Source organism: Pseudarthrobacter phenanthrenivorans (assembly GCF_036455295.1).
GTDB classification, from domain to species: domain Bacteria; phylum Actinomycetota; class Actinomycetes; order Actinomycetales; family Micrococcaceae; genus Arthrobacter; species Arthrobacter phenanthrenivorans_C.
In genome coordinates, this window is the sequence record NZ_JAYXNX010000007.1 from 1 (window position 1) to 115,343 (window position 115,343).

At 65.0% G+C, this 115,343-nt stretch carries 90 protein-coding genes, 2 tRNA genes and 1 pseudogene (1 of these 93 running past the window's edge); 33 read left to right on the forward strand and 60 right to left on the reverse strand.

Annotated features, from left to right (window positions below; translation table 11 throughout):
- On the forward strand, window positions 1-264 hold a 264-nt coding region (locus tag VXJ37_RS10670), incomplete at its 5' end, for an LGFP repeat-containing protein (protein WP_369605609.1).
- A 69-nt stretch (window positions 265-333) separates the two neighbouring features.
- Here VXJ37_RS10670 and rfbA read toward each other — a convergent pair.
- Complete coding sequence (rfbA, locus tag VXJ37_RS10675) at window positions 334-1,203, reverse strand: glucose-1-phosphate thymidylyltransferase RfbA (RefSeq protein ID WP_331323020.1); 870 nt, start codon at window positions 1,201-1,203, stop codon at window positions 334-336.
- Between the two features lie 2 nt (window positions 1,204-1,205).
- On the reverse strand, window positions 1,206-2,471 hold the full coding sequence (locus tag VXJ37_RS10680) for a hypothetical protein (RefSeq protein ID WP_331323021.1): 1,266 nt from the start codon (window positions 2,469-2,471) through the stop codon (window positions 1,206-1,208).
- 237 nt (window positions 2,472-2,708) lie between these two features.
- Between VXJ37_RS10680 and rfbB the strand changes: the two genes are divergently transcribed.
- The 4 genes from rfbB to VXJ37_RS10700 are packed head-to-tail and all read left to right on the forward strand — an operon-like array spanning window position 2,709 to window position 6,272.
- Window positions 2,709-3,707 carry a dTDP-glucose 4,6-dehydratase gene (rfbB, locus tag VXJ37_RS10685; RefSeq protein ID WP_331323022.1) on the forward strand — a complete coding sequence of 333 codons (999 nt, stop codon included), beginning with the start codon at window positions 2,709-2,711 and terminating at the stop codon, window positions 3,705-3,707.
- Window positions 3,708-3,710: 3 nt separating this feature from the next.
- Complete coding sequence (locus tag VXJ37_RS10690; protein ID WP_331323023.1) at window positions 3,711-5,138, forward strand: bifunctional dTDP-4-dehydrorhamnose 3,5-epimerase family protein/NAD(P)-dependent oxidoreductase; 1,428 nt, start codon at window positions 3,711-3,713, stop codon at window positions 5,136-5,138.
- Between the two features lie 45 nt (window positions 5,139-5,183).
- Window positions 5,184-5,849: a glycosyltransferase family 2 protein gene (locus VXJ37_RS10695; protein ID WP_307306832.1), complete on the forward strand. Its 666-nt coding sequence runs from the start codon at window positions 5,184-5,186 to the stop codon at window positions 5,847-5,849.
- A 12-nt stretch (window positions 5,850-5,861) separates the two neighbouring features.
- Window positions 5,862-6,272: a DUF2304 domain-containing protein gene (locus VXJ37_RS10700; RefSeq protein ID WP_331323025.1), complete on the forward strand. Its 411-nt coding sequence runs from the start codon at window positions 5,862-5,864 to the stop codon at window positions 6,270-6,272.
- A 285-nt stretch (window positions 6,273-6,557) separates the two neighbouring features.
- Here the strand turns inward: VXJ37_RS10700 and galE are convergent, their stop codons facing one another.
- Entirely contained in the window at window positions 6,558-7,589 is a 1,032-nt protein-coding gene (galE, locus tag VXJ37_RS10705) for a UDP-glucose 4-epimerase GalE (RefSeq protein ID WP_331323026.1), read from the reverse strand.
- 109 nt (window positions 7,590-7,698) lie between these two features.
- On the opposite strand from galE, the gene VXJ37_RS10710 reads away from it, so the two are divergent.
- On the forward strand, window positions 7,699-8,442 hold the full coding sequence (locus VXJ37_RS10710; protein ID WP_331323027.1) for a glycosyltransferase: 744 nt from the start codon (window positions 7,699-7,701) through the stop codon (window positions 8,440-8,442).
- 178 nt (window positions 8,443-8,620) lie between these two features.
- Here VXJ37_RS10710 and VXJ37_RS10715 read toward each other — a convergent pair whose 3' ends face one another.
- Window positions 8,621-9,505, reverse strand: coding sequence for a glycosyltransferase family 2 protein (locus VXJ37_RS10715; protein WP_331323028.1), 885 nt, complete (start codon window positions 9,503-9,505; stop codon window positions 8,621-8,623).
- 128 nt (window positions 9,506-9,633) lie between these two features.
- Here VXJ37_RS10715 and VXJ37_RS10720 point away from each other — a divergent pair, with 128 nt between their 5' ends.
- A complete protein-coding gene (locus VXJ37_RS10720) occupies window positions 9,634-10,554 on the forward strand; it encodes a glycosyltransferase (RefSeq protein ID WP_331323029.1) in 921 nt (306 codons plus the stop codon).
- Window positions 10,555-10,683: 129 nt separating this feature from the next.
- Here the strand turns inward: VXJ37_RS10720 and VXJ37_RS10725 are convergent, their stop codons facing one another.
- Window positions 10,684-11,610, reverse strand: coding sequence for a glycosyltransferase family 2 protein (locus VXJ37_RS10725; protein ID WP_331323030.1), 927 nt, complete (start codon window positions 11,608-11,610; stop codon window positions 10,684-10,686).
- 173 nt (window positions 11,611-11,783) lie between these two features.
- Between VXJ37_RS10725 and VXJ37_RS10730 the strand changes: the two genes are divergently transcribed.
- Entirely contained in the window at window positions 11,784-12,959 is a 1,176-nt protein-coding gene (locus VXJ37_RS10730; protein ID WP_331323031.1) for a hypothetical protein, read from the forward strand.
- 269 nt (window positions 12,960-13,228) lie between these two features.
- Here the strand turns inward: VXJ37_RS10730 and VXJ37_RS10735 are convergent, their stop codons facing one another.
- From VXJ37_RS10735 to VXJ37_RS10765, 7 genes and pseudogenes are all read right to left on the reverse strand, one after another.
- Window positions 13,229-15,130, reverse strand: coding sequence for a DUF6541 family protein (locus tag VXJ37_RS10735; protein WP_331323032.1), 1,902 nt, complete (start codon window positions 15,128-15,130; stop codon window positions 13,229-13,231).
- A 4-nt stretch (window positions 15,131-15,134) separates the two neighbouring features.
- On the reverse strand, window positions 15,135-17,174 hold the full coding sequence (locus VXJ37_RS10740; RefSeq protein WP_331323033.1) for a DUF6541 family protein: 2,040 nt from the start codon (window positions 17,172-17,174) through the stop codon (window positions 15,135-15,137).
- A 25-nt stretch (window positions 17,175-17,199) separates the two neighbouring features.
- Entirely contained in the window at window positions 17,200-17,952 is a 753-nt protein-coding gene (locus tag VXJ37_RS10745; RefSeq protein WP_331323034.1) for an ABC transporter ATP-binding protein, read from the reverse strand.
- A 1-nt stretch (window position 17,953) separates the two neighbouring features.
- Entirely contained in the window at window positions 17,954-18,823 is an 870-nt protein-coding gene (locus tag VXJ37_RS10750) for an ABC transporter permease (RefSeq protein ID WP_331323035.1), read from the reverse strand.
- Window positions 18,824-20,815: a glycosyltransferase gene (locus VXJ37_RS10755; RefSeq protein WP_331323036.1), complete on the reverse strand. Its 1,992-nt coding sequence runs from the start codon at window positions 20,813-20,815 to the stop codon at window positions 18,824-18,826. It lies immediately after the preceding gene.
- Window positions 20,812-21,999: a UDP-galactopyranose mutase gene (glf, locus tag VXJ37_RS10760; protein ID WP_331323037.1), complete on the reverse strand. Its 1,188-nt coding sequence runs from the start codon at window positions 21,997-21,999 to the stop codon at window positions 20,812-20,814. The genes VXJ37_RS10755 and glf overlap by 4 nt, the downstream gene beginning before the upstream one ends.
- A gap of 123 nt (window positions 22,000-22,122) precedes the next feature.
- Window positions 22,123-22,700, reverse strand: a pseudogene (locus VXJ37_RS10765) (acyltransferase).
- 174 nt (window positions 22,701-22,874) lie between these two features.
- Here VXJ37_RS10765 and VXJ37_RS10770 point away from each other — a divergent pair.
- On the forward strand, window positions 22,875-26,978 hold the full coding sequence (locus VXJ37_RS10770; RefSeq protein ID WP_331323038.1) for an FtsK/SpoIIIE domain-containing protein: 4,104 nt from the start codon (window positions 22,875-22,877) through the stop codon (window positions 26,976-26,978).
- 51 nt (window positions 26,979-27,029) lie between these two features.
- Here the strand turns inward: VXJ37_RS10770 and VXJ37_RS10775 are convergent, their stop codons facing one another.
- A complete protein-coding gene (locus VXJ37_RS10775; protein WP_331323202.1) occupies window positions 27,030-27,422 on the reverse strand; it encodes a hypothetical protein in 393 nt (130 codons plus the stop codon).
- 325 nt (window positions 27,423-27,747) lie between these two features.
- On the opposite strand from VXJ37_RS10775, the gene VXJ37_RS10780 reads away from it, so the two are divergent.
- Window positions 27,748-27,996, forward strand: coding sequence for a WhiB family transcriptional regulator (locus VXJ37_RS10780; RefSeq protein ID WP_003804966.1), 249 nt, complete (start codon window positions 27,748-27,750; stop codon window positions 27,994-27,996).
- Window positions 27,997-28,117: 121 nt separating this feature from the next.
- Here the strand turns inward: VXJ37_RS10780 and VXJ37_RS10785 are convergent, their stop codons facing one another.
- From VXJ37_RS10785 to VXJ37_RS10800, 4 genes are read right to left on the reverse strand one after another with little or no spacing between them, the layout of a single operon-like run.
- Window positions 28,118-29,584, reverse strand: a complete 1,467-nt coding sequence (locus VXJ37_RS10785) for a sensor histidine kinase (protein ID WP_331323039.1) — start codon at window positions 29,582-29,584, stop codon at window positions 28,118-28,120.
- A gap of 27 nt (window positions 29,585-29,611) precedes the next feature.
- Window positions 29,612-34,465: an NAD-glutamate dehydrogenase gene (locus VXJ37_RS10790; RefSeq protein ID WP_331323040.1), complete on the reverse strand. Its 4,854-nt coding sequence runs from the start codon at window positions 34,463-34,465 to the stop codon at window positions 29,612-29,614.
- 56 nt (window positions 34,466-34,521) lie between these two features.
- Window positions 34,522-35,826 carry an AAA family ATPase gene (locus VXJ37_RS10795; RefSeq protein ID WP_331323041.1) on the reverse strand — a complete coding sequence of 435 codons (1,305 nt, stop codon included), beginning with the start codon at window positions 35,824-35,826 and terminating at the stop codon, window positions 34,522-34,524.
- On the reverse strand, window positions 35,823-36,464 hold the full coding sequence (locus VXJ37_RS10800) for a hypothetical protein (RefSeq protein WP_331323042.1): 642 nt from the start codon (window positions 36,462-36,464) through the stop codon (window positions 35,823-35,825). The genes VXJ37_RS10795 and VXJ37_RS10800 overlap by 4 nt, the downstream gene beginning before the upstream one ends.
- A gap of 152 nt (window positions 36,465-36,616) precedes the next feature.
- Between VXJ37_RS10800 and VXJ37_RS10805 the strand changes: the two genes are divergently transcribed.
- Entirely contained in the window at window positions 36,617-36,832 is a 216-nt protein-coding gene (locus VXJ37_RS10805) for a helix-turn-helix domain-containing protein (RefSeq protein WP_331323043.1), read from the forward strand.
- Between the two features lie 45 nt (window positions 36,833-36,877).
- Here VXJ37_RS10805 and VXJ37_RS10810 read toward each other — a convergent pair whose 3' ends face one another.
- Window positions 36,878-37,438, reverse strand: coding sequence for a hypothetical protein (locus VXJ37_RS10810; RefSeq protein WP_331323044.1), 561 nt, complete (start codon window positions 37,436-37,438; stop codon window positions 36,878-36,880).
- Window positions 37,439-37,577: 139 nt separating this feature from the next.
- On the opposite strand from VXJ37_RS10810, the gene VXJ37_RS10815 reads away from it, so the two are divergent.
- Window positions 37,578-38,450, forward strand: a complete 873-nt coding sequence (locus VXJ37_RS10815; RefSeq protein WP_331323045.1) for a LysM peptidoglycan-binding domain-containing protein — start codon at window positions 37,578-37,580, stop codon at window positions 38,448-38,450.
- Between the two features lie 49 nt (window positions 38,451-38,499).
- Window positions 38,500-38,997, forward strand: a complete 498-nt coding sequence (locus tag VXJ37_RS10820; RefSeq protein WP_331323046.1) for an Rv3235 family protein — start codon at window positions 38,500-38,502, stop codon at window positions 38,995-38,997.
- Between the two features lie 127 nt (window positions 38,998-39,124).
- Here the strand turns inward: VXJ37_RS10820 and secA are convergent, their stop codons facing one another.
- From secA to mtrA, 7 genes are all read right to left on the reverse strand, one after another.
- Window positions 39,125-41,866: a preprotein translocase subunit SecA gene (gene secA / locus VXJ37_RS10825; protein ID WP_331323047.1), complete on the reverse strand. Its 2,742-nt coding sequence runs from the start codon at window positions 41,864-41,866 to the stop codon at window positions 39,125-39,127.
- A gap of 99 nt (window positions 41,867-41,965) precedes the next feature.
- Entirely contained in the window at window positions 41,966-43,177 is a 1,212-nt protein-coding gene (locus VXJ37_RS10830; protein WP_331323048.1) for a winged helix-turn-helix domain-containing protein, read from the reverse strand.
- A 31-nt stretch (window positions 43,178-43,208) separates the two neighbouring features.
- Complete coding sequence (gene hpf / locus VXJ37_RS10835) at window positions 43,209-43,934, reverse strand: ribosome hibernation-promoting factor, HPF/YfiA family (protein ID WP_331323049.1); 726 nt, start codon at window positions 43,932-43,934, stop codon at window positions 43,209-43,211.
- Between the two features lie 144 nt (window positions 43,935-44,078).
- Window positions 44,079-44,969, reverse strand: coding sequence for a ComF family protein (locus VXJ37_RS10840; RefSeq protein ID WP_331323051.1), 891 nt, complete (start codon window positions 44,967-44,969; stop codon window positions 44,079-44,081).
- A 182-nt stretch (window positions 44,970-45,151) separates the two neighbouring features.
- Entirely contained in the window at window positions 45,152-46,867 is a 1,716-nt protein-coding gene (locus tag VXJ37_RS10845; protein ID WP_331323052.1) for an LpqB family beta-propeller domain-containing protein, read from the reverse strand.
- Complete coding sequence (gene mtrB / locus VXJ37_RS10850; protein ID WP_440589798.1) at window positions 46,864-48,594, reverse strand: MtrAB system histidine kinase MtrB; 1,731 nt, start codon at window positions 48,592-48,594, stop codon at window positions 46,864-46,866. The genes VXJ37_RS10845 and mtrB overlap by 4 nt, the downstream gene beginning before the upstream one ends.
- 217 nt (window positions 48,595-48,811) lie before the next feature.
- Entirely contained in the window at window positions 48,812-49,486 is a 675-nt protein-coding gene (gene mtrA, locus VXJ37_RS10855; RefSeq protein WP_141942272.1) for an MtrAB system response regulator MtrA, read from the reverse strand.
- Window positions 49,487-50,092: 606 nt separating this feature from the next.
- On the opposite strand from mtrA, the gene VXJ37_RS10860 reads away from it, so the two are divergent.
- From VXJ37_RS10860 to VXJ37_RS10885, 6 genes are read left to right on the forward strand one after another with little or no spacing between them, the layout of a single operon-like run.
- On the forward strand, window positions 50,093-51,130 hold the full coding sequence (locus VXJ37_RS10860; RefSeq protein ID WP_331323055.1) for a hypothetical protein: 1,038 nt from the start codon (window positions 50,093-50,095) through the stop codon (window positions 51,128-51,130).
- Window positions 51,120-51,758, forward strand: a complete 639-nt coding sequence (locus VXJ37_RS10865) for a DUF4129 domain-containing protein (protein ID WP_331323056.1) — start codon at window positions 51,120-51,122, stop codon at window positions 51,756-51,758. Before VXJ37_RS10860 ends, VXJ37_RS10865 begins: the two co-directional genes overlap by 11 nt.
- Window positions 51,755-52,960, forward strand: a complete 1,206-nt coding sequence (locus VXJ37_RS10870) for a DUF4350 domain-containing protein (RefSeq protein WP_331323057.1) — start codon at window positions 51,755-51,757, stop codon at window positions 52,958-52,960. Before VXJ37_RS10865 ends, VXJ37_RS10870 begins: the two co-directional genes overlap by 4 nt.
- On the forward strand, window positions 52,957-53,970 hold the full coding sequence (locus VXJ37_RS10875) for an AAA family ATPase (protein ID WP_331323058.1): 1,014 nt from the start codon (window positions 52,957-52,959) through the stop codon (window positions 53,968-53,970). The genes VXJ37_RS10870 and VXJ37_RS10875 overlap by 4 nt, the downstream gene beginning before the upstream one ends.
- Window positions 53,970-55,262: a DUF58 domain-containing protein gene (locus VXJ37_RS10880; RefSeq protein WP_331323059.1), complete on the forward strand. Its 1,293-nt coding sequence runs from the start codon at window positions 53,970-53,972 to the stop codon at window positions 55,260-55,262. The genes VXJ37_RS10875 and VXJ37_RS10880 overlap by 1 nt, the downstream gene beginning before the upstream one ends.
- 46 nt (window positions 55,263-55,308) lie before the next feature.
- A complete protein-coding gene (locus VXJ37_RS10885) occupies window positions 55,309-56,022 on the forward strand; it encodes a DUF4166 domain-containing protein (protein ID WP_331323060.1) in 714 nt (237 codons plus the stop codon).
- Window positions 56,023-56,025: 3 nt separating this feature from the next.
- On the opposite strand, the gene VXJ37_RS10890 is transcribed toward VXJ37_RS10885, so the two are convergent.
- The 9 genes from VXJ37_RS10890 to VXJ37_RS10930 form a co-directional block, all read right to left on the reverse strand.
- Entirely contained in the window at window positions 56,026-57,045 is a 1,020-nt protein-coding gene (locus VXJ37_RS10890; protein ID WP_331323061.1) for a hypothetical protein, read from the reverse strand.
- Between the two features lie 62 nt (window positions 57,046-57,107).
- Window positions 57,108-57,515: a chorismate mutase gene (locus VXJ37_RS10895; RefSeq protein WP_331323062.1), complete on the reverse strand. Its 408-nt coding sequence runs from the start codon at window positions 57,513-57,515 to the stop codon at window positions 57,108-57,110.
- Window positions 57,516-57,616: 101 nt separating this feature from the next.
- A complete protein-coding gene (locus tag VXJ37_RS10900; RefSeq protein WP_331323063.1) occupies window positions 57,617-59,332 on the reverse strand; it encodes an ABC transporter ATP-binding protein in 1,716 nt (571 codons plus the stop codon).
- Complete coding sequence (locus VXJ37_RS10905) at window positions 59,329-60,354, reverse strand: ABC transporter permease (RefSeq protein ID WP_331323064.1); 1,026 nt, start codon at window positions 60,352-60,354, stop codon at window positions 59,329-59,331. The genes VXJ37_RS10900 and VXJ37_RS10905 overlap by 4 nt, the downstream gene beginning before the upstream one ends.
- 1 nt (window position 60,355) lies before the next feature.
- Window positions 60,356-61,447: an ABC transporter permease gene (locus VXJ37_RS10910; RefSeq protein WP_331323065.1), complete on the reverse strand. Its 1,092-nt coding sequence runs from the start codon at window positions 61,445-61,447 to the stop codon at window positions 60,356-60,358.
- A gap of 127 nt (window positions 61,448-61,574) precedes the next feature.
- Window positions 61,575-63,215, reverse strand: a complete 1,641-nt coding sequence (locus VXJ37_RS10915) for an ABC transporter substrate-binding protein (protein ID WP_331323066.1) — start codon at window positions 63,213-63,215, stop codon at window positions 61,575-61,577.
- A 271-nt stretch (window positions 63,216-63,486) separates the two neighbouring features.
- On the reverse strand, window positions 63,487-64,620 hold the full coding sequence (mnmA, locus tag VXJ37_RS10920; RefSeq protein ID WP_331323067.1) for a tRNA 2-thiouridine(34) synthase MnmA: 1,134 nt from the start codon (window positions 64,618-64,620) through the stop codon (window positions 63,487-63,489).
- Between the two features lie 122 nt (window positions 64,621-64,742).
- On the reverse strand, window positions 64,743-65,972 hold the full coding sequence (locus tag VXJ37_RS10925) for a cysteine desulfurase family protein (protein WP_331323068.1): 1,230 nt from the start codon (window positions 65,970-65,972) through the stop codon (window positions 64,743-64,745).
- A gap of 49 nt (window positions 65,973-66,021) precedes the next feature.
- Window positions 66,022-66,705: a helix-turn-helix transcriptional regulator gene (locus VXJ37_RS10930; protein WP_331323069.1), complete on the reverse strand. Its 684-nt coding sequence runs from the start codon at window positions 66,703-66,705 to the stop codon at window positions 66,022-66,024.
- A gap of 90 nt (window positions 66,706-66,795) precedes the next feature.
- On the opposite strand from VXJ37_RS10930, the gene VXJ37_RS10935 reads away from it, so the two are divergent.
- Window positions 66,796-67,218 carry a hypothetical protein gene (locus VXJ37_RS10935; protein WP_331323070.1) on the forward strand — a complete coding sequence of 141 codons (423 nt, stop codon included), beginning with the start codon at window positions 66,796-66,798 and terminating at the stop codon, window positions 67,216-67,218.
- Window positions 67,219-67,311: 93 nt separating this feature from the next.
- On the opposite strand, the gene VXJ37_RS10940 is transcribed toward VXJ37_RS10935, so the two are convergent.
- Window positions 67,312-68,046: a hypothetical protein gene (locus tag VXJ37_RS10940; RefSeq protein ID WP_331323071.1), complete on the reverse strand. Its 735-nt coding sequence runs from the start codon at window positions 68,044-68,046 to the stop codon at window positions 67,312-67,314.
- Window positions 68,047-68,201: 155 nt separating this feature from the next.
- Here VXJ37_RS10940 and VXJ37_RS10945 point away from each other — a divergent pair, with 155 nt between their 5' ends.
- The 4 genes from VXJ37_RS10945 to VXJ37_RS10960 all read left to right on the forward strand — a co-directional run bounded on the left by VXJ37_RS10945 (window position 68,202) and on the right by VXJ37_RS10960 (window position 71,329).
- Entirely contained in the window at window positions 68,202-69,149 is a 948-nt protein-coding gene (locus VXJ37_RS10945; RefSeq protein WP_331323072.1) for a J domain-containing protein, read from the forward strand.
- A gap of 23 nt (window positions 69,150-69,172) precedes the next feature.
- Window positions 69,173-69,640 carry a tRNA (cytidine(34)-2'-O)-methyltransferase gene (locus tag VXJ37_RS10950; protein WP_331323073.1) on the forward strand — a complete coding sequence of 156 codons (468 nt, stop codon included), beginning with the start codon at window positions 69,173-69,175 and terminating at the stop codon, window positions 69,638-69,640.
- A 212-nt stretch (window positions 69,641-69,852) separates the two neighbouring features.
- Entirely contained in the window at window positions 69,853-70,461 is a 609-nt protein-coding gene (locus VXJ37_RS10955) for a sigma-70 family RNA polymerase sigma factor (RefSeq protein ID WP_141942301.1), read from the forward strand.
- 10 nt (window positions 70,462-70,471) lie between these two features.
- Window positions 70,472-71,329: an anti-sigma factor gene (locus tag VXJ37_RS10960; protein ID WP_331323203.1), complete on the forward strand. Its 858-nt coding sequence runs from the start codon at window positions 70,472-70,474 to the stop codon at window positions 71,327-71,329.
- 67 nt (window positions 71,330-71,396) lie between these two features.
- Here VXJ37_RS10960 and VXJ37_RS10965 read toward each other — a convergent pair whose 3' ends face one another.
- From VXJ37_RS10965 to VXJ37_RS10980, 4 genes are all read right to left on the reverse strand, one after another.
- The gene (locus tag VXJ37_RS10965) at window positions 71,397-72,176 is read right to left on the reverse strand and encodes a PIG-L deacetylase family protein (RefSeq protein WP_331323074.1); all 780 of its coding nucleotides are present in this window, start codon (window positions 72,174-72,176) and stop codon (window positions 71,397-71,399) included.
- Between the two features lie 4 nt (window positions 72,177-72,180).
- Window positions 72,181-73,128, reverse strand: coding sequence for an electron transfer flavoprotein subunit alpha/FixB family protein (locus VXJ37_RS10970; RefSeq protein ID WP_331323075.1), 948 nt, complete (start codon window positions 73,126-73,128; stop codon window positions 72,181-72,183).
- Window positions 73,129-73,141: 13 nt separating this feature from the next.
- Window positions 73,142-73,933 carry an electron transfer flavoprotein subunit beta/FixA family protein gene (locus VXJ37_RS10975; protein ID WP_331323076.1) on the reverse strand — a complete coding sequence of 264 codons (792 nt, stop codon included), beginning with the start codon at window positions 73,931-73,933 and terminating at the stop codon, window positions 73,142-73,144.
- A 238-nt stretch (window positions 73,934-74,171) separates the two neighbouring features.
- Window positions 74,172-75,821 (reverse strand): S1C family serine protease, encoded by a 1,650-nt coding sequence (locus VXJ37_RS10980; protein ID WP_331323077.1) that lies wholly within the window; start codon window positions 75,819-75,821, stop codon window positions 74,172-74,174.
- Between the two features lie 283 nt (window positions 75,822-76,104).
- On the opposite strand from VXJ37_RS10980, the gene VXJ37_RS10985 reads away from it, so the two are divergent.
- The 3 genes from VXJ37_RS10985 (at window position 76,105) to VXJ37_RS10995 (ending at window position 80,578) form a co-directional block, all read left to right on the forward strand.
- Window positions 76,105-78,165 carry a TPM domain-containing protein gene (locus VXJ37_RS10985; RefSeq protein WP_331323078.1) on the forward strand — a complete coding sequence of 687 codons (2,061 nt, stop codon included), beginning with the start codon at window positions 76,105-76,107 and terminating at the stop codon, window positions 78,163-78,165.
- A 106-nt stretch (window positions 78,166-78,271) separates the two neighbouring features.
- The gene (locus VXJ37_RS10990) at window positions 78,272-79,060 is read left to right on the forward strand and encodes a PspA/IM30 family protein (protein ID WP_331323079.1); all 789 of its coding nucleotides are present in this window, start codon (window positions 78,272-78,274) and stop codon (window positions 79,058-79,060) included.
- A gap of 90 nt (window positions 79,061-79,150) precedes the next feature.
- Complete coding sequence (locus VXJ37_RS10995; RefSeq protein ID WP_331323080.1) at window positions 79,151-80,578, forward strand: cryptochrome/photolyase family protein; 1,428 nt, start codon at window positions 79,151-79,153, stop codon at window positions 80,576-80,578.
- Window positions 80,579-80,603: 25 nt separating this feature from the next.
- Here the strand turns inward: VXJ37_RS10995 and VXJ37_RS11000 are convergent, their stop codons facing one another.
- From VXJ37_RS11000 to VXJ37_RS11020, 5 genes are all read right to left on the reverse strand, one after another.
- Window positions 80,604-81,536, reverse strand: coding sequence for a cytochrome b/b6 domain-containing protein (locus tag VXJ37_RS11000; protein ID WP_331323081.1), 933 nt, complete (start codon window positions 81,534-81,536; stop codon window positions 80,604-80,606).
- 138 nt (window positions 81,537-81,674) lie between these two features.
- Window positions 81,675-81,748 (reverse strand) — tRNA-Met (locus VXJ37_RS11005).
- Window positions 81,749-81,904: 156 nt separating this feature from the next.
- Window positions 81,905-81,978: transfer RNA gene (locus VXJ37_RS11010), tRNA-Met, on the reverse strand.
- A 120-nt stretch (window positions 81,979-82,098) separates the two neighbouring features.
- A complete protein-coding gene (locus VXJ37_RS11015; protein ID WP_331323082.1) occupies window positions 82,099-85,098 on the reverse strand; it encodes a UPF0182 family membrane protein in 3,000 nt (999 codons plus the stop codon).
- A 139-nt stretch (window positions 85,099-85,237) separates the two neighbouring features.
- The gene (locus VXJ37_RS11020) at window positions 85,238-86,452 is read right to left on the reverse strand and encodes a YlbL family protein (protein ID WP_440589796.1); all 1,215 of its coding nucleotides are present in this window, start codon (window positions 86,450-86,452) and stop codon (window positions 85,238-85,240) included.
- Window positions 86,453-86,588: 136 nt separating this feature from the next.
- Between VXJ37_RS11020 and VXJ37_RS11025 the strand changes: the two genes are divergently transcribed.
- A complete protein-coding gene (locus tag VXJ37_RS11025) occupies window positions 86,589-88,025 on the forward strand; it encodes a zinc-dependent metalloprotease (RefSeq protein WP_331323083.1) in 1,437 nt (478 codons plus the stop codon).
- A 75-nt stretch (window positions 88,026-88,100) separates the two neighbouring features.
- Here the strand turns inward: VXJ37_RS11025 and VXJ37_RS11030 are convergent, their stop codons facing one another.
- The 3 genes from VXJ37_RS11030 to nudC are packed head-to-tail and all read right to left on the reverse strand — an operon-like array spanning window position 88,101 to window position 91,958.
- Window positions 88,101-88,748, reverse strand: a complete 648-nt coding sequence (locus tag VXJ37_RS11030; protein WP_331323084.1) for a M48 family metallopeptidase — start codon at window positions 88,746-88,748, stop codon at window positions 88,101-88,103.
- The gene (locus VXJ37_RS11035; RefSeq protein ID WP_331323085.1) at window positions 88,745-90,880 is read right to left on the reverse strand and encodes an ATP-dependent DNA helicase UvrD2; all 2,136 of its coding nucleotides are present in this window, start codon (window positions 90,878-90,880) and stop codon (window positions 88,745-88,747) included. Before VXJ37_RS11035 ends, VXJ37_RS11030 begins: the two co-directional genes overlap by 4 nt.
- Window positions 90,881-90,935: 55 nt before the next feature.
- Window positions 90,936-91,958, reverse strand: coding sequence for an NAD(+) diphosphatase (gene nudC, locus VXJ37_RS11040; RefSeq protein ID WP_331323086.1), 1,023 nt, complete (start codon window positions 91,956-91,958; stop codon window positions 90,936-90,938).
- A gap of 142 nt (window positions 91,959-92,100) precedes the next feature.
- On the opposite strand from nudC, the gene VXJ37_RS11045 reads away from it, so the two are divergent.
- Complete coding sequence (locus VXJ37_RS11045) at window positions 92,101-93,390, forward strand: macrolide 2'-phosphotransferase (protein ID WP_331323087.1); 1,290 nt, start codon at window positions 92,101-92,103, stop codon at window positions 93,388-93,390.
- 42 nt (window positions 93,391-93,432) lie between these two features.
- On the opposite strand, the gene VXJ37_RS11050 is transcribed toward VXJ37_RS11045, so the two are convergent.
- From VXJ37_RS11050 to VXJ37_RS11060, 3 genes are all read right to left on the reverse strand, one after another.
- Window positions 93,433-96,960 (reverse strand): ATP-dependent DNA helicase, encoded by a 3,528-nt coding sequence (locus VXJ37_RS11050; RefSeq protein ID WP_331323088.1) that lies wholly within the window; start codon window positions 96,958-96,960, stop codon window positions 93,433-93,435.
- Window positions 96,957-100,184: an ATP-dependent helicase gene (locus tag VXJ37_RS11055; protein ID WP_331323206.1), complete on the reverse strand. Its 3,228-nt coding sequence runs from the start codon at window positions 100,182-100,184 to the stop codon at window positions 96,957-96,959. Before VXJ37_RS11055 ends, VXJ37_RS11050 begins: the two co-directional genes overlap by 4 nt.
- Window positions 100,185-100,354: 170 nt before the next feature.
- The gene (locus VXJ37_RS11060) at window positions 100,355-100,771 is read right to left on the reverse strand and encodes an MGMT family protein (protein WP_331323089.1); all 417 of its coding nucleotides are present in this window, start codon (window positions 100,769-100,771) and stop codon (window positions 100,355-100,357) included.
- A gap of 63 nt (window positions 100,772-100,834) precedes the next feature.
- Between VXJ37_RS11060 and VXJ37_RS11065 the strand changes: the two genes are divergently transcribed.
- The 4 genes from VXJ37_RS11065 to VXJ37_RS11080 all read left to right on the forward strand — a co-directional run bounded on the left by VXJ37_RS11065 (window position 100,835) and on the right by VXJ37_RS11080 (window position 104,357).
- On the forward strand, window positions 100,835-101,545 hold the full coding sequence (locus VXJ37_RS11065; protein WP_331323090.1) for a 3'-5' exonuclease: 711 nt from the start codon (window positions 100,835-100,837) through the stop codon (window positions 101,543-101,545).
- 329 nt (window positions 101,546-101,874) lie between these two features.
- The gene (locus VXJ37_RS11070; protein ID WP_141942335.1) at window positions 101,875-102,825 is read left to right on the forward strand and encodes a substrate-binding periplasmic protein; all 951 of its coding nucleotides are present in this window, start codon (window positions 101,875-101,877) and stop codon (window positions 102,823-102,825) included.
- A gap of 33 nt (window positions 102,826-102,858) precedes the next feature.
- The gene (locus tag VXJ37_RS11075) at window positions 102,859-103,623 is read left to right on the forward strand and encodes an amino acid ABC transporter permease (RefSeq protein WP_331323091.1); all 765 of its coding nucleotides are present in this window, start codon (window positions 102,859-102,861) and stop codon (window positions 103,621-103,623) included.
- Window positions 103,620-104,357: an amino acid ABC transporter ATP-binding protein gene (locus VXJ37_RS11080; protein WP_141942339.1), complete on the forward strand. Its 738-nt coding sequence runs from the start codon at window positions 103,620-103,622 to the stop codon at window positions 104,355-104,357. Before VXJ37_RS11075 ends, VXJ37_RS11080 begins: the two co-directional genes overlap by 4 nt.
- 92 nt (window positions 104,358-104,449) lie before the next feature.
- Here the strand turns inward: VXJ37_RS11080 and hemL are convergent, their stop codons facing one another.
- The 10 genes from hemL to hemE all read right to left on the reverse strand — a co-directional run.
- The gene (hemL, locus tag VXJ37_RS11085; RefSeq protein WP_331323092.1) at window positions 104,450-105,781 is read right to left on the reverse strand and encodes a glutamate-1-semialdehyde 2,1-aminomutase; all 1,332 of its coding nucleotides are present in this window, start codon (window positions 105,779-105,781) and stop codon (window positions 104,450-104,452) included.
- Window positions 105,782-105,854: 73 nt separating this feature from the next.
- Complete coding sequence (locus VXJ37_RS11090) at window positions 105,855-106,931, reverse strand: LLM class flavin-dependent oxidoreductase (protein ID WP_331323094.1); 1,077 nt, start codon at window positions 106,929-106,931, stop codon at window positions 105,855-105,857.
- Window positions 106,928-107,911 (reverse strand): porphobilinogen synthase, encoded by a 984-nt coding sequence (gene hemB, locus VXJ37_RS11095; RefSeq protein ID WP_331323096.1) that lies wholly within the window; start codon window positions 107,909-107,911, stop codon window positions 106,928-106,930. Before hemB ends, VXJ37_RS11090 begins: the two co-directional genes overlap by 4 nt.
- A gap of 63 nt (window positions 107,912-107,974) precedes the next feature.
- On the reverse strand, window positions 107,975-108,841 hold the full coding sequence (locus tag VXJ37_RS11100) for a uroporphyrinogen-III synthase (RefSeq protein ID WP_331323097.1): 867 nt from the start codon (window positions 108,839-108,841) through the stop codon (window positions 107,975-107,977).
- A gap of 7 nt (window positions 108,842-108,848) precedes the next feature.
- Entirely contained in the window at window positions 108,849-109,847 is a 999-nt protein-coding gene (gene hemC, locus VXJ37_RS11105; RefSeq protein WP_331323098.1) for a hydroxymethylbilane synthase, read from the reverse strand.
- On the reverse strand, window positions 109,844-111,031 hold the full coding sequence (locus VXJ37_RS11110) for a ferrochelatase (RefSeq protein ID WP_331323207.1): 1,188 nt from the start codon (window positions 111,029-111,031) through the stop codon (window positions 109,844-109,846). The genes hemC and VXJ37_RS11110 overlap by 4 nt, the downstream gene beginning before the upstream one ends.
- 50 nt (window positions 111,032-111,081) lie before the next feature.
- Complete coding sequence (hemQ, locus tag VXJ37_RS11115; protein WP_331323099.1) at window positions 111,082-111,783, reverse strand: hydrogen peroxide-dependent heme synthase; 702 nt, start codon at window positions 111,781-111,783, stop codon at window positions 111,082-111,084.
- 112 nt (window positions 111,784-111,895) lie between these two features.
- Window positions 111,896-112,873, reverse strand: coding sequence for a hypothetical protein (locus VXJ37_RS11120; RefSeq protein WP_331323100.1), 978 nt, complete (start codon window positions 112,871-112,873; stop codon window positions 111,896-111,898).
- 112 nt (window positions 112,874-112,985) lie between these two features.
- Window positions 112,986-114,434 carry a protoporphyrinogen oxidase gene (gene hemG / locus VXJ37_RS11125; protein ID WP_331323101.1) on the reverse strand — a complete coding sequence of 483 codons (1,449 nt, stop codon included), beginning with the start codon at window positions 114,432-114,434 and terminating at the stop codon, window positions 112,986-112,988.
- A gap of 3 nt (window positions 114,435-114,437) precedes the next feature.
- Window positions 114,438-115,343, reverse strand: partial view of a uroporphyrinogen decarboxylase gene (gene hemE, locus VXJ37_RS11130; RefSeq protein WP_331323102.1) — the 3' portion only. The gene runs 189 nt beyond the window's last position; the window shows 906 of its 1,095 coding nt (coding positions 190-1,095); the start codon falls outside the window, past its right edge; the stop codon is at window positions 114,438-114,440.

Below are 115,343 nucleotides of genomic sequence, written 5' to 3' on the forward strand. Positions count from 1 at the left end.
GTCACCTGCGGACTGAAAAACGGCGGCTGCTACCAGAACTTCCAAAACGGAGCCATCATCTGGTCCGCGGCAACAGGAGCCCAGGTCTCCCCCAACGGCCCTATCCGCGACGCCTGGCGAATCAGCGGCTTCGAGGGCGGTCCCCTCGGCTACCCCACCGGACCCGTCACCTGCTCTGCTGACGGGCAAAGCTGCACCCAGTTCTTCCAGGGAGGTCGGATCGACTGGACTGCAACTGCCGGCGCCAAGATCACACGGCAGTAAGGAACAGCGAATAAAACGCCGATGGCGGGTCCGCGTGCGGGCCCGCCATCGACGTCTTTAGCTGGATACCTATGCGCCGTGCTCCAGCAGGTCAATCAGGTATCGGCCGTAACCACTCTTGATGAGCGGCGTGGCGCGCTCGCGCAGTTCTTCATCGGTGAGGAAACCAAGCCTCCACGCGATCTCCTCGGGGGCGCCGATCTTTAAGCCCTGGCGGTTTTCCGTGGTGCGGACGAAGTTCGAGGCGTCGTTGAGGTCGTTGAAGGTTCCGGTATCCAGCCAAGCAGTGCCGCGGGGCAGAATCTCGACCTGCAACTTTTCGCGTTCCAGGTAGGTGCGGTTGACGTCGGTTATCTCAAGTTCGCCGCGCGGCGAGGGCTTAAGGTTCTTCGCGATATCAACCACATCGTTGTCGTAGAAATAAAGGCCGGGCACTGCATAGTGGCTCTTGGGTTTTGCCGGCTTCTCCTCAAGGGAGATCGCCTTTCCATCAGGGCCAAATTCGACCACGCCGTACGACGTGGGGTCCGCTACCCAGTAGCCAAACACAGCGCCGCCGTCGATATTCTCGAAACGGCGGAGCTGCGTGCCCATGCCAGGACCGTAGAAGATGTTGTCCCCGAGGACCAACGCCACCGGCTCGTTTCCGATATGTTCGGCACCCAGAATGAATGCCTGCGCCAATCCGTCGGGAGAGGGCTGCTGCATGTAGGTCAGGCTCACGCCGAATTGCGAACCATCCCCCAGGAGCCGCTGGAACTGTTCGGCGTCGTGGGGAGTGGTGATGATCAGGATGTCGCGGATGCCCGCCAGAATCAGCGTTGAGAGCGGATAGTAGATCATCGGCTTGTCGTAAACCGGAACGAGCTGTTTGCTGACACCAAGCGTGATCGGGTGGAGCCTCGATCCCGTTCCGCCGGCGAGAATGATTCCTCGCACGCTCACCTTCTTTCATTGTCGTTGGTTCGCAATCGGTTACACGATATCGCTACTCGCTCCAATCCCCAGCCACGGGGTGCCACAAAAGCCGGTACCTCAACGAGTTGAGGGTCGGCTTCGCACGCCGTCCGTCCGGCGGCAACTTGTGTCTGCCAGGAGGGGCCGTCGGCGCGAAGGCTGGTGGGCGGGAAGAATCCGAAAGCAAGAATCGTGAGAAGGACCGTTGAGCAGATGGTCTCCCACTGGACTCCGCTGCGGGCCGGCGCCTCAGAACCTGTAATGCCCTGGACTCCTTGCCTCCAGCGGAACCCTCCCACAACTATGGCAAGAGCCCCAAGGGCAAACATTGCCGGGGCGGCCGCGTAGCGCAGGAAGTCAAACTTCAGCCACTCATCATTGGTAAAAGATGAATAAGCCATGAAAGGCCGGTTGTTGAAAACTTGAGCGGCAAACCAGAGAGCGGCGGAAACCACGACAAACGCGGCGGCAACCAGCAGGGTGGCACGACCTTTCATGGCTCCGGCGACCAAGGGTATGAGTACGAGCGCGATCGGAACCACCAGCAGGGCACCGCCGAAGTAAGTCCACGCAACGCCTATGCTGGCCGCAGAACTCTCAACATTTGACATGCCTCCCTGAGTAAGCCAGCCGATGAGGACCATGCCGAGGTCCCACGGCACCGCATCCTTTGAGACCGATCGAGGGAAACTGGCATAAGTGATGAATTGCATGGCCAGACCCAGCAGTAAACCAATGGAGGCGCCCCATTGGCGACGAGTTCGAACCGCAAGAACAATCAGCGGGACGAAAAGGACGGTTTGTATCTCGGTCGATGCGGCCACGAAGGCAGTAGCTGCAAGGCATACGTTGAAGCCGACGGTGCGCGTGGGGTAGATCAGAAGCCACGGCACCAGCCAAAGCATGAACCAATGCAGGTTGGCGGTGTTGCCGAGCACCTCCAGCGTTCCAACAGGCAGGAGCGCCGGGATTACGGCCAGCAGCACGCTCCCCATTACACGCGGCATATACGGTCTGCTAAGGAAGAAGACAGCCACGCCGACAAGCCCGACGGACGCGCAGGACAGCCACGAGATCCGCTCGGCGTATCCTTCGAGCGGACCCATACGAAGGGATAAGTGAGCCAGAAGCCGCGGAAGTAGATGGAGATATCCGTCATAGGGGTCCATAAGGCCGCTCAGGAACCGGCTGTCCATCGCCTGACGAAGGAAGATGCCGCCATCCTCCGCCCAGAGCGTCTCCCTGGTCAATCCAGGAAGTCTGATCCAAGCCAGGAGTGTAAGGGCTGCAGCACCCAGAACGGCTGCGGCGAAGGCCCCGAATCCGTTCCTCGACACAGCGAGAGTCCCGCGGAACGCCCACGGCAGACGGGGCGTTCCGGGATCATCGACAAGCCGCGGTTGACGCAGCTGGCCAGCCGGCAAGTTCAAGTCGGACGTCCCTTCATTCAAACAATGTTCAAAGCCTATCGGCTACGATCTTGAATCATGCAACGACTCCTCGTCACCGGCGGCGCCGGCTTCATTGGTTCCAATTTCGTCCACTACGTTCTTGAAAACACCGACCAGCAGGTCACCGTTCTGGACAAGTTAACGTACGCCGGCAACGTGGAATCGCTTAAGGGTCTGCCCGAGGACCGTTTTACGTTCGTTCACGGCGATATCGCCGATGCTGCCCTCGTGGATCAGCTGGTTGCCGAGACCGATGTCGTGGTGCACTATGCAGCCGAATCGCACAATGACAATTCCCTGCATGACCCGCGGCCCTTCCTTGATACAAACATCATCGGGACCTACACGCTGATCGAGGCTGCCCGGAAGCACAACAAGCGCTTCCACCACATCTCAACCGACGAAGTCTACGGCGACCTCGAGTTGGATGATCCTGAACGATTCACGGAGCAAACGCCGTACAACCCGTCCAGCCCCTATTCTTCAACCAAGGCCGGCTCGGACCTGCTGGTCCGCGCCTGGGTGCGTTCCTTCGGCCTGCAGGCGACGATCAGCAACTGTTCCAACAACTACGGTCCATACCAGCACGTGGAGAAGTTCATTCCACGGCAGATCACCAACATCATCGACGGTATCCGGCCAAAGCTTTACGGCAAGGGCGAGAACGTTCGTGACTGGATTCACGCCAACGACCACTCGTCTGCCGTCCTGGCCATCATTGCCAAAGGCAAAATTGGCGAGACGTACCTCATCGGCGCCGACGGTGAGAAGAATAACAAAGACGTAGTCGAGCTGATCCTCAAGCACATGGGCCAATCACCGGACGCCTATGACCATGTGGTGGACCGGCCCGGCCATGACCTCCGCTACGCCATCGATTCCACTAAGCTCCGCACGGAACTTGGCTGGGAACCGCAATTCTCCAACTTTGACGCCGGCATTGAGGCCACAATCGCCTGGTACCGCGACAACGAAGACTGGTGGCGACCCCAGAAAGCCCTCACCGAAGCAAAGTACAAGGAACAGGGCCAGTAAGACATGTCCATTGAGTTTTCAAAGAAGCTGGTTGCCCACGAGACACCAATACCGGGCGTTGTCCTTTACGACCTGCCAGTGCACGGTGACAACCGGGGCTGGTTCAAGGAAAACTGGCAGCGGGAAAAGATGGTGGCCCTTGGGCTGCCCGACTTCCGTCCAGTTCAGAACAACATCTCGTTCAACGAGAAAGCGGGCACCACGCGCGGCATCCACGCCGAGCCATGGGACAAATTCATTTCGGTAGCCACCGGGCGGATCTTTGGCGCTTGGGTGGATCTCAGGGAAGGGCCGTCGTTCGGTGCGGTTTTCACGGCCGAACTCGATGCCAGCCAGGCCATTTTCATCCCCCGGGGGGTCGGCAACGCTTTCCAGACCCTCGAAGACAACACCGCCTATACGTACCTCGTCAATGACCACTGGTCATCTGACGCGCAGGGCCAGTACACCTTTCTGAACCTTGCCGACGAGACGGTGTCCATTCCGTGGCCGGTGCCCCTTGGGCAGGCCGAACTTTCCGACAAGGATAAGGCGCATCCCCGCCTTCAGGACGTTGCTCCGATGCGGGCTAAGAAAACCCTCGTGCTGGGCGCGAACGGTCAACTCGGCAAGGCACTGCAGGACGCCTACGATGGCGATCCATCAGTGGAATTCGCAGGCCGGAACGAATTTGATCTGGCCTCGCCTGATGCCGGGTCAGGCCTGAACTGGAAGAACTACTCCACAATCATCAACGCTGCCGCGTACACGGCCGTGGACAACGCGGAAACCGCGGAAGGCCGGGAAGCCGCCTGGAATGTGAACGTCAAGGGCGTGGCCAACCTGGCCCGCATCGCCATCGAAAACAACCTGACCCTGGTCCATGTCTCCTCGGACTACGTCTTCGACGGGACAAAGTCATCCGCGTACGTGGAGGATGATCCGGTCTGCCCGCTCGGGGTGTATGGCCAAACGAAGGCAGCCGGCGACGCTGCCGTGAGCCTGGTGCCCCGGCACTACATAGTCCGCACCAGCTGGGTAATCGGAGACGGGAATAATTTCGTTCGGACAATGGCCGCACTTGCCGGAAGGGGCATCAAGCCTTCCGTCGTAAACGATCAAATCGGCCGCCTGAGTTTCACCGCGGACATTGCTGCAGGCATTAAGCACCTGCTGGACACTGAAGCGGAGTACGGCACCTACAACCTTTCCAACGACGGCGAGCCGTTGTCCTGGGCGGCCATCGCCGCCCAGGTGTACGAATCGTGCGGCGCTTCCCCGGACGCCATAACCGGCGTGAGCACCGAGGAGTACTTTGCGGGGAAAGCTGCGGCCCCCCGTCCGCTCAACAGCGTCCTCGACCTGTCAAGGATCAAGTCAACAGGATTCTCTCCCGTGGATCAGCTCCAGCGTCTTCGCGAGCTGCCGCTCATTTCATCGAGTGTTCGGTGAGTGCTGCGCGTCGGGGTGTTTGTGGTTGTGTGAGAGGATAGTGCGGTGAGTAAGACGTGGGTTGTCATTCCGATGTACAACGAGGCAACCGTTGTTGGCAAGGTCATCGAAGGCCTGTTGGGGACCTTTCCAAACGTAGTGTGTGTTGACGACGGCAGCCGTGATGGTTCCGTAGTTGTAGCCCGCAACGCGGGCGCCGTGGTGGTAGAGCATCCTGTGAACCTTGGCCAGGGTGCGTCGCTGCAGACCGGGATCGAGTATGCGCTGCAGGACCCCCAAACCGACTCCATTGTTACCTTTGACGCCGATGGGCAGCACCGCGTGGAAGACGCGGTGGCCATGGTGGAGCGCTTGCGAACGGAATCGCTGGATGTGGTGCTCGGTTCGAGGTTCCTGGACTCCCGGACAAAACTGACGGCCATGAAGCGGCTTGTACTGAAGGTCGCTGCACTGCAGATGAAGTTGTCCACAGGACTGGACCTGACCGATGCCCACAACGGGCTGCGTGTCCTGGGCAGGGATGTTGCCAGCCGCATTCAGCTTAGACAGAACCGCATGGCGCACGCGTCGGAACTGGTCCACCAGTTGGCGGCCTTCAAGGTGAGGTACGTGGAGCACCCGGTGCACATCATCTATACGGACTATTCGAAGGCCAAAGGCCAGTCCCTGCTCAATTCGGTGAACATCGTTGCCGACCTGTTCTTCAAATAGGAGGGCCAACCCTTGATCTTCATAGTCCAGCTTGTTCTGGTCATCGCAGTAATCTTTGTGTCGCTGGCCCTGATGCGCGGTGGGTCAAATACGCGGCACCTGGCGATCCGGCGGTTGCTGCTGATGGTTTTTGCCTTCGCCGCCGCAATCTCTATCTTCCTCCCCGACCTGCTGACTCGCGTGGCGCAGTTCCTGGGCATCGGGCGTGGCACGGACCTGGTCCTCTATGCCCTGATCTTCTGTTTCTTCGTCTTCATGTCAACGACGTACCAGCGGTTCCGGCATTCAGAGTTCGCGCTGACGCTCCTGGCGAGGCGCATGGCCCTTGACGAGGCCCCCCGCCCGTGGCTGGAGGACGACCGTCCACGCCTGCAGGCTCCAGTCAAACAGCAGCCCACCGCAGCATCCGGGTCTGAACGCTGACACGGAATTTCACCGGCAGGTGTGCGGCGTTTGGCCGTCCCGCCGTCGGAACGTTCTTGGAAGGCTGACACGCGTCAGCTGTAACGCCAGACGCCAAGGGCCTGAGCACGGTTTAGGCCGGCTCAGGCCCTTCGGCGTTATTGCGGTTCTTTTCGTCTTCCACCAACGGTGCAGCTCCAAGGCACGGGTTTAGCGGCAGCCGCTCGGCCGGGTGCATCCCGCAAATGCTCGCCGACCCGCAGGTCCCCGATATACCTGACCTGGGGCCGAAGAAGCTTGCGCCCGTCAGACTGGCTGGGACGACGGCGCCGTGTAGCCGGTCGGATTGGATTCCTGCCACCGCCAATGGTCCGCACACATGGCCTCGAACGACCGTTCAGCCTTCCACCCCAACTCTCGCGAGGCTTTGGACGGGTCGGCGAGGCTAACAGCGACATCACCGGGCCGGCGGTCCACGATTTCATACGGCACCGGGCGGCCCGTGACCTTGGCAAAAGCATCAATGACCTCTAGCACGGACGTCCCCCGCCCCGTGCCCAGATTCCATGTGAACAGTCCTGAATTGCTTTCCAGGTACTGCAGCGCGGCCAAGTGCCCGGCGGCAAGATCCACCACATGGATATAGTCCCTTACCCCAGTTCCATCCGGGGTGTCGTAGTCGTCGCCGAACACCCGCACCACGGGGCGCATACCAACCGCGACCTGCGCCACAAAAGGCAGCAAATTGTTTGGCGTGCCCACCGGGTCTTCACCGATACGACCTGAATCATGTGCGCCGGCGGGATTAAAGTAGCGCAGGACCGCGATCCGCAACGTGGGGTCCGCTGCTGCCACGTCCTCCAGAATCTCTTCGATCTGCTGCTTGGTGCGGCCATACGGGTTCGTGGCGTTGCGCCGCATCCCCTCGAGCAAGGGAAGCGGATTTTGGGGGTCGTAGACGGTGGCCGACGAACTGAACACGAGTCGGGTGACACCATGCTTTTTAAGGGCCGCAATCAGGTTCAGTGTGCCCACTACGTTGTTCATGTAGTACTCGTAAGGGATTTGGGCCGACTCCCCCACGGCCTTCAATCCAGCGAAATGGATCACCGCGTCCGGCTGGAACTCCCCCACCGCTGCTTCGAGCGCATTTGTGTCCAGCAGATCGGCCCAGCGCGTCTTCACGGGTACGCCGGCAAGCTCTTCCACCCGTTCAAGCGACACCGGGCTGGCGTTGCGCAAGTTGTCATAAACCATGACCTCGTGCCCGTGCTCAAGTAACTGCAAGACAGTGTGGGAGCCAATAAAGCCAGCCCCGCCGGTAACCATAATCTTCATGCCTTCAGGCTATCGGCACACAGCCGCCCACGTTCAATCGGGCACGAACACGGACCTGCCCATTGCTATGATGGGGGACGCCCCACACCCAACCCGCCGGAGAATATGCATGCCCACACGACCGGTCGTATCCGTCTGCATGGCGGCTTATAACGGCGCCCAGCACATCCACGAGCAGCTCGATTCCATCCTCGCGCAACTGACCGAACACGACGAAGTGGTCATTGTCGACGATGGTTCCACTGACGGCACCCGCGAATGGCTCACCAACATGCGCGACCCCAGGGTGAAAGTCCACTTCAACGAATCCAATCTCGGATATGTTCGCAACTTCGAGAAGGCACTCGGGCTCAGCACCGGAGAGATTGTCATGCTCTCGGACCAAGACGACCTCTGGCTGCCCGGACGGGTGGACGCCCTGGTACGGGCACTTGATAGCGCAGAAGCCGTCGCCTCAAATTTCAGCTACTTCGAAGGCACTCCGCGGAAGCTCGAGCAACTGCGCCTCAAACAAGGCACCGGTGGTCACAGGGTCCGGAACCTTATCCGGCTCTGGATCGGCATCATTCCCTATTACGGTTGCGCCATGGCCTTCCGCCGGAGCTTCATCCAAAGCAGCCTGCCCTTTCCCCCGTTCCTCTACGAAACTCACGACCAGTGGCTGGCTATGCTCGCCAACGTCCGAGGAACCATGGCCCACCTCGAAATCGAAACCCTCAGCCGACGGCTTCATGCAAACAACACAACACCCAAAACCTTCAGAGGCATCCCAACCATTCTGAAATCACGCTGGATGCTCAGCAAGGCCTTCGTTGAGGCAGTGAAGCGGAGCAAAGGCCCGCGGCCCGTTTAGCGTCTGGCGCTGCCTGACGTATTCGCAGCGGCCACCAGGGTGGTCGCGGAGCTACCGGCGTCGGCAACAGCTCGGGACCAGCGGCCCCCATTTCCTTCAAGGTCGATAGGAACAAAAAAACGTAGAGGGGCGGCGCCTTCGCGGCGCCGCCCCTCTACATTGCTGAGTTGCTGGAAGCTTAGGCCACTACGTGCTTGAGAAGCTTCTGCACCGCAGCGCTGTTGCCGGCCGCGAGGCCCTTGCCCACGAGGGAGGCAGCGTTGAGCCTGCTCATAAGGTGGGTGGTTGCGGCGCGTGCGGCCTTCGTCCAGCCGCGGGCTCTGAACCGTTCCGCCTGGTCCTGGAAGAATCGCCGCTCCTCTTCAAATCGACGCCCGTCAAGGGCGCGGACCGAGGAGTCGGATGCCGAATGTCGACGGTACAGGAAGGCGAGCTCGGGATCCACGACCAGAGCACCGCCTCGGTCCGCGACGTCGAGGAGCATGGCCAGGTCCTGCACGACATCCAGTCCCTCTGTGAATCCGATCCCCTGCACTACCTCCGCTCGCCATGCAAGCGACGGGAAGTAGGTCCAGTTCGCACGCAGGAGACTTGCAGCCAGGTCCTCGTTGGCGAGCACCAGCGGCGCTGATGTCTGCGGTGCGCAAGCCTTCTTGACACGATCCACGAGCGGATTGACCGCGATGCCGTTCTCGTCAATTACCTGGACTCCCGGCTGCACGATTGCAGCTTCCGGGTGGGCCTCAAAGGAGCGAACAACGACGTCGAGATAGTTGGGCAGCATGATGTCGTCGGCACCCATGATGACCACAATAGGAGCTTCCGCCTGCGAGAGCGCCTTGCGGTAGTTTCCGTTGGCTCCCAAATTCTCGGCATTCTTTTGGTAGGAAACCCGCGGATCATCAATGGCGGCAAAAAACTCTTCAGGCTCCTTGCTCGGGTAGCCGTCATCGAAGACCCGCAGCCGCCAATCATGGAAATGTTGAGCCATGACGCTGTTGGCAGCCTTCTTCATAAGTCCCACGTCCCCGTAATAGGGCAGCATGACGTCGACTACGGCCATAGAGAGATCCTCCCACCATCGTTGTTGCGCCAGACGGCGCCTGACCATGCTACCGGACCGAGCGCGTTCGCATCCGCCGATAGACTGGAACGAACAGCCCGAGATCCCGGCTCCTGGAAGGACCCCCATTGCCGCAGCAGGACTCCATCGTCGCCGTACTGTCACTTTTCAACCCTCCTGCTGAAGTCGTTGACCGGATCCGTAGGCTACAGCGCCAGGTGGACAACGTGGTGGTTGTCGACGACGGCTCACCCTCACCCGATGCGTGCACCTTTGAGCAACTGGCGGATATTGCCCAGGTCATAAGGCTCGGCGAGAACAAAGGCATCGGGGCCGCCCTTAACGCTGGAATACAGCAGGCGCGGACCGCCTGGGATCCGGCGTGGGTTCTAACGCTCGATCAGGACTCCGAGATTGGCCCGCATTTCATCGAGCGCGCGCTGGAGACGGCGCAACGCGCCGCGCGCGCTGGGATTAGAGTGGGTGCAGTCACCCCGGAGACACACAACGGAACGCGTATCGACATGCTTCCCGGAAAGGACGAATTCCGGGAAGGCTTCGACCCGATGCAGTCCGGCACGCTTATTTCTGCCACCGCGCTGGACCACGTGGGCCTCCTCGATGAGTCGCTCTTTATCGATGCTGTTGATTCGGAATACACCGCGCGGCTGCGACAGCACGGCTACCGCCTCATCACAGGCGATGGTTGCGACCTCTCCCACACCCTGGGGCAAGCACGTCCGATGAAGTTCCTGGGTCTTCGCGTGAAGATCGCCGGACGCGGGCTGAACGTTTATTACCATGCCCCATTCCGCGTCTACTACATGGCGCGGAACAGCATCCAATTGACCCGCAAATACCTTCTTGGCCAGCCTGCTTGGATTTTCAAGAGGGTGGCACTTGAAACCATCTTCCACCTGATACGCGTGACCTACGGACCAAACCGGATGGCGCTGCTCAAGGCTATTGTCCTCGGGACACGCGATGGACTTCGGGGGCGTCAAGGACGAATCCCCCAGGAGGTCCAGGACAAGCTTACGACTCTCTGAGGCTGCGCGCCGGAGGCGGGAAAGCGTGGCCTGCTGGCCCGGACGTGTGAGGCAGTTGCCGCCTTGTTCGACACAGTCCGGGCTCAGCTGGCATTGATGCGCCAGCGCTGGCAGCACCAGGGACGACAGCTACTTGAGCGCGTTGATTCCCAGAGCCTGGCGGTCCTCAAGGGGAAGGGTCGCTACCAAGCCGCCGGGCGCAATACGCTGCGGCCGACGGGAGACTCCGTGGAACCATCCTCGGGCCGCAGCCGAAACCCACCCCATCTTGTTCTCGGCCTTGACAGCCTGCTCGAGGGTCTGGATGGCCAGGCCGCCCAGGTTAATGATCTTTGAGTTCCGATCAGTGTCCTTTTCCCGCACGTACCACAGGGTGTTTCGAATGTGGTAGTAAAGGCGCGGCCCCATGTCGGCCGTCGTCCCCTTGGCAACGGGATGGTTGACCATGCTCGAAGGAACGGTCATTGCGAGCCCCATGCGGGACAGCCTGTGCGTGTATTCAGAGTCGTCGATCCAGATAAAGAAGTCGACGAACGGAAGATGGGTCTCCCTTGCGAAGTCCAGGTTGACCAGCACGCCAACAAAGGTAGCGGTATCGATCGCCACGCCGCCGGCGGCATTCGCATCCATGTGCCGCTTGGCATCTGTCGTAATGACCGGAGGGTTACGAGTGTTGAAAACGTCGCGTCCGTGCGTAACCAGGGAAGCGAGAACGGAGGGGCGTGGCTCCATTCCCTGGAACGCTTCTTTCAGTGGCGCGAAGGCATCCAACTCCGGTTCGGCGTCGTCATCCATCAGCCAGGCAGCCTCGTGGCCTTTAGCCATGGCAATGTCCAGTCCCCAAGCGAAACCGCCGGCGCCGCCAAGGTTCTTGCCCGTTTCGAACAGGGTCACATTTGGATGGTTCTTTCGCACGTAGTCCGCGCTGCCGTCCGTTGAACCGTTCTCGACCACGATGATCTCGTCCAGCGGTTCGCTCTGGGACTCCAGCGCGACAAGGCACTTTTCTAAAAGCTTTATTCGGTTGTATGAAACGACAACGGCCGCAAACGTCAATGCATCTCCTAAGTGCGGGGCCAGTCCAAGCAGTCTATAGGACGGACCCCTTCAGCCGGTCGCCTAGAATCGAAGGGTCCCCCTCGAACAGGAGTCCCGTGTCCATCAGAGCAGGATCTGCCCACATTCGCCGCCTGATTAGCTTCGCCGCTACGGTTGGGGCGTCGACAGTCGTGAGTCTGGTCACAGTTCCCCTGATCATCGGCCGGACAAGCGCTGCGGCTTGGGGCAGTCTGGCTGTAATCCAGACAGGAGCCATCCTCTTCGGCGTTCTCGTTGCCTTCGGGTGGGGAACGACCGGTGCGGCCACTGTGGCCAGCATGCCCCGGGAGGCGCGGCCCGCACTGTACCTGGAATCACTCGTGTCACGGGCCTATCTCTTCATCTTCACGCTTCCGATCATGATCGTGGTGATGCTCTTGATCTCACCCGCAGGCGTCGGCGTGGTGATTGCCGGATCGGTTGCGTATCTGCTGCCCTTCCTTGGGGCGACATGGTATTTCATAGGGGAGGCGCGTCCCCTCCGGCTCTTCCTGCTCGATGCCCTCCCCCAGATGGTGGGGGTCATGGTTGGCTTCCTTATCCTCAGCGTGACCGGGGAACTTGCTCATTTCCTTATCGCGCTGGCCGTTCTCACGGCTGTGGGGGTGTTCCTGTCCAGCGCGGTAATCCTCCGGGGCCTTCCTGCCAATACGAGAGTTGATTTGGGGCTGAGGCCGGCGATGGCCCGCCTTGCTCCGCAGCGCCACGGCGTAATTACGGCCGGGACCACAAGTCTCTACGTGACTTTGCCCCTCCTCGCCGTCTCCGCGCTTGCCCCGGCCGCCACCCCTCTGTACGCCATGGGCGACAAACTTTTCAGGTTCGGCTTGGTGGCCTTCTCACCGGTACTGCAGGTCATTCAGGGCTGGGTGCCGGAGGGAGGACCCGTAACCGTCGCCCATCGTGCCCGGCGGGCAGCCATAATTGGCCCGTTGTTCGGCCTGCTGGGCGGGGCAGTCATAACACTCGCCACCCCCACCATCGCGAGCATGCTCTCCCACGGCGAACTCAGGCTCACAATGGCCCAGGCGCTTCCTTTTGGCCTCATGTTCACCGTCGTTGCCTGCACGCAGATTATCGGCCTGGCATGCCTGGTTGCGATGAATCAGTCAAAGGCCCTGGCCAGTTCCACAGTGCTCGGTGCAATAGCAGGAGTTCCCCTCATTCTCGGCGCCGCCTACTTCCTCGACGCTTGGATCGTGGCGTGGGCAGTCGTCGTATCGGAACTCGTTGTCCTGGCCTACCAGGCGTATGCGCTCCGCCGGCAGCTGAGCCGGCAGAAGGTCACGGCGCCAAGCGTGGTGTGAGCAGGGCGTGAATCCGACAGCGGGTCCACAGTGGCACTGCGTCGGAGACCGGCAGACCCCCGTGAGCTTGTTTGCGCCGTAATTCAGGGTCCAGGGTACTGCTGGTGGCCCACCCCACGCTGCGCGGGGACAACGGGACCTCCAGCAGCTTCTCCTGGGACTGGTGCTTCAAGCCGGCAGCGGTGTGCCTTCTCCGCCATCAGAGGATGATGGGTGGTTTCTTTCGGGCTGTCCGCACAAGTTGGCCGGGAGGTACCAGTAGTCAGAGACTACGAAGCAGCACAGGCCGTGATCCGCAGCAGGCGTGCGCCGCCGTGCTGCCGTACCACTTCCGCAACGCCCTTTGTGTCCAGCCCCAAGAGGCCGTCGTAGGGGTGGTTTCCCCCGCCGATCTCATCCCTGCCGAAATCGAGCACGTACCGGAGTCCAAGTCTGTTGACAGCTCCGCACACCCTTGGGTCCCACCGTGCATCGTCAAGCTTTCTGTTGACGAGATCCACATCGGGAGGGGTAGCCGCCAACATATGGAGTTGCAGAGTCTTTCGCTGGCCAAATGTGTAGGCCAGCGCAGTCCCCGTCCAGGGATTCCCGGCCAGGACCTCGCCGTCAGGAACGAGGGAAGGCAACTCGTCCAGAAGCTCCTTTTCATCCCGGTTCAGAAGGGGCGACGTATCCGAAAGCGAGTACTTGCCCTGGGCCGAGTAGACCTGATGGACGACGTTTGTTGCCTGCCCAATCAGAAAAACGAGCACAAGCAGCCCTGCGACCTGTGGGCTGGAGAAGCGCCGTCCCTTCCATACGAGCAAGGGCTGCAGTTTGTGAGTCAACGAGACTATGGCCCAGGACACTACAGGTATTCCTGCTATGGGGAGCAGGGCTGCCAGCCTGTACGGGTCGGCATACCAAGGGCCGGCAACTGTTCGCCGGAAGGGAAGAGCATCGATTGCAGCCACGTTCACAAACAGGTATGCCCCAACCGCGAACAGGCCTGCCACCCAACGCCTTTCGGGTGACCTCAGCAGGTAGAAAAGGCCCAGCAAAATAAACACCGCGATGATGGGCGTGGACGCCTGCCCAAGGGGTGCCACCATGATGGCCTCCCCGATGGCTTGGGCGCGCATTTCGACCGGGTTCCAGTAGGAGGAAGGATCCGGCCGTATAAATCTCCAGAGCAAAAGCGTGAACGCCAACGCAGCCACGGCAGCAACAACCAGGTAAGTTCGCTGGCGCCGCCCGGCCGTCTGCCACCTCCGCCACAGGAATACCAGGAACATCGGCCACGTGAAGGCCACAAGGGAATGCAGGGCGCTTGGGTGGGCGAGAGCAAGGCCAGGTAGCCCAAGGCAAAGCAAAAGCGCTGCTGACGAGGGTACCAGCTCAGGAGATGCAGAAACCCGCAACAGCTGGACCATAAGGGCGAGGGCAGCTGGCAGGAGGGCGACGGCCAGATGGTTCGGATACAGCACGCCAAAATCCAGAAGGAGCAGCGGGAAGGCTGCGAAAGCTCCGGAGGCCACTCCGGAGACCACGGTGAGGAGACTGGATTCCCCGAGCAGTTGCCGACAGAGATAGACACAACCGGGGACCCAGACCGCCATGGCAACTATGGCCGACACCGCGAAGATGGCAATAGGCGCCGTCTGGCCACTGAGGGCCATGGTGAGACTGACGACGCCGTGCCAGGCAGCGGGGTAAAAGGCGGAGCCGTTCAGTTGTCCCAGCGTGAGGCTTGACGCTGAACGTGTTTCCTTTATCCACGTCAGGGCGTTCAAGTGAAAAACGTCATCAATTGTCTGTGAGAAGGCTCCTGGATGTCCCCATGAAACCAGCAGTGTGCCGCCCACAAGGGCAGCGCCCAAACCGATACCAGCGGCTGAAAGCCGAGGCCAGCCTCCCTGGACCCGGAGTGAGCCGGGCGGCATGAAAACCCGCAAAACACTCAGGAGGACGCAGGCAATCAACGCAGAGGCGAAGAATTGCAGGCCGCCCCACGGGATCCCACAGAGCGCGAGAACCACCGCAGAAACCGCGACGACGGACACGCTCAGCAAAGGAGCCGCAACCAGCAGACCCAATCCTCGCAGCTTCCATATCCAGCCCATCACGAGCCCGGGAAGGAACAACACGGCAAGAGCCGCTAACGCAGCCACCAAAGCGGACAACCACTCCACCTTCTCATTGCCCCTGTTCTTTATTGGCCGTTGCCGCTTCGGTAACGCCGCACACGTCGAGCTTCAGTAGACGGGCGCTGCCCTCTTGGTCGATGACGTGCGCAACACCGGCCGTATCCAGCCCCAGCAGCCCGTCATAGGCTTCGTGCCTGAAATTGCGGAACTCCCTGGTTCCGAAGTCGAGCACGTACCCCACTTTGAGGCGGCCCACGGCTGGGCAGACCTGTGGATCCCTTCGGGCGTCGCGCAGCTTTCCGTCGACCGTCCTCATGTCGTCGCTTACCGTCGAGAGTGTGTGCAGCTCCGGGGTGCGGCGACCTGTGTAGGCGTAAACGAGTGAGGCTCCTGTCCATGGATTCCCGGCGATAACCGCATCCTTGGGAACGTGCTCTGCGACGCGCATGAGCAGATGCTCTTCATCGGTGCTCAGGAGCTGCGATTGGTTGGTCTGGTTATAACCGTTCTGCGCGTCCCACACTGCCGCCCTCATGTTCCCCAGTTGGCCCTCGGCGGCGAAAAGGAAAACGAAAACGATCAAAACGACAGACTGAACGGACATGCGGGATGACTGAATCGGGCGCGCAAGCGCGGCAAGGCGGGCGAATCGACGTTCGACGTGCCCGCTGTGCAGGAAAGTATCAACCACCCTCACAGCACGGACCAGGAACCAGTCGAATCCGACGAGAACGATCGGTGCCATAACGACCGGCAAGAGAGCGGCCACGCGGAAGGCGTCATTGTACCACACGCCCGTGATGTATTCACGGAAGGGTACGCGGTCAAAGGACGAAACGGCGATGAACAGGAAGGCAGTCACGACAAACAGGGCCAACAGCCAGCGGAGTGGCGCAACCCTTGTCACGAGAACAAGACCACCGAGAAGGCCGGCCGCTATGAACAATCCGACCGCACCTCCCATGGGTGCCGCGAGGAATATTTGCCCTAAAGCCTGTGCCAGGGATTGGACAGGGGGCCCGATGGAGTCCACAGCTTCCGGCCGAAGCGCGCCCCATAAGGCAACGGTAGCCGCGGCGGCCAGGACGAGAACGACGACGGCGATGGTCCTCGCACGATTCTCGGGCATCCCTGCAAGAAAGCGGCGGGCAGCCCGTCGGTGAGCCATGATCACCAGCGGCCAACCCATGGCGATCAGAGCCATAACGGCACCTGGATGAGCCAGAGCCAGACCTGGAGCACCGATTATGAGGCAGAGGAGAGCGAGCCCCTCAAATTGACCCTTGAGGTCAGACGAGAAGCCAAGCATCCTCACCACCAAGGCAAGCGCGAGCGGCAACAGCGCTGTCGAGTAGAGATTGGGATACAAGACCCCCCACATCGCCAGAAGAATTGGCTGAGCGGGGAAGGACGCAGCGACCAGCCCGGCGAGGATTCCCACCCGTGGCGATCGGGGGCACACCTGCCTTGCGAGCAGGAGCACGGCCGCGGGCCAGACGGCTGCCGCCGTGACAATGCACAGAGAAGATACTGCAACCGGTACGGAGACACCCGCAAATTCAACAATCAAGGCGCCGAGTGTGTGCCAGGCCGCGGGGTAGAAAGGAATTCCCGTCATGCTGCCCAGCTGCAGGGACGAGGCGAACCCCGTCTCCACTATGTAGCGGATGGCGTTCAGGTGGAAGATATTGTCGGCAGTTTGGGAAATATGTTGTGGTTGTCCAAACATCCGCATGAATTGGATCGACGCCACAAGGGCTCCCAAACCAAGGCCGAAAATGTCCGACCTTATCCGCCCGGGGTAGCCCCTTCGAAAGTCAGATGATGTACGCCCTGTGAGCCTGCCTATCACGGCAGACGCAGCAGCGAAGACCAGTGCGGCGATGATGAAGCCTGTTTTGTCCCAGCGAAGGCCAAGCAATTGGAAAAGGATAGGGCCGACGGCCACCACCGCGGTGGTGAACAGGGGCGCGAGAGCATAGAGCGTAATCCCCCGAAGCCGTAATCCCAACCCGACCAGAACACCTGGGACGAAAACAACGGCGAAGGCAACCAGGAGCGACGGTACTGCGGGTAACCACGTCAACATGCGGCTCCCCCACACCAACCTGCGGTCATGCTTCCAGGCTCCGGCTGCGGAGTTCGCCGACAACCTCGTGCACTTCGCCGTCCATGATCACCTTGCCGTGCTCAAGGAGGACCCCACGTTCACATATCGTCGACACCAGATCAAGATCATGGCTCACCACAAAGAGCGTTTTGCCCTTCTCAGCCAATTCTTTGATCTTGGCGATGCACTTGCGCTGAAAGGGCTCGTCGCCCACGGCAAGAATCTCGTCGATCAGGAAGACCTCGGGATCGGTATGGACGGCGATGGAGAAGGCCAGCCTCAGGTACATGCCCGACGAGTAGAATTTAACCTCGGTATCAATGAATTCTCCGATCTCTGAGAATTCGACAATTGAGTCAAACATGTCGTCTATTTGCTTTTCCGACATGCCTAGGATGGCCCCATTGAGGTAAACGTTGTCCCGGCCGCTGAGGTCGTGGTGGAAACCGGCTCCCACTTCAATCAGTCCGGCTACCCTTCCACGTGTTCGAACGCTTCCGCCGTCGGGCTGCAGCACTCCGGAAATCAGTTTAAGCAAGGTGGACTTGCCTGAACCATTGAGTCCCAGGAGTGCGACGGTTTCACCTCTGCGAACTTCAAGGGACACGTCATTCAATGCCAGGAATTTCTTGGACAGGTCGCCCTTGCGGCCCTTGACAAGCCAGACCAAAGCTTCTTTCAGGGAGCGTGTATGCCGCAGAACAAATTGTTTTCGGACGCCAACACAACTGATGGCGACGGGGCCGAGCGAAGTCATTTCAGAGCTCCTGGGCGAAATGTACGGAGAGCCGGCGGAACGTCAGCTGCCCAAGGAAAAGCACCACAAGGGTCACCACCATCGACACCGGCAGCCAGAGGGTAAACAGGTCGGGCGGAACCGTGCCGGGAACAACCTGGTCGGCCTTGAGCGTGGGCTCCCAAAAGGCCCAGTGGAATATTTCGACGGCAGTTGTCATGGGGTTCAGCTGGTAGAGCCAATACCATGGGCCCATCGCGCGTTGCACCATGGACCAGACGTACAACACCGGTGACGCCCAGGTGACCACCATGACAATCATGTCGACGATGTTCTCAGAGTCGCGGAAGTACACGTTGACGGCCCCGAACATCAGGCCGAGCCCTGTCGCCAGCACCGAAACCATGATGAAGATCAGGACAACTGCAGCCAGCTGCAGTACCGACGGAGCCCAGCCCACGAGGAGACACGCGCCAATTAGAACGATCATTTGTGGCAGGAAGTGGGCTGCAGAGACCCAAACGGTGGCCACAGGGAAAAGCTCCCTCGGCAGATAGATCTTCCTGATCAAGTCCCGGTTATCCACGATGGACCGCGTCGAGTTGGACAGGGCTTCGGTGAAGAAATTTACGAGGACTATTCCGGCGAACAGGTAGATCGCATAATTGGGCGTGCCGTGCTCGAGGTTAAGGAAGATGCCAAGCGCGATGAAGTAGATCAAAAACTGCATGAGCGGCTTTACATATGACCACAGCAACCCGAGCACAGAGCCGCGGTAGCGGATCTTGATCTCCTTGCGCACCAGCAACTTCAGGAGGAAGCGGTCACCGTATACATCGAGCAGGCCGCGTCCGCTCCCGGGCCTGACGAATCCGTCAACTTTCCCGGCCATCTAGTTTCCGTTCCTGCCATCGAGCCCAAAGGTCTTCTTCCAGGCTGCGAGGGATGTGATTTCAGGGACCGCCGCCCGGTACTGCTCAGCCAACTTGTCCCAATCGCGGAACAGCCGCAAATGCAACCGGCTGGCTTCAGCCAGCATGGACTTGAGCTTCTTCGGATCACGTTTGTACCAGGAGGCACCGGTACCCTCAGCATTGGACACGATCACGCTGTCGTAATGGGCAAGCCTGAACCAGCGATTGTCCCGGTGCGCCAGGAAACCCTGGGGGCGCTCAGCGCTCTCGGGTGCCGGGTTCTTGACCAATTGCCGTGACACGGTCTTTATCCCCCACTGCACCAGGTCCTTCTTGGCAGGCATGCCGATAGGGGCTCCGCTTACAGGGCCCCGGCCCAACTTGGGCGCCGGGAAATCGTCGACGTTTTCCTTGAGTTGGGCGTCGGAGTACTGGTCTTTCAGCGCGTTGATTTCCGGCAGCTTCGAAGCCAAAACCTTGTGGAGTTCCGCCGGTCCCTTGAAAATATCCTGGAGCGCTTCAAGTCTGCCGTGCTGGGTGAAGTACTGCATGGACACGAGGTGCTTCACGTCGGCTTGCACTGATTCGCGCAGAACGCGGCCGCCCTTGGGGTACGGACTGTGGATCAGGGTGGTGACCAGCCGGTTGCGTTCGTGGAAGTAAGCCTGCCAGCCGACCATGTCGTCTTTATCCGCCCAGGAGACGTGCCACACGGCAGCGCCGGGAAGGGAGACGGTTGGGTAGCCTGCTTCCTTGGCGCGAAGGCCGTATTCGGCGTCATCCCATTTGATGAAGAGCGGCAGCGAGAGACCGATTTCCCTGATGACCTTTGTGGGGATCAGGCACATCCACCAGCCGTTGTAATCAACGTCCACCCGGCGGTGCAGCCACGCCGTCTGCCGGAGATTGGCGACCCCGAAGTCGTGTCGAAGCTCCATGTCCGCGTGCGGCTGCGCCGGCACGATGCGGAACGGGTCCACGACCTCCCCAAAGGTGTGCAGCACGCTGCGGTTGTACAAATCGAACATATGGCCGCCGATGATGGCGGGGGTGCGGCACCGATCGGCGAAGATCAGCATGCGGCCTATGCTCTCGGGCTCCATGACGATGTCGTCGTCAAGGAGCAGGACGTAGTCGCTGCCGTTCTCAACGGACTCGTACATGCCCCGGGCGAAACCGCCTGAACCGCCGAGGTTCGGCTGGTTGATGATGCGCAGCTTGCCGCCCAGGGACTTTTCGACCTCAGCGAACCCGTCCTGGTCCTCCACCTTCTGGGTGCCCTGATCCACGATCAGGACTTCCTTGACGTTTGCCAGAGCCTCCGGATTGTCTGCCAGGATCCGGGCATTATTGAGGCAAAAATCAGGCTTGTTCATGGTGGTTATTTCCAGCGTCGCCTGACCGCTGGCGCGAGGAACCTCAAAGGTCTCCCACCTACCGCTCTGCAGGACCAGGTCCGTGGAACTGGCCGCAAGATCGAACCAGTACCAGCCACCGTCGCCAAAGGGCTTGAGCGAGAGTTCGAAAACAGAGGTTGCGTCTCCATCCACATGCCGCCCATCTACCCGCTGAACGGAGCCACGGGCGTTCGACTTATAGACGGTGACAGCGCCGGTCCCGGAGGTCTCCACTACGAGGCGGATGTCCCGCACTGAGGTCCAACGCCGCCAATAGCTGGCCGGAAAGGCGTTGAAGTACGTCCCGAAGGAAATCTGCTCACCGGACCGGACACGCATGGACTGCCTCGAAAGCAGATCTTCGAAGCGCGCCGCGCGACTGCCTGAGCTGAACATCTGCAGCTTTTCTTCAGGCAACTTGGGCGTGCGGGCAAGTTCGTCGTTCTCCCGAAGACGGATACCGCTGGCAGGACCTGCATCGACATACAGCGGGATGGTGTCTGTTTGGTCGGGGGACGGGAGGATCACTCTCTGAAGAGCGCTCCATGAGGATGACTCTTCAGGTGCCGTCATGCGTCCACGCCTCCGCTTTCCAGCTTGACGCCGCTTTCGAAGTGCGGCCGGATCTTGTTGTCAAACATGCTCAGCGCAGAACCGATGGCCATGTGCATGTCAAGGTATTTGTAGGTGCCCAGCCGGCCACCGAACAGGACGTCCTTTTCGGCCGCGGCAAGGTCGCGGTACTTGAGGAGGCGCTCCCTGTCGGCTGAGGTGTTGACCGGGTAGTAGGGTTCGTCACCCTTCTCGGCGAACCGGGAAAACTCGCGCATAATTACCGTTTTTTCGGTCTGGTAATCGCGCTCCGGGTGGAAGTGGCGGGGTTCGATGATGCGGGTGTAGGGAACGTCGGCATCGTTGTAGTTCACTACGGAAGTGCCTTGGAAGTCACCCACCTCAAGCACTTCTTCTTCAAAGTCGATGGTGCGCCAGGAAAGGTCACCCTCGGCGTAGTCAAAGTACCGGTCAACCGGGCCGGTGTAGATGACGGGGATGTTGCCCACAACCTTGTTTTTGCTGTATTCGTGCGACTCATCGAAGAAATCGGTGTTGAGCCTTACTTCGATGTTGGGGTGCTCGGCCATCTTTTCGATCCACGCCGTGTAGCCATTGGTCGGCAGGCCTTCATACTTGTCGTTGAAGTACCGGTTGTCGTAGTTGTAGCGCACGGGCAGCCGCGAAATGATACCCGCGGGCAGGTCCTTGGGGTCCGTCTGCCACTGCTTGCCCGTGTAGTGCTTGATGAACGCCTCATAAAGAGGGCGGCCAATGAGCTGGATGCCCTTGTCGTTCAGGTTCTGGGGGTCCGTGCCGGCCAGTTCACCAGCCTGTTCCTGGATGAGCTCCTTCGCCTGGCCAGGAGTGAGGTTTGCCCGGAAAAACTGGTTGATGGTTGCCAGGTTGATGGGCAGGGAGTACACCTCGCCCTTGTGGACGCCGTAAACCTTGTGAACGTAGTCGGTGAAGGTGGTGAACCTGTTAACGTACTCCCACACGCGCTCATTCGACGTGTGGAAAAGGTGGGCGCCGTACCGGTGGATTTCAATCCCGGTCTGCTCTTCCTTTTCGCTGTACGCGTTCCCGCCGATGTGGTGGCGGCGGTCGATGACGACGACCTTCAAGCCGAGCTCGGTGGCGGCCTGTTCTGCGATTGTCAGGCCAAAAAAGCCGGACCCTACGATGACGAGGTCAGCGGTCACAAAATCTCCTGGTTCGAATGCGGGCAGCGCAATGGTGCGCATTGTCTGCTGCTCTAGCCTACCCGAGGGACCGCAGGACCAGTCGAATCGGCATCCGCGCGTGAGCCGCACCACAGGCGGCTGTCATACAGCGCGCAGCTTCCCTTCGTTTTCGATGTACACCTCCCCGAGGACGAGGCAAACCCAGTGTCCTCCCTCCTCCTGGAGGGGCCGCCCCGCTTTGCCTACCCAGCCGATGCGGCGGGCGGGCACCCCTGCAACGAGGGCAAAGTCTGGCACGTCCTTGGTCACGACCGCACCTGCAGCGACCATGGCCCAGGCGCCGATGGTCACCGGCGCTATGCAGACGGACCGGGCCCCGGCGGCGGCTCCTTGCCGGAGGGTCACGCCGACCTTGTTCCAGTCTTCCTCTGTCTTCAGGACGCCCGGGGGAGTCACTGCCCTGGAAACACGTCATTGGTCAGGACCACCGCCGGACCAATGAAGACCCCCGCCTCCAGAACTGCAGGTTCGTAAACAAGGGCGTCATTCTGGACCTTACAGTTCTCCCCCAGTACAACTCCGGGCCCGATGTAGGCTCCCCGGCCAATCACGCAGTTCTCCCCGAGTTGGGCCGCCTCCCTGATTTGGGCAAGATGCCACACCTTGCTGCCTGCCCCTATCCGCGCCCGGGCATCAACATCCGCGCTGTCGGCAATCATGCTCAATGGGTCTCCTTCACCGCTGCAGGACCTCCTGGCTCTACAGATCCTAGCGGTGCGCTCCCCTTCACGGCACCCCACCCGGCAGCTTTATCCACATAGCTCCCGAAGCGACTGCGGCCGGCCCCGCACCCTGGCTAGCGTGTGGGTACCTACATGAAGGATCCACAGCCAATGACTCTCAATTGCACGCTTGTTGGTGGCCCGGCTTCACTGCGTGGCGGCCCACCCCTGGAACTGTCCATTGATGCAGCGGCCGGCACTGTGGGCTCCGCTATTCACGAGCAGTTGGTGCGGAAGTTCGGCGCGGGCACAGTCACCGTGGGCGGGAAGGATCTTTGTGGCCTCGTCGTAGGAGTTTCACCGCTGGTGGAAGCGGCAATACTTGTCGACGGCGGCCCTGCGCCTTTGAGGCCGCGTCGTCAGCCCGGTGGGGGTTCTGGAAGCCATCTGGTCCTGACCGTCGATACCGGAGCAGCAGCGGGAACATCCGTACCCTTGCGCCGGGGCAGCTACACCATAGGCCGCAGCGGCACTTCGATTGCCATTCCGGACCCGGAGCTGTCCCGTGAACACGCCCGTCTGGTTGTCGGAGAGACCGACATCGTGTTGATCGACCTGGAAAGCGCCAATGGCACGTTTGTTAACGGTGAAAGGATCCGGAGCGCGAAAGTCTCCACCGCATCGAGGATCAAGTGCGGGGAGTCCAACTTTTCACTGACGTTTTCTGACCTGCCCGGGCAGGTCCTTGCAGAAGCCGGAAGGTCCGTGGCGGAGCCAATTGTGGTGTCCGGCCGCATCGACGCGCCAAACCGTGCGGTGTTCCTTGTGACGGCGGTTCTGCCGCTGGCGATTGGGGTGCTGTTGGCCGTCTTCACAGGAATGTGGATGTTCCTTGCCTTTTCCGCTGCTTCTGCGGTCTCACTTGTGGTGCCGGCGCTTGGCAATCGCCGGCAGAGGCGGGCTTTGTCTGCAGCGGTGCGGGCCGCAGTCGAAGAAGACAAAACGCGCCGACGGCGGTGCGGTCCTCCCCTGTCCATGGTTGCCTTGGCAGCACACCAAAGGAAAGAGACACCAGCCAAGAGCTCCGAGGACGGCGGCGTTTGGCTGCGCCTGGGCGAGGCAGAACAAGCACCCAACATCCGGATTGAACCGGCACCCAATCCCAGCGCAATTCCGCCGGCAGGACACCTTCCTGTCCTGCTCGACCCGGGCCGCCCTCTCACCACACTGTCCGGCTCCCGGGCCGCCACCGACGGGGTCCTCCGCTCCCTCCTCATGCAACTTGCTGGGTATCCGCAGGCCGCAGGTACCCGCGTCGTCATCCAAGGACAGCCCGGAACTCTGCCTCTCACTGCCCGCTATCTTCCGGGAGTAACGCTCACTGCGACTATAGACGCAGCGCTCTGCGCAGTGCGGAGCAGCCGTCCTCCAGGTTGGGGGCACGCGGTCCTGCTGATCAGGGGCGAAGCCCTTGCAGCGGAGGCGGATTGTGTAATCCGCGACGCCGCACTTCGGCACGGCTGGCAGGTCCTCCATTTCCTTCAGGACCGGGGCAAAGACCCGTCGTCCGATGTTCATCTGTCCGGGGGCACTCCGGCCGTGATGCTCAACGGTGGGGCGACCGCATTCGTACCCGACCTGGTGCCCGAGGAAGTGTTCGCCGCTTACTGCCGGCGCCTGGCCGGCGGCCACCCTCCAGACAAGGAGCAGGTCAACTCCGTTCCCGCTGCGTGCAGCCTGGCTGAAGTCCTGCCTCTAGCAGCTGGCCCCACCGCTAAACGGTGGGAGGCCAACGAACTATCCGATGGACTTGCTGTACCCCTGGGCCTGGGTGCATCTGGACCGAAACTACTGGATCTTCAGGCAGACGGACCGCATCTCCTGGTTGCAGGCACCACCGGCTCAGGGAAATCGGAATTGCTCCGGAGCCTCACCCTGGCACTGGCATTGAGCTATCCGCCGGAGCGGGTCAATTTCTTCTTCATCGATTTCAAAGGCGGTTCAGGATTGGTCCCGTTAAGTGGCCTTGTCCATTGTGTGGGGGTTCAGACGGACCTTTCAGCCGCAGATATCGATCGAACGCTGACGTCCCTTCGCGCTGAGGTGCGACTTCGGGAGATGCGCCTTTCGGCCGCCCGCGTTCCGGACATCTCCGCTTACCGCCTTACAGCGGCGGCCAAGGAGTTTGTCCTCCCCAATCTGGTAATCGTCATCGACGAGTTCCGGATGCTGGTCGACGATGCGCCCGAAGTGCTCCGCGAACTGCTGCGGATAGCTGCAACAGGGCGCTCGCTGGGCATACACCTGGTGATGGCAACCCAAAGGCCGCAGGGGGCACTCACGGCGGACATCCGCGCGAACGTCACCTCCAGCATCGCCCTTCGTGTGCAGTCAGACATGGAGTCGGTGGATATCATCCACACCAAAGAAGCGGCAGCGATCGGGGTTGATGCTCCCGGCCGCGCGTTTCTTGCCCGCGGCACCGAGCCGGCCGAGGAATTCCAAGCGGCATCATCGACTTCCACCCCTGGGGGCGGCGGACATACCCCCGTGACGGTGCACCGGACAACTGATTACCTCTGCAGGGAGACTGACCGGCGGGGTGGTCCAGCTTCTGCGCTTACTCCCGTTCAGGCGGCCGAGCCGCTGGCAACTATGGTGCGGACCCTCTGCTCTGCGCAAGGGAGGCAGAGCCCGAGAAGACCCGTCGCGCCTCCACTTCCGGAAGAACTGGGAGAACCTGCTTGTGATGGTCCAAGCCCCGCACCGGCTCCCGGCGGCTCATCCCGGGGAGAACAGGAGGAACCACCGGCCGGCCAGGTTCGGCTCGGCTTGATGGATCTGCCTGCCAGGCAACAGGTGGAACCCCTGGGGTGGGGCCCTGCCCATCACGGCCATGCAGCGTTCATCGGCAGTGCTGCCTCCGGGGCCGAAGATGCTTTGGAATTAACGGTTCACCAAGTCATGAACGGAGCAGCCGATGCTCATTTCTATTTCCTGGATGCCCCGGGGAGCCTTCTGCCGCTTGCTCGAGCACCTGGAACGGGCGCGCACGCCGGACTGCATGACATTCGCCGGGGAGTAAGAATTCTGGAGCGGCTCGTCCGTGAACTTGGGGATCGGCTGGCCAGCCCCACCTCCAGTCGCCTACCGCTCATCCTCGCAATCACCGGGTGGGGGTCCTGGGTGTCGGCTTTCCGTTCGGGACCCCTGGCCTGGGCGGAGGATCTGGTTCATGACCTGGTCCGTGACGGCGCCCGGGCCCAGATCACCCTGTTGATCTCGGGCGAACGGGAACTTGTGACTGCCAGGTTCTTTGGTACCCTTCCCAACCGCTTCTATTTTCCGGCCGGTTCCACCGAGGAGAGCCGTGCCCTCTGGCCCCGGATGCCTGCCGTCCCTGCCGTTGCAGGGCGGGCGGTAGCCTTCGGCCCAGTGGCCGGCGGCGGTCCTGCCATCAGCCAGTTCCATCGCAGACCTGCCATGAAGCCTTATGGCAGGATCCGTACGGGGTACCCACCTGCCTCACCACCGCCTTTCCGGGTGGAACCCCTTCCCCTGAAGATCTCGGCACCCCAGGTCGTGGCGCTGTCCAGTGCGGCCCTGCCACCGCCGGGGTCGGGGTCCTCCCACCCGGGCTCGGAAAAGACTGCCGACCGGGAGCGCTCATTATCGTGTCAGGGAGCAACCAGCGGAGGGCAACTGGATGTCACTTTTGGCGTTGCCGGCGATGAGCCCGCTCCGGCATCCTTCCGCATGCCTGGCGGTGGACTCTTTGCTGTTCTTGGCAATCCGGGCAGCGGCAGGAGCAATACGCTGCACGCGTTGAAGGCACTCAACCCAACGAAGCTCTGGCACGCTTGCCCCTCACCGTCCGGGCCTGCCGGACAGGCAGAGGCTGCCGGCGACTTCCTGAAACACCTGCTGATCCGGGCGGAGGCAGGAGCGCTTTCCCGTGAGGGCGTGCTGCTCGTTGACGATGTCGACCTGCTTTCCCCGCCTGCCCTGCGGGACCTGGAGCGGCTGAATGCCCTGGGGTGTTCCCTGGTGGTTTCCGCCGCGTACAGTCCAGTGCTCCTCCAGCGCGTTCCGCTCATCATGAATGCCCGTCTGGCAGGCGTCGGCCTATTGTTGGCACCGCGTTCAGCCGCGGACGGCGACCTGTTTGGGATCCGGGTTGAAACTGAGCCAGCTCCCCCGCCCGGACGTGGTGTCTTAATCTCCGGTGGCCGTTCCTGTCCCGTCCAGGTGGCATGGGCCGGAGCGGACGGTTGATGCCGTCCCCACGGGGTTTGCACCCGCCCGCCTCAGATCAGGGGAAGCAAGTCAGAGGGCCGGTGGAGGGCTGCCCGTGCGGGACGCGTAGTTGATCACCCTTGTGGAAAACAGCAGAATGATGGCGATGATCGCGGGAACCACCATGGCGATTCCGGGCAGGAGGAGGCCACTGGTCAGGGCCGGCACTCCGATGGTCAGCGCGAACAACTGGGCCACGAGCGCGGCCGCCCTGGTCCACCTGTAACCGCGGTAGAGGAAGACACCGACGGTAAACAACCACGCGGAGAAAGCCAGGAGCAGACCCAGCGTGAAGACGGCGCCCCAGAAAGAAAGGACCGGACTTCCGCTGAGCAACTCGTAGGCATACCAGCCGGCCGCGGCCAGCAGGGCCGTTGCTTCCGCAGCTGCAACGAACGCGACTACTTTGGCTCCGCCCGGGATAGCCCCAGGCCCTCCATCGTCCCTACGAGCGCGGCCGCCGCGGCGGTCATCGGGAGTCGGCGAGGCCGCTGCTGGGTCTATGGGGGGTCTTGACACACTCGCACCATACCGGACATAGTCGGACACTGGTGAGGGCCGGGGCCGCCACTGTGATGCATCGCTCAGGTTTCGAGGAATATCGTGCGTTCCTACCCCTTGTTTACACAGCGTTAACATGACAGGCTTGATGCAGATGACCAAGGGGGCCCAGAGGGCCCTTTTCCTTTGTAGCCACTAGTGAATAATTTCACAAAGGCAATTCCCAGAAATGGAGCAACTGATCAGCATGGATTGGCGTAACCGCGCAGCGTGCCTCGACAAGGACCCGGAACTGTTCTTTCCCGTCGGAAACACAGGACCGGCCCTCCTGCAGATCGAGGAAGCCAAGAGCGTCTGCCGCCGGTGCCCTGTCGTGGACACGTGCCTCCAGTGGGCACTCGAGTCAGGCCAGGACGCCGGGGTCTGGGGCGGCATGAGCGAAGACGAACGCCGCGCCCTCAAGCGTCGTGCAGCCCGCGCACGCCGCGCCTCCTAGGACACCCAGGCCGGCAGGGCGCATCGACAGCATCAGCTTTAACGACTGAGGCCCCGGGATAATCCAGATCTGGATTGTCCCGGGGCCTCAGTCGTTTTGCCCGTTGCCGGAGGCTGCCGGTCTATTTACGTGCGAGGCTGAGCCGGATTTTCACTTCGGTGCCACCGCCCTCGCGGCGCTGCCAGCTGATGGTCCCGCCCAGTTCACTTGTGACCAAAGTCCTCACAATCTGAAGCCCCAGCCCCTCGACGTGCGGTGTCTCGGGAAGTCCCACGCCGTCGTCGGCGATGGTAACCGTCAGCTCTTCGCCGTCATCCCCGTCCGACCGGTCGGCAACCAGCCACACTGTTCCTGCCCTGCCCTCCAGGCCGTGCTCAACGGCGTTGGTCACCAACTCGTTGATGACCAACGCGAGAGGAGTGGCAAGGTCACTGGGAAGCTCACCGAAGGTACCGGCACGCTCCGTCCGGACCTGCTGCGAGGGGGACGCCACCTCAGCTGACAGACGGAACTGCCGTCCGATCAGTTCATCAAAATCTACGCTCTGCGTCAGGCCCTGTGACAACGTCTCGTGGACAAGAGCAATCGTGGCGACACGGCGCATCGCCTGCTCCAAGCCCTGCTTTGCCTCATCGCTCACCATACGCCGGGACTGCATCCGCAAAAGAGCTGCGACCGTCTGCAGGTTGTTTTTGACCCGGTGGTGGATCTCCCGGATAGTCGCGTCCTTGGTGACCAGCTCCATCTCACGCCGGCGCAGTTCAGAGACGTCGCGGCACAGCACGAGTGCGCCGAACCGCTGCTGCTCATCCCGGAGCGGAATGGCCCGCAGCGACAGGCTGACCCCCCGTGACTCGATCTCGCTGCGCCACGGCATGCGGCCCGTGACCACCAGCGGCAGGGTTTCGTCGACCATGCGGCGGTCCTTCAGCAGGCCGGCGGTGACTTCGGCGAGGGAGCGTCCTTCCAGCGATTCACCGTCCCCCAACCGGCGGAAGGCTGAAACACCGTTTGGACTGGCGTACTGCACCACGCCGTCGGCGTCGAGCCTAATCAGCCCGTCCCCCACGCGGGGAGCGCCACGGCGCGAACCCGTGGGCGAGGCAAAGTCCGGCCACAGCCCCAATGTGCCCATCCGCAGGAGGTCGTAGGCACACTGGCGGTAGGTCAGCTCCAGCCGTGAGGGCATCCGGGAACTGGACAAGTCCATGTGGGTGGTGACCACCGCCAGTGTCCGCCCGTTGCGCACCATGGGGACGGCCTCCACACGAAGCGCCATTTCGCTGTTCCAGTTCGTCTCGCTGGAGCGCTCGATGGTCTTGCTGTTCCACGCCTTGTCCACCAGCGGCTGAAGGTCCGAACGGATTCCCTCGCCCACGAAGTCACTGTGGAACGCCGTGTGGGTGGTGGAAGGGCGCACATGTGCCAAGGCAATGTACCCAAGCTCCGGGTGGGGGAACCAAAGCGCAAGGTCAGCGAACGCCAGGTCCGCAACCATCTGCCAGTCCCCCACCAGGAGGTGCAGCCATTCGGCATCGCCCGGCCCGAAATCAGCATGCTCCCTGATGGGGTCCGTAAAGATTGCCACTGCACCTCCATTTGCGACGCCGTCTTGCTAGCGTCGGACGATTGACCTCAAGAGCCTCAATGCTACCGACAGTGAGGCCATGTCGTCGGCCTCAAGCGCGTTCACCTCGTCGAACATGCTCCTCGCCCTGCCCAGTTGCTCGGCGTTCTGCGCCTCCCAGTCCTTGAGTCGCGCCTCTGGTTCCCCGCCTGCAGGCGTGGCATCCAGCACCGCGGTGGTCATGTCGGACACCGTGGAATACAGATCATCCCGCAGGGCAGCGCGCGCCAGGGCCTGCCACCGGTCCTGCCTGGGCAGGTTGCTGATCCGCTCCAGCAGCGAGTCCGCGTGGAACCGGTTGAAGACGGTGTAGTACGCGGCGGCGATATCCTCCACCCGGTCCTCCCGGGACCGGGCGATCCTGGCGATATCCAGGAGTACAAAGCTCTCGAAGAGCTCCGCCCAACGCAGGGCCAGGTTTTCGGGAAGTTTCCATTCACGGCCCTTCGCCAGCCATGCGGCCACCCGTTCCCGGTCGTCCCCGCGCAGGTAATCCAGCAGCCGGGCTCGCATCGGGTCCATCAGCGGCTTGAACTCCGCGATGACGTCGGCGATGGGTCGCGAAACGCTTTCCTGGCTGAGCAGCCACCGTACGGCGCGGTCAAGGAGTCGGCGGATGTCCAGGTGGACGGTGCTCCAGTGTTCTGTGGGGAATGAAGCCGGCAGGCTGTTGAGCTCCGCCACCATCGAATCCAGCTCGTACACCTCGCGCAGCGCCACGAAGGCCTTTGCGACGGCCACTTCGCTGGCCGATGTCTCTTCCATGACCCGGAAAGCGAAAGTGATGCCGCCCAGGTTGATCATGTCATTGGCAACCACCGTGGCGATGATCTCGCGGCGCAGCGGGTGGGTATCCAGTTCCGCGTCGAAGCGTTCGCGCAGTTGGTGCGGGAAGTACGCGCGGAGGGTCCCCCGGAACCAGGGATCGTCCGCGAGATCGCTGTCCCGCAGTGCCGAGGCCAGTTCGATCTTGGCGTAGGCGGCCAGCACCGACAGCTCCGGGGACGTCAGGCCCTGCCCTTGCTGGAGGCGTTCCCGCAAGGTCTCCGTCGTGGGGAGCGCCTCCAGGTCCCGCTTCAGGTCGGCGCTCTTTTCGAGCCAGTCCATGAGCCGCTCGTAGCTGGGGCTCCACTCCGCCACCCGCGTGCGGTCGTTCAGGAGCAGGATGTTCTGGTCGATGTTGTCCTCGAGGACCAGCCTCGCCACTTCGTCCGTCATGGAGGCCAGGAAGTCGGCACGCTCCTCCGCGGGCAACTTGCCTGCGGCCACCATGCGGTCAACGAAGATCTTGATGTTGACTTCGTGGTCGGAGCAGTCCACGCCGGCCGAGTTGTCGATCGCGTCGCTGTTGAGGATGACGCCCTGCAGCGCTGCTTCGATGCGGCCGCGCTGCGTCATGCCCAGGTTTCCGCCTTCGCCCACCACCTTGACCCGCAGGTCCCGGCCATTGACACGGATCGCATCGTTGGCTTTGTCACCGACGGACGCGTTGGATTCGGAACTCGCCTTCACATAAGTTCCAATCCCGCCGTTGTAGAGCAAATCTGCAGGGGCAAGCAGGATGGCACGCAGCAGCTCCGGTGGGCTGAGCTCTGTGGTGTCCGCCGGAAGCCCAAGCGCGGCCCGCACCTGGTTGGAAACCGGTATGGATTTCGCCTGCCGGGCGAACACGCCGCCGCCCTCGCTGATCAGGGACTTGTCATAGTCGTCCCAGGAAGATCTGGGGAGGTTGAAGAGCCTCTGCCGTTCCGCAAACGAAGATTCTTCGTCCGGATTGGGGTCGAGGAAGATGTGCCTGTGGTCAAATGCCGCCAGCAGGCGGATATGCCGGGACAGAAGCATCCCGTTGCCGAACACGTCCCCGGACATGTCCCCCACACCGACCACGGTGAAAGGTTCCGTCTGGGTATCCAAATCGAGCTCACTGAAGTGCCTCTTCACTGATTCCCAGGCACCCCGGGCGGTGATGCCCATGGCCTTGTGGTCGTAGCCGACTGAACCACCGGAGGCGAAGGCATCGCCCAGCCAGAACCCGTACTCAGCAGAAAGGCCGTTGGCGATGTCCGAGAAAGTAGCCGTGCCCTTGTCCGCCGCAACCACGAGGTAGGAATCGTCGTCGTCGTGCCTGACAACGTTCGACGGCGGCACGAGCCGTTCGCGGTCGCCTTCGGTGAGCAGGTTGTCGGTGAGGTCCAGCAACCCCCGGATGAAGGTCTTGTAGCTTTCGACGCCCTCCGCCATCCAGGCAGCGCGGTCCGTGGAGGGATCCGGAAGCTGTTTGGCGAAGAATCCGCCCTTGGCCCCGGTGGGCACGATGACCGCATTCTTCACTGTCTGTGCCTTCACCAGGCCGAGGACTTCGGTGCGGAAATCCTCCCGCCGGTCGGACCAGCGGAGGCCGCCCCGGGCCACCTTGCCGAACCGCAGGTGCACGCCTTCCACCCGCGGGGAGTAAACCCAGATTTCGAACATGGGCCTCGGGAACGGCAGCCCTTCGATCTGCGCCGGATCCAGCTTGAAGCTCAGGTGGGGCTTGTCCTGGTAGAAGTTGGTGCGGAGGGTGGCCTCAATGAGGTTAACGAAGGTGCGCAGCACGCGGTCGGCGTCGAGCGTTGCAACCTTCTCGATCGAAGCCGCCAACTTCGCCCCCACGGACGCCTGGGCTTCGGCTCGTTCCTCGTCGCTGACGGATGGGTCAAAGCGGGCAGCGAAGAGTGCGCTCAGCCCCCTGGTGACGTCCGGGTTGGCCAGCAGCGTGTCCGCCATGAAGCCGAAAGAGCTGCTGTTGCCCATCTGCCGCATGTACCGGGCGTAGGCCCGGAGCACTGTTATCTGTCGCCAGTGCAGCCCCTCGCGCAGCACCAGCCTGTCGAAACTGTCCGACTCCGCGGCTCCCGTGACGGCTGCGCCAAAGGAATCCGCGAGGAGACCACCGGTTGATAGTGGGTCAACTCCGGCCGGGTATTTCAGGCCGAGGTCGTAAAGGAAGAAGTCGCGGCGGTCCGCTGTTTCGATCTCGAACGGACGCTCATCCAGGACCTCAAGGCCGAGATTGTGGAAATAGGGCAGGATCTGGCTCAGGCTCTTGGGCTCCAGCATGTAGAGCTTGACCCGGGCGTCCTCCTCAAGCGTGGCGCCTGCACCTTCAGGAAGGTACACGTGGACACCGGGCCGGTCCTGCATCGCCCCGGAGTCCCGTTCGGCGGCCGCACCGTACTTTTCGAAACGGGCAATGTCTTCAAGCGCGTCCTCTACTTCGTAGTCCACGCGATAGCTGGCCGGGAAGGCCTCGGCCCAGATCGCAGCCAGCTGCTTGGCTTCAGCAGAATCCCGTCCCTCGCGCAGGACTTCGCTGATTCCTTCACTCCAGGACCTGGCTGCACGGACCAGCCGCTTCTCCAGCTCGTCGGTGTTGACGTGGCTGACGTCGGCATCCTTTGGCAGGCGGATGCGGAAAAACAGGCGCGCCAGCGCTGATTCGGTCATCCGCGCTTCGTAGTCGATCGAGACCGCCTGGAACGTTTCCTTCAGTTCCTGCTCAATGCGGAGCCGGACGTTGGTGGTATACCGGTCCCTGGGCAGGTAGACCACCGCCGACATGAACCGTCCATAGATGTCGGGCCTCAGGAACAGCCGGGTGCGCCGCCGCTCCTGCAGTTTCTGGATCCCCAGCGCGGTTGCGGCGAGGTCGGGAACCTCGATCTGGAACAGCTCATCGCGGGGGTAGGTCTCCAGAATTCCCAGCAGGTCCTTGCCGGAGTGCGAGTCCGGCGGGAAGCCCGCGTTCTGCAGCACTGCGTCCACCTTCTCGCGGACAATGGGAATGTCCCGGACGGAACCTGCATAGGCACTGGTGGCGAACAGACCGATGAAGCGGCGTTCACCGTTGACGTTGCCTGCGGCGTCAAAGCTTTTGATGCCGATGTAGTCCAAATAGGCCGAGCGGTGGACCGTAGACCGTGAATTTGCCTTGGTGATGACCAGCGCACGCTTTTCCCGGGCCTTTTTGCGGCCCGTGTCGGTGAGATGCTGGATGTGCGGGGAGTCGGCGGCAGCGCGGAGAAGCCCCAGACCACTGTCCTCACGCAGTTCCAGGACGTCCTCGCCATCCACGTTGAGCAGGTCGTATTCACGGTACCCAAGGAATGTAAAGTTCCCCTCGTCCAGCCACCGGAGAAGGTCTTTGGCCTGCCGCAGTTCCGCAATCTGCCCGGAATTGGCCACCCGGTCCAGGCTTTCGGCGATCTCCAGCGCTTTTTGACGCATCTTGTGCCAGTCCTCCACCGCGGCGCGGACGTCCTGAAGCACGCGGGTCAAGCCTTCGAGCAGTGATGCCTTGGTCTCTTCGGGGACCCGCTGGATCTCGACGGCGATCCAGGACTCCATGTGTGAGGCATTTTCGCCCTGCGCAATGAGGTGGGAAAGGCTGGGCATCGCGGCCGTGTCCCCACTGGAGATCCCCAGGTGCGCCGGAACCCGGTTGACCTTGACCAGTTCCCCGGTTTCCCGGTTCCGGGCGGCCACGAAAAGCGGGTGGACCACAAGCTTGATTGCCGCGTGCTGGCGGACAAGCTCGGCGTTCACTGAGTCGACAAGGAACGGCATGTCATCAGTCACGACGAAAATGACGCTGCTGTCCTCTTCATCAACGATCGAGACTTTCTCCTGTCCCGGTTGCCGAAGAGACGCCAGACGGCGGTGCTCCAGCGCGCGGGCCTCCAGGACATCCCGTGGGTAGGTTCGGGCATCCTCCTCGGCCAGGTGCTGGTAGTAGTCCCCCATGAAGCCCTCGAGGCCTTCAATTGACAGGGGCTGGTCCTCCACGCTGGATCCAGACGACATTCGACAACGCCTCCATATGAGTTATCCGCCGCACCATTGCAGCTCTTATGGCGAGCCTATCCGTTTGATCTGCGCCGTGGTGTGGAAGAAAATACAGACGATTTGGGTTTTTGCTGGACGGGTGCACATACCAGCCCGCGGATGGCATGCCGCAGCACCGAGTTCGGGGCGGCTTCCAAAAGCAGGGACCCTGCCAACAGGGCAGCATCGGCGGCACTGGGGTCATGCGGCAGAAAGGCCGTGAGTCCAAAAGCCGGCCCGTACCTTTCCCAGGCGTCCCGGAGTTGGCGCTCCGGTGCCCGCCCAACCGAAGAGGAACGCACCTTGTTCATGATCACCGTGGGAGACGCCTGCGGGACCGCAACCTCCAGCTCCGCGAGTGCACGGACCATCCTGGGTACGCCCACAGGGTCTGCCGCGCCTATGGCGTAGACCGTGTCGGCAAGCTCCAACGGACGCAGGGTGGCGGCGTTGCGCCGCGGCGCCATCGTGTCAAAGCTGAGTTCCTCATCCGCTTCCAGGCAAAAGCCCGTGTCCACCACCACAATGTCGGCAATCTGCCGGGCCCGCTCAAGGACAATCGCAAGGGCCGCAGCGCGGAGCTCGGTCCAGCGGTCGGCCCGGGTAATTCCGGTCAGGACCCGGAATGTACCGGATGCCGTTGCTACGGTGACTGCCACCCTTCGGAGGGCATGCGCGTCCAGCCGGCCCTGGTCCGCGAGCCTGCACGCCTGGGCGAGCCCCGCTGACTCGTCAAGCAAACCCAGCACCGCCGCTACGCTTGCGCCGTAAGTGTCGGCATCAATCAGCAGGACGTTGCTGCCGTCAGCCGACAGCTCCCCGGCAATGTTTACGGCAACGGTGGTCCTTCCCGGGGATCCCGCGGGCCCCCAGACGGCGATGAGTTTTCCGGTTCCCTGCCCCTCCGGGTCGGGTTGTGGTTCGACCGGGTCGCACGCCAGGGCAACGCCGGTGTCAGCAGGCGAGCTGCGAAGGGCCGGACGGCCCGAACCGCCCAGTTTCGCGACGGCGTCGGCAATCCGGTCCGAAAGTTCCGCGGAGTCCACGCCCGTCAGCGCCGACGCTACACCGATTTTGCGAAGCCTTTCTGCTTCCTCGTCGTTATCTGTCAATGCGACGATTGCGACGCCAACAGCTCCGAGCCGGTCCACCAAGGAAGCGGTCAACGCCTCGGTTCCCTCCGCTACCACTGCAGCCCGGGCAAGTCCGCTCTGGCAGGCCGCCAAAAGTTCGGGAAGCTCGTTGCACCTTCTGACGACCGTAACCGGGCCGTGCAGCCGTTCAAGACCGCCCACCAGATCCTCACGGCTTTGACCTACGGTAACGACGGGAATACTCACCGGCGGCCGCCCGGATTCCAGACAACCGATATTTTGGCCTCGTTTGCCTGTGCGCCGAGCAACGCGGGCATCTGCTTGTCCTCCACCAGGACCATCAGTACGGTAGTTTTCGACGAGCCGAGCGCCGTGGGCCCGGTAGTGATCTCTGCGATCTCAGCTCCGGGAAGGACTAGCTTCGGCTCGCTGAACCCGTTCCTGGCGTCCGGCTGCGCTACCCAGACATCCACCCTGGCGCCGGCCACTGCCTGGGAAGGCAACGTCTGCTCAATACTCAGGGCAACGGGCTTCCGGTCCAGCCGGTCGGCCGCACCGAGGCTTGCCCTTGGGACCAACTGGTCCTTTCCAATCCTCTGCATGGCGACGACGTCCTGGGGAATGCCCGACTCAACGGTGATGTAATGCTGCTCCGTGTCGCCGAGCCGGACCTTGGCACGGACCACGTTCTCCGGCGTCAGGCGTTCACCCACGGCAATACCGTCGCGTGCCGCGTAAACCTCTGTGGTCCGGTCTGCATTGTTGACCAGAAGAATGACGCCCGCAATGGACACCAGGACCAGGAGAACGCCCACCAACAGCCGCGGATCCTTCCACGATGGCCGCTTTAGCCGTGGTGCAGTGGCACTTGAATCAGGAACCATACCGTTCTCCCCCTGGGTACGCCGGACCTGTCCGGTCTGGCCGGACTCCTCATTCTCACCGCAAGGCCCCTGGAACAAAAGTCATTTTCCGAAATGCCGCCAAACTGTGGATAACAGCCGCAAACTCTGCCACTTGATGGCAAAATGGGTTCATGCCACGGTTTCTCACGCTCGCGGACGTCGCTGAGCAACTCCAGATCAACTCTCCTGCGGCGTACGCCTTGGTCCGCAGCGGCGAGCTGAAAGCCATCCAGGTGGGTGGCCGCGGGCAATGGCGCGTTGAGGAAAAAATGCTCGAGCAGTACATCGAGGAGCGCTATGCCGAGGCCAGCCGCATGATTCAGGAATCGCGATCCAAGTCCGGTTAGCGGGATCTGCTTTCCGGGCCCGGTAGCCACCGCCTTCAACAGCTATCAGCTGTAGCGGGACCTGATCATCGCCAGGGCGGCGAATGGAATTGCCGAGACCTGGCTCACGCCGTCCCTCCGGCGGTCTTCCCCTGGAATCACCGACGCGAGGTCAATATAGTCCTTCCCCACACGGTCTATGACACCGGCCAGACGCACCGGGCCCCCGCTTCCGGCTGTTGTGACTGAGAGCTCCGCCCTGTCCCGGGCGAGCGTCCTCAGTGAGTGGGCCAGCCCGATGGCTTGGCGCACCGGGGAGTCTTCCTGCACGGTATATCGGCCGAGGCCCACATACCGCGCCGCGGCAGCGTAAGGAATAAGCACTTGGTGCGGCCCCTCGTCAAGGACCAGCGCATCGGCGCCCGCATGCGTCAGTTCCCCATGAGCCGACTCTCCGCAGAGGAGATGGACGGTGATCCGAAAACCGACAGCCGCGCGCAGTCTGTCTTCGAGCGGCAGACCCACCATCTCTGCCCTGGCCCGCTCGTTAATCTCGCTGTCGAGCGCCAGCCGGTCGGCCTCCGCAAGCTGGCCTTCCATGTCATCAAAGAGAGCATCCCAGCGCATCCCGCCAGCGTAGGGCGCCCTGAACTGTCCGTCAACGCGCGGAACTTTTTCAGTCCAACGTATGGACAAATCTCCGTGAGACGAACCAAACTATTGCTAACAGGGTCAAATGACATCAAAACGCACCAAAGGAGAAGACGTGGCGCGTTCTACGGCAGGGAAAGGACCTGATATCGCGATGGCGCTGGCCCTTCTGATGCTCGGCCTTGTGCTGTGCACACTCGGAGCCGCCCTCCTCGCTCAATGGCAGGACTCCGCTGCCCGTCATCACGACATGTCAACGGATGTCCTCCTCGCAACGGCAGCGGCAGCAGCCGGCATCGGCATCCTCCTTTGGTGGACGGTTTCGGTCCTCGGTGCTGGAGCAGCCGTTGTGCTTGATCACGTGGGACGGCGGCAGGCCGCTGCGGCTGCACGCAGGTTCTCTCCCGCTTTCATGCAGCGGGCTGTAGTTGCTGCACTCTCTGTCCAGCTCGTGACGGGCGTGGCGGCGAATGCCTCGGCCACGGCACCAGGGCCCCAGTGGACGCCAACGCAGGCGCAATCGCTCCCGGCTTCCGCCACCTCTGCGCCCGCCCCAGCCGACCCCTCCCCCACAGTGAACGACAACCTGAGCGCTGCTGCCCTGCCAGCCCCGTTCGAGCCGGCCCAGAAAGCATTCACAAGCCAAGCAGCAGCTGGGCCGGTGGTGAGGCAGGGCGGCCCCTTGCCCATATCCACAGTCGATCCCGGTTGGCAGCCGGCTCCCCCGTTGGTGGAGCAGGGACTGTTGGCGGGACCTGAAAGCAGAAGCATGGCCGCGACCGACGCGGGAGGCAAGGCAAAGCTTGTGACTGTGTTGGCAGGCGACACTCTGTGGGACATCGCAGCCTGTTACCTCGGACCAGAGGCCTCGGACGTGGAAATCGCTCTGGAATGGCCGCGATGGTACGACGCGAACCGCGGGCTGATAGGCGGGAGCCCGGATGTCCTGCTCCCCGGCCAAGTTCTTCACGCGCCCGAAAGTTCATAGCCGGTCTCGATCCAGGCCGTCCATCTACCAAACAAACCAGGGGGAAACAATGACCGCAGTTACACCTGTCCGTCCGGTTCCGGGGCCGGCCAACACCACCCGGGACGGCAGGAAGGACATCGCAGGGACGGGGACATCTACGGCGAAACCAGCAGGACAGTCCCCCGCCGGGCATCCGTCGCTGAAGCCGGTAAGTGAGGCCGCTGAGGTGCGGGCGATAGCGCGGGGCACTGTCCAGGCCTCCATGGAGGTGCTGGCCGGGATACGTCCCGCCCACCAGCTGGCACGGCGCCTCGACCCACAGTGCATGGCATCGCTGCAACACCGCGCCGCATTGATAAGGCGGGAAATCACCAGGACAGGCAATCCTGCGTTGGTCAGGCTCCACCGCAATTCGACAGTGCGCTCCGTGCGGGTGTGCGAAGTGGCCCAGGGAATTTACGAGGCAAGTGCCGTAGTGGTGGACGATGTGCGCGCCCGGGCCGTTGCGCTCCGGCTCGAGCGGAGTAAGCAGGTGTGGCGGGTAGTCGAACTCGTCATCGGCTGAGCCATGGAAGATGGCGAGGGCAGCCAAAGGGACGAAAGGCATCGGCAAGAGGGCAAAAAACAGGCAGGGACGCGTTCGTCCCTGCCTGTCTTTGCCCGCCACGGAGCGGCAGCCTCCGGCTGCGGTGCTAGCGTTTCTTTTTCTTCGCCGGGCGCTTGGCGGCATCCTGGGCAGCTGCCTTGGCCGGGTTGCCTGAGCGTCCGCCCCCGGCCCGGGTCTCCACACGGGTCTGGGTTTCGCCGTTCTCGCTGGGAGCCGTGTACTGCAGCTGCGCGGGTTTCTCGGGCGCCTCAAGACCGGCGGCGTGAACCTGGGGGTCCACGTGCTCGGTGTGGCCGCCTGCAGCATCCGGCACCACGACGTCCTGGGCGGGAGTTACTTCCACCTCAAGGTTGAAGAGGAATCCGACGCTTTCCTCCCGTATCGCTTCCATCATGCTCTGGAACATGGCGAAACCTTCGCGCTGGTACTCCACCAAGGGATCGCGTTGGGCCATGGCGCGCAGCCCGATGCCCTCCTTGAGGTAATCCATCTCGTAAAGATGTTCCTGCCACTTACGTCCAATGACGGAAAGGACCACGCGGCGCTCAAGCTCCCGCATGCTCTCGGAGCCAATTGCCTCCTCCCGTGCCTGGTACTGCAGGCGGGCATCGGAGAGGATCTCTTCCTTCAGCAACTCCACGGTGACCCTGGATTTGCCTCCGGCCTCTTCGATGATGTCTTCGGCTGTAACGCTGACCGGGTAAAGCGTCTTGAGGTTCGTCCAAAGCTGGTGGAAGTCCCAGTCATCGCCGTTTCCTTCCGCGGTGGCCGCGTCGATAAGGGCAGTAATGGTGTCCTCCACGAAGAACTGCACCTTTTCGTGAAGATCATCGCCCTCCAGGATGCGCCGCCGGTCACTGTAGATGGCTTCGCGCTGGCGGTTGAGGACGTCGTCGTACTTCAGCACATTCTTGCGCTGCTCGGCGTTGCGGCCCTCCACCTGTCCCTGTGCGGAGGCAATGGCCCGGGATACGAGTTTTGATTCCAGCGCCACGTCGTCCGGGACCGAGCTGTTCATCAGCCGTTCCGCCGCTCCGGAGTTGAAAAGCCGCATGAGGTCATCGGTCAGGGAGAGGTAAAACCTTGACTCGCCGGGGTCACCCTGGCGGCCGGAGCGGCCGCGGAGCTGGTTGTCAATGCGGCGGGACTCGTGGCGCTCGGTGCCCAGGACGTAAAGACCTCCGAGATCCAGGACTTCCTCGTGTTCATCCTTCACCGACTGCTTGGCTGCCTCGAGGGCGGCCGGCCACGCGGCTTCGTATTCGTCGGAGTTTTCTTCCGGGTCCAGCCCGCGCTTGGCCAGTTCGGCGACAGCCGTGAATTCGGCGTTGCCGCCCAGCATGATGTCGGTGCCGCGGCCGGCCATGTTGGTGGCCACGGTGACAGCGCCCTTCCGGCCGGCCTGCGCCACGATGGCAGCTTCCCGGGCATGGTTCTTGGCGTTCAGGACCTCGTGCCGGATGCCTTCCTTGGCGAGCAGCTTGGAGAGGTACTCGCTCTTCTCCACGCTGGTGGTGCCCACTAGGACGGGCTGGCCATTTTCATGCCGTTCGGCGATGTCCCGCACCACGGCGTCGAACTTCACGACTTCGTTCTTGAAGACAAGGTCCGGCTGGTCGATCCGCTGCATGTCACGGTTGGTGGGGATGGCCACCACGCCCAGCTTGTAGGTGCTCATGAACTCGGCCGCCTCAGTCTCGGCGGTACCCGTCATGCCCGAAAGCTTGCTGTACATACGGAAGTAGTTCTGCAGGGTCACGGTAGCCAGGGTCTGGTTTTCCGCTTTGATCTCGACGCCTTCCTTGGCCTCGATCGCCTGGTGCATGCCTTCGTTGTAGCGCCGTCCGGCCAGGATGCGGCCGGTGTGCTCATCGACAATCAGGACCTCGCCGTCCAGGATGACGTAGTCTTTGTCCCGCTTGAAAAGTTCTTTGGCCTTGATGGCGTTATTGAGGAATCCGATCAGGGGGGTGTTCGCGGACTCGTAGAGGTTGGAGATACCGAGGTAATCCTCAACTTTTTCGATCCCGCTCTCCAGGACTCCGACGGTGCGCTTCTTCTCGTCCACCTCGTAGTCCTTCTCCGGCTGCAGCCGCAGGACCACTTTGGCAAACTCGCTGTACCAGCGGTTGGTGTCCCCCTGCGCCGGTCCGGAGATGATCAGCGGCGTGCGGGCCTCATCGATAAGGATGGAGTCAACTTCGTCGACGATGGCGAAGTTGTGGCCGCGCTGGACGAGTTCAGTCCGGTCCCAGGCCATGTTGTCGCGCAGGTAGTCGAAGCCGAACTCGTTGTTGGTGCCGTACGTGATGTCGGCGGCGTATTGCTGGCGGCGAACGGCCGGATCCTGGTTTGAGAGGATGACGCCACTGGTCAGGCCAAGGAAACGGTAGACCCGGCCCATGAGCTCAGACTGGTATTCGGCAAGGTAGTCATTGACCGTGACGACATGGACACCTTTGCCGGTGAGGGCGTTCAGGTAGGCGGGAGCGGTCGCCACCAGGGTCTTGCCTTCACCGGTTTTCATTTCGGCGATGTTGCCCAGGTGCAGGGCAGCGCCACCCATCAGCTGGACGTCGAAGTGGCGCATGCCAAGGGTCCGTGAGGACGCTTCACGCACGGCGGCAAACGCCTCCGGCAGCAGGTCATCAAGTTTCTCGCCGTCCTGGTGGCGGGCACGCAGGCGGTCGGTTTCCTCACGAAGCTCGGCGTCGGTGAATGTCTTAAACGAGTCCTCGAGGGCATTGATGGAGTCGGCATAGTTTCTCAGCTGCCGGAGTGTCTTCTTGTCACCCGTGCGGAGAATTTTTTCGATAAGTGATGCCACGTGAAGATGCTCCCAGTCTGATGCCGCCGAATTCTGGCGTGTTCAGTCTACGGGAGAGACACCGAGGCCGGGCCCCTTTTCCCTGAGAGCGGATCCTCCCTACAAACGTGCCACCTCATGCGCCAGCGCCGCTGCGAGATCCCCTGCGTGGCCCACGTCCACCCCGGGCAGTCCAAGCCATCGCGCCATCAGCTTCAGCTCGGCGGCGAGTTCGACGGCGGTATCCGCCGGCGCATCCGGCTCGGCAAAGGCTGACCTGACCAGCAGCCGTCCCCCTGCCCGGTCCGCCTTGAGATCCACCCTGGCCACGATCCTGTCGCGCAGCAGAAAGGGCAGGACGTAGTACCCAAAGCGCCGTTTGGGCTCCGGTGTGTAAATCTCGATCCGGTAATGGAAGCCGAACAGTTCCCACAGCCGACGGCGCTCAAAGACCAGGGAGTCGAACGGGCTTAGCAGGGCGCGTCCGGTGGCGCGCCTCGGCATTACCGCATCCGTGTGCCGGAAAAGAGGGCGGCTCCAGCCCGCGACCTCGACAGGTTCGAGCCTTCCCAGCCTCACCAGGTGCTCAACGGCCAGTGCGGTTGCCTTGACGGGCGTCCGGAAATAGTCGGCGAAACAGCGGATGCTTCCGATCCCGTGCGCGCGGGCCGCAGCATCGGTCAACCGTTGGAGCGCTGCCGTGGGGTCCGTTTCCTCCCCCGGAAGAGCCTGGGCTGGAAGGACTTTGGGGGCCAGGGTGTACCTGCGTTCGAACTGCCCGGTCCTGGATGCGGCGGAGACCACTCCTTCTTCAAAGAGGTGTTCCAGCACCCGCTTAACGGCGTTCCAGTTCCATCCCCAGTTGGCTACCTGTTTATCCTCGATGTGGCCGATACTTGCGGTGAGTTCCGAAGCAGTCATGGGCCGGGAACGGGCGAGGACCGTCAGGATCCTGGCCGCCACATCGTCCCGGAGCCCGGGGTCCATCCGGGAGGCGCCCACCCACGCTCTCTTCTGCCACAGAAGCAGGTCCTGGTAGTGCTCCGGCCGGATATAGCTCGCTTCGTGCGCCCAGTACTCAAGCATGCGGCGGGGAGGCCGCCCGGACATGCGGTGCAGGATGTCGCGGTCGTAATCGCCCAAACGTGAGTAGAAGGGCAGGAAATGGCTGCGGACCAAAACGTTGACGGAATCGATCTGGACGAGTTGCAGACGGGCAAAAGTACGGCCCACCGCCCGTGCTGTGACGGGGCCGGTGGGCCGTTCTTTGTGGAGTCCCTGCGCCGCCAGCGCGATTCGCCGTGCCTGGTCAAGGCTTAGCGTTGCCGGCATTCAGACCTCTCTGGCGGTGGCCGGGTCCACTCTAAGCGTTGGCGGGAGCGTCATCGGAGCGGTAGGCCAAGACCTTTTCCTCAACGACGGTGTCTCCGGGCTCGCATTCGTGGTCCAGGGTGATGACGCCGTAGGTCCAGCCGCGGCGACGGTACACCACCGACGGAGTGTTGGTTGCCTTGTCCACGAAGAGATAGAAGTCATGGCCGACGAGTTCCATGTTGTCCACAGCATCGTCGAGTGTCATGGAAGCAGCGGGAAAAACCTTGCGGCGGATCAGTACCGGTGAGTTCCCTGCCGGGATGTCGTTTTCGACGTCGTAAGGGGATTTTTCCTCTGGAGTCTGTCCGGTTTCACTCCACCGGTTGGCCTCAAGGTACAGCGGCTCGTGGGCGCTGGCTGGTTCAAGGGAAGCGGTTGCTTCGCGGACAGCCTTTGGGGTGTGACGCCCGTGGTGGACCTTCTTGCGGTCCTTGGCCCGGCGGAGCCGCTCAAGCAGTTTGTTGTAGGCGAGGTCAAAGGCGGCAAACTTATCTGCGGCGCTCGCTTCGGCACGGATTACGGGACCACGGCCCAGGACCGTAACCTCAACGGTCAACTGGTCGCCGGTTTGCCGGGTATTGGTCTCCTTGGAAACTTTTGCGTCCACGCGCTGGATCTTGTCACCCAGGGATTCGATTTTTGCAATCTTTTCCCCGGCGTACTCGCGGAACCGGTCTGAAACGGTCAGATTTCGTCCGCTGATCATAAACTCCATGGTGCCCTCCAAATGACTTCGGTGACACGACGGCGGCGCTTCCTTGGGCCGGGCTGCCTGACAGTCGAGCCCCTCTCCGAGCCGCCATCGAAAGGTACATTCTGTTCTTGGTACCCACCTCAGACGTTAGTTCATAGCCACCCGTTATTCATCCTTTCCCGGTTTATTTTTTTCTAAGACGTGGCGGTCACCGCGCACTCCGGCGTCTGGGGCGTCACGGGCGGTGGCATCGGTCGGGCGTGTCGCCGCAAGTACGACGGCGCCCCTCACCTGTGCGCCTTCGCGGTGCAGTGCGCGGGCGGCTTCGCCAAGAGTCGCACCGGTGGTCAGGACGTCGTCGATGATGAGGCAGGGCCGTCCCGCGACCTTTGTCCGGGCCCTGGGTTTGACCTTCATGGACCCCCGGACGCGTTGCGAGCGCGCTCCCCTGCCCAGGCCCTTTTGGCCGGCCAGCCCGTTGTACCCGCCGGGCAGCCCGTGACCGGAAACAGGAATCTTGCCGAGTGCATCTGCAACATCGAAACCCGGGAGCTGCCTCGCGGCCACCTTCAAAAGCAGGTGGACGGGGCTGAAGCCCCTGCTGACGTAGGCCGCCGTGCTGGTGGGGACGGGGACCAGCAATACTCCGTTTCCAGCGGGAGCAGCGGACCTGACTGCTGATGCCAACACCCGGCCAAGGCTTGAGCCAAGCTGATGTTGCCCGTGCCGTTTGAACGACAGCAGTCCCTGTGCCAGCTCGTCTCGGTAGACACCCGCGGCCACCACGGGCAGCAGCACTTCCCCGGCAACGTCCATGAGGGCAGGGGACCCGCCTTCCGCTCGGAACGGCTGTCTTGTCAGCTGCCGGATGCGGCTGGCGCAGGACGGGCAAAGGGTGCGGTCTTCCGCCCCGCAGCAGACGCAGTCCACCGGGACCGCCAAGGCAAGGAGGTCGCCCGCGGCGCCGGACAGCCACTCGAAAATGCGCAGTGCTGCCGCCGTCTGTTCAGCCCGGTGCAGTGCCACCGGGGGTGCCGGGGCAAGGTCCGGATCCACTAACGGATCCCTTGGTGCCCGCCACGGGCGGATCCGCGTCTGCGCAACAGGGCCTTCATGGTCCCACTATGGAGCAGACACCAAGCTACCGGTCTGCCCGGAAGCGGCCATGTGGAAAACCCTCGCACGGCAGGACGATGGCAAATTGCAACGCCCGCAGGCTGCTCCAGCTCCCCGGAACCTCAGCCTGGGAACGCCGGGTCGATCGGGCCCTTGATCTGCGGCGACCAGCCGTTGCCGAGGCGTTGGAAGATCCCCTCCCCGGACTGCACATAGATGTCGTCGGTGCCGTTTCCGCCGCTGATGGCAACCAGGCCGGGCCAGGGCGCGAGCTGTTGCGGCTGCCCTGAGGTGAAGGACAACAGCTCCGGCGTGACGTTGGAACCCGCCGCGGCCTTCATCACGGCAACAGTAGTGCCGTTCACCCAGACCCCCTGGTCAGGATCGCCGTCCGCCACCAGGGTGATGGGAGCGGTCAGCTCACGCGGTGTGCCGTCTCCGGCCCGGATTACGCCCGTCACCTGCACTTTGGACTTTCCGTCCTGTTCCGAAATCACCAGGGCGCGCACGCCGTCACGTGACACGCGGAACTCCTTCACCGTGCGGCCCGCAAGCCAGGAAGGTGCCAGGGTGACGGACGGAACGGGTGCGCCCTCCGCCACCCCGGTGGGATGGAACGCCACCACTTCGGTGGCACCGGTAGCGCCGGGGCCGGCCGTCCACACCCAGTCGTTGACGCTGAAGGAGGGCCGGCTAAGAGTACTGCGGGTGGTCAGGGCCCGGGCTGGCTGGCCCGGGCTGATGCTGTACAGGGTGGTCCTGCCGTCATTGAGGAAAGCTGCGGTCTGCGACACGGGCGATTCCGCCGGGTATCGGGGATTAAGCGCGGACACCGACTGCATGTCCGGCAGCGGCGAGACACGGTTGTTTTCGTAGCGCACCAGTTCGTTGCCGCTGATGGCTATTTGGCGCGACGGCACCGTTTTGTCCAGGACGGGGGGAAGAACAGATCCGTTGTCCTCGACCCTGACAAGGTCCTGGTTCGCCCGCAGCTCCACGTTGACGACGTCGGGCTGGCTGCGGAACGTCAGGGTCAGCTGCATCTGCATGCGCAGCCGGTCCTCGGCAGAGGTCTCCGTCAGTTCCTTGGCCGTCAGGTCCACCTGGGCCGCGCCGGAGACAACGGGCACGGATTCCCTGGCCAGTTTGATCCCGGAGGGAAAGGCACTGGCGACGGCGCCGCGGAGGTAGGGGGCCGGGCCGGCCAGCAGCGCGCTGGTCATGGCTTTGACGGTCTTGTTCTTGAGGAACCACCGGACATCGGGTATGGCGTAGGTGAACGTGGGATCGTAAAAGTAGATGGGATAGGCACCGTAGATGACCTTGAATGTTTCCTCAGCGATCGCGGTTCCGTCCGGGATGGCGGATATCCGCCACTCCCCGTCGACCTGGGTCACAGTCACGGGAATTCGTTCGATGGTTCCCGGGGGCGACTGGGTGGCGATGCCGTCGGCGTCCACGGTGTAGGAGACGTCCAGCTCATAATTGAAGACGTTTTCCGTGCTCGTGGGCACGACGCGGGCCTCGCGGTATACAAGGGCGCGCTTGTCAGGCTTCCAGGACACGGCGGACGCCTGCGTTAGGTACTGACGGGCCACCGCGTAGTCGTCTTCGTAGCCGCTGCCCGCGCGGTAAAAGTAGTCGATGATGGTCTCAGGTGACGCGCCCGGCTGCGGCGCTGCCGGAAGGAACACCGGTGCACTGACGTTGCCGGCGCTGCTTTCGCTGCTTTTCCCCACCGGCCCGGAAGTGGGAATGCGGGCACAGCCAGAGAGAAGGACGGCCAGCAGCGCGAGGAGTCCCGCAAGAAACTTGGCGCGGCGCCGTGTGGCCCTCATTGTGTCTCCTCGGGCACCCGCGGCGAAGCGGGAGCGGCGCCCCCGGCCTGCAGCACCAGCATGTTTGTGTTGCCCTCTTCCGCGGGGATACTGCCCGGAGCTCCCGGGGTGGTGACGTCTTTGGGTTCCAGTTGCAGGGGCGACTCGGTGATCCCGTCCTCCTGTCGCAGCGGGAGCGTCAGGCGGAAGTTGGCGCCGTCGCCTTTCCTTCCCCAGGCCTGCAGCCAGCCGTGGTGCAGCTTGGTGTCTTCCATTGCAATCGACAGACCCAGGCCGCTCCCGCCAGTCGTACGGGCCCGAGCAGGATCTGCCCGCCAGAACCTGTCGAAAACGCGGGCGGCCTGGGCCTGGTCCAGCCCGATACCATGGTCCCGGACCGCGACGGCCACGGCAGTCTCATTGGCGGCGACCGTGACGGTCACCGGCCTGCCCTCACCGTGCTCCACAGCGTTCAGGATCAGGTTCCGCAGAATCCTGTCAATCCGCCGGGCGTCCATTTCAACGATCATGGCACCCTCGGGAGCGGTGTAAAGGATGTCCGAACCATACTCAGCAGCCACGGGTGCCGCGCCCTCTATGACATGTGCGATCACCTGGAGCAGGTCCTCGGGCTCAGCGTCCAACTCCGCAACCCCGGCATCGAAGCGGCTGATCTCCAGGAGGTCGGAGAGCAATGACTGGAACCGCTCCACCTGGTTGTATAGCAGCTCGGCGGACCGCTTGTTGATCGGGTCGAAATCGTCACGCGCGTCGTACAGGACTTCCGCGGCCATGCGGACTGTGGTGAGCGGTGTCCGCAGCTCGTGCGAGACATCGGAGACGAAGCGCTGCTGCATCTGCGAGAGCGTTGCCAGCTGGGTAATCTGTTCCTGCAGGCTGGCCGCCATGTGGTTGAAGGAAGCTCCCAGGCGGGCCACTTCGTCCTCGCCCCGAACCACCATGCGCTCCTGAAGCTGCCCGGCTGCCAGCTTCTCGGACACCATAGCGGCGTGGCTGACCGGACTGACCACGTTACGGGTGACGTACCAGGCTACGGCACCGATCAGGAGGACCAGCACGGCACCACCGGCCCAGAGGACACTTTGGATTTCGTTGAGGGTCTGCTGTGCGGTGTTGAGATCGTAGATCAGGTAAAGCTCGTAAACGGTGCCGTTGAAGGTCACCTTGTTCCCCACCGCGATTCCCGGCCGGTCCTCTGTTCCCACCGGAATGACAGTGGATGCCCAGTACTGGTCCTTGCCCGATTCCTGGACCGCCTTCCGCAGGTCGGCCGGGATGACGCTTACGGTGAGTTGGTCGGAGGCGCGGGACTCCACCCAGCGGTTTCGCGGCTTGGTCTGGTTGGGCATCGCTTCGAAGACATAGCGTCTCTGGATTACGGAGCCCCTGCCTTCCACTGCGCTGAGTGTGTCCGAAACCAGGGTAATGACGCTGGACTGGTCGGTGACCTGCGCGCCGTCAAACGTGTCCTGCACTTGCTTGACGTAGTAACGGGTTTCCGACTCCGCCTGGCTGAGCCGCTCCTGGAACAGGTTGTTGGCAATTTGGTTGGACAGGTAGGCGCCGACGACGGCGAATGACGTCACTGCGAGCATCAGGGTGGTCAGGACCGTCCTGAACTGCAGGGAACGGCGCCAGCGCTTTTGCAGGGCCCGGCCGAGGTATCGAAGCCCCGGGAGGAACCGCACGACACCCGTGCGCACCAATCTGACGACGCGCAGGGTCACGATAAGGGCGCGCCGCCGCCAGATTCCTGCCCGGAAGGCCACATGCCTCAGTCCGTGGGCCAAGCCGTCACCGCGACCGCCCGTACCGTGCCCCGCGCCGTCCTGTGCGTTGCTGTCCTCCACGGCCTCATCCAGTCCGCCGCTATCCGGGTTCAGGCCGGTATCCGCTGGATGCGGGGTTGCGCGCTGGACCGGTTCCCCGTCCTGCGCAGCGGAGTCAGACCCCTGCTTTGTAGCCGACACCACGCACCGTCAATACAACTTCCGGGGCTTCCGGGTCCTGCTCAATCTTGGACCGCAGGCGCTGGACATGGACGTTGACCAGCCGCGTATCGGCAGCATGGCGGTAGCCCCACACCTGCTCCAGCAGCAGTTCGCGGGTGAAGACCTGCCAGGGCTTGCGGGCGAGCGCCACGAGGAGGTCGAATTCCAGTGGCGTCAGGGAGATGCGGTCATTCCCCCGGCTGACGGTATGCCCGGCGACGTCGATGGTGATGTCTGCGATCTTGAGCGTTTCGGGTGCCTTCTGGTCGCCGGGACGGAGGCGGGCCCGGACGCGTGCCACCAGTTCGGCGGGCTTGAAAGGTTTCGGCACGTAGTCGTCGGCACCGGATTCCAGGCCGCGGACGACGTCCGAGGTATCGGACTTGGCGGTCAGCATGACGATGGGCACATCGGACTCCCCGCGGATCTGCCGGCATACCTCGATGCCGTCCATACCCGGAAGCATGAGGTCGAGCAGGACCAGGTCCGGCCGCGACGAGCGGAAAACGTCCAGGGCCTGGGCGCCGTCGGCGCAAAAGACCGGCTCGAAGCCGTCATTACGGAGGACAATTCCAATCATCTCGGCCAGCGCTTCGTCATCATCTACCACCAGAATGCGTGCCTTCATAGCTATATATTCCCTTATCGGGATGGGTTTGTCCTGTTGAGCGGGCTCTGGCATGGCGCGGTACTAGGCCGTCCGACGCCGAAACTATAGTCTTGGGGTCATGTTCCGATGTGCCGGTGGCGCCTTTCGGCGGCCGGGGCAAGCGGACAGATATTGGGGGAGGAAACAGTGTCACAAGAGCAGCCGGGGGCCGAGGAGCCCATCCAGGAACGGCCGGAAGGCGCCCAAGACGCCCGCTCCGCCTATGGTGCCGGAGGTGGCCCGGACGTGCCGCCTCCCCCACCCCCCGCGCGGGAAGTGCCGTGGATGCCGCCCGGCGGGAACGCGTCGCGGCAGGGCCCCTCGGAGCAGCAAGCGTGGCAGCAGCCGCCGTGGCCGGCCCAAGGCCAACAGCCCCCGCAGCCTCCGCCCTCAAACAGCCCGTACCCCGGGCCTCCATATCCGGGGACGCCCTACGGCGGCCAGAGCTACGGGGCACACCAATACAACGGAGCCCCCTACGGAGGCCCTCCCAATAACGGGTCACCGTATCCCGGCCCACAGTATGGCGCACCATATCGGGCCCAGCCCCGCTACGTCGCTCCGCCAAAGCCAGGGATCATCCCGTTGCGGCCCCTGCTTTTCGGGGAAGTCCTGGACGGTTCTTTCCAGGCGATCAGGCGCAACGCCAAGGCCATTCTCGGCGCGGGCCTGCTGGCCCAGGCCCTGTCAGCCATCCTCGCAGCGGTGCTGACAGGATTCATCGCAACATCGTCGGGGTCCGTGGAGTCGTGGGCGGCGACGGCCGGCAGAACCGGCCCCGCTTCCCCTGGAATAGGGTCCCTCGGAATCGGGCTGATGGCCGGCCTGGCCCTCCTGTCCATACTGTCCGTACTCATTTCCGCTGTCCTCCAGGGCGCCATGGTGGTCCCCGTGGCCCGGTCCGTGCTGAACAGGCCTACCGGTTTCCGGCGCATGCTGTCATTGGCGCGCCCGAGGATCGGCGCGCTGATCGGGCTGGCGGCCCTGCTGGCCGCGGCGGCACTGGCCGCGGTCATGCTGTTTTTCCTGGCCATCGTCCTCGTGTTCTCCAACGTCCGCGGTGTGGCCACCCTGCTGGTCGTTCCCCTCATGCTGGGCTTCTTTGCCGTGTTCCTCTGGGTGGCCATCAAGGTGGTGGTGGCGCCCGCCGCCGTCGTGATCGAAGAACTGGGTGCATTTGCCGCGGTCCGGCGCTCCTGGGAGCTGACCCGGGCCAACTGGTGGCGGATTTTCGGCATCAGCCTGGTGGTTGCCATCCTGGTCGGTGTGGTCACCCAGGTCGTCCTGATCCCGGCAAGCATCCTGCCTGCAATCCTCTCCGGGGTGGTCTCGCCGCACGGGGGCAGGGGACAGGATGCCGGGATGGCTGTGGCGATGGGGATCATCACCGCGGTCCTCGGTGCCCTGCTGGGTGCTGTGGGCTATGCGTTCCAGACGTCCGTCATGGCACTCCTCTACATGGACCTGCGGATGCGCAAGGACGGACTGGACATTGAACTGCTGCGCGAAATGGAGACCGGCGCGGATCCTGACGGGATCCCCGGCCGGGGACCCCACGCCACCGGCAGCACGCCGTACTCCGGGTACGTAACGCCACCAGGGGCATGGCCACATGGCCGCTGAACCTCCGGTACTTCCCGGTGCCGCGGAGGCCAGGCGCTGGGCAGCAGAAGAACTGGCCAAACCCGAGTACCGTGAGGCGGCCCCGTCCTGGCTGGACACTCTGTGGCGGAACTTCCTGGACTGGCTGCGGTCACTGGACGGCTCCGAAGGCGACGCTGCAACGGTCCCCAGCCCCGTCATCGCCCTCGTCATTGCCGTGATCATCGCAGCCGCCGTCCTCCTGGCCCGTCCCCGCCTGAATGCACGTGCACGAAAGGTCCAGGACGTCTTCGCAAGGGAAACGGCACTGACTGCGGTGGACTACCGGAACCGTGCCGAGGCCGCGGCCTCGGCAGGGAGGTGGGGGGACGCCGTCGTCGACCGTTTCCGCGCCGTGGTCCGCAGCGCTGAGGACCGCGCCATCCTGGACCCCCAGGCGGGGCGGACTGCTGATGAGGCGGCACGGGCACTGTCCGTTCCTTTCGGCGCCGAGGCCCTGCGGCTGGCCCGGGCAGCCGCAACGTTTGACGGCATCCGTTACGGAAACAGGGCAGCGGACAGCCCCGATTACCAGGAGATGGTGGCGCTTGACGCAACACTGGGTGCGATGAGGCCCGCCTCCACCGGCAGCGGGATGCCGGTGCCATGACGGGCACTGCCGGGGCCGGCACGCACCCTGTTGAGGAAGATGAGCGGTCCGCCGGGCCGCTCGCCAAGCGACGAACCTTCGCAGCCTGGCTACGGCAACACCGAGCCGCGGCCGCGGCATGTGCTGCCGTGGCCGCCGCGCTGGCCCTCATCGTGGGCACGCAGCTCGCGCCGAAAGGTGACACGGTTCCCCTTTCCGTCCACAACGCGGGCCCGGGTGGGGCGAAGGCCGTTGCCGAAATCCTCGGCCGGCATGGTGTCTCGGTGCACACCCCCAATCGCTTTGACACAGCGCTGGAGGACCTGCGGGCCAGTTCCTCGCCTACCCTGCTGCTGTACGACCGCAACGGCATCCTGGGTAAGCCGCAACTGGCAGCCCTGACGGCGGCCGCGCACCGCGTGGTGGTGGTCTCCCCCCGGCTGGAGACCCTCACCGGCCTTGACATCGGCATTCGCCAGGCCGGCGTGGTCCCCGATGCCTTCCCAGTCCTGGACCCCGGATGCGCCCTGCCGGACGCGGAGGCAGCGGGGCAAGTCACCGCCCAGGGCGGATACGTCTACGACGGCGGCATATCCTGCTACCGCGCTGCAGGAACCGCCGGAATGCTCGCCGTCAGCAGCGACGGACGCCTGGCTGTGCTGGGCAGCACCGAGGTCCTGGGCAACGACAAGCTGGACGAACTGGGGAACGCCGCGCTGGGAATCCGGATGCTCGGTGCGTCGCCGGACCTCGTCTGGTACCTGCCCTCACTGGAGGACGTCGCCGTGGGCGGCTCCCCGAAAACCCTCGATGACCTGGCGCCTGGCTGGGCCCGGTTCCTGGGTCCCTGGCTGCTGGTGGTGGCTCTGGCGGCCATCGTGTGGAGGGGACGGCGAAACGGCCCCCTGGTCTTTGAATCGTTGCCGGTTGTGGTCAAGGCCGTCGAGACGGCAGAGGGACGGGCACGGCTCTACCAGGACGGGCGCGCCATCGGACAGGCGCGCGACAACCTGCGGTCCGGGCTGCTGGTGCGGCTGGCCGGGAAGCTCAGGCTTGGCCCCGGCGCCACCGCCGAGGACATTATCGCCGCAGCTGGCCGCCTGCTCGGCAGGGACAGCGCGGAGGTCCGCATGCTGATCAACGAACGCCCCACAACCGAAACGCGGCTGGTGGCCTGGTCCCAGGCCATGGACAAACTGGAGAAAGAGGTCATGGACCGATGAGTGAACAGAGCAGTGGGCCGGCAGTCCTGAATTCATTGGCTTCCAACAGCCCCCTGGACGACGACGGCGCCCGCCAGGCGCTGCTGGCTGTCCGCCGGGAGGTGGCAAAGGCAGTGGTGGGACAGGATGCAACCGTCACCGGGCTCCTCATTGCCTTGCTTTCCCAGGGGCACGTGCTGCTGGAAGGCGTCCCCGGCGTAGCCAAGACCCTCCTGGTCCGCGCCCTCTCCGCCGCGCTGAGCCTGGACACGAAGAGGGTGCAGTTCACCCCGGACCTCATGCCGGGCGATGTCACCGGTTCGCTGGTCTACGACTCGCGCACATCCGAGTTCAGCTTCCGCGAGGGGCCCGTCTTCACCAACCTCCTGCTGGCCGACGAGATCAACCGCACCCCGCCAAAGACCCAGGCTTCACTCCTGGAAGCCATGGAAGAGCGCCAGGTATCCGTGGATGGAGTGTCGCGGCGGCTGCCGGCCCCCTTCCTGGTGGCGGCCACCCAGAATCCGGTGGAATACGAAGGGACCTATCCCCTGCCGGAGGCCCAGCTGGACCGGTTCCTCCTCAAGCTCACCATGCCGCTGCCGGAACGGGGGGATGAGATTGAAGTCATCCGCCGCCATGCCGCAGGCTTCGATCCCCGTGACCTTACGGCTGCGGGAGTAACCGCGGTCGCCGGCGGGGAGGACCTGGAGCGGGCACGGAAAGCGGTGACGCGGGTGGCCGTGGAGCCGGAGGTCATCGGCTACATCGTGGACCTGGTGCGGGCAACCCGCGCCGCGCCCTCATTCCAGCTTGGTGTCTCCCCGCGGGGCGCCACCGCCCTGCTTAACACCTCAAGATCGTGGGCGTGGCTCTCCGGCCGTGCGTTTGTCACCCCGGACGACGTCAAGGCGCTGGCGCTGCCCTGCCTCCGGCACCGGGTGGCCCTGCAGCCCGAAGCCCAGATGGACGGGGTGCGGGTGGACGACGTCCTGGCCAGCATCCTGGCCTCCGTTCCCGTCCCCCGCTGATGGCCATCTCGGGCCGTTACGTGGCACTGGTGCTGCTTGGCCTGGTGCCTGTGCTGCTGCTCCCGGGGTGGCCTACCGTACTGGCCACCGGCGCCCTGCTTGTGGCCCTGCTGGCTGCAGACCTGCTGTTCGCAGGTTCCCTTCGCAGGGTGGGGGCCCTCCGCGCGGAACCGGAAAACGTGACGCTCAACAACACGGTGGACGCCGTGCTCACGCTCCACAATGGGGGCGCCCGCGCAGTCCGGGGAACGTTGCGCGATGGCTGGCAGCCCTCTGCCGGGGCGCAGAACGCGGTCCAGGACATCAACGTTCCTGCTGGCGAACGCAGGCGGTTCACCGTCAGGCTCCGGCCGGTCCGGCGGGGAGACCTTGCTGCACACCACGTGACTCTTCGCTCGTTTGGTCCGCTGGGACTGGCTGCCCGCCAGCGGACCATCGAATGCCCGGGCTCGGTGCGCGTCCTGCCGCCCTTCCATTCCCGGCGGCACCTGCCCTCAAAGCTGCGGAAGCTCCGCGAACTCGATGGAAAGGCGGCGGTCCAGATCCGCGGGGCCGGTACCGAGTTCGATTCCCTGCGCGACTACGTCCGCGGCGACGACGTCAGGTCCATCGACTGGCGGGCCACGGCCCGGCGCTCCGCCACCGTAGTGCGCACATGGCGCCCCGAACGGGACCGGCGGGTGGTACTGGTCCTGGATACCTCCCGCACGTCCGCGGCGAGGATCGGTGACGAAACGCGCCTTGACACCGGGCTCGAGGCTGCGCTCCTTTTGGCCGTCCTGGCAGAACGGGGCGGCGACCGTGTGGACTTCGTGGCCTTTGACCGCAGGACCCGGGCACGTGCCGGCTCGGCCGGGCAGGGCAGCATCCTGGCCCGGCTGGTCCAGGCCATGGCTCCCCTCAACGCGGAGCTCATCGAAATGGACTGGCCTGCAGTTCCGGCGCAGGTGCGCGCGGTCTCGGTGCACCGGTCACTCGTGGTGCTGCTGACGTCGTTGGACGGCGGAGCCCCGGAGGAGGGCCTGCTGCCGGTGGCGGAACGGCTGGCCACCCAGCACGTCGTTGTGGTGGCGGCCGTCCGTGACCCTCAGCTGGGAACCATGCTCCGGGAGCGAAGCGACGCCACCGGGGTGTTCCGGGCTGCTGCCGCGGAACGGGCTCTCCTTCAGCGGGCAGCGGTCACCGCCGAACTCCGGCGCTGCGGGGTGGAAGTGGTGGACGCCGAGCCGCAGGAGCTGCCACCCCGGCTGGCGGACATGTACATCCGGCTCAAGGCAGCCGGTAAATTGTGAACCCACAGGCAGTCAGCGCAGTCCCAGGCAACGAGAGGTCCACTTCATGAGCGTCCCCATCTACCAGCAGGCCCTGGGCACGGGGTTTTCCCGGCTGCAGCCCGAACTGCAGGAGTACTTCTCGCTGGCGCCGGGGTCCGGGCAGTACGGCGTAGGGGAAGGAACGTTCGACGTCGTGGGGTGCCGCCAGCGGTGGCTGCGCCCTTTGCTTCGGCTCGCCGGGGGTGAGGAAGCCTTCTTTCCCGAGTACGGAGAGAACATTCCTTTCCGCATCGAGAACCACGCCCATCAGGACCCCTTCGGCCGCTCCAGCCTTACAGCCCGCCGCGAGATCCGGTTCCCCGGCCGGACCCGGCTCTTCCAGGACACCACCAGTGCCACCGACCAGGGCGGCCGGACGCAGCTGGTTGACTACGTGGGCCGGTACCGGCGCCTGGTCACAGACCTCAACCTCGGCGTTACACCTGACGGCAGGCTGCGCGGAGTCTCGGAGGCGTCCCGGCTTTTCCTTGGACCGCTGCGGGTACCGCTCCCGGAAGCCCTGGATGCCAAAGCGTACGCCGAGCAGTGGTGGGACCCGGCCGCCGGCCACAACGGCCGGCACCGTATCCAGGTCAAGGTCATCCAGCCACAGATTGGACTGGTCCTGGTGTATGCGGGGGCGTTCGACTACCGGCTGCGCCCCTATACTGGCGGCAGTTCCGCCCAAAGCTACCTGCCCCGCTATGCGCAGCCTGAGCGGTGGGAAAACCGGGTGTAGCGCCTACCCCAGTGCCTGCTGGTTCAGGCCGTCGGCCACGTGCGTCAGCCTTCCCAGGACCGCCGTGGCCCGCGCCGGCGTAAGTCCGGCCAGTCCCGCAGAGGGCGTGACCCGCACGGCACCGAGCAGCGAGGGCGGAAGGCCCAGTTGGCGCCAGGGACGCCATACCGAGTCCACGCAGTCGGCCACCTTGGGCAGCGGGCCCTTGGCCGATACATCCACGGCACCGGCCCAAAACTGTTTTCCTGCCTCCACGGCGCCCGCCACCTGCTCCCACTGACGGTTGGTCAGGGCCTTGAGCGGCAATGCCACGCCGTCCGCCCCTGCCGCCAGGGCCAATTCGATGGGTGCCTCGATCTCGGGGAACGCCATCACTATCCCGTCTGCACCGGAGGAGTGAAGGGCATCCAGGACCACGCGCCAGGATTCGCGTGCTTCCGATGCTGCCACCGCCCTTAGCGTGCGGTAGCCGCTCGCTGTGGGGATGGTCCCACCAAGTACGGCGGCGATGGCCGGCTCATCCACCTGCACCACAAGGCGGGTGTCCGGAACGGCGGCAGCCACCCGCGTGAGGAAGCCGGCCACCCCTGCGGCAAGGGAAGCCGCGATATCCCGGCGGGCCCCGTAGTCCAGCAGGGCCCGCTCTCCGTTGTGCAGGTACAGTCCGGCCGCAAGGCTGAGCGGACCCACCAACTGCACTTTCAGTTCACCGGCGGACACGTCCTCCGCCCCTGCAACATCTGCCAGGACGTTCAGGTCTGTGGACAGGGCCGACGCCGCGCGGCGCATGTCCTTGCCGGGCCGATCGACCAGCCGCCACCCATGGGGCTGGACGTCCACCGCAAGATCTTCCAGGAGCGACGCTGTGCGTCCCAGGGCATCGGAACCAACCCCGCGGTCCGGCAGTTCCGCCAGGAACGGCAGGTGCGGACTGCCCAGCTCCCCGCGGATGATCCGGGCGGCTTCCAGCGGATCTTCCCCAGGCCAGGTTCCGAGGCCCGTGGCAGTTACCTGCAGGGGCATGGCTTCCTTGGGCGGGCGGGAGGCACTTAGAGGGGCGGACCCGGGCTGTTGCTGTTCCCGGCTCACGCCAGTGCGGAGGTCTGGGGCTGCTGGCCGGAGGTGGCCTGATGGTCCTCGGCGATGGCCTCGTGGTGGCGGATCACTTCGCCGATGATGAAGTTGAGGAACTTTTCCGCGAACGCAGGGTCGAGGTGCGCGTCCTCGGCGAGACGCCGCAGCCGTGCGATCTGCGCTGCCTCACGTCCCGGATCGCCGGCCGGCAGGCGATGGGTTGCTTTCAGGAACCCCACTTTTTGGGTCGCTTTGAAGCGCTCTGCCAGCAGGTACACCAAGGTGGCATCAATGTTGTCGATGCTGGAGCGGATTGACAGCAGTTCAGCCATCACCGAATCGTCCACGTGGCCTGCCAGGGAGCTGGCGGATGGATCAAAATCGTCGGAGCCAGGAGAACTGGGGTTGTGCTGCGTCATGGCTCCAGTCTATGGGAGCCGATCGAATAGCCGCGGGTGTTAAGCGCCGGTGCCGGGGCTGCCGGCACCGGCGCTGTCCACAGCATGGGATTCCTGCGGGATCAGGTCCCCAGGAGTGCGCGGTGCTCCTCCCGGCGTTTGGCCTGTTCGGCAGGGTCCGGCACCGGCAGGGAGGCAATCAGCCGCCGGGTGTAGTCATGCTGGGGATTGCCCATGACCTGGCTGCCGATCCCCTGTTCCACCAGCTTTCCCTTGTACAGCACGCCAACCCAGGAGGACAGGATGTCCACCACGGCAAGGTCGTGGCTGATGAACAGGCAGCCGAACCCGAACTCCTCCTGGATGTCCCGGAACAGCTCCAGGACCTTTGCCTGCACCGAAACGTCCAGGGCCGACGTCGGCTCGTCCGCGATCAGCAGCCGGGGGTTCAGGCTCAGGGCGCGGGCCAGTGATGCCCGCTGCCGCTGTCCGCCGGACAGTTCGTGCGGGTACCGGCCTGCGTACGACGCCGGCAGCTGGACTGATTCAAGCAGCTCACCGACGCGCTTGCGCGCCTGCGCTTCGCTGGGCCGGGTGTGGATGAGCATGGGCTCGGCAATACACTCGCCGATGGTCAGCTGCGGGTTGAATGATGCAGCGGGGTCCTGGAAGACGAAGCCGATGTCTTTGCGCAGCGGCTTGAAGGTGCGTTCGCGCAGGTTCAGCATCTCGTAGCCCAGCACCTTGAGGCTGCCCCCCGTGGTGCGGTTGAGCCCGGCGATGGCGCGGCCAATAGTTGTTTTTCCGGATCCGGACTCTCCCACCAGGCCGAATACCTCGCCCCTGGACAGGGTGAAGCTGACGCCGTCCACGGCCTTGAAGGCCGGAGAGCCCAACCGCCCGGGATATTCAATCACCAGGTTGTCGGCAGCCACCAGTACCTCCTCATCCTGGTGCCGCCGCTCGGTGAGGCCTTCCGACGCCGAGTTGCGGCCCAGGTGTGGCACTGCAGCCAGCAGGTGGCGGGTGTAGTCCTGCCGGGGCTCGGCGAACAGTGTCTTCGACGAGGCTTCCTCCACGACATCGCCCTGGTACATCACCACCACCCGGTCCGCCAGGTCCGCCACGACGCCCATGTTGTGCGTGATCAGCACGATCGAGGTGCCGTATTTGTCCCTTAGGTCCCGGAGGAGTTCCAGGATTTCCGCCTGGACCGTGACGTCCAGGGCCGTGGTGGGCTCGTCCGCCACGATCAGGCCAGGGTTCAGCGCCAGGGCGGCAGCGATCACCACACGCTGCTTCTGGCCTCCGGAGAACTGGTGTGGATAATAGTTGACCCGGTGTTCGGGATCCGGGATCCCCACTTTGCGCAGCGCCTCGATGGCCCGGGCCTTCGCTTCCTTGGCGGACACCCGTCCCCCGCCGTTGGCGCCGGTGTGCGCACGGATCCCCTCCGCAATCTGCCATCCCACGGTGAACACGGGATTGAGGGCGGTGGAGGGCTCCTGGAACACCATGGCCACGTCCCGTCCGCGGATCTGGCGGAGCCGGCCCGGACTGAGGCTGATGACGTTGGTGCCGTTGATCAGCACCGCTCCCGAGCTTACGGCGGTCTCGGGGAGCAGCCCCAGGATGGTCTTTGCCGTGACCGTCTTGCCGGAGCCGGATTCGCCCACGATGGCCAGCACCTCGCCGGCTTTGACCTCCAGGCTGACATCCTTGACGGCGTACACGTCTCCCCCGTCGGTGGCGAAGGTGACCTTCAGGTGGTCGATATCCAGGACGGTCTTCCGGTCCCGGTCTTGCTGGTCGGACAGGGAACCGAGGTTTTCGCTCACGGGTTGCTCAATTCTGTTTCGGGGCCGGAACCGGCGGGAGTGGCCGGTGCGGCGGCCGCAGCTTTGCGGCCGGTCCGCTTCCGGCCGCGGAGGCGCGGATCGTTCAGGTCGTTGATGCTTTCGCCTACCAGCGTCAGCCCAAGGACCGTCCAGACGATGGCGAGGCCCGGGAAGAGACCCGTCCACCAGATTCCTGAGGTGGTGTCCGCGAGCGCCTTGTTCAGGTCGAATCCCCACTCGGCCGCGGAGCTTGGTTCAATGCCGAAGCCCAGGAAGCCCAGCCCGGCCAGGGTCAGGATGGATTCAGAGGCGTTGAGGGTAAAGATCAGCGGCAGGGTGCGGGTGGCGTTGCGGTAGATGTGCCGGGTCATGATGCGGATGTTCGATGCGCCCACCACCTTGGCGGATTCAACGAAAGGCTCTGCCTTCAGCCGGATGGTCTCGGCCCTGATCACCCTGAAGTACTGCGGGATGAAGACCACGGTGATGGAAATGGCCGCTGCCAGGATGCCGCCGAACAGGCTGGACTGGCCGCCGCTGATGACGATGGCCATCACGATGGCCACCAGCAGCGACGGGAACGCGTAGATCGCGTCGGCAACGACCACCAGGATGCGGTCGAGCCATCCGCCGATGTACCCGCTGACCAGGCCGAGGATAACGCCGGCGAAGATGGAAAGGACTACAGCCACGATGATGACCAGCAGGGCGGTCTGGGTACCCCAGATGACCCGAGACAGGACGTCGTATCCGCCCACGGTGGTGCCGAGGAGATGCTTGCCGCCCGGGGCCTGCTGGGTGGGAAAGCTGCCGTCGGCATCGGACAGCTGCGCGAAGCCGTAGGGTGCCAGCAGCGGTGCAGCCAGCGCTGTGAGCAGGAAGATCCCGGTGAGGACCAGGCCCACCACCAGCATGAAGCGCTGCAGGCCGACGCTCTTGTTGAAGTGCGACACGACAGGCAGCCGCCGGAACATCGGTGCCCGGGGGTTGGTGACGGGTTCGATAGCGGTGTTGGCAGACATGTCAGTACCTCACGCGGGGGTCGATGAGCGCGGCGATGATGTCCACGATGAAGTTGGTGACGGCGACGATGACGGCCAGCAGCACCACGATGCCCTGGACGGCGACGAAGTCGCGCGCCGTGAGGTAGTTGGCCAGCTGGAATCCGAGGCCTTTCCACTCAAAGGTGGTTTCGGTGAGCACGGCGCCGCCGAGCATGACGGCGATCTGCAGCCCCATGACCGTGATGATAGGAATCAGCGCCGGCTTGTAGGCGTGCTTGGTCACCAGCCGGAACTCGCTGACGCCGCGTGAGCGGCCGGCTTCGACGTAGTCCTTGCCGAGGGTGCCGATGACGTTCGTCCTGACCAGGCGCAGGAAGACGCCTGCTGTCAGGAGGCCGAGCGCCAGGGCCGGAAGGACAGCATGGGACATCACGTCGCTGAAGGCTGCCATGTTGCCGCTGCGCAAAGCGTCCAGCCAGTAGATGCCGGTGGGCGCCTCCAGCCCCGTGAGGGACAGTTCGGTCCTGGTGCCGGCGCGGCCGGCCACCGGGAGCCAGCCCAGCCATACCGAGAAGATCAGTTTGAGCAGCATGCCGGCGAAGAAGACAGGAGTGGCGTAGAAGAGGATGGCCAGGATCCGGAGGACCGCGTCCGGAAGGTGGTCGCGACGGTGTGCGGCGAGCATGCCCAGCGGGATTCCCACCAGGAGGGCGACGATCAGGGCGTTGATCGACAGTTCCAGGGTGGCCGCTCCATACGTGGTGAGCATCTCGGTGACCTTGCGGTTGTCCGAGAGGGTGGTGCCGAAGTTCCCCGTGGCAAGCTGGCCCAGGTATTCGAAGTACTGCACGAACAGCGGCCTGTCGTAGCCGGCCGCATGGATTCTTTCCTGCAGCTGGTCCGGAGGAAGCCGGCCGCCCATTGCAGCGGTGATGGGGTCACCGGTGATCCGCATCAGGAAGAACACCATGGTGACGAGTATGAGGATGGTAGGGAAAATCAGCAGGAAGCGGACCAGGATATACTGGCCCAGCCCTCCGCCTGCCTGTTTCTTCCTGGGCGGAAGGAGTGCGTCCGCGTCACTGGGTGGCGCGTCAATCAAAGTTGTCATCGGTACCTGTATTCGTGGTGACCGGGAGCCAGCAGTCCCCTCGATGCTGGCTGATGACCGGCAAAAGGCGGGACACCGTTGCGGCGTCCCGCCTCTGGCCCGTCAGAGCCGGATGGGGGTGGAGTGCTTACTTGGACAGGACGCCAAGGCGGGTCTTGAAGGAGGGGTCAAGGGTCTTTTCGACGCCCTTGACGTCCTTTCCTGCCACCAGCAGCTGTGAGCCCTGGAGGAGCGGCAGCGTGGAGAGGTCCTTCGCAACTGCGGTCTGGACATCGCCGATCAGTTTCTGGCGCTCGGTCTTGTCAGGGGTGGTCAGCTGCTTCTGGATCAGGTCCGTGACAGTCGGGTTCTCGTAGTGGTTCTTCAGGAAGTTTCCGGGAATGAAGAACGGCGTGAGGTAGTTGTCCGCATCCGAGTAGTCCGGGAACCAGCCCAGCTGGTACACGGGGTAGGCATCGGCCGTACGGGCCTTGGAGTACGTGACCCATTCGGTGGACTGCAGGTCCACGGTGAAGAGGCCCGACTTCTCAAGCTGCTCCTTGACCATGGCGTACTCGTCACCGGAAGACTTGCCGTAGTGGTCCGGGTTGTACTGCAGCTTCACGTTGACGGGCCCGGTAACGCCGGCGTCCGCCAGGGTCTTCTTGGCCTTGTCCACGCTGGGCTTGCCGCTGCCGTCGCCGTACATGTCCTTCAGCGGCTGGGTTGCACCGGGGAGGCCGTCCGGGACCACGGAGTAGGCGGGAACATACGTGCCCTTGTAGACCTGGTCGGAGATGGCCTGGCGGTCCACGATGTCGGCCATTGCCTGCCGCACGGCAAGGGCCTTGGCCGGGTTGGCCTCGGGCGTCTTGGCGCCGAAGGGCATGGTGTCGAAGTTGAAGACGATGTAGCGGAGCTCGCCGCCGGGCCCCTTGTAGACCTTGACCTTGGAATCCTTGTCCAGGTCCGCGGCGTCGGTTGCGGTCAGGCTGCGGCCGGCAACGTCGATGTTGCCGCCCTGGACATCCAGCTTGAGGTTGTTGGAGTCGGCGTAGTACTTGATGACAGCGCTGTCATTGGCCGGCTTGCCCAGCAGTCCGTTGTAGTCCGCGTTGGCCTTGAGGCTGACGAGTTCGTTCTTCTTGTAGGAGTCGATCGTGTAGGGGCCGGCGAAGGGCTTGGCGGCGACGATGTCCTCATCGCTCATGATCTTGTCGGCCGGGAAGACTTCCTCGTCCACGATGGGTCCGGTGTTGGTCCCCAGGACGCTGGGGAACACCTGGTCATTTGCCTGCTTCAGGTTGAAGACCACGGTGGTGTCGTCCTTGGCATCGACCGACTTGAGGTTGGAGAGCAGGGAAGCAGGGCCGTTGGGGTCGTCGATCTTCATGACGCGGTCGTAGGAGAACTTGACGTCTGATGAAGTCAGGGCGTGGCCGTTGGCAAACTTCAGGTTGGGCTTGAGCTTCACCGTAAATTCGGTGGGAGCAGTGAACGAGGCAGACTCCGCGATGTCCGGGCTGACCTCGGCAGAACCGGGCTTGGAGTTCATCAGGAAGGGGTACACCTGGTTCATGACCAGGAAGGATCCGGCGTCGTAGGAGCCGGCGGGGTCGAGGGTGACGACCTTGTCCGTGGTTCCGAAAGTGATGGCACCGCCACCGGCGCTGCCGCCGCTGGCCGTTCCACCGCCGCCGCCCGATGGCCCCGTGCAGGCTGTCAGGGCCAGGGCGGAGATGCCTGCCAGCGCGATGGCGCGGTGCAGGCCAGTAGTGCTCTTGATCATCTGTGAACTTTCTGTCCGATGAGTACGCGCGCGCCGGCCACATGGATGCATATGGCCCGGCACACAGTGCTGATCCCTAGATTCAATCAGAGAGTCCGCACTCAGGACGGCCAATCCTGTGAGTTGAAACACAAAATTTATCTCGTTGATACCAACCCGGCCGCCCTTCTGCATCAGGCGGCCGGCGCAGCGGGGTTTGGCAGGGGGCATCCAGGGCACGGCAGAGAACCGTCCCGGCAACAGCCGGGACGGCTCCCTGGAATCGGTCCTGCTACAGAGCGGCGCGCTGGAGTGAGCGGGCGGTGTCGATGGTGGCCTGGCCCAGCACGCGGCTGCCCTGGTACAACACGACGGTCTGGCCGGGAGCGACGCCCCGCAACGGCGACACCAGGCGGACCACAAGCCGGCTGGCACCAGTACCGTCAGTGGCGGGTTCCATCCGTGCAGTCGCAGGAACGGGGTCCCCGTGTGCGCGGACTTGCGCGTAGCAGTCGAACTCGGCGCCGGTTTCCACCTCGGTGATGGGCAGGCCGGCCCAGGAAACCTTGATGCCGCGGATCTCGTCGATCGCCAGGAGCGCCCCGGGGCCCACCACCACCTTGTTCTCTTTGGGCCGGATCTCCAGGACAAAGCGCGGCTTGCCGTCAGCGGCAGGAGTTCCCAGCTTAAGTCCGCGCCGCTGGCCGACAGTGAAGGCGTTGGCGCCCGGGTGCTCCCCTACCTTGGCGCCGGTCTCGTCCACGATGTCGCCGGTGGTCATCTCGATCTTTTCGGCAAGCCAGCCGGCCGTGTCGCCATCGGGAATGAAGCAGATGTCGTGGCTGTCCGGCTTGTTCGCCACGGACAGGCCGCGGCGTTCGGCTTCGGCCCGGACCTCCGCCTTGGACGGGGCATCCGCCAGCGGAAACATGGAGTGCTTGAGCTGTTCATGGGTGAGGACACCAAGGACGTAGCTCTGGTCCTTGGCCCAGTCCGCGGCACGGTGAAGTTCCCGGTTGCCGTCCGCGTCCTCGATCACCTTGGCGTAGTGGCCGGTGCAGACGGCGTCGAACCCCAGCGCAATGGCCTTCTCCAGCAGGGCGGCGAACTTGATCCGTTCATTGCAGCGCATGCAGGGGTTGGGCGTCCGTCCGGCTGCGTATTCGTCAATGAAGTCCTGGACGACGTCTTCCTTGAAACGCTCAGAGAAATCCCACACGTAATAGGGGATGCCCAGGACGTCGCAGGCCCGCCAGGCGTCGCGGGAATCCTCGATGGTGCAACAGCCGCGGCTGCCGGTGCGGAGAGTGCCGGGCATGCGCGAAAGGGCCAGGTGGACGCCGACGACGTCGTGCCCGGCCTCCACTGCGCGGGCGGCGGCAACAGCGGAGTCAACTCCGCCGCTCATGGCTGCTAGTACTCGCATGCTGGCTTTCTGTTGGGGGTGCTTGGTTTCCGGAGCCGGACTGCATACCACGGCGGCGGAAACGATGTTTGCCTATCCATTCTACGGCGGCAGGCAAACCAGCCCGTCAGCGGCGGGAAACCTCAGGCGCCGCGCGAGGCCTGGCGCGCCGCAGTACCGGCGGTCTGGATGGAGGACTCATGCCCCGCCATGCCTGCCTGCCGGGCCCGTGCATAGGCCTCAGGCAGCGCCGCAAGCAGGGCATCGACGTCGTCCTCCGTGGAAGCGTGGCCCAGGCTGAACCGCTGGGCTCCACGCGCCGTTTCCTCATCAAGGCCCATGGCGAGCAGCACGTGGGAGGGCCGTGGCACGCCTGCCGTGCAGGCCGAACCGGTGGACGACTCAATGCCGGCCAGGTCCAGGAGGAACAGCAGTGAGTCCCCCTCACAGCCGGGAAACGTGAAGTGGGCATTGCCCGGAAGCCGGCCGCCGCCTGGGGCGCCGCGGAGGACAGCGAGTGGAACGCGTTCGTGGACGCCCTCAATCAATCGGTCCCGCAGGGCTGCAATCCGGGCTGCTTCCGCCGGAAGCGCGGCGATGACAGCCTCTGCCGCGGCGGCGAAGGCGGCTATGGAGGCGGTGTCCAGCGTGCCGGAGCGGACGTCACGCTCCTGGCCGCCGCCATGCTGCACCGGGGTCAGTTTGACCGACCGGCCCAGCAAGAGTGCGCCCACGCCCACCGGGCCGCCGATTTTGTGCCCGGAGATGGACATGGCGTCCAGGCCGGAATCCTTGAAGTGCACCGGCACCGAGCCGAACGCCTGGACGGCGTCGGAATGCACCGGGACGCCGGCGGCGTGAGCCAACTCCACGACCCTCCGGACCGGCTGGATGGTGCCCACCTCGTTGTTGGCCCACATGACGGACACCAGCGCCACGGACTCCGGATCCCTGGAAAGCTCAGCTTCAAGGACTGCGAGGTCCAGCACGCCCTGGCTGTCCACCGGCAGCCACGCCACCTCCGCACCTTCGTGGCGTTCAAGCCATTCGACGGCGTCCAGGACGGCGTGGTGTTCGACGGCGGAGCACAGGATTCGGCGGCGCCTGGGGTCTTCTGCCACCCGGGACCAGTACATGCCCTTTACCGCGAGGTTGTCCGACTCGGTGCCTCCCGAGGTGAAGATGACTTCCGAGGGATGCGCCCCTGCCGCAGCCGCGATGACCTCCCTCGCGTCCTCGACCGCACGGCGGGCGCGGCGTCCCGAGCCATGCAGGGACGAGGGGTTGCCCGTCCGCGCCAACTCGCGGGTCAAAGCGGCGAGCGCGGCACCGGACAGCGGCGTGGTGGCGGCGTGGTCGAGGTAGGCGGGCATCCCCCAATTCTATCCCGCCCGTCTTAGGACAACCCGGGCGCGGGCCCTTCTACCCCGGCACAGCCCCGTCCGTTCGGCCCACTATCCGTGCGCAGCAGTGACCGGGACCGGCAGCCGCGGCCACGCAGTCTTCCTGGCCGCCGGACCCCACCGCTGCCCCGCGGAGGAACGCGCCGTTCATGTCACACACGACTGCCGTGTGTGCCCGTGAAAGCCGGTGGAACGGGCAGTTGGGCAGCTGATAGCCGCCGTCGCCGTCCGGCCGGGGCTGATAACCGGCCTCGGCCAGGAATGCCTCAAGGCCGGCGGCCGCTTCTGCCAGTTCCTTTCCCTTTCGGAACGCGGCTGCACGGAGCGTCTCCGCCACAGGGCCGCCGCCGGCCTCGGAATCCTCGATGGCGGCTGCCATCAGTTCCCCGGCGAGGTCATAATTCCGGTCGGGCACTGACGCGTTCACTTCGCCGCCCACCGGCCGGTAAAGCTTGGCCGGCCGCCCGGAGCCGGGGCCGGCCCTGCCGGGGGCCTTGCGGAACTCCACCGCCAACAGGCCATCCTGGACCAGCCTGTCCAGGTGGAATGAAACGGTGCTGCGTGCCATGCCTGCAGCCTCGGCCACCTCGTCGCGCCCCAGGGGCCGCGGGGACGCGGCCACCAGCTCGAACAGCTGCAGCCTCTTCGCATCCGTCAGTGAGGCGACGGCTGCAATCCTGTCCACCCACGGGAGTCGGTACATCGGAAGCCTCCATATCCAAAATCAATATCTCTTGATTATAGAACGTGTGCTTTCTAAAATTGCATTACCCACTTTTAGAAGGAGCCCATCATGACCTCAGCATCCGCAGTTCCCGCCCAGCATGCCTCGGCGAGCCTGCCCGCAGAGCGGCAGGCCTTCCTGCTGCTCCGCACTGTCTTCACCGTTGCACCCATCCTTTTCGGCCTGGACAAATTCACGAACATCCTGACGCAATGGACCGTCTACCTGGCACCCCAGGCCACCGCCGTCGTACCACTGCCGCCCCAGACCTTCATGTACGTCGTGGGCGTCGTCGAAATCATCGCGGGCCTGGCTGTGGCGCTGCAGCCCAAGTACGGGTCGCTGCTGGTGGCCGCCTGGCTGGCGGGGATCATCGTCAACCTGCTGCTGCTGGGAAGCTTCTATGACGTGGCCCTGCGTGACTTCGGACTGCTGGTCGGCGCCCTGGCCCTCAACCGGCTGGCAACCGGAAGCAGCCGCACCACCGCGTAAACGCGGCCGTTCCTCCCCAACGGGGATGACGAACAGGAAGACCCGCCGGCGGCTGAGCCCTCCAGCCGCCGGCGCCCCTGTGCGGCCTGCCGGCTAGGCGGAAGGGGGAAGCAGCGGCAGGTACCGCACCACATCGCTGCGGGCTGAAGCGAGGCGCGCTGCATCCGGGCAGGACACGGAAATGTACGCAGACGAGCCTGCGGTACCGAAGACCCGGGCCAGCACGGCCGTGGACCGTCCACCGGGAACCGACTGCTCCAACGCCAGCACCTCCGCCTTCCTGCCTGGTTCCTCCGGGGTCCCACCCCACTGCAGATTCTCCGTCTTCAGATAGGAAGGCTGGATGGTCGCGTCCAGGTACTGGAAAAGCGCAACAGTGGATTCCCGGTCCTCCCCGCGTACCAAGGCGTCCTGGCCCGTGCTGACCCTGGCAGAAACAACGCAGCCATCAGACTTTGCATATTGGTTCGCCCCTGCCACGCTGTCCTTTTCCAGCTTCCAGCCCGGCGCATCTTTCAGTTCGTCGGAGATGCCCACGGGCACTCCGGGTGCCAGCGTGCCGCCGGCGGCGAACGGCATGTCCCGTGCCGCCACGGCCGCGGCGTCGTGTCCCGGCGTGATGGTGGGAGTTGCCGGCACCGGAGTACTCGCAACGGCTGCGGGAGCGGAGGGGTCGCGCACATCCACGCTGCATCCGCCGAGGAACGCCGCGCCCAGGCATGCAAGGGCGAGCGGCACTCCGCTGTGCCGGGCCCTGCCTGGCCGTCCCGCCGTCGTCGGCATATCCATCCCCACTTTCGTTGCTCCCCCGGGCCGGTGTTCAGGCACGCAGGCAAGAGTCTAGACTCCACTCCCCCGGGAACCCGAAAGGCCTTGGCATTCGTTGTAAGTGCAGGCCAGCCACCGGTTCTGGCTAGACTGGGCGGGCAGCTGGCAACCCCTCGGGGAACCAGGAGGCCGCGCATGATGAAAAGGAAGAGTGCTTGACCGAGAGCAACAGCTCCCACTACCAGGTCCTTCGCGTGGCCGTCACCGCCACTGACAAGGAAATCAAGATGGCCTACCGGCGTGCGGCAAGGACTGCGCATCCGGACAAAGGCGGCGATGCCGCAACCTTCCGCCGCGTAACTGCCGCCTACGAAACCCTGATCGACCCGCAGCGTCGCAAGGCGTACGACCGCTCCTACGGGTCGGGTATGGTCCGGGACGCTTCGTCCGACGACGGCGCCCACTTTGATGCCCCGGCCGCCGGCAGCCGGGCCTCGGCCAGCGTGCGCAGGCCCGGCAGCAGCAGGAACACCGCCGGCGACCCGCCAATCTACGTTCCGCCCTATGAGTCCGGCGGCGGCTACGTCCCGCTTATTCCACTGTCCCAGGCACGCCAGCAGGTGCACGGAATGCCGCGGAAGCGGGGAATCTTTGGCGCGGAGGCCCGCATCCAACGGGAGATGAGGACGGTCCAGCTCCTGACCCGCCAGGTGCTGCCGGCCATACCCGCGGCCCGGCTCATCAACGGCCTGCAGTCGCCCGCGGACAACAGCCATATTGACCACGCGGTCCTCTCCGGCTACCGCCTGGCGCTGATCAACTCAATGCTGCTCCCCAAGGGTGCCTATGCCTGGGACGGCCGCACTCTCAACCATGGAGGGCGGGCAGTGGCACCACCGCAGCTCACCCAGGTGGTGTGGGCCATGCAGGACATCTTTCCGGAGCTGAATGTGACTGGATGGACCGTGGTGCACAGCACCGACGGCAACCTCCACGAACCGGTCATCGACTACCACCGCAGGCCCTCGGGCGCGCTTGAAACTGTCCAAATTGTCAACGCCGCGGGCATGGTGCGGGGCCTGAAGGAATTTTTGTCCTCCGGGCCCGCACCCAACACTGTCAACGTTCCGGTCCTTGCCCGGCTGCTGCGCGGCATGCACTGACGCCGGGTGGCTAGGATGGGGTGGTGTTCCGCATCCTTTTCCATGAACCAGAAATCCCCGGCAATACCGGCAACGCCATCCGCCTCGCCGCCATCACCGGCGCTGAACTGCACCTCGTGGAACCTCTCGGCTTCGACTTTTCGGACGCCAAACTGCGCCGGGCAGGGCTCGATTACCATGACCTGGCCGTGGTTACCGTGCACCGGACCATAGAGAACGCGTGGCAACACCTCCAGCCGGAGCGCGTCTACGCCTTCACTTCCGACGGCACCACCAGCTACACGGACGTTGCCTACGCTCCTGGTGACGTCCTGATGTTTGGCCGCGAATCCGTAGGCCTGCCGGCCGAGCTGAAGACTGACCCGCATGTGACCGCCACGGTCCGGCTGCCCATGCTCCCGGCCCTCCGCTCCCTTAACCTTGCCAATGCGGCCTCCATCGCCGTCTACGAGGCATGGCGGCAGCAGGGCTTTGCCGGCGCCAAGCTGTAGCAACGGCATCCAGGGGCGCATTTTCCTGGCCTGGCAAAATTCCCAGGCTGCCGCCCATCCACCCTGCCAACCGCACCGAATGCCTATTGACGACATTCGAGCGGGGCAAGGAGCTGCAGGTGACACTACTGGAGGCGGGGACCAGGCAGAACAGCCGCAGCCGGCACGGCAGTGCTAAAAATTCACCGCCCGGAGACTTATGCTTGAAGGTAATGGAAACTCCCAACGCGCCGAATTCCGAGGGCTCCGCCGCGGTGACCGACCCCCCTGCCGACCTCAGCAAACGCCTCTCGGCCCTGCTGGACGGCATAGCCCGCGGTGACCAGGCAGCATTCGCCGAGTTCTACCAGCTCACTTCCCGCAGGGTCTACGGTATGGCGCGCCGGGTGCTCATCGATCCTGAACTCAGTGAAGACACCACGCAGGAAGTCTTCCTCCAGGTCTGGCAGAACGCGGCGAAGTTCGACCCCCAGGCGGGGAGCCCGCTGTCCTGGCTGATGACCATCTCGCACCGGCGGGCAGTGGACAAGGTCCGGTCCGCCCAGTCCTCCACGGACAGGGAGGCACGGTACGGTGCCAGCACGCAGGACATTGACCATGACACAGTTTCAGACGAGGTGGGCAGCCGACTGGAGGCGGAGGCGGTGGTCCGCTGCTTGGGGACGCTGACCGAAACGCAGCAGGAATCCGTGCGCCTGGCCTACTACGGAGGCCTTACCTACCGGGAAGTTGCGGAACGCCTGAACGCAGCAGTGCCCACTATCAAGTCCCGCATCCGTGACGGACTGATCCGATTGAAGACCTGTTTGGGGGTGAGTTGAGATGAGTGGAATGGACGAAGGCCGCAACGGCCGTTCAGGTTCCTTCGGTGACACCGTAGCCATGGACCTTGCGGCGGGCCGCGCCGTGGACCTCGCCGAGCTCTACGCCCTGGATGCGGTAACCGGGCAGGAACGCGACGCCATTGACCTGTATATCTCCACCGCCCCGGAGGCCGAACGCCTGGCTTTCCTGGCGCGGGTCCGGCAGTCCCGGGAAACGCTGGCCCGCACATTCCGGGCCGAGGAGGAACCGCCGTCGGACCTGTTCGACCGGATCGTGGCCCAGCTGCCCGCGCAGTTCCCCAAACAGGACGGACCGGACGCCGGAAGCACGGCAGCGGCTGCTCCGACCGCCGCGGTTGACGGCCTTGCCGGCCGTGATGAACTGGCGCAGGCCCGCAAACGCCGGGAGGAACGCCGTGGCTCCTCCGGGACCCGCCGCTGGCTGGTGGGAGTAGCGGCGGCCGCGGCCATCGCGCTGGGTGGCGTGGGTGTCGGCGCCTACATGGCCGACCAGAACGATCCCGTCAACCAGGTGGCCCGCGCCTCCGACCTCCGCGAGGCTTCAGTGAACGTGGCCGGCGGCGGCAAGGCAACCGTCCTGATTTCCGAATCCAAAGACTCGGCCGTGGTGAAAATGAGCGGGGTTCCCGCGCCCCCTGCCGGCAAGGTGTACCAGATGTGGCTGATCCCCAAGGACGGCTCCGCACCGGTATCGCAGGGGCTGATGGACGAACAAGCTCTCTCCAAGCCTGCGGTGGTTCAGGGCATCCACTCCGCCGCCGCACTGGGAATCACTGTTGAGCCGGCTGGCGGGTCCAAGGCACCCACCCTGCCTACTGTGGCGGCAGCCCCACTGGGCGCCTAGCACCAGGCCTCAAACCGCAGGTGCCCCGTTCCTTGCCAATACAGGGAGCGGGGCACCTTTTTCAGTATCAGAAACCCGCGATGGTCCCGGGCCCATTGACCGCCACGACGTGGAAGGCCTCGGCGCTCCGCCCGTCGGCCAGGCCCGCCCTGGCGGCGTTGAGCAGCATGCCTTCGCGGACCGTGGCCTCCATGGCCGCCACGTCCGGGTGCTGGCTGACGTGGACGTGGATGGCTGCCAGCTTCGCTTCCACGTGGGCGGTGACGTCCACGAAGTGGTTTTCCCGCTCTTCCGGTCCCGCATAAAACCACAGCCAAGGCAGCTTGTAGGCCTCCAGTCCGGCTTCCGCCAGCTCCGGGTAGGCAAACGGGTTTTCGAGCGCCGGATACACTGCCCGGGTCACGGCCTCCCCCACGGCCAGGTGGTCCGGGTGGCTCTTCTGGATCCGCTGCCAGTTCCTTTCAGGGTGCATGGAAAGGACGACGTCGGGGCGCAACTGCCGGATCAGGCGCACCACCTCCTTCATCACCTCGTGGGACGGTTCAAGGTACCCGTCGCGCTGGTGGAGGTAGTGGATGTCGGTGACGCCCACCAGGTCCGCCGCCCGGCGCTGTTCGGCGTCGCGCATGGCGATGATGTCCGCGCGGTGGGCGGGGTCGAAACCGCCTGCGTCGCCGTCGGTCATAATGCAGTAGCTGACCTGCACGCCCGCCGCCGTCCAGGCCGCGATGGTGCCCGCGGCGCCGAAATCGATGTCGTCCGGGTGGGCCGCAAAACAGAGCACCCGCCCAATCCGGTGGGTGTCCGGGTTGAACGGGATCTGTGCCTTTGTGGTGGAGGCGGTCAAGGAGTCAGCCTTTGCGCTTCTTGATTTCGGCCGTGGCCTGCGGCAAGACGTCGAAGACGTCGCCGATGATGCCAAAGTCGGCGATTTCGAACACCGGCGACTCCGCATCCTTGTTGATCGCGACAATGACCTTTGAGGTCTGCATGCCGGCCTTCTGCTGGATGGCGCCGGAAATACCCGCGGAAATGTAGAGCTGCGGGGAAACAGTCTTCCCGGTCTGCCCCACCTGGGCGTCGTGGCTGATCCAGCCTGCATCAGTGGCGGCACGGGAAGCGCCGACGGCGGCACCGAGAGCATCGGCCAACTCCTCGACCGGGCCAAAATCGCCGTCCATGCCGCGGCCACCGGCCACCACGATCCGCGCATCGGTCAGGTCCGGCCGCCCGCTGGCCACCTTCTGCTCGCGTGCGGTGATGCGGGCCGCTGCAGCAACTGCCGGGACCTCCACTGTGGCGGTTGCAGGACTGGTGGCGGCAGGAGCAGGTTCCGGAGTGACGTTATTGGCCTTAAGGGTCAGCACCGACACCGCGGTGGTGGCCCTGCACGCCGTGGTGTAGGAGCCGGCCAGGACAGACTTGTGGGCCGTGCCGTCCGGGTCCACCGCCACGACGTCGGTGATGACGCCGGCGCTCAGCCGGACGCCGAGGCGTGCCGCGATTTCCTTGCCTTCCGGCGAGTTGTCCAGCAGGACAACGCCGGCGCCGGTGTTTTCGGCTGCGGCGGCCAGGAAGGCGGCCTTGGGTGCCACCAGGAAGTCATCCAGGTCCTGGGCCGACGGGCGCAGGATGCCGGACACCCCATACTCGGCGAAGGCGGCTGCTACGCCGTCGGAGAGCTCTCCATTGAGCGCCACAGTGCTTTCGCCCAGGGAACGGGCCAGGGTCAACAGTTCCAGGCTGCTCTTCTTGAGCGACGCGCCGGGGTTGTCGATGAATACGAGTACGTTTGCCATGTCGATGTCCCTCTTAGAGCAGTTTCTGGGCGGCCAGGAAGTCAACCAGCTTGACGCCGGCGTCACCCTCATCGGTGATGATGGTGCCTGCAGTCCTGGGCGGCCGCTGCTCCGCGCTGGTCACGGCGGTCCAGGAGCCGGCAAAGCCCACGTGGGCGGGGTCCACGCCGATGTCGGCAAGCGACAGGGTGGTGATGCTCTTGCGCTTGGCGGCGATGATGCCCTTGAAGTTGGGGTACCGGGGCTCGTTGATCTGGTCCGTGACGGATACAACGGCGGGCAACGGTGCTTCCACTGTTTCCGAGTACGTGTCGGCGTCGCGGCGGGCCGTCAGCCGGCCGCCGTCCACCTGCAGCGTGGAAGCAAAAGTCACCTGCGGCAGTCCAAGACGCTCAGCCAGCTGCGCGGGAACAAGCGAGGTCTCGCCGTCGGTGGAGGCCATGCCGGTGAGGACCAGGTCCACGCCGCCCAGGTGCCGCACCGCTGCAGCGAGCGCAAGCGAGGTGGCCGCGGCATCGGAGCCGGCCAGGGCGTCGTCCGTGACGTGGACGCCCTCCGTGGCACCCATCTGCAGCGACTTCTTGACTGCGTTAACGGCTCCGGCGGGGCCCATGCTCAGGGCAATCACCTGGTTGCCCGCTTTGCTTCCGCCCCGGGCCTCGGCCAGCTGCAGCGCGGCCTCCAGTGCATACTCGTCCAGCTCGGACAGGATGCTTTCGTCGCGGTCCGTTGTGTGGCCCTCCCCGTTGAGGTGACGGTCGAACTGGGCGTCCGGTACATGTTTGACCAGGACTACGATCTTCAATGTCTCTTCCACTGTGTTTGCAGCAGCCTTCCATGCTTGTGGACAGCCAGCCGGGTGGGTCATGGCCGCGGAGTGCCCGGCAGGCGGGTGCTCCTAGCTAACCACATCGGCGAGCCTGCGCGCCCGCTTCCGTTAACGCCTGTGTCAGGCCCTGGTTTGGAACGGCATGGCGACGGCGGCGCCCCCTGGGTAGGGGACGCCGCCGTCGTCATGTGCCTGGCGTTGCCGCTGCCCTGCGTCAGCTGGCTGCAGCACCCAGCGTGACGTCGAACGTCTGCTCGCTGCCGCCGCGCTGGACGGTGATCTTCACCTTGGAGCCCGCAGGCTGTTCACGAACGGCCGCGGTCAGCTGGTTCGGTTCTCCGATGGTGAGGTCGTTGAACTTGGTGATGACGTCGCCAACCTTGATGCCGGCCTTGCCTGCCGCTGAATTGGGGTCAACGGTGGCCACGTCGGCTCCCACCGAGAATTCGGAGGACCCGCCCGCAGAAGCCTTGGCCTTGACGCTGACGCCGAGCTGGCCGTGGGATGCCTTGCCGTTGTCGATGATCTCCTGGGCAACACGCTTGGCATTGTTGATCGGGATGCTGAACCCGACGCCGATGTTGCCGCTCTGGGATGTGGAGGTGCCCGAGCCGGCGGACGCGATGGCGACGTTCACGCCGATGATCTCGCCCTTGCTGTTCACCAGTGCGCCGCCGGAGTTGCCGGGGTTGATCGCGGCGTCAGTCTGGATCACGTTGATGGCAATGGAACCCTCGCCCGAGTTCTGCTGGCTCTGGCCGCCGCCCGGAGGGGCGAACTGGAATCCCTGATCGCCGCCGCCCTGGCTGTTGTCCCCGCCCTTGGGCGCTGCGGAAGATGCCACGCTGATGGTCCGGTTGAGGGTGGAGACGATGCCGTCCGTGACCGTTCCGGTCAGGCCGAGGGGCGAGCCGATGGCGATGGCGGTATCGCCCACGTTGAGTTTGGAGGAGTCACCGAGCGTGGCGGGAGTGAGCCCGGAGGTGTCCTCCACCTTGATGACGGCGAGGTCTGACATGGGGTCGGTCCCCACGAGCTTTGCGGGCACAACCTTGCCGTCATTGGTCCGCACTTCCAGGGTGGCGTTCGCAGTCTGGCCGTCGAGGGTCACCACGTGTGTGTTGGTCAGGATGTGCCCCTGGTCGTCAAGGACGATGCCCGATCCGGTGCCTCCCGAGCTGCCGCTGGTGGCGCTGATGGTCACGACGCTGGGCGATGCCTTGACGGCTGCTGCGGTGATGGCGTTGACGTCGTCCTTGTTGTTGACAATGACCGTGCCGGGCTGGCTGTTGCTGCCCACGGTTGACGCGCTGGAACCGTTGTGTCCCGCCAGTTCGGCGGCACCGACGGTAGCTACTCCTCCGCCCACCAAGCCTGCAGCGAGGATGCTGGCCACAAGGGTTCCGACGCCGAAGGTGGCCTTCCGCCGGGGGGCGTCCTTGGGATTGGGTGCCAGGCCCACGCCTCCCCCGGGGGTGCCGTGGCCGGCCCCATGCATCGGCTGGCCGGGGGCGCCCTGGCCGTCCTGCTGCTGCTGGCCGTAGTAGCCTGACTGGCCATAGAACGGCTGACGCTGGGGGTAGACGGGGCGCGGGGCGCCGGGCAGTTCCTGGGTGTGGTTGTCCCGCCCGTAGGGCTGGTCGAGCCGCTCTGTGTGATTGGGCGTGCCCGGGTGGTTCTGCTGGTCCCCGGCACTGTAGCCGTGGTCCTGGCCTGTGGAGCCGGATCCGTTCCCGTACTGAGTGCCCGGCTGCCGGTCTCCGGGCTGCTGCGGGGCCTGCTGCCGGCCCTGCTCCTGCCAGGGGTCGCGGCTGCCCGCGCGGTTGTCCTCCGGGACCGGTCCTGGGGTTTGATTCTCAGTCATGGGACTTCCTTTCATCCTCGTCTGCCATTAACTATGAACCGTTCCGCTGTAACAAGCTCGGATGTTTGCTGAGAGCTTCCTGAACGCTTTGATGATGGCCGTTATGCAGGCAATGCGTTTCGCTGGCGGCATATTCGAGCGCATGGACTGCCTGTGGGGTGCACCATAGAATCAAGATGAATTGCCACAGCGACCTGCGGCTTCACACCCAAGCGTGGGGGCGCTGCTGGATTCGACGACTGATTCGTCCCGAATCGGTGTCAGGCGTGCTGAAGGGTTGCACATGCGGTCAAAGTTCAAACGTATCCTCGCCGTGATCGGCCTTGCCGGACTGCTGGCGGCACCCGCCGGCGCCGCGTGGGCCGAAGACCCGGTTTCCATCCCTTCCGGCACCAACATAGTTGATGACGCCAACGTCCTCGGCAGCCGGAAGGGTGAGGTCCAGGACGCCATCCAGAAGCTGTTGAAAGACCACAAGTACAACCTGTACGTGGTCACGGTGAAGTCGTTCGAGAACCCGTCTGACCCCAACTCTTGGGGAAATGCTGTCGCAACGCAGAAAAAGATGGGTAAGGCCGATGTGCTCCTGGCTATTTCCACTGCGGGCCAGTACTACTTCTCGCCGTCCTCGGCGAGTGCCATCTATTCCAAGAAGTCGAATATCACGCAGAACGCGATCGTCGCCAATCTGGCCGGCGGCAAGAAGGACTACGCCCAGGCTGCCATCGACACCGCATCAGCAGTCGGTGACGCGGCGGGCGGCGGAAGCGGCAGCGTGTCCTCCGGCGACGGCGCCGGCGCAGGCCTCCTGGTGGGCGCAGGCGTGGTGGTGGCCGGCGGCGGCGCTTACCTCTATTACCGGAACCGCCGGAAGAAGGCTGCGGGCCAAATTGCCTCCAGCGGAAGTTACGGCCCCCAGGGAGCCGAGCTGGACCCGCTCGCATCGCTCAGCGTGGAGGAACTCCGCCGGAAGAGCGGTTCCCTGCTGATCGAGGCGGACGACGCCATCAAGTCAAGCGAACAGGAACTTGGCTTCGCGCAGGCACAGTATGGGGATTCCGCCGTCGGGAACTTCACCAAGGCCCTTGCCGAGGCGAAGGCCCATATGACCGAGTCCTTCAAGCTGCAGCAGCAGCTGGATGACCACATCCCTGATACCGAGGAACAGCAGCGGACCTGGCTGGGTGAAATCATCCGGCGCTCCGAAGCCGCCCTGGAATCACTCCAGGAGCAGAAGGCTGACTTCGACTCCCTGCGTGAGCTGGAGAAGAACGCGCCCCAGGCCCTTGCCGCCGTCAACACCGGGGCCCGGGAAGCCGGCGCAAAGATCGCCAGCGCTGAGCAGTCTTTGGCCGCCATGCGCTCCCAGTACGCCGACAGCGCCCTTGTCCAAGTCTCCGACAACATCGTGCAGGCCAAGGAACGTCTGGCCTTCGTGCAGAATGCGTCCGAAACCGCGCAGCAAAAGCTCACCGCAGGCGAAGGAAGCCTGGCCGCCGTCGCCGTGCGCGCGGCGGAGGAAAGCCTGCACCAGACCAACGTGCTCCTGGACGCCATCTCCAAGGTCTCCGCCAACCTCGACAAAGCCCGGAACGGCCTGGAAACGGCAGTGGTGGACACCTCCCAGGACCTTGCCCAGGCAAAGGCCATGATCCAGTCCGGCACCCACGCGGAGCTGGCAGGGCCGGTTGCCGCGGTGGAGGCGGCATTGGCCCAGGTCAAGGCGGAGATCCAGGGCGGGAAGATCGATCCGATCGCCACCCTGCAGCGGGTCGAAACGGCGCACCAGTCGCTGGACCAGGCACTGACCGGCATCCGCGACCAGCAGGAACAGGCCCGGCGCGCGCAGGCATCCCTGCAGCAGACCATCATGTCGGCGCAGGCCCAGATCAGCGCCACCTCCGACTACATCACCGCGCGGCGCGGCGGCGTGGGCACCGAGGCACGCACCCGGCTGGCAGAGTCCCAGCGGAACCTGGACTATGCCCTGTCCATCGCCCGCACCGACCCCGTCACCGCCCTCACCTATGCGCAGCAGGCCCACGCACTGGCAGCCCAGGCCGCGCAGCTGGCACAGGCAGATGTTGAGCACTTCGACGGCTACGCGAACCAGGGCTTTGGCCGGGGCGGCATGTTCGGCGGTGGTGGCGGCGGCGGACTGGGCGGCGCCATCCTGGGCGGCATTTTGATCAACTCCATCCTCAACGGCGGACACGGCGGCTGGGGTGGTGGCGGCGGCTGGGGTGACGGCGGAGGCGGCGGCTTCGGCGGCGGGGACGGCGGCTTCGGCGGCGGGGACTTTGGCGGCGGAGATTTCGGCGGCGGAGATTCCGGCAGTTTTTAAGGCTTCCGCCCGGTACGCCGGAAGATCCCGGCGGGCGGACAGAAGCAGGACACCACTGTGCACCGGTTCCAGTGGTCAACACAGAGCAGGACGAAAGGCAAACACCATGGTTAAGCAGTCCATTTTCGGCCGGATCGCGCAGCTTGCAAAGGCGAACATCAACTCCTTGCTGGACAACGCGGAAGATCCACAGAAGATGCTGGACCAGATGGTCCGCGACTACACCAACAACATCGCCGAAGCCGAGTCCGCCGTTGCGCAGACCATCGGCAACCTCCGGATGTTGGAAGACGACTACAACGAAGACGTCAAGAACGCCAGCGACTGGGGAAACAAGGCTCTCGCCGCTTCCCGCAAGGCTGACGAATTCCGTGCCGCCGGCGACGTTGCCGACGCCGAGAAGTTCGACAACCTGGCAAAGGTGGCGTTGCAGCGCCAGATGGCGGCCGAGAGCGAAGCCAAGGGTGCAGAGCCGAGCATCGCCTCGCAGCGCGAGGTAGTTGACAAGCTGAAGAACGGCTTGGAACAGATGAAAAACAAGCTCAACCAGCTGACCAGCAAGCGGAACGAACTGGTTGCCAGGTCCAAGACGGCAGCGGCCCAGTCGCAGGTCCACGACGCCATCAAGAGCATCGACATCATGGATCCCACCAGCGAGGTTGGACGTTTCGAGGAAAAGATCCGCCGCGAGGAGGCCAAGGTCCGCGGCCAGCAGGAACTTGCCGCGTCCAGCCTGGACGCGCAGTTCAACCAGCTTGAGGATCTGGGCGAGCAGACCGAAATTGAAGCCCGGCTGGCCGCCCTCAAGGCCGGAAATTCCACTCCTGCCCTGGGTGCTGCGAACCCGGCATCTTCCGAATCAACCGTTGAAGAGGCGGATTTCGATAAGTTGTAGACCGCGGCGTTCGTGTCGCCAGTGAAACACAGCTATGGCCGGGAGCGCAGTCCCGGCCATTGTTGTGTCCGCTGTGTGTAGCGTGGTGCCATGGCTTCTTCCGATGGAACGTCCTTGGTCTGGCTCCGTGATGATTTGCGGCTGGACGATAATCCGGCGCTGTCCGAGGCGGCCGGCCTTGGCCGGCCGCTTACGGTGGTTTACATCCTGGATGAAGAGTCCGACGGCGTCCGGCCCCTCGGTGGCGCGGCCCGCTGGTGGCTGCACCACTCCCTCGCGGCATTGTCCGCCGAACTTGAGGGCAAGGGATCACGCCTGGTGCTTCGCCGCGGCCCGGCAGACGACATCATCCGGAAGCTCGCCCGCCAGACGAACGCCAGCCACCTCTTCTGGAACAGACGCTACGCGCTGCCTGAGCGCAGCATAGATGCCGGCCTAAAGGATTGGGCCGGGGACAACGGCATCCAGGCCTCCAGCTTCCAGGCAAACCTTCTGTTCGAACCCTGGACCATCCGTACCGGGTCCGGCGGCCCCTACAAGGTCTACTCCCCTTTCTGGCGGGCCTGCCTGGCGTCCCGGGAGATCCGCGATCCTTTGGAAGCGCCAGACGATTTGCCGGGCCCCGCCGCGGCCGGCGGCGGCCTGCCCGTCAGCGACACCCTGAGCAGCTGGAACCTCCTGCCCTCCTCACCAGATTGGAGCGGCGGCCTCGCCGAAGCCTGGGAACCCGGCGAAAAAGGTGCCAAGGAGCGCCTTGAGGACTTCCTGGACGGGGCCATCGAGGACTACGGCACGGGCCGGAACCTGCCGGGCACCGAAGGTACCAGCCGGCTTTCACCGCACCTGCGCTTCGGTGAGGTCAGCCCGTTTCGCGTGTGGCGGGAGATCCGCCGCCGCCACCCCCGCAAAATCCCCGCCGACGTGGGCACGTACCAGGCTGAGCTGGGCTGGCGTGAGTTCAACTGGCACCTGCTCTACCACAACCCGGATCTGGCGACCCGCAACTTCCGCCCGGCCTTCGACAACTTCCAGTGGGAGTCCCCCAACCGGGAGGAGCTCGCCGCGTGGCAGCAGGGAAGGACGGGCTACCCGCTGGTGGACGCGGGAATGCGGCAGCTCTGGCAGACAGGGTGGATGCACAACCGCGTCCGGATGGCCGCGGCATCCTTCCTGGTCAAGAATCTGCTGACCGACTGGCGGAAAGGGGAGGAATGGTTTTGGGACACACTGGTGGACGCCGATGCCGCCAACAATCCGGCCAACTGGCAGTGGGTGGCTGGATCCGGAGCGGACGCCTCACCCTATTACCGGATCTTCAATCCGGTGACCCAAAGCAAGAAGTTCGACGCCGGCGGAACCTACCTGCGAAGGTTCATCCCGGAAATCGCCGACTTGGACAACAAAGCCATCCACGAGCCGTGGACCACCGGCCCCGAGGGCTACCCGGAGCCCGTGGTGGACCTGCCGGCGTCGCGGGAACGCGCCCTGGACGCTTACCAAAAGCTCAAGGAGGCCTAAGCGGGTTTCCCGCACGTGTGCTGGATCAGCGGCTGACTTTGCCCATCAGCGAGGCGATGGGGCGCAGGAAGATCGGCCGCGCCAGGAACCAGGCGGCGACCATCACCACCACTGAAGCCAGGAACACCCAGAACCCAAACCAGCCGTCGTCGTCACGGACTCCGTACATGTGGTTCAGGTTCCGCAGCGCCCCGGTGGTCAGCACGAGGAAGACGTGGACCACGATGAAAGCCACGAAGTAGATCATCACCGGGAAGTGGACGGCGCGGGCCCATTCGATGGGGTACGCCTTGTTGAGGCCGGCAGCCTTCTTGGGCCAGGCCGAGGACATCCGCAGGCCGGTGATGAACGCCAGCGGCGCCGCGATGAAAACGGTGAAGAAGTACGCCAGGAGCTGCAAAGCGTTGTAGTTGATCCAGCCGTCTTCAGTGGGCCAGTTCAACGACGCGTATTGCAGGGCGGCCGAGAGGGCATTCGGGAAGACATCCCAGCTGGTGGGCACAATGCGCATCCATTGGCCGGTAGCGAACAGCAGGACGGCGAAGACGATGCCGTTCAGGATCCAAAGGGCGTCCAGCGTCAGGTGGAACCAGAGCTCGAGGGTGATCTTGGTGGGCGCGTTCCTGGTCCTTATCAGGCCTTTGTTGTTCCTGGTCCAGTGGCCGCTGGGGCGTGTGGTGGTCCTGACCTGCCACCCGGTACGGATGATCAGGAGCAGGAAGAAAGCATTGAGGAAATGCTGCCATGCCAGCCACGCGGGGAATCCCACCGGTGGGTTCTCCGGCAGTTCCGACCGGCCCGGAAAGTCGGAAACAAACGACGCGACCGCTGGGAGACCCATAAGCAGCTTGGCGATCAGTACCACCAGGACCACGGCCACGAGGACGGCAGGCACCACCCAGTAGAGCCGGGACCGCTTACCCGTCGCGGCGCCGGGCTTCTTCGTGGGTGTGGCCATGGAACAACGTACCTCTCAGGAATGACGGGGGCTGCCCACAGATTGCGGGACCCTTCGAAAGAGAATACTAGGAACTGGGCCCATCCACGGAAAGGAAAGGCCCCAACCGGCGTAACTGCCGGTTGGGGCCTTCATAAGTTGCGGGGACAGGATTTGAACCTGTGACCTCTGGGTTATGAGCCCAGCGAGCTACCGAACTGCTCCACCCCGCGTCGCTCGAACAACATTACCCTACTTTTACCGGCGCCCCGACCACTCCCGCCGCAACGGCCGCCGGAGTCCGACGATGGTGCTGGCCGCCGGCACGGCGCACGGCCGGAAAAACAAAAGGCCCGGACATTGTTTCCAATGTCCGGGCCTTTCTTCAGTTGCGGGGACAGGATTTGAACCTGTGACCTCTGGGTTATGAGCCCAGCGAGCTACCGAACTGCTCCACCCCGCGTCGCAAGAACTACTTTACCGGGAGGTGAACCTGAGGCCAAATCGGGGCGGCGTGACGTCCGTTACCCCGGCCCGGCACCCGCTCCCCGAAGGGTTCGGATGCCGGGCCGCCGCCGTCGTACTACTGCCCTGCCGACGGTGACGGGCTTGGCGACGGCGAGGCCGACGCAGCGGGCGCCGGGGATGCCTCGGGAGCAGTTGCCGGCAGCTTGGCCTCAGCATCCATCGCCTTCTTCAGGGCTGCAGCAACTTTCTTCTGCGCGTCGCCATAGCCAGCAAAGTCACCGGCCGCCAGCGCCGTCTGCCCTGACTGGATGGCCGCGTTTGCCTCGTCCAGGGCCGCCTTCAGCTGTGCCTTGGCATCCGCTTCGGCAGGTGTGGCAGGGGCGGGAGGGCCGGCCGGAGTCTGTCCGTTGTTGGCGGAATCGCCCGCGGCCGCGCCGGAGTCACCGCCAAACAATTGCTTGAGTGCGGCATCGAGGGTGGGCGCGAAGCCCACCTTGTCGCCGAAGGCCACCAGCACGCGCTGCAGCGTGGGATATGACGTCTCACCCGTCGACTTGAGGTAGACCGGCTGGACGTAGAGGATTCCGCCGCCGACGGGCAGAGTCAGCAGGTTGCCGTTCAGTACGTCTGAAGCGCCCTGCCGCAGCAGGTTGAGCGCCTGCGACACGGTGGGGTCCGAGTTGAACTTGTTCTGCGCCTGCCCGGGCCCGGGCACCTGGGTCTCCGGGGGGATCTGCAGCAGCCGCAGCTTGCCGTAGCCGTCGGCCTTGACCCCGGCCTGGTTGCCGGCATCAGAATCCGCGGCGAGGAAACCGTAGAGGACGTTGCGTGCGTTTCCGTTCACAATCTGCGGGATGAAGGAGGACGTCAGCTGGAAGGCCGGCTTCTCCTGGTCCGGCATCTGCAGCGACATGTAGAACGGCGGCTGCTTGACGTCCGTGTCCACCGTGGGATCAGCAGGGGTGCTCCACGCATCGTTGTTTTTGTAGAAGCTGATGGGATCGGTCACGTGGTACTGCCCCAGCAGCTCGCGCTGGACCTTGAACAGGTCCTCCGGGTACCGGACGTGGCTCATCAGGGCACCGGACATCTCCGAATACGGCTTCAAGGTTGACGGGAAGACCTTCTGCCAGGCCTTCAGCACCGGGTCCGTGTCATCCCAGGCGTAAAGGGTGACCGAGCCGTCATACGCATCCACGGTGGCCTTGACCGAGTTCCGGATGTAGTTCACGGTGCTGTTGGGCAGGGCCACGGCGCGGCCGGAACTGGTCTGCGAATCGGCGGTGGCGTCAGACAGCGACTTCTGCTGCGAGTACGGGTAGTACTGGCTGGTGGTGTAGCCGTCCACGATCCATTTGACCCGGCCATCCACCATCGCCGGGTACGCGCCGCCGTCAACGGTGAGGTAGGGAGCCACCTTCTGGACACGCTCGCGGGGACTGCGGTCATACAGGATCTGGGAATCCTGGTTCACGCCGTCCGAAAGCAGCAGGTCGGAGGACTGGAACTTGATGGCGTAGAGGATCTTGTTGAAGAAGGAGCCGACGTTCGGGCCGCCGTTCCCCTTGAACGTGTACTGCGTCTCGCCCTCTCCCTCCTTGCCGGAGGGCCGGTCCTGCTCACGCGGGGTGGCGCCATCGGGTGCGCCGACGATCGAGTATTCGGGCGAGGATTCACCAAAGTAGATCCGCGGCTCGTAGGTGGTGTCGTTCCCCAGGACGCCGGTGGACGGGATGCCTGACTGCAGGAAATCCGGCTTGCCATCCACCGTGAACTTGTTGCCCTTGGCCGCAACGACGCCGTAGCCGTGCGTGTAGACCACGTGCTGGTTCAACCAGCCCTGCTGGTTGGTTGCCACGTTGGTGGGGTTGAGCTCGCGCACGGCGATAACGGTGTCCTGGACCTTGCCGTCCACCTCGTAGCGGTCAACATTGAGGGCCTTGGGGAACTGGTAGTACGGGCGGTACTGTTCCAGCTGCGCGAAGGCGTCGGAGATCAGGTTGGGATCCAGGAGCCGAATGTTGGCCGTGGTCTGGGCGTCCGGCGCCAGCGCGCCGGTGTTCGCCGTGTTGGTTGCGTCGTAGCGGGTTTCCTGGACGCCGTCCAGGCCGTAGGCCTTGCGGGTGTTGTCGATGTTGCGCTGGATATAGTCCCGTTCCAGGGTCTGCTCGGAGGGACGGACCTGGAACTGCTGAATAACCCATGGATAGACACCGCCGGCCAGGATGGAGGTGATGATCAGCATTGCGGTGCCGATCACCGGCAAGCGCCACCGGCCGATCACGGCGGCCACGATGAACAGGATGGCCACCAGTACGGCCGCCACCGCGAGGATCGCCTTGGTGGGAATCACGGCGTTGACGTCCGTGTACAGCGCGCCGGCCCACCGGCCGCCGTTGCTCTGAACCGACGAGTAGCGGTCCAGCCAGAAGTTGATGCCCAGCAGCACCAGGAAGGCCGCGCCCGTGACCGCGATGTGGATCTGCGCGGCGCGGCTGGTGAAGACACCGCGCTCCATGAGCCGGATGCTGCCATAAAGGTAATGCGTGAGGATGCCTGCGATGCCCGCGATCACCACCACGCTGATGAGGAAGCCGGTCACGAAGCCCAGGAACGGCAGCGTCATCAGGTAGAAACTGATGTCCATGTTGAACTGCGGATCGGTCTGGCCAAAGCCAACCTGATTGAAGAACAGCAGGACCTTCTGCCACTGGCTGGCGGCAGCGCTGCCCGCAAACAACCCAAACAGGACGGGCAGGCCCACCATCACAATCCGGCGGACCGGCTCCAGCTGTGCCTGGTACCGGTTGAGGTTGTCCCGGACCTCGGAGTCCGGAGCGTAGACCGGCCTGGCGTTGTAGGCGATACGGATGGAGAAGAAGACCGCCGCGAACATGATGGCGAAGCCGGCGGCGAATGTTGCGATCTTGGCGAGGTTCTCGGTGACGAAGACCTGGATAAAGCCCAGCTGCTGGTACCAGAGGACGTCGGTCCACACGTTTGCGAAGAAGATGAAGCCCACCACCACCAGGGCGACAACGATCAGGGTGGGCGTCAGGGCACCGCGCCGCGATGGGGGCCTGCCTGTGGACGTGGTGCTGGCGGGACGGGACAAACTGGGTACCTCATAGCTGGTCGTCGAAATTCGAAGCGTGCGAGCGACGTACGGTACCGGTCCAACGGCTGGTTTCGTCCGTCATCTGTGCCACGAGTGGCGGTAGAGCTTAGTTCCTGTGAGTCTAGTTGCGCCCAGTCTATTTGTTCGTGCAGGCCGGGAGTGCCGATGTGTCCTGCCCGCTTCCGGCCACCTCAACGGCGTGGCGGGCCTCCGAAAGGGTCCCCACCCTGACCACCTGTAGGCCGCCGGGAATGTGGCCAACTACCTCATCGCAGTTGCCGGCCGGTGCCAGGAAAAGGGTCGCGCCGGACGAGCGGGCCCCCTGCATCTTTTGGTCGATGCCGCCGATCGGACCCACGGAACCGTCCGGTGAGATGGTGCCTGTACCGGCAATGTGCTTTCCGCCAGTGAGGTCCCCCGGTGTCACCGTATCGATGATGCCAAGCGAGAACATCAGCCCCGCGCTGGGGCCGCCCACCTTGTCCAGCGAGATCTGTACCTGGAACGGGAAAGTGAACAGGTACTTGAGCATGACGCCCAGGATGAAACGTCCCTGGCCGTTATCCTTCGGAGTAACCTCCACGGTGACGGGCTGTCCTGCCCGCTCCACCGTGACTGAGACCGGAGCGCCCTTGCCGGCGGCGAGTTCATCCTGCACCACAGACAGCGCTGTGATGTCCTTGCCGTTGATGGTCTTGAGAATGTCCCCTTGCTGGATTTTCCCTTCGGAGGCCGACCCCTTCGACAGGCCTGCGGCCTGGAGCTGCTGGCCGAAGGGGATCTTCAGTTCGTTCAACGCGGACGCCACGGCGTTCTCCTGGGACGTGGCCATTGCAGCGGCGCTCTGTTCCTGGGCTTCTTCCTTGGTGGTCCCCGTGGGGTAGATCAGTTCCGCCGGGTACACGGCCTTGGAGCTGTCCAGCCAGGCAGAGAAAGCGTTGAGGATACTGACGGAACCGGTGGGACCACCATCGACGTACACGGTGGTGAGGTCCAGGCTCCCCGCCGCGGGATAGGTCTCGTGGCCGCTGACATTGATGACCGGGTGTCCCTGGCTCTGCCCCAGCGTGTTGTAGGTGGGCCCGGGTGACTCGATGACGTAGGGCACCGGAACTGTGGCTACGGCAATTCCCAGCCCCAGTGCCGCCAGCCCGGCCACCATCATGGTGGAGAGGCGCTTCCGGGGGCGGCCGGCGTCGTCCGCGTCCGCGCTGCCGTCCGCGGCCGGCGCGGCGCTGCTTGCACCCGGCCTTTCGGGCGGGCCGCCGGCGTCCAGGGGCGCGGGGCTGGAGAACGGGGAAACGTCGGGAACGTGGTCCTCTGAGGAATGGCCGCCACGGGTTGTAGTCACCCCACCAACAGTACGCGGTAGGGGCGCGGCGGGCCGCTTTGCCTAGAGCGAACGACGGCGGCGGACGGCAGACAGCCGACCCCCACCGGGGTACCGTGAAGGTTGATCAACAGTCACACCATCGATCGGCGGGACCATGACTTCCAACCCACTTAATCCGTCCAACGGCGACGACAATCCCAAGGATCCGTTGACCGAAATGCTGCAGAACCTGATGGGCGGCAAGGGGATGGAGAACTTCGACCCCAGCGAACTCGCCAAGGCCGCGGGCCTGCCGGACGACCCCAACCTGTTGGCCCAGATGTTCTCGCAGGTGCAGGCGATGATGAGCGCACCGTCCGAGGGCCCCGTCAACTGGACCCTCGCCCACGACAATGCCCGGCGGGTGGCCGCCGGCAGTTCGGACCCATCGGTCACGGCCCAGCAGTCCCGCGATGTTGATGAGGCGCTCCGCCTCGCCGAACTGTGGCTGGACCCGGTCACCGACCTGCCCGCCACCGGCCTGATCGGCAAGGCCTGGTCCCGCGCAGAGTGGGTGGAGGCCACCCTCGGCACCTGGAAGCGCCTGACCGAACCCGTGGCCAACAGCATCGCCAACGCCCTCTCCGCCGCCATGACGGAGCAGATGCCAGAGGAAATGAAGTCCATGATGGGCGGCGCCTCCTCCATGCTGCAGAACATGGGGGGCGCTATCTTCGGCATGCAGCTGGGGCAGGCCATTGGGGCGCTGTCCAAAGACGTGGTGAGCTCCACCGATATCGGTGTCCCGCTCGTTGACCTCGAGATGGCAATGCTGCCCGCGAACGTTGCCGCCTTCGGCGAGGGCCTGTCCCTGCCCGAGAACGACATCCGGCTGTTCCTTGCCGTGCGCGAGGCCGCCCACTCCCGGCTCTTCGTCCAGGTCCCCTGGCTGCGCGGACACCTGCTGGGAGCCATTGAGGCCTACGCCCGCGGCATCCACATCGACACTTCACGCATCGAGGAACTGGCCCGGGACCTGGATCCCAGCAACCCCGAAGGCATCCAGGAGGCCCTGTCACAGGGCGTCTTCATGCCGCAGCGCACCCCCGCCCAGGAGCAGGCGCTGGACAAGCTCGAGACCGCCCTGGCCCTGGTTGAGGGCTGGGTGGACGAGCTCACCGCGGCTGCGACGGAAAAGGTTCTGCCCTCTGCCGGGGCGCTGCGCGAAACAGTGCGGCGACGCCGGGCCACCGGAGGACCGGCAGAGCATGCCTTCGCGTCCCTGGTGGGTCTGGAGCTGCGGCCGCGCCGGCTCCGCGACGCAGCCACCCTGTGGGCCACCCTGAAGGAGGAACGCGGCATCGAAGGCCGCGACGCCATCTGGCATCACCCCGACCTGCTGCCCACTGCCGAGGACCTGGACGATCCGAAGGGGTTCAGCTCACGCCGGAAGCTTGCGGAGGCGAGCGACACGGAGGTGGATGACGCACTCCAGAAGCTGCTCAGCGGCGGCTTCGACACTTCGCCCCAGGAGGACGGCGGTGACGCCGGCGGTGAGGGCGAAACCGGCGGCACGCACGACGACGGCGGAACGAACCAGCCCAAGGGCTGACACTTTTACGGCGGGCCAGGTCTTCCTGGCCCGCCGAGGTGCTTAAAACGGACGTCCATCCCGGGTGGACCGGAGCTAGTCGGCGTCTCCCGACCAGTCCCCGGGCAGCTCCCCCATATCCGCCGGGCTGCCCGGCGCATCTCCGTTGCGGAGTCCCCGGGACATGGCGAACGAGACCCCCTCAAGGAACGCTTTGGCCCGCTGGGTTTCCGGATAAGCTTCCAGCAGCTTCCAGAACGCCGCGTTGTGGGACGCCACCAGGAGGTGGGCCAGTTCGTGCAGAAGGACGTAGTCGATGACCCACTGCGGCATGGGCCGCAGCTTGTCCGAGAGGCGGATGGTCCCTTCGGCCGGGGTAGCGGAACCCCATCGGGAGTTCTGGTTGCTGACCCACCGGACAGACGCAGGAATTGACCGGCCACCAAGGTATTTCGCGGACAACTGCGCGGCGTGGGCCGCCAGGGCCTCATCGGTTGCAGGACGGCGCCGGCCGGCTGCGGCCTTCCGCTCCCCTTGCCTGTGCAGCTTGGCCAGCATGCGGTGGACCCATTCCCGCTCCTGGGCAGCAGTGAACCGTGCCGGAATGGCAACGACAGCCGTCCCGTCTTCCCAGAACGCCGCAACGGTCCGGGTGCGCCGGGCCGAACGCCGCACTTCCACGGGAGAACCGTCCGGCGTGGTCAGGCCCCCGGCAGCGGTCCGGGAGCCGGCACCTGCCCTCACAGTACGGAACTTTCCGTGAGGACCCGGAGGACGTCCTCGCCGTACCTCTCAAGTTTGGACGGACCGACGCCGGCCAGGGCTGCAAGCTCCTCCAGCGACGCCGGCCGGGCCTCGGCAATGGCGGTAAGGGTGGCGTCGGTGAAGACCACGAACGCGGGCACGTCGGCGGTCTGGGCCACCTCGCGGCGCCAGTTCCGGAGCGCATCGAAGGTTTGTTCCTCGTAAGTGGGCGGGCACGCATTGCAGCGGCCCACCTTGCGTTCGGCGCCGGTGGCCAGCATGCTGCCGCAGACCCGGCACACCGCAGGCGCGGCTGCCTTGCGGCGCGGAGGTGTTGCCTTCCCGCGGGTGCTTGAACTGGCGACCGAGTCAGGCCTCAGCCCGTCAAGGAACCGGGACGGCTTGCGGTTGGCGCGGCCTCCCGGAGTCCGCGCGGTACTCCACGAGAGCGATAGGTGTTCGCGGGCCCGGGTGATGCCGACGTAGAGCAGGCGGCGTTCCTCATCCACCGATTCAGGCGAATCGGCGAATGAGATGGGCATCAGGCCTTCACTGAGGCCCACAAGGAAGACAGCGTCCCATTCCAGGCCCTTGGCGGCGTGGAGGGACGCGAGCGTCACGCCCTGCACTGTGGGGGCATGCTGGGCGAGGGAACGCTCCTGGAGTTCATTCACGAAATCCCCGAGGCCGAACTGCGGGCCCCGGTTCTGCACGAGCTCGTCGGCGAGGGCCACCAGCGCCGCGAGGGACTCCCAGCGTTCGCGCAGGGCACCGCCACTGTGCGGAGCGGAATCGGTGTAGCCGAGGGAGGAGACAATGTCCCGGACCAGCTGCCCGAGCGGTTCCGGGGTATCAGCCTCCGAGACGGCCCTGGTGGCTGCGCGCAGCTGGAGGATGGCGTCCCGGACCTCCTTGCGGGCAAAGAAGCGTTCGCCGCCGCGCAGCTGGTAGCCGATGCCCGCCGCCGCCAATGCCTGCTCGTAGGCCTCGGACTGGCCGTTGGTGCGGAAAAGGATTGCTATCTGGCTGGCGGGGGTGCCGGCGTCGAGCAGTGCCTTGATCTTCTGTGCCACTGTGGCGGCTTCGGCTTCGTCATCAGTGCACTCGGTGAACTGGGGCACCGGCCCGGCGGGGCGCTGCGCAACGAGCTGCAGGGGCGCCGCCCAGGCTGCGTCCGCCAAGGGTCCGCCGCTGCGGCGGGCGGCCAGCAGGTCATTGGCGAGCTTCACCACCTGCGGGGTGGAACGGTAATCCCTGATGAGCTTGACGACATTCGCCTGGGGGTAGCGGGCCTTGAAGTCCAGGAGGTGCCTGGGTGACGCACCAGTGAAGGAGTAGATGGTCTGGCTGGCGTCACCCACCACGCAGAGTTCGTCGCGTCCGCCCAGCCAAAGCTCCAGGAGCCGTTGCTGCAGGGGGGACACGTCCTGGTATTCGTCCACTACGAAATGCCTGTACTGCTCACGGACGGTGGCAGCCACCTTCTCGTCCTCCTGCAGGATCCCCACAGTGATCAGCAGGACGTCCTCGAAGTCGATCACGTTGCGGTCCGTCTTGACGTCCTCGTAGGACTGGAAGACGCGGGCAACGGCAGTGAGGTCAAAACCGCCGGGCGCTCCCCTCCCCTGGGCGTTCTCGAGGTAGTTGGCGGGGGTCAGCATGGACACCTTGGCCCACTCAATCTCCGAGGCAAGGTCGCGGATGGACGCCCGGTCGGTGCTGAGCCGGAGCCGCCGGGCGGCCTCTGCCAGCAGCTGGGCTTTGTGGTCCAGCAGGTTTGGCAACGTTCCGCCCACGGCCTGCGGCCAAAAGAACTGCAGCTGGCGAAGGGCGGCGGCATGGAAAGTCCGGGCCTGCACGTTGCCGGCCCCGAGGTCCCGCAGCCGGCTGCGCATTTCAGCCGCAGCGCGGGCAGTGAATGTCACTGCCAGCAGCCGTTGCGGGGTGTAGACCCCCGAGTGGACGCCGTAGGCGATGCGGTGGGTAATGGCGCGGGTCTTCCCGGTTCCGGCGCCGGCCAGCACGCACAGGGGCCCGTTCAGTGTGCTGGCCACCTCGCGCTGCTCCGCGTCCAGCCCCCCAAGGATCCGGTCCTCAAGGGAGCCTGCTCCGTCAAAATTCTCTGTAGTCACTTCTGCTGCTTTGTTTCCCGACTACCGCGTGCTGGAGTCTTGTGGATGGAATAACCTAGGCGCCGGCCAGGTCCTGGATGCGGCCGCCATACCAGTGCTCAATCAGTGAACGGGCAATGGACAGCCTGCTGGAGATGGTGATCTCCCCGCTGAGCACCGCTTCCTGGAGTTCCGCACGGCTGAACCAGCGGGCCCTGGTGACCTCGACGCCGTCGGGCGTTGCCTGGGTGTCTTCGGTGACCGCGGTGAATCCAAGCATAAGGGAGGCAGGGAACGGCCATGACTGGGAACCCAGGTACTGGCAGGCTGTGACGCGGACTCCCACCTCCTCCTGGATCTCGCGTACGACCGCTTCTTCGAGCGACTCGCCCGGTTCGACGAATCCGGCCAGGGTGGAGTAGTTTTTCGCGTCCAGGGGACCCCCGCCGCCGAGGAGGAGCCGGTCATCCGGGCCGACCACCGTAACAATAATGGCCGGGTCCGTGCGCGGGAAGTGTTCGGAATTGTCCGAAGGGCACCGCCGCACCCAGCCGCCGGATTCCACCCGTGTGGGCGTACCGCAGCGCGGGCAGTGCGTGTGGGCTGCGTGCCAGTTGGCGATGGCGCTGGACTCCACGAACAAGGCAGTGGAGGTGGAAGTCAGGCCTGCTGCGGCCTCCCGGAACCCGGCCCAGACCGCGTCGGCGGGAATCCCGGCGGTACCTGGCTCCGGGGCTTCCGGCAGGACGAAAAGCAGCAGCTCGGTTCCGGCCGGAAGGTCCGCTGCCGGCAAGGCCGATCCCAGGTACACGACGAGTTCAGGCGCGCATCCTGCTTCCTCCAGACGGGCCAGGAGGTCCTTGGCCCCGGTGAGGACCATGGAGCTTCCCTGCACCAGCCCCTGCCGTCCTGACAGGACCGCGGCCACGGCATCCGGATCTGCCAGGAGTTCATCGATCATGCCGGGCCTGCCGCGCACTGCAGATCCGCGGTCCACCAGGGCGGGCCTTACCGGGAGGAGGGTGTCCACCAGATGGTTGGCCGGCAGCCGTGCCGGTACAGCCTGGTTGACGGATGCTACGGACTCGGCATAACTCATGGTTCCACCGTACTGACTGCCGCCGACATTTCACATTTTCCCGGTCCTGTCCGGCTGGGGCCCGCAGCCCTATTTGCAGCTATCTGAAGACTCGCCGCAACCGGACCGCTCTTCGGGACGGCGGGCAATCTACCGTGGAACAGTGAGAAGAAAACCGATTGAACTCGCGGCTATCGCAACCGCGGCAGTCCCCGGACTGACCCCGACGGCCGTTAGCTCCGCGCCGGACGACCCCGCGGACTTCGACTCGGCCCTGCTCCTCGATTCCGAAGGCAAACGCTGGCGGGTCCGGTCTCCGCGCCACGCCGAGGCCAGTGCCCGGCTGGAAACGGAGTTCCTGGTGTTGCGGGCCTTCGCTCCCGGCGTGCGCGCGGAATTGCCATTCCTCATGCCGACGGTGGCCGGCAGTGTCCGCCTGGGAACGCTGACCACCTTTGTCTACTCACACCTGTCCGGAAGCACCCGCAGCGTCGAAGAGCTGACCTCCGGGCCGGCCGGCCTGGCCCGCGAACTCGGCTCCGCCCTGGCCGCGGTCCACGACCTGCCCCGGTCACTGGTCAGCAATGCCGACCTGCCCAGCTACACCCCCAACGAGTTCCGGCAGCGGCGCCTGAACGAACTGGACCAGGCAGCAACCACCGGGAAGATCCCGGCAGCCCTGCTGCGCCGCTGGGAACACGCCATGGAGGACGTCTCCCTTTGGCGGTTCAACCCCTGCGTGGTCCACGGCGACCTGCACGAGGACAACCTGCTGGTGGAATCGGGCCGGGTGACCGCGGTAACCGGTTGGACAGACCTGCGCATCGGCGATCCTGCCGACGACTTCGCCTGGCTGGTGGCGTCCAATGAACAGGATTTCATTGACGCCGTCCTGGCCTCATACACGTCCAGCCGGCGCGACGTCCCGGACCAGCACCTGCTGCGCCGGGCCGCGCTGTCTGCTGAGTTCGCCTTGGCGCAGTACCTGGTGAAGGGGCTGGCTGCCGGAGACCAGGAGATGGTCAGCGAGGCCGAAGGAATGCTCCAGAGCCTGGCGGACGACATCGCCGAATATGGGGGCCGGCCCATCAGCGTGGAACCACTTCCGGCCACCAGCGGTTCCGGGAACGCGGGAACGGCGGCCCCCGCCCGGCCCGCAACCGACAGTGCTGCCCCTGCCACTGGAAGCGGCAGTTCTGCGGTCACTCCCGCGGTCACGGTCATCCCTGTCCCAGCCGAACCCGCCGTCCACGCAGACCCCGCCGTCGGCGTCCAGCCAGAGGCGGCCCAGGCAAAGCCTTCACCTGAGGCACGACCCGCAGTGGACGTAACACCCATCCCGGCGGAGCCGCCGCATACCGGCACTGAAGGGCAGGATCCGGATGGCGGCGCCAAGGGTCCGGATGACACGTCCACAGCCGCCCTTTCGGTGATCAACGCGAAGCAGGGCTGAACCGGGGAGATAGTCCCCCCTCCGCCCGCAGCCCTGTGCGGCCTACGGGCGGCTGAGTGCTGCCGCAAAGATGTTTTCCAGCTCTGCTGCCGTTCCCAGGTCATGCGGGCGCACCACTGCGTTGTCCGCGACATAGAAGAATGCGGCCCGCACTTCCTCCAGCGGAACATTCTGGAGGCGCGCCCACGCCAGCCGGTACACAGCCAACTGGATGGAGCGGGTCTTCAGTTGGGCGGCGGACGGCCGCCGGCCGGTCTTCCAGTCGACCAGGTCCCAGCGGCCGCCGGCATCCTGGAAAACTGCATCCACGCGTCCACGCACCACGACCTCCCCCACCCTTGTCTCCACCGGGACCTCGACGAACGCCGGTGACCTGTCAGCCCAGGGGGAAGCCTTGAAGGTTGCCACCATCTCGTCGAGGTCGTAGGCCGCATCAATGTGGTCGTCCGAACCGGGCGCCTCGCCAAGGTCCAGCATCCCCGCGGTTCCGAAGTACTCCTCTACCCACGCGTGGAACGCGGTTCCCTTCCGAGCCGACATGCCTGGCTCGCGCGGAACGGGACGCCGGAGCCGCCCCAACACCGCATGGGGGTCGTCTCCCAGGTCCACGAGGGTGGAAGCGGAGATGTGGGTGGGCAGGTGCACATCCTGTCCGCTGGACCTTCTTGCCCTGCGCTCCAGCAGCAGGGCCGCTTCCCGCGCCCAGCCTGCCGCTGGCCCGGTGAGGTCGGGCCGGGGACCGGGCAGGGCGCCGGTCCCCTTCCCGGAACTGGCCGCATGGCCTGCCCGCTCCAACGGACCCGGCTGCCCCCCGGCCTCAAGGACCGCAAGAACCCTCCGGGCGGCTGCTTCCATCGCTGTCCGGCGCCCGCGCGCCAGGCGCAACCGCTGACCGTCCCGGGGATCCACAGGCCCTTCGAGGGGGTCGTAAGGCCAGGCTGCTTCTTCTGATTCCAGTGTCAGCGGACTTTGGTCCGGGAGCGCAGCCTCGTCCAGCGACAACCGGTGCACCAGGGCGCGCGGAGGCACCCCGCCCTCAGCCGGTTGCGTCAGGGTTTCGAGCTCGGCGAGGAACGGCGACATCTCCGCCCGCCCGGCCCGGGACCCTACCCAACCGGCGCTGGACACCCACAGCACATGCTTGGCCCTGGTGTAGGCGACGTACGCCAGACGCCGTTCCTCAGACTCGCCGTGAGCCTGGACGGCGGCTTTGTAATCCTTCTCGGCATCAAGCCAGCCTTTTTGATCAGGCTGGTCGAGGTCCCACTGCGGCAGGTCTGACCGGTCTCCCCGCAAAGGCCATGGCAGCGCAGCTGCGCCGCTGCTCCAACGGGAATCCCTGTCGCTTGGAAATGCCCCGGTGTTCATTCCCGGGACGAATACAACATCCCATTCCAGGCCTTTGGATGCATGGACGGTCAACAGCTGCACGGCTTCCCTGTTGACGTCGCTGGCAGGCGCTTCCAACCCGTTTTCCTCCGCTGAGGCGGCCTCCAGCCAGGACAGGAACGCGAGGATGTCCACGCGTTGGGAGGTGCGGAGGAACCCGGCGGCTGCATCCTGGAAGGCATCGAGGTTTCGGCGGGCCTGGTGGATGCTGATCCCGGGTCGCGCTGCCACCTCGATGTCCAGCAGCATGGCCCTTTCCACTTCCCCCAGCAGCGTGGTGAGGTCGTCGCCCAAGTAGGCGCGCAACTGCCGCAGCTCGAGTGACAACCGGGCCAACCTGCTGCGCGCCCCAGCACTGAGCGTACGGCCATTCGTCGAGGTCCAGCCCTCGCGGGGCAGGAAGTCCAGGGCTTCCACCAGGCTTGCCCCGTCTGTGAGGTCACCCTCGAGGACGGGCGCATCTGCTTCATCGGTGTCAATGTCGCCGCTGCCGGCTTCGGACCCCTGCGCCGCCCTCCCGCGGCTCCGGGCCAGCTGGCCGGACCAGTCCCGCAGCGCCATGAGATCGGCAGGGCCTATCCGCCAACGTGCCCCTGCGAGCAGCCGCATGAGGGCGTCAGAGCGGCCTGGATCGGCCAGGACCCGCAAGGTGGCGACCAGGTCGACGATCTCCGGGGTGTCCAGGAGACCGCCCAGGCCGACGATTTCGTAGGGAATTCCCCGGGCTTCGAACTGCCGCCGGACTGGCTCCATTTGGGCCCGCCGCCGGCACAGCACCGCGAGGGCAGGCGGTTCGGCAGTACCGTCCGCTTTCAGCTCGAAGTCGGTGACGCGGTACCGAAGGACGTCGTCAGCAAGCGCGGCGGCTTCGTCGACGTCGCTGGCAAACCTGCCCAGCACCACCCTGCCTTCCACGGCGTACGGGCTGGGCTGCAGCGGAGGAACCTTCGCGGTGGACGATCTGCCGCCGGCCGGCCCATTGTCTGCAGACGCGCGGCCAAGGGACTGCGACATGACGTTGGCGGCCGCAAGGATGGACCTGCCGTTGCGCCATGCCGTTGTCAGATAGGACGTTGGGGCAGGCGCCCAACCGGCGCCGTTGGCGGGCGCATCAGCACGGACGGGGAACTCACGGACAAAGTGGAACAACTGTCCGGCGGAAGCACCACGGAAGCCGTAGATTGACTGGTTGGGGTCACCCACCGCCGTCACGGCATGGCCACCCCCAAAGAGGCGGGAGAAGAGGACGAGCTGGGCATGGGACGTGTCCTGGAACTCGTCGAGGAGGACCACCTTGTACCGTTGGCGCTCCATCTGCGCAGCCAGCGGAACGTCCTGGGCCACCTTTGCGGCGAGGGCCACCAGGTCCCCGAAGTCGAGGGCGCCGCGGGCACGTTTGGCTGCTGCGTAGCGGCCCACCATGTCGGCAACGCTTGCACGGGTCCGCAACATGTCCGCGAGATCGGCGGCAGCCTTGGGCGGGTTCTTCATCTTGTCTGCCAGATAGGGCAGGGCTTCAAACTCCGCAAGCCGGGCCATCAACCAGGCCTCGACATCCTCCGGTTCCTGGAGGTGTTCGGCGCACTCTCCGGCGAGCTGGATGACGGCTTTGACAAGCGTGGATTTGGCCGCGCGGAAGTGCTCGTATTCGCCGTCGTAGGCCTCGACGACCTCTCTGGCCAACTGCCAGGCCTGCGCGCCGCCAAGCAGTACGACGTCGCGCTCCACGCCGAGCCGAAGCCCATAGTCGGAGACGATACCGCTGGCGAACGAGTGGTAGGTGGACACTTTCGGCTCCAGCGCATCACTGTCGAGCAGGCCCGCAGGGAAGACATCGTGCCGGGTGTCATTTGCGGCGAGCCGCTGGAGCGCCAGAAGTTTGGACCTGATCCGGGTGGCAAGTTCGCCGGCGGCCTTGCGGGTGAAGGTCACACCCAGGACTTCTTCGGGGGTAACCCAGCCGTTGGCCACGAGCCACACCACCCGGTCCGCCATGGTGGCAGTCTTTCCCGATCCGGCACCGGCGATAACCAGCCTCGGCGCAAGGGGGGAAGAAATGATGGCGGACTGCTCAGGAGTGGGAGTGTTCTTTTCGCCGAGCAGCACGGACAGTTCTTCCGGGCTGAAACGCGCTGCCGGTGCAGGCTGTGCTGGTGTGATGGCGGACCCTGCAGTACTCATTCGGTCACCTGGCGTCCGCGTACACACAGCGGGCAAACCTCCGGGAGCCGGCAGCCGTGGCCGCCGTGGCTGCCCTTGGCGGGATCATGCCGTGCAACGAATTCACTGCCGCCCATGACGGCGGCCGCCTCCTTGACCATGTCCAAGGCCCAGTTCTCCTGCGGGTCGAGTGGTTGCTGTTGTTGGATTGCGGGACTCTTTGCACCGGTTCCGAGCTGTGCCAGCACCGCACCACCGGGAAGGCCCGGGGCATCCCGGCCGGCGTCAAAACCACCGGCCAAAACTGCCGCCTGATATGCACCGAGCTGGGGATGGCGGGTTAGTTCGTCCTTTCCCGGCTGCCGTTTGCCGGTCTTGAGGTCCACCACCACCAAGCGGCCTTCGCCGTCGATTTCCAGCCGGTCCACCTGGCCTCGGAGGACAGCCTCCCGCGCCGGGCCCTCGTCCACGCCCACTTCCCCAAGTGCCACTTCGAAGTCCAGCTCCACGCCCAGCAGGCTGCGGCCTTCACTCCTCATGGACAGCACGTACTGCGCCAGCTTGCGCACCATGGCCTCGGCACGCTGGAAGTCGAGCCGTCCCTCCCAGTTGTCCTTCATGCCAAGGGCGGGCCAGCGCCTTACGAGTTCCGCGACGTACTCGGACCCCGAGGCGTCGGGCATGTCCTGGGCGATGGCATGCACCAGCGTGCCCAGGCTGCGGGCAAAATCGGTGGCGGCCTCGCCACCTGCTGCCTGGACGAACCAGTCAAGTGGGGACTTGTGGACCGTTTCGACCTTCGACGGGGACACTGACACTGTTCCCCCCGGGGGGACAATTGCCTCCGAAGAGGTCAGGGGGGCAAGTCCCCACCACGAGTCCGGGTGGGCGCCTGCGGCTGCCGGTTCCACCGCGGCGAGATACGCAAGGACCCTGGCGGCCTCTTCCGCCTGCACCGAACCCTTGCCATCCAGGTCCTGGCCGTCCAGCTGGGCGTGTTGCCGCAGTTCGGCGACAAGGGCGCGCAGCGTCATGGGACGTTCCACGTGGGTGAAGGTCCTGCTCTCCTGTCCGGGGGCCAGCGGCGCCACGAAGTCCAGGAAGGACGAGGGCTGGTGGTCCTCCGACGATACTGCCGTACAGACCAACAGCTCGCGTGCCCTTGACACCGCCGTGGAGAAGCTGCGGAGTTCGTCATAGCGGATATCCCGCAACCGGCTCAGTGGGTCGCGCTGCAGGGCGTATGCAGGGCCGTGCTCCACGGCGTCGGCGTACAGGGTGCTGCCCAACAGTTCCCCGCGGAGCCGCGTGTTGGGCCAGACTCCTTCCTGCAGCCCCGCAATGATGACCACAGGCCATTCCCGGCCTGCCGCACTGGCCGGGGTCATCAGCTCCACGGCATCGTCCATCTGGGCGCGGGCGGCAAGGGTGTCCATGGGAAGCTCCTGGTTCAGGAGGTATTCCAGGAACTGTTCCGGGCCGGCGCCGGGCATCTGGTCCACATAGCGCTCCGCTGTGTGGAAGAGCGCCATCATGGCGTCAAGATCGCGGTCTGCACGTGCGCCATGGGGTCCGCCCGACAGGGCAATGGCGGTCCATGCAGAAGACAGTCCCGTGGAATCCCACAGTGCCCACAACACGGACTCCGCATTTGCACCTGGCAGGGAGGCCGCCTCCTGCCCCGCCTGAATCATACGTGCGGTCCGGCGGGCGGCGCGGCCCTCGATTCCGAGTGCACCGAGGGCGCCGGGTTCGAGCAGGGCCTCCACGAGCAGCGCGTCGCTGGCGCGGCCGCCGCCGCCCAGCAGTTCCTCGCGGCGCAGCGATTGCCGCAGCCTGCGCAGCTCAATGGAGGTGGCACCCCCGATGCGGGAGGTAAGGAGTGACACCGCGGCTTCCGGCGTCAACAGCTCCGGATCCAGGGCGATCGCGAAGGCGTCAAGGAGCGGACGCACGGCCACCTCATCCCGGACCGCGGACTCGGCCACCGGAACCCTTACGGGGATACCCTGCCCCGACAGGTAGCGCTGCAACTCGCTGACCTGGCCGCCGTTGCGTACGATCACGGCGATATCCGCCAGATCGCGGTTGTGGTTAATGTGCTGGTCCAGAATCCGCTGTGCCACGTACCGCAGCTCATGCACCGGAGTAGGGACCAGGTGGGCCTCCACCTTCCCCGTCATATGGGCAGCGGACCGCTGCGGGGCGCTATTGGGCTCCGCGGTGACCGTGGGTTGCCCATCCCAGACCGGCGGTTCGAGGCGGCGTGCCTGCTGTCCACCGGCACGCTGCGAAATTCGGCCTGCCACGTTCAGCCACGCCCCCGCCACCGCTGGCGCCAGGCCATGGGCGTGCCGCAGCGGTCGCTCAATGACGGACGCCTGGGCTGAAAGAAGGCGGGGCAGTTCAGCCACCAAATCGGGCCGGGCTCCCCGGAAGCCCTGGACCACTGTGTCCGGGGAAGACGTCACGTAGCAGTCGCTGCCGGCGGCGACATCGGCCAGCAGTTCGAAAATGGCGGGGTTGGCTTCCTGGATGTCGTCCACCAGGACAACCTGCAGGCGGGCCCGCTCGGCGGCCAGGAATTCCGGTGCGTCCTGGAAGATCTGCCTGGCGGCCGTGATGATCCCGGCGGGATCGAAGGCCTCGGGCATGCGCAGGTCAAGGACGTCGCGGTATTCGGCGTACAGGGCGGCTGCGGCTTTCCAGTCGGGCCGGCCGCATTCATCCGCCATGTGGGCGAGGTCTTCGGCTGTGCGCCCCGATTCAATGATGCGGTCAAAAAGTTGCCGTACTTCCTGGCGGAACCCGCGGGTTTCCAAGGCGCCGTCCAGATCCGCTGGCCATGGCAGTTCCAGCCCCGGAATCCGGTGGCCCTCCAGGAGTTCCTTGATGATGAGGTCCTGCTCCGGGCCGGAGAGCAGACGCGGCGGCCTTGAGAGCGGGATTATGCCCTGTGCCTTTGCCCGCCGGATCAGGTCGAAGGCGTAAGAGGCCCATGTCCTGGCGGGAGTAGTGCTGAGGCTCCGGTCCAGCCGGGCGGTAAACCGGTCGCGCAGGAAATCCGCTGCAAGACGCGTGGGCGCAAGGATCAGCATCCGTTCCGGGTCGACGCCGTCACGGAGGACCCTTTGGACCGCGGCCTCGACGAGGACGGTGGTCTTTCCCGTTCCCGGGGCGCCCGGCACCAGCACTGGTCCTGAGCCCTGGGTAACGTCCACCGCTGCCTGCTGGTCGGGAGTCATTCGTAGCGCCGCCGCGTGCACCTGCCTGGGCGGGAGCAGCCGAAGGGCGGGCACGCGGGAAAGATCGCTGCTGGCATCCGGGCTGCTCCCGGCGGCAAAAGCCGGTTCCTGGCCACTCCCCGGCTCGTCACGGTGAGGGTCCCAAGGGCCGGTGAAAGGAAGTGTTACGGTCACAAAACCATTCCATCATCAGGCACCGACAATCCATGGAGGCGGCGCTCCAAGTCCTCGGCGACTGCATCGATACTGTCAAAATCGCTGTCTGTCGGAGCCCAGCGCGCGGTGGCCAGGTCCACCCGCCAACGTCCCTCGCCGGTCCGCAGATAAGAACTATAGGCACCCAAAAGCGGGGTGCCTTCCTCAAGATAAAGAAGCAGCGCCTCGGCTTCGTGGCCCTCGGGTGCATGTCCGCTGGCCTTCAGGATGCGCCACCATGCGGACCCGCCCCCGTGATGGCTCATGACCGAGCCAACCTGGCGCGGACCGCCTGACCCCAAAAGCTCTGCGACGTCCCCGTAGGAGACTGCGGTCCCGGCCGGCACCAGCCTGACGACTGCCAGGACCGCCTGGACGTACTCGTTCCGCATTGATCCAATGTAGCCGCAGTGGCGTTCCCCGGAATTGTCGGTGGCTCCCCTTAGCGTTGAAGCATGAGTTCCTGGAACACCCTCCCACGCGCAGCCTTCGACCTGGAAACCACCGGCCGCAACTCGCGGGCGGCAAGAATTGTCACCGCGTCGATCACTGTCGTGGACCAGGGGGGTGAGGTCATCAAGGAGCACGAGTGGCTGGCCGATCCGGGCGTGGAAATTCCCACCGAGGCCAGCGACGTCCATGGAGTGACCACCGAACAGGCCAGGCGTGACGGCAGGCCTGCGCACGAAGTCACGCGCGAGGTCGCCGCGGTGCTGCAGGAGCTCTTCGACTCAGGCACCCCGGTGATCGCCTTCAACGCGAGCTACGACTTCACCGTGCTTGCCGCTGAATCGGCCCGCTACGGAATTCCCCAGCTCACGCGCTTCCCGGTCCTGGACCCCTACATCATGAACAAGCAGGTGGACCGGTACCGCAAGGGCAAACGCACGCTCACCGCCTTGTGCGAGGAATACGGCGTGGTCCTGGACAACGCCCACACCTCCGCTGCGGACGCCCTGGCTACCCTTCGGGTCCTTGATGCGATGGCCGGAAAGTTCCCCAAGCTGGTGATGCCGGCCCGGGAGCTCCACCAGCTGCAGGTGGACTGGGCAGTCAGCCAGGCGGCAGACTTTCAGGGGTACCTCAGGAAGACCAAACCGGCCGCGGTGATTGAGGGAGACTGGCCCGTGCTGCCGCCCCAGGATGCCACCGCCGGCGGCTTCTAATCCTCGGCGGACAGCCACTAAGTGGGAGGCATGTCACAGTCACGCTGCTTAATAAAACCGTCGCCGGGTACCAGAGAATCCTTCGCCGTAACCGGGCAGTCGCAAGTGTGATCCAGTACGCCGGAGCCCGGAGAGCGAACCCAATTCGGCGTTGAGGCCTCACCGGCCCTCTTTCTTCAACTGGCAAGGCGTTGTCACCCTAGTGAGACAATAAAGTTTTGCGGTCACCCCTGCCCGGGACACCCCAAGCAGCGCCGGGCAGGTGCCAGGCGCCTTAGCGCTGCCTTGCGGCCCGGTCGACTTATGACTCATATGAAAGTGACAACCTGATGAAAATCAAAGCGATGAAGTGGCTCACTACCGCTCCCGTTGCACTTGCCCTCGCGGTTTCCCTCGCAGCCTGCGGCGGCGCTTCCTCCCAGCCCAGCGGCTCCCCCACGGACGCCCTGAAGGGCAGTGACCAGCAGACGCTGGACAAGTACACCACCGCCAACGTCACCCCGATCGACAAGATCGACAAAACCAAGCTCGGCCTCATCACCGAGGGCACCCTGCGCGTGGGCACACTCTCGGACGCACCGCCCAACATCTTCGTTGATTCCTCCGGCAAGTTCACTGGCTATGACAATGAGCTTCTGCGCGCGATGGCCGACAAGCTCGGGCTCAAGGTCGAGTTCGCCTCCACCAAGTTCCAGGCGCTCCTCAGCCAGGTCAAGAACAAGCAGTTCGACGTCGGATCCTCCTCGATTTCCACCACCGACGCCCGCCGTGAAACGGTTGCGTTCACCAATGGCTACGACTTCGGCTACATGGCTCTGGTAACCAAAGAAGATGCCAAGGTACAGACGTTCGCCGGACTGAAGAGCGGCCTGCGCATTGGCGTCGTCAGCGGCAGTGTCCAGGAAGACTACGTCAAGAACACCCTGAACATTGAGCCTGTTTCCTTCCCCGACTACAACACTGTCTTTGCCAGCCTGAAGAGCGGGCAGGTCGACGCCTGGGTGGCTCCTTCCCAGCAGGCAACCGGCCAGGTCAAGCCCGGCGACGGCACGAAAATCGCCGAGAAGAAGCTCAACACGCAGAATTTCACCGCCTACGCCGTCGCCAAGGACAACCCTGCCCTGCTCGAAGCGCTGAATTCCGCCCTTGATGCCGTCGTTGCCGACGGCACCTGGTCCAAGCTGACGGCCCAGTGGTACACGGACCGCCCGACAGCTGCCGAGCAGACCCCCGAGGGTTGGAAGCCAGGCAGCAAGGCCGTCAAGGTCCCAGCGAACTAGACACCGGCTACCCAGAAAAGATAGCGAAGCCATATGGATTTCCTGACACGACTCGGAGAGACCTTCCTTGACTGGAACAAGATCGCTGAAGTTCTGCCAAGCATGTTTGCGGTGGGCCTGCCCAATACCCTGGTCCTTGCGATCACTTCCGGACTCATCGGGGCCTTCGCCGGCCTGATCCTGGCTCTCATGGGTATTTCGCGAAATCCTGTGGCTCGGTGGGCCGCCCGGGTGTACACAGACGTTTTTCGTGGACTCCCGGCGGTCCTCACCATTCTGGTCATCGGCCTTGGATTCGGACCGATCTTCCGCGAGATGACGGGCAGCAACAGCCCTTACCCCATGGGCGTCGCCGCTCTGGCGCTCATGGCCGCCGCGTACACGGGCGAAATCTTCCGTTCCGGAATTCAGAGCGTAGACAAAGGGCAGCTTGAGGCGTCACGTGCCCTGGGATTCGGCTACGGCCCGTCCATGCGCCTCGTAGTGGTTCCCCAGGGTATTCGCCGGGTGCTTCCTGCCCTCATGAACCAGTTCATTGCGCTGATCAAGGATTCCTCTTTGGTATTCACCCTGGGCCTGCTGGCCTCGGAACGGGAACTGTTCCAAATCGGCCAGGACGCCGCGGCTCGCAGCGGTAACCTGTCCCCGTACGTGGCAGCTGCCATTTTCTACCTGGCCATGACTATTCCGCTCACCCACCTGGTCAACCACATCGACGCCCGGCTGCGTACGGGGCGGCCCGAAAAGAAAGAACCGGACGACGCCGCGGCTGTCGTTGGAAAGGGAGCCCAGGCATGAGCGAATTTGCGTCGGGAACACTGAGCGCCAAGAACATCCACCTTTCCTTTGGCAGCAACCACGTCCTGCGGGGCATCGACCTGCACGTGCCCCAAGGCACCACGGCGTCAGTCATTGGCCCGTCAGGGTCCGGGAAGTCCACGCTGCTGCGGGTCATGAACCGGCTGATCGAACCTGACCAGGGCGACATCCTGCTCGATGGCCGCTCGGTGTTGAAGGACAACCCGGATGAGCTCCGGCGCCGGATCGGCATGGTGTTCCAGCAGTTCAACCTCTTCCCGCACAAGACCGTGGAGGAAAACGTCTCACTGGCCCTGCGGAAGCTGCGCAAGCTCTCCAAGGAGGAGGCGCGCAGCGAGGCGCTGGAGCAGCTGGACCTGGTGGGCCTGAAGCACAAGGCTGATTCCCGTCCGGCCAATCTTTCCGGTGGCCAGCAGCAGCGCGTGGCCATTGCCCGCGCGCTTGCCATGAAGCCTGAGGTCATGTTCTTCGACGAGGCCACCTCCGCCCTGGACCCGGAACTGGTCAAGGGCGTCCTGGCATTGATGACGGACCTCGCCAAAGGCGGCATGACCATGGTGGTGGTAACCCACGAGATGGGCTTCTCCCGCAACGTCTCGGACGCCGTGACTTTCATGGATGCCGGTGTGGTGGTGGAGTCGGGGCCGCCCGAGCAACTCTTTACCGACCCCCGGACGGACCGCCTCAAAGGTTTCCTCTCCGACGTCCTGTAGTACCCGAAGCACGAAAAGAAATCCCCGCCTGCAGTGTGAAGGCGGGGATTTCTTTGTCTATGGGAGTGAAAGGGACGCGCCGTCCCCCGCAGTTACGCCTGGGCGGCAGCGGCGGCCTTGGCGGCGGCCGGCAGCGCGTCGTAGATCCGGTTCATCGCGTCGTCGTCGTGAGCCGCGGAGAGGAACCAGGCCTCGAAGACGGACGGCGGCAGGTAGACCCCTGATTCCAGCATCGAGTGGAAGAACGGGGCGTAGCGGAACGCCTCCTGCGCCTGCGCGTCGGCGTAGTTGTGGACGCCGTTGGCCGAGGTACCGAACGCCACCGAGAAGAGGTTCCCCGCGAACTGGATGGAGTGGTCAACACCTGCGGCATCCAGGGCGCTGGAGACGGCGGAGGACAGTTCCAGCGACCGGACGTCAATAAAGGAGTAGACGTCCCGGGTGGCGTGGGTCAGGGTGGCAACACCAGCCGCCATGGCCACCGGGTTTCCGGACAGGGTGCCGGCCTGGTACACGGGGCCGGTGGGTGCCAGGTAGTCCATGACGTCTGCGCGGCCGCCGAGCGCCGCCGTCGGCATGCCGCCGCCGATGACCTTTCCGAAAGTGAGCAGGTCAGGTGTCCACGGGTCCTCGGCATCCGGCGCACCGCCGGTGAGGCCCCAGTAACCGGAGTAGCCGGTGCGGAAACCGGTGAGGACCTCATCGATGATGAGGAGCGCGCCGTGCTCGCGGGTGATCCGCGACAGCCCGGCGTTGAACCCTTCAGCCGGGGTGACTACCCCCATGTTGGCCGGTGCGGCCTCCGTGATCACGGCGGCGATGTCCTGCCCGTGAGCGGCGAAAGCTTCCTTGACGGCCGTGAGGTCGTTGTACGGGAGCACCAGGGTTTCGGCCGCGGTGGCTTCGGTGACGCCGGCGGAACCGGGCAGGGCAAGGGTTGCCACGCCCGAGCCTGCCGCGGCCAGGAGGCCGTCCAGGTGGCCGTGGTAGCAGCCGGCGAATTTGATGATGAGGTTCCGGCCGGTGAAGCCGCGGGCCAAACGGACCGCCGTCATGGTGGCTTCGGTTCCGGTGGACACCATGCGGAGGCGCTCGACGGCGGGCACGCGTTCCTGCACGATGGCGGCCAGGTTGGCCTCGTCCGGGGTGGAGGCGCCGAAGGAGAGGCCGCGGTCCACTGCAGCGTGAACGGCGTCGAGGACGGCCGGGTGGGCGTGGCCCAGCAGTGCCGGTCCCCACGAGCAGACCAGGTCCACGTATTCCTTGCCATCGGCGTCGGTCAGGTACGCTCCCTTGGCCGAGACCATGAAGCGCGGCGTGCCGCCGACCGAGCCAAAGGCACGGACCGGGGAGTTGACCCCGCCCGGCATCAGCTGGCGGGCGCGGTCGAAGAGTGCCTCGTTGCGGGCGTTGCTGGAAGTCATGGTTCCTATTCTCTCAGTTAGCAGGTGAGCCGGGCAGCATGGGGCCGGCAACACGGTTGAGCCAGGGGCAGGGTCAGCCTGCGAGCAGCTCGGCGACCCGGGGTGCCACCGCCGTGCCCATCAGTTCAATGGAGCGCATCATGGACGCGTGCGGCAGCGGACCGTTGCTGTATTTGAGGTCGAAGCGGTCGACGCCCAGGGTGCGCTTCAGCCGGACGATTTTACGGGCCACCGTTTCCGGCGATCCAACGTAGAGGGCGCCTTCCGTGGAGCACAGGGCGTCGAACTCGCCCCGCCCGGCCGGCCCCCACCCGCGCTCGGCCCCGAGCTTGTTGCGCAGCTGCAGCCAGTGCGGGAACAGTTCCTCCCGGGCCTGCTCGTCGGTGTCGGCCACATGTCCCGGCGAGTGGGTGGCGATCTGCTGCATCGGGTGCCCGTACTTGGACATGGCCTCCCGGTACAGGTCGGCCAGCGGCCGGAACCCCCGGGGCTGCCCGCCGATGATGGCGAAGATGATCGGAAAGCCGTAGTGGGCGCAGCGGAGCACGGACTCCGGTGTTCCGCCTACGCCGATCCATGTGGGCAGCAGGTGGTGTTCCAGCGGCGGGTAGACGCTCAAACCGTGCAGGGCCGGCCGGGTACGGCCCTCCCAGTGCACCGGTTTTTGGGCCCGGACCTTGCTGAACAACTCCAGCTTTTCCTCGAACAGCATCTCGTAGTCCGCCAGGTCCAGGCCGAACAGCGGGAAGGACTCCACGAAGGATCCCCGTCCCAGCATCACTTCGGCGCGGCCGTCGGAGACGGCATCGACGGTTGCAAAGCGCTGGAACACCCGGATGGGATCGTCCGAGCTCAGCACGGTCACTGCCGAACCAAGGCGGATGCGGGTAGTCCGTGCCGCGGCTGCGGCCAGGAAGACTTCCGGCGCGGACACGGCGTAGTCCTTGCGGTGGTGCTCCCCCACGCCAAAGGCATGGAGTCCGACGGCGTCTGCAAGTTCGGCCTGCTCCAGCAGTTGGCGCAGGACCTGGGCGTGCGGCTGCGGGCTGCCGTCGGAATTTACGCCGACGTCCCCGAACGTGTTCAGGCCGAGGAGGATGCTGTCCTCCCCCACCGGTGTGGTGGGTCCGACGGCCGGTCCGTCTGTCACCTGGATTCCTTGAGCCAGCCGGCCAGCTCGGCGGCCCAGTAGGTGAGGACGGTGTGGGCGCCGGCGCGGCGGATGCCCAGCACGGATTCGGTGATGGCGGCACGCCGGTCGATCCAGCCGTTGGCGGCCGCGGCCTCGATCATGGCGTACTCGCCGGAGATCTGGTACGCGGACACGGGGACGGGGCTCATCGCTGCCACGTCCGCAACGATGTCCAGATAGCTCATGGCCGGCTTGACCATGATGATGTCGGCGCCTTCGGCGAGGTCCAGTTCCACCTCGCGCAGGGCTTCGGTGCGGTTGCCGGCGTCCATCTGGTAGGTCCGGCGGTCGCCCTTGAGCTGGGAGTCAACCGCTTCCCGGAAGGGGCCGTAGAACGCCGAGGCATACTTCGCCGCATAGGCGATAAGCGACGTGTTTACGTGGCCGGCGTCGTCCAGGGCCGAGCGGATAGCGGCGATCTGGCCGTCCATCATGCCCGAGGGGCCAAGCATGTGGGCGCCTGCTTCGGCCTGCGCCACGGCCATCCGTGCGTAGATCTCCACCGTGTGGTCGTTGTCCACGTAGCCCTCGGCGTCGAGCACTCCGCAGTGCCCGTGGTCCGTGAATTCGTCCAGGCACACGTCGCTCATGACCACCAGGTCATCGCCCACCTCGGCCCGGACGTCACGGATGGCTTTATTCAGCACCCCCTCCGGATCGAGGGCGGCGGTCCCTTCGGCGTCGCGCGTTTGGGGAATGCCGAAGAGCATGATGCCGCCCAGGCCCAGCTCAACCGCCTCCGCAGCGGCCCGCTTGAGGGTGTCGGTGGTGTGCTGGACGACGCCGGGCATGGACGTGATGGGGTTCGGCTCCGTCAGTCCCTCGCGGATGAAGGCAGGAAGGATGAGTTCCGACGGTGCGAGGCGGGTTTCGGCGGTCAGCCGGCGCATGGCGGGGGTGGTGCGCAGGCGGCGGGGGCGTTGGTGGGGGAAAGTCATGGGTCCGGTCCTTCGCGTTTGTCTTTTGAGGCTGTTGGTTAACGGGGAAGCGCTGCGGCTTCGTCAGGGCGGGCTAAGCGCCTTCGCAACGGCCGCCACCAGTCCGTCGGGGGTGGGCTCCGCCGCCACGGCTGCCACGTCAAGGCCCAGGGCAACTGCCTGGTCCGCCGTCGAACGGCCGATCACCACCAGCCGGCAGCCGGCCAGCGGCCCAAGCCCGGCGACCCGGCGGACTGCGCTTGGCGACGCGGCGATCACCGCGGCCATGCGGCCTGCCGCGATGTCAGCGGCGGCAGCTTCCGGGGTCAGGAGGGAGTACGACGGCGGCTGCACACCGGCGTCGTCCGCCGCCGTCCGGACGGCGAGACGACGCTCCGCTGCCGCGGGATAGTCGACAGTGCGGTACGCAGTCACCGTGGTGACATTGCTGTCCGCCGCCGCCAGTCCGTCAGCCAGGGCGGGTGAGGCGATGTCCGCCTGCGGCAGGAGGATCCTGCCTGTCCCTGGCCAGACGTCAAGCAGGCCGGCAGCCGACTGCTCTCCGGGCGGGGTGAGGGCGACAGCCAGTCCCCCGGCCTCGAGCAATCTGCGTGTTGCGGGACCGATGGCGGCAATCAGCGTCCCGGAGGGAACCAGCTGGTCCAGGCCCAGCCCCCGTTCCGCTGCCTTTTCCAGGAGGACGTGGACCGTAGTGGCGCTGCTGACCACCAGCCAGTCAAAGGCGCCCGCGGCCAGGGCGTCGCAGGCGACATCCAGTGCGTGCTGGTCCGGGGCCCGTTCGAAGTCGATGAGCGGCAACAGCACCGGCGTTGCGCCGGCCTCTTCCAGCGCCGCCACGAGGGCAGCGGACCGTTCAGGGCTGCGGGTGACCAGGACCCGCGCCCCGCCAAGCGGTGCCTGGGCTCCGGACCCGCTGGAAGGCTCCGTCATCGCCAGGTCAGGACGCCTGCAGGTCTGCGATGTCGGCGGCGCCGGCGGCAAGGAGGGCTTCGGCCAGTTCAATGCCCAGCAAGGTGGCGCCCACTTCCGTCAACCCGTCGGTGGCGCGCTTGTCACGCACGGTGTCGGTACCGTCAACGGCGCAGACCACCGCTTCAAGGTGCAGCATGCTGCCTTTGCGGTAGGCGTAGGCCCCCACCGGAGCGGCGCAGCCCGCCTCGAGCCGGGCCAGCAAGGCGCGCTCGGCAGTGACGGCGAGGCGGGTGTCGGGGTCGTCCAAAGCCGCCAGGGCCTGGGCCAGCACCTCCCGGGAGCCTTCTGTTGACCCCGGTTTCGGCGGAGCATCGGCCGTCCGGCATTCGATGGCAAGGGAACCCTGGCCGGCTGCAGGCAGCATGACATCGGTTTCCAGGTACTCGGTGACGGCGTCAAGCCTGCCAATCCGTTCCAGGCCGGCAGCCGCAAGGACCACCGCGTCCAGGTCGCAGGACTTTCCGGCCACCACCTGGTCAGTGGCGTTGCCGGGCAGTCCGGGAACCCGGCCCAGCCGGGTGTCCACGTTGCCGCGGATGTCCACGATGTCCAGGTCCGCCCGGGCCGCCCGCAGCTGGGCTGCACGCCGCGGCGAACCGGTGCCGACGCGGGCTCCGACCGGCAGGTCGGCAAGCTTCAAGCCATCACGGGCACACAGGACGTCCCGGACGTCCACCCGCCGCGGCGTGGCGGCAAGGCTGAGCCCTACCGCCGCACCTGTGGGCAGGTCCTTGAGCGAGTGGACGGCCACATCGCACTCGTTGCGCAGGAGCGCGTCACGCAGGGCGGCGACAAAGACGCCGGTGCCGCCCATCTGGGACAGCGGTCCGGTGAGGACGTCCCCGTCCGTGCGGACGTGCACCAGCTCCACGGGGAAGCCTCCGACGGCGGCGAGCTGGTCCGCCGTCTGCCGGGTCTGGGTGAGCGCCAGTTTGCTGGCGCGGGTTCCGATCCGGACGGTCACGGCTGCGCCGTTTCACCGGCAGTGTCTGAGGGGTACGGGTCGTGCCCGGTGCCAACAGTGGTGTCCGCGCCCGAAATGGTCGGCTTTTCGCCGCGGAAGTTGGCGCAGCAGCCCGGCCTGCAGACGTCGTACCAGGGACCAAGATCGGTAAATGCCGGGCGGTCGCTGATGTTGTTGGCCACGGTCCGCTCGCAGATCAGGTCCACCAGGCCGTCCACAAACTTGCGGTGTGTCCCGGGGGTGGGAACGCGGGTGGCCACCAGTCCCAGGTTGGCACAGGTTTCCATGGCCTCGGTGTCCAGGTCCCAGACAACTTCCATGTGGTCACTGACAAAGCCGAGGGGAACGATGACGATGCCCTTGACGCCCTGGCCGGCTAGTTCCTCAATGGCGTCGTTGATGTCCGGTTCCAGCCACGGCACATGCGGGGCACCCGAACGGGACTGGTACACCAGGGACCATGGCGCGTCGAGCCCGGATTCGTCCTTGACCCGCCCCATGACGGCCGTGCCATTGGCCAGGTGCTGGGCCACGTAGGCGGAGCCTTCCTCGAACTGGCGCGGCTCACCTTCGGACCGGCCTGCGGCCTCGGCGTCGCGGGTGGGAATGGAGTGGGTAGCGAACAGGACGTGGACGGGGGCGTCCGGCGTGCCTGCTTCGGCGAGCTTGGCCCGCACCTCAGCCAGGCCGGCGGCGGTGCCCTCCACGAACGGCTCCACGAAACCGGGGTGGTCGAAGTACTGGCGGACCTTGTCCACTTCGAGTTTGCCGTCCAGGCCGGTCTCCGTCAGCGCCATGCCGATGTCCTCGCGGTACTGGCGGCAGCTGGAGTAACAGGAGTAGGCACTCGTGGTGAGCATCAGCACCCGGCGGTGGCCGGCGTCGTACGCTTCCTGCAGGGTCTCCGGGATGTAGGGAGCCCAGTTGCGGTTGCCCCACAGCACGGGCAGCTCGATGCCGCGGGCAGCGAGTTCGGCTTCCAGTGCCGCCTTCAGCTCGCGGTTCTGCTGGTTGATGGGGCTGACGCCGCCGTTGGCCCGGTAGTGGTGCGAGACTTCCTCAAGCCGCTCGTCCGGGATGCCGCGGCCGCGGGTGACGTTCCGGAGGAACGGGATGACGTCCTCCTGCCCTTCCGGGCCGCCGAAGGAGGCGAGCAGGACGGCGTCGTAATTCTTCGGGGCCATCCGTCCGGCCTCGGTGACGGGGTTGACTGCGGTGGCCTGCTGTTCCGGGCTCACGCGAGGACCTCGGCAACCTCGTCGGCGGAGATGCGGCGCCCGGTGTAGAACGGAACTTCCTCGCGCACGTGGTTGCGTGCCTCCGTGGCGCGCAGGTGACGCATGAGATCCACCAGGTCCACCAGCTCCGGCGCCTCCAGGCCCAGGATCCATTCCCAGTCGCCCAAGGCGAAGGAGGACACGGTGTTGGAGATGACCTGCGGGAAGTCGCGTCCCAGCAGGCCGTGGTCGCGGAGCATCTTGCCGCGCTCGGCCTCGGGCAGGATGTACCACTCGTAGGACCGCACGAACGGGTAGACACAAAGCCACTCGGCGGGAGCCACGCCCCGGGAGTAGGCGGGCGTGTGGTTCTTGGCGAACTCGGCCTCGCGGTGGACACCCATGGCGGACCATACGATTTCAGTGCCGGCAAAGAGGGTGCTGCGGCGGATGTCGCGGATGGCCTGCTGCAGGGCCTCCGGCTTGGAGCCGTGGAGCCACACCATGACGTCGGCATCGGCGCGCATGGCCGAGACGTCGTAGCTGCCCCGGTGCGTGACGCCGGCGGCGGCGAGCCGCTCCAGCAGCGCCTCGAAATCGGCGGCGGCGTCAGCGCTGCGGACCACAGGCTCCGACCGCTTGAATACCGTCCAAAGGGTAAAGAACTGCTCGGCTGATTCTTCGGTTTTAGTGACAGATTCGGCAGAAGTGTGGCTCATGGTTACCAGTTTGCCCCTTCCCTGCCCCCAAGACGAAACCGAACAGTTCTACAACTCGTAGAAGTGAGCAAAGTCACATTTTGCCGTGCGGCACGCCGCGATGGACCGCTTATCAGGGGCGGCGCATGCGAAGGAACACCAGCCCCGCGGCGGCACCCACGCCAACCAGCCCGGCGCCCAACCAGACCATGGCGCCGGGCATGTCCCGCAGCGGCCCAACGGAGGACACCGGCCGTCCCGGGCCTGCCTGCTCGCCGGCCGCCTGCGGCATCCGCGTGGGCTGGGAGTTCCTGGCATTGATGGACAGAGCTGTGGGCAGCGGAGAGGCCGTGGCTCCTTGCGCACCGGGTCCCTCGGAGCCGACCCCGAGGGTACCGGGCAGGAAATTTCCCTCAGCACCGGCACCCGGCGCAGCGGACTGTTCGGCGGGCACCGGGGCGGCCACTCCCTGACCGGCTCCGGGGGCGGCTCCCCCGGCCGGCGCGGCAACTGCCGGCAACTGGCTTGTAACGCCTGCGGCCGGAGCTGCTCCTGCCGCAGGCGCAGCACCGGGCGTGGAGGCCGTGCCGGGACCAAATGGTGCGGCGGGCGTCCCGGGCCGGGCGGCCGAGGGCGACGCGGTTGGCGCCGCAGCAGACGTGGTTTGCGGGCCGGGAGCCAGCGGCGTCCCCGAGGTCGCCGGAGCTGTAGGCGCCGGGGCCCAGTCCCCGGACGGGGAAACGGTGATCGCCGGAAGCAAGGCGCCGGGCAACGCAGGGAGTGCGGACGGCGTGCCTATTGCCGGGGTGCCGGGCGCGGGTCCTGCCGGGTTCTGCCCCTCGTTTCCCTGCGGGGCGGACCCACCGTTCCCGGCCGCGCCGGCCGTCGCGGCAGCGGTTTGCCGGGCAGCGATGGACAGCCCGAAGGCCGCACCAGTGGCGGCCGGGGCTGCGGGGTCCTGCGGAGGGGGGACTGCGTCGTCTGCCAGGGACGCCTGGACGCCGGTGGAAAGAACCAGTACCGCTCCGACGGCCGCTGCTGCGGTGCCTCGCCGGATTCCCCCATGGATACCGGTCCGGGACATTGAAAGCTCGGACCTGTGTTGAACCATAGTTATCGACCCTAACCAGAACGATTGGCCGATTGGAAACCGGACAGCACGGCCGGAGGTGTTCCGCGGACAGCAGTCCAGCAGCGGAAACCGCCCTGACCAGCAGCGACGCTCAGGTGAGGGTCAGCAGGCCGATTTGCTCGCGTGTGTCGGCCACCACAGCGGCAAGGCCGTTCCCTGCCACCCAGCCGCCCACGACGGCCAGTCCGCCCGCGGCAGTGCACGCCTGGCGGATTTGCGCCGCCCGTGCCCGGTGCCCCACGGCGGCGAACGGCAGGGCCCCGCGCCAGCGGACCACGTCCCAGCCCCGCACGTCCTCCCCGGAGATCCGGACGCCCAACAGGGCCGAGGCATCGCGGAGGGCGGCGGTAAACAGCTCATCCTCGGTTTCGGGACCGGAGGGCTGCGCCGAAGCACCGTCCACGCGGCCATAGGAAAGACGGAGCACATGGCGTCCCGGGCCGGCAGCGGCTGCCAGCCAGTCCCATTTGCCGGTGGCGTGCGTCAGCGCCTTGGCTTGGACGCCCGGTGTCTGCGGCGCCACCAGGATTCCCGTTCCGCGGGGGCGCCGGTCCAGCTCCGGTTTGTCCAGGACCAGCGTGACCAGTTTGACGTCGGGCCCCGCCGCCGGTTTCTTTCCGGCGACCGCGGGGACCGCCTGTTCCAGCAGTCCGACGGCGGCAGGTCCCTCTACCGCGACGACCAGCAGGGTGCCATGGAAGGTTGTCCCCGCGCCCTGCACATGCCAACCGGCCGGGGAGCGGGAAATTGTTGTGGCGGGGGTGCCCGGCAGGAGGGTCACTCCCCGGCCCCGGAGGTCCGCCACCAGGGCGTCCACCAGGGTGTGCATTCCGCGGTTGAGGCCTGCGACGGCGGACCCAGCCTTGGCGGGTTGGGCCCCCGGGGCTTTGCCGGGCGTTCCTGCGCCACGCCGCTGCGCCGAAACCGCGGCAGCGAGGGAACCATGCCTGCGCAGCCCGGCACGCAGCCCGGGGGCCACCATGTCGACGTCGAGCAGGCCGGGATCAGCGGAGTGGACCCCGCCCACCACCGGTGAGACCAGCCGTTCCAGCACCCGCGAACCCATCCGGGTCCGGACCAGGGAGGAGACGCTGGTGACGCCGGCTCCGGCACCCACAGAGGCCGGCAGCAGCCGGTCCAGGGAGGCGCGGAGTGAGCCCAGGATACCCAGCGTCCTGCGGACCTCGGGGTCCCAGGGGTTGGCGGGGATGCCCAGTACGCCGGCGCGGGGCAGCTCGCGGGGCCCGTCCGGAAGCTGCACCCAGGCACCTCCGGGACGTGGGGGAACAATTTCCCCGCCGAGCCCGAGTTCGGCGCAGAGCCGGGCTACGGCGTCGGACCTGGTGGCGAACGACTCGGCGCCGCTGTCCAAGGTGAGCCCGGCGACGGTATGGCTGCCCACGCACCCGCCCCACGCCGTGCCCGCCTCGAGGACGGTCACCTCATAACCGGCCGCGGCGAGTTCCCGGGCGGAGAGCAGTCCGGAGATCCCGCCGCCCACCACCAGCGCCCTGCCGGGCTTCGCCGGCGAGCTGCCCATGGCTTACTCCGGCGCGATGGAGTGGATGAGCTCCACCACCCGCGTCAGGACGTCCGGGTCCGTTTCGGGCGGAACGCCGTGTCCCAGGTTCAGGACGTGGCCGGGCGCGGCGGAACCGGCGGCAATGACGTCACGGACGTGCGCTTCGAGGATGTCCCAGGGGGCTGCCAGGAGCGCGGGGTCGATGTTCCCCTGCAGCGGCACGGTTCCGCCCAACCGGCGGTTTGCCTCGTCCAGGGGCAGCCTGTAGTCGACGCCCACCACGTCCACGCCCACGTCGCGCATGGCCACGAGCAGTTCCGACGTGCCGGTACCGAAGTGGATGAGCGGGGCACCAAGGTGCCGGACGTGGTCCAGGGCGCGGGCCGACGCCGGCGCAACGTATTTGGTGTAGTCGGCAAGTCCCAGCGAGCCGGCCCAGGAGTCGAAGAGCTGCGCGGCGGAGGCGCCGGCCTCCAGTTGGGCCTGCAGGAACATGCCGGAGGCGTCGGCGGCCCAGTTGGCCAGCGCCGTCCAGGTCTCCGGGTCCGCGTGCATCATGGTCCGGGGCCCGAGGTGATCACGGGACGGCTTGCCTTCCACCATGTAGGCCGCCAGGGTGAACGGCGCACCGGCGAACCCGATGAGTGGGGTCTTTCCCAGTTCCGCCACCGTCAGCCGGACCGCTTCGCGGATGGGCTCCAGGGCTTCCCACGTGAGCTGCGGCAGGGCGGCGACATCGGCCGCCGTGCGTACGGGCTTGTCCAGGACGGGCCCTACCCCCGGGACGATGTCGACGCCCACCCCGGCAAGCTTCAGGGGAATGACAATGTCCGAAAAGAAGATTCCAGCATCCACGTCATGCCGGCGGACGGGCTGCAGCGTGATCTCGGAGGCCAGCTCCGGCCGGAGGCAGGAGTCAAGCATGGC

What these genes read in the sequence shown, in the direction of transcription:
- VXJ37_RS11060 (WP_331323089.1), bottom strand. Translation starts at nt 100,771, where the DNA reads ATGCGGAACGAGTACGTCCAGGCGGTCCTGGCAGTCGTCAGGCTGGTG.
- hemL (WP_331323092.1), bottom strand. Translation starts at nt 105,781, where the DNA reads ATGACTTCCAGCAACGCCCGCAACGAGGCACTCTTCGACCGCGCCCGC.
- VXJ37_RS11075 (WP_331323091.1), top strand. Translation starts at nt 102,859, where the DNA reads ATGGATTTCCTGACACGACTCGGAGAGACCTTCCTTGACTGGAACAAG.
- VXJ37_RS11110 (WP_331323207.1), bottom strand. Translation starts at nt 111,031, where the DNA reads ATGGCCCCGAAGAATTACGACGCCGTCCTGCTCGCCTCCTTCGGCGGC.
- VXJ37_RS10790 (WP_331323040.1), bottom strand. Translation starts at nt 34,465, where the DNA reads ATGTCGTCTGGATCCAGCGTGGAGGACCAGCCCCTGTCAATTGAAGGC.
- VXJ37_RS10810 (WP_331323044.1), bottom strand. Translation starts at nt 37,438, where the DNA reads ATGCGCTGGGATGCTCTCTTTGATGACATGGAAGGCCAGCTTGCGGAG.
- VXJ37_RS10970 (WP_331323075.1), bottom strand. Translation starts at nt 73,128, where the DNA reads ATGGCAAACGTACTCGTATTCATCGACAACCCCGGCGCGTCGCTCAAG.
- VXJ37_RS10980 (WP_331323077.1), bottom strand. Translation starts at nt 75,821, where the DNA reads ATGACTGAGAATCAAACCCCAGGACCGGTCCCGGAGGACAACCGCGCG.
- VXJ37_RS11055 (WP_331323206.1), bottom strand. Translation starts at nt 100,184, where the DNA reads ATGACTCCCGACCAGCAGGCAGCGGTGGACGTTACCCAGGGCTCAGGA.
- VXJ37_RS10740 (WP_331323033.1), bottom strand. Translation starts at nt 17,174, where the DNA reads ATGTTGACGTGGTTACCCGCAGTACCGTCGCTCCTGGTTGCCTTCGCC.
- VXJ37_RS10960 (WP_331323203.1), top strand. Translation starts at nt 70,472, where the DNA reads ATGGACGAAGGCCGCAACGGCCGTTCAGGTTCCTTCGGTGACACCGTA.
- VXJ37_RS10875 (WP_331323058.1), top strand. Translation starts at nt 52,957, where the DNA reads ATGAGTGAACAGAGCAGTGGGCCGGCAGTCCTGAATTCATTGGCTTCC.
- VXJ37_RS10845 (WP_331323052.1), bottom strand. Translation starts at nt 46,867, where the DNA reads ATGAGGGCCACACGGCGCCGCGCCAAGTTTCTTGCGGGACTCCTCGCG.
- VXJ37_RS10805 (WP_331323043.1), top strand. Translation starts at nt 36,617, where the DNA reads ATGCCACGGTTTCTCACGCTCGCGGACGTCGCTGAGCAACTCCAGATC.
- VXJ37_RS10935 (WP_331323070.1), top strand. Translation starts at nt 66,796, where the DNA reads ATGACCTCAGCATCCGCAGTTCCCGCCCAGCATGCCTCGGCGAGCCTG.
- VXJ37_RS10915 (WP_331323066.1), bottom strand. Translation starts at nt 63,215, where the DNA reads ATGATCAAGAGCACTACTGGCCTGCACCGCGCCATCGCGCTGGCAGGC.
- VXJ37_RS10755 (WP_331323036.1), bottom strand. Translation starts at nt 20,815, where the DNA reads ATGACGGCACCTGAAGAGTCATCCTCATGGAGCGCTCTTCAGAGAGTG.
- VXJ37_RS10865 (WP_331323056.1), top strand. Translation starts at nt 51,120, where the DNA reads ATGGCCGCTGAACCTCCGGTACTTCCCGGTGCCGCGGAGGCCAGGCGC.
- VXJ37_RS10890 (WP_331323061.1), bottom strand. Translation starts at nt 57,045, where the DNA reads ATGCCCCTGCAGGTAACTGCCACGGGCCTCGGAACCTGGCCTGGGGAA.
- VXJ37_RS10870 (WP_331323057.1), top strand. Translation starts at nt 51,755, where the DNA reads ATGACGGGCACTGCCGGGGCCGGCACGCACCCTGTTGAGGAAGATGAG.
- VXJ37_RS10880 (WP_331323059.1), top strand. Translation starts at nt 53,970, where the DNA reads ATGGCCATCTCGGGCCGTTACGTGGCACTGGTGCTGCTTGGCCTGGTG.
- VXJ37_RS10715 (WP_331323028.1), bottom strand. Translation starts at nt 9,505, where the DNA reads ATGGCCGTAGTCGACGTCATGCTGCCCTATTACGGGGACGTGGGACTT.
- VXJ37_RS11070 (WP_141942335.1), top strand. Translation starts at nt 101,875, where the DNA reads ATGAAAATCAAAGCGATGAAGTGGCTCACTACCGCTCCCGTTGCACTT.
- VXJ37_RS10830 (WP_331323048.1), bottom strand. Translation starts at nt 43,177, where the DNA reads ATGCCGGCAACGCTAAGCCTTGACCAGGCACGGCGAATCGCGCTGGCG.
- VXJ37_RS10690 (WP_331323023.1), top strand. Translation starts at nt 3,711, where the DNA reads ATGTCCATTGAGTTTTCAAAGAAGCTGGTTGCCCACGAGACACCAATA.
- VXJ37_RS10925 (WP_331323068.1), bottom strand. Translation starts at nt 65,972, where the DNA reads ATGCCCGCCTACCTCGACCACGCCGCCACCACGCCGCTGTCCGGTGCC.
- hemG (WP_331323101.1), bottom strand. Translation starts at nt 114,434, where the DNA reads ATGGGCAGCTCGCCGGCGAAGCCCGGCAGGGCGCTGGTGGTGGGCGGC.
- VXJ37_RS10985 (WP_331323078.1), top strand. Translation starts at nt 76,105, where the DNA reads ATGCGGTCAAAGTTCAAACGTATCCTCGCCGTGATCGGCCTTGCCGGA.
- VXJ37_RS11120 (WP_331323100.1), bottom strand. Translation starts at nt 112,873, where the DNA reads ATGGTTCAACACAGGTCCGAGCTTTCAATGTCCCGGACCGGTATCCAT.
- VXJ37_RS11025 (WP_331323083.1), top strand. Translation starts at nt 86,589, where the DNA reads ATGACTTCCAACCCACTTAATCCGTCCAACGGCGACGACAATCCCAAG.
- VXJ37_RS10750 (WP_331323035.1), bottom strand. Translation starts at nt 18,823, where the DNA reads ATGGCCGGGAAAGTTGACGGATTCGTCAGGCCCGGGAGCGGACGCGGC.
- mtrA (WP_141942272.1), bottom strand. Translation starts at nt 49,486, where the DNA reads ATGAAGGCACGCATTCTGGTGGTAGATGATGACGAAGCGCTGGCCGAG.
- hemB (WP_331323096.1), bottom strand. Translation starts at nt 107,911, where the DNA reads ATGACTTTCCCCCACCAACGCCCCCGCCGCCTGCGCACCACCCCCGCC.
- hemQ (WP_331323099.1), bottom strand. Translation starts at nt 111,783, where the DNA reads ATGAGCCACACTTCTGCCGAATCTGTCACTAAAACCGAAGAATCAGCC.
- VXJ37_RS10745 (WP_331323034.1), bottom strand. Translation starts at nt 17,952, where the DNA reads ATGACTTCGCTCGGCCCCGTCGCCATCAGTTGTGTTGGCGTCCGAAAA.
- VXJ37_RS11050 (WP_331323088.1), bottom strand. Translation starts at nt 96,960, where the DNA reads ATGAGTACTGCAGGGTCCGCCATCACACCAGCACAGCCTGCACCGGCA.
- nudC (WP_331323086.1), bottom strand. Translation starts at nt 91,958, where the DNA reads ATGAGTTATGCCGAGTCCGTAGCATCCGTCAACCAGGCTGTACCGGCA.
- rfbB (WP_331323022.1), top strand. Translation starts at nt 2,709, where the DNA reads ATGCAACGACTCCTCGTCACCGGCGGCGCCGGCTTCATTGGTTCCAAT.
- VXJ37_RS11100 (WP_331323097.1), bottom strand. Translation starts at nt 108,841, where the DNA reads ATGACGGAGCCTTCCAGCGGGTCCGGAGCCCAGGCACCGCTTGGCGGG.
- VXJ37_RS10885 (WP_331323060.1), top strand. Translation starts at nt 55,309, where the DNA reads ATGAGCGTCCCCATCTACCAGCAGGCCCTGGGCACGGGGTTTTCCCGG.
- VXJ37_RS10895 (WP_331323062.1), bottom strand. Translation starts at nt 57,515, where the DNA reads ATGACGCAGCACAACCCCAGTTCTCCTGGCTCCGACGATTTTGATCCA.
- VXJ37_RS10930 (WP_331323069.1), bottom strand. Translation starts at nt 66,705, where the DNA reads ATGTACCGACTCCCGTGGGTGGACAGGATTGCAGCCGTCGCCTCACTG.
- VXJ37_RS10905 (WP_331323064.1), bottom strand. Translation starts at nt 60,354, where the DNA reads ATGTCTGCCAACACCGCTATCGAACCCGTCACCAACCCCCGGGCACCG.
- VXJ37_RS10770 (WP_331323038.1), top strand. Translation starts at nt 22,875, where the DNA reads ATGACTCTCAATTGCACGCTTGTTGGTGGCCCGGCTTCACTGCGTGGC.
- VXJ37_RS10910 (WP_331323065.1), bottom strand. Translation starts at nt 61,447, where the DNA reads ATGACAACTTTGATTGACGCGCCACCCAGTGACGCGGACGCACTCCTT.
- mnmA (WP_331323067.1), bottom strand. Translation starts at nt 64,620, where the DNA reads ATGCGAGTACTAGCAGCCATGAGCGGCGGAGTTGACTCCGCTGTTGCC.
- VXJ37_RS10780 (WP_003804966.1), top strand. Translation starts at nt 27,748, where the DNA reads ATGGATTGGCGTAACCGCGCAGCGTGCCTCGACAAGGACCCGGAACTG.
- VXJ37_RS10990 (WP_331323079.1), top strand. Translation starts at nt 78,272, where the DNA reads ATGGTTAAGCAGTCCATTTTCGGCCGGATCGCGCAGCTTGCAAAGGCG.
- VXJ37_RS11000 (WP_331323081.1), bottom strand. Translation starts at nt 81,536, where the DNA reads ATGGCCACACCCACGAAGAAGCCCGGCGCCGCGACGGGTAAGCGGTCC.
- VXJ37_RS10820 (WP_331323046.1), top strand. Translation starts at nt 38,500, where the DNA reads ATGACCGCAGTTACACCTGTCCGTCCGGTTCCGGGGCCGGCCAACACC.
- VXJ37_RS10800 (WP_331323042.1), bottom strand. Translation starts at nt 36,464, where the DNA reads ATGGTTCCTGATTCAAGTGCCACTGCACCACGGCTAAAGCGGCCATCG.
- VXJ37_RS11065 (WP_331323090.1), top strand. Translation starts at nt 100,835, where the DNA reads ATGAGTTCCTGGAACACCCTCCCACGCGCAGCCTTCGACCTGGAAACC.
- galE (WP_331323026.1), bottom strand. Translation starts at nt 7,589, where the DNA reads ATGAAGATTATGGTTACCGGCGGGGCTGGCTTTATTGGCTCCCACACT.
- VXJ37_RS10955 (WP_141942301.1), top strand. Translation starts at nt 69,853, where the DNA reads ATGGAAACTCCCAACGCGCCGAATTCCGAGGGCTCCGCCGCGGTGACC.
- VXJ37_RS10995 (WP_331323080.1), top strand. Translation starts at nt 79,151, where the DNA reads ATGGCTTCTTCCGATGGAACGTCCTTGGTCTGGCTCCGTGATGATTTG.
- VXJ37_RS11080 (WP_141942339.1), top strand. Translation starts at nt 103,620, where the DNA reads ATGAGCGAATTTGCGTCGGGAACACTGAGCGCCAAGAACATCCACCTT.
- hpf (WP_331323049.1), bottom strand. Translation starts at nt 43,934, where the DNA reads ATGGAGTTTATGATCAGCGGACGAAATCTGACCGTTTCAGACCGGTTC.
- VXJ37_RS10710 (WP_331323027.1), top strand. Translation starts at nt 7,699, where the DNA reads ATGCCCACACGACCGGTCGTATCCGTCTGCATGGCGGCTTATAACGGC.